The 95766-nt window shown below is 65.1% G+C and carries 89 protein-coding genes and 6 tRNA genes; 63 read left to right on the top strand and 32 right to left on the bottom strand.

Translation table 11 applies throughout. The features are described 5' to 3' along the window. From VMV82_10760 to VMV82_10710, 11 genes are all read left to right on the top strand, one after another. On the top strand, nucleotides 1-523 hold a 523-nt coding region (locus VMV82_10760; GenBank protein HUY42032.1), incomplete at its 5' end, for a tyrosine-type recombinase/integrase. A 110-nt stretch (nucleotides 524-633) separates the two neighbouring features. Further along, nucleotides 634-1017: a VOC family protein gene (locus VMV82_10755; GenBank protein HUY42031.1), complete on the top strand. Its 384-nt coding sequence runs from the start codon at nucleotides 634-636 to the stop codon at nucleotides 1015-1017. Then, nucleotides 1008-1081 (top strand) — tRNA-Arg (locus tag VMV82_10750). The genes VMV82_10755 and VMV82_10750 overlap by 10 nt, the downstream gene beginning before the upstream one ends. 104 nt (nucleotides 1082-1185) lie before the next feature. Beyond that, the gene (locus tag VMV82_10745; GenBank protein ID HUY42030.1) at nucleotides 1186-1659 is read left to right on the top strand and encodes a hypothetical protein; all 474 of its coding nucleotides are present in this window, start codon (nucleotides 1186-1188) and stop codon (nucleotides 1657-1659) included. 53 nt (nucleotides 1660-1712) lie between these two features. Then, a tRNA-His gene (locus VMV82_10740) sits at nucleotides 1713-1789 on the top strand. A gap of 775 nt (nucleotides 1790-2564) precedes the next feature. Next, nucleotides 2565-3017, top strand: a complete 453-nt coding sequence (locus tag VMV82_10735) for a hypothetical protein (protein ID HUY42029.1) — start codon at nucleotides 2565-2567, stop codon at nucleotides 3015-3017. Nucleotides 3018-3066: 49 nt separating this feature from the next. Beyond that, complete coding sequence (locus tag VMV82_10730) at nucleotides 3067-4038, top strand: hypothetical protein (GenBank protein ID HUY42028.1); 972 nt, start codon at nucleotides 3067-3069, stop codon at nucleotides 4036-4038. Between the two features lie 66 nt (nucleotides 4039-4104). Next, nucleotides 4105-4485: a hypothetical protein gene (locus VMV82_10725; GenBank protein ID HUY42027.1), complete on the top strand. Its 381-nt coding sequence runs from the start codon at nucleotides 4105-4107 to the stop codon at nucleotides 4483-4485. Between the two features lie 526 nt (nucleotides 4486-5011). Next, nucleotides 5012-5410, top strand: a complete 399-nt coding sequence (locus VMV82_10720; protein HUY42026.1) for a hypothetical protein — start codon at nucleotides 5012-5014, stop codon at nucleotides 5408-5410. Next, the gene (locus VMV82_10715; protein ID HUY42025.1) at nucleotides 5383-5802 is read left to right on the top strand and encodes a DUF2283 domain-containing protein; all 420 of its coding nucleotides are present in this window, start codon (nucleotides 5383-5385) and stop codon (nucleotides 5800-5802) included. The genes VMV82_10720 and VMV82_10715 overlap by 28 nt, the downstream gene beginning before the upstream one ends. 73 nt (nucleotides 5803-5875) lie before the next feature. Then, nucleotides 5876-6097 (top strand): hypothetical protein, encoded by a 222-nt coding sequence (locus tag VMV82_10710; GenBank protein HUY42024.1) that lies wholly within the window; start codon nucleotides 5876-5878, stop codon nucleotides 6095-6097. 20 nt (nucleotides 6098-6117) lie between these two features. On the opposite strand, the gene VMV82_10705 is transcribed toward VMV82_10710, so the two are convergent. Next, complete coding sequence (locus tag VMV82_10705; protein ID HUY42023.1) at nucleotides 6118-7908, bottom strand: DUF3631 domain-containing protein; 1791 nt, start codon at nucleotides 7906-7908, stop codon at nucleotides 6118-6120. A gap of 912 nt (nucleotides 7909-8820) precedes the next feature. Between VMV82_10705 and VMV82_10700 the strand changes: the two genes are divergently transcribed. The 20 genes from VMV82_10700 to VMV82_10605 all read left to right on the top strand — a co-directional run bounded on the left by VMV82_10700 (nucleotide 8821) and on the right by VMV82_10605 (nucleotide 25985). Continuing rightward, entirely contained in the window at nucleotides 8821-9561 is a 741-nt protein-coding gene (locus tag VMV82_10700) for a hypothetical protein (GenBank protein HUY42022.1), read from the top strand. A gap of 70 nt (nucleotides 9562-9631) precedes the next feature. After that, nucleotides 9632-10702: a tyrosine-type recombinase/integrase gene (locus tag VMV82_10695; GenBank protein HUY42021.1), complete on the top strand. Its 1071-nt coding sequence runs from the start codon at nucleotides 9632-9634 to the stop codon at nucleotides 10700-10702. 97 nt (nucleotides 10703-10799) lie between these two features. Next, nucleotides 10800-10872, top strand: a tRNA-Lys gene (locus tag VMV82_10690). A 33-nt stretch (nucleotides 10873-10905) separates the two neighbouring features. Then, a tRNA-Lys gene (locus VMV82_10685) sits at nucleotides 10906-10977 on the top strand. A 348-nt stretch (nucleotides 10978-11325) separates the two neighbouring features. Further along, nucleotides 11326-11763: a hypothetical protein gene (locus VMV82_10680; GenBank protein HUY42020.1), complete on the top strand. Its 438-nt coding sequence runs from the start codon at nucleotides 11326-11328 to the stop codon at nucleotides 11761-11763. A 43-nt stretch (nucleotides 11764-11806) separates the two neighbouring features. After that, the gene (locus tag VMV82_10675) at nucleotides 11807-12256 is read left to right on the top strand and encodes a hypothetical protein (GenBank protein ID HUY42019.1); all 450 of its coding nucleotides are present in this window, start codon (nucleotides 11807-11809) and stop codon (nucleotides 12254-12256) included. A gap of 138 nt (nucleotides 12257-12394) precedes the next feature. After that, a tRNA-Leu gene (locus VMV82_10670) sits at nucleotides 12395-12476 on the top strand. Nucleotides 12477-12670: 194 nt separating this feature from the next. Continuing rightward, a tRNA-Gly gene (locus VMV82_10665) sits at nucleotides 12671-12742 on the top strand. A 22-nt stretch (nucleotides 12743-12764) separates the two neighbouring features. Then, nucleotides 12765-14090, top strand: a complete 1326-nt coding sequence (gene tig, locus VMV82_10660; protein HUY42018.1) for a trigger factor — start codon at nucleotides 12765-12767, stop codon at nucleotides 14088-14090. A gap of 72 nt (nucleotides 14091-14162) precedes the next feature. After that, nucleotides 14163-14771 carry an ATP-dependent Clp protease proteolytic subunit gene (locus tag VMV82_10655; protein HUY42017.1) on the top strand — a complete coding sequence of 203 codons (609 nt, stop codon included), beginning with the start codon at nucleotides 14163-14165 and terminating at the stop codon, nucleotides 14769-14771. 24 nt (nucleotides 14772-14795) lie between these two features. After that, the gene (clpX, locus tag VMV82_10650; protein ID HUY42016.1) at nucleotides 14796-16055 is read left to right on the top strand and encodes an ATP-dependent Clp protease ATP-binding subunit ClpX; all 1260 of its coding nucleotides are present in this window, start codon (nucleotides 14796-14798) and stop codon (nucleotides 16053-16055) included. Nucleotides 16056-16128: 73 nt separating this feature from the next. Next, a complete protein-coding gene (locus tag VMV82_10645; GenBank protein HUY42015.1) occupies nucleotides 16129-18738 on the top strand; it encodes a valine--tRNA ligase in 2610 nt (869 codons plus the stop codon). Further along, a complete protein-coding gene (pyrR, locus tag VMV82_10640) occupies nucleotides 18735-19274 on the top strand; it encodes a bifunctional pyr operon transcriptional regulator/uracil phosphoribosyltransferase PyrR (protein ID HUY42014.1) in 540 nt (179 codons plus the stop codon). The genes VMV82_10645 and pyrR overlap by 4 nt, the downstream gene beginning before the upstream one ends. A 4-nt stretch (nucleotides 19275-19278) precedes the next feature. After that, a complete protein-coding gene (locus VMV82_10635) occupies nucleotides 19279-20160 on the top strand; it encodes an aspartate carbamoyltransferase catalytic subunit (protein HUY42013.1) in 882 nt (293 codons plus the stop codon). 7 nt (nucleotides 20161-20167) lie between these two features. After that, nucleotides 20168-21364 (top strand): dihydroorotase, encoded by a 1197-nt coding sequence (locus VMV82_10630; GenBank protein ID HUY42012.1) that lies wholly within the window; start codon nucleotides 20168-20170, stop codon nucleotides 21362-21364. Further along, nucleotides 21357-22463 carry a glutamine-hydrolyzing carbamoyl-phosphate synthase small subunit gene (gene carA, locus VMV82_10625; protein HUY42011.1) on the top strand — a complete coding sequence of 369 codons (1107 nt, stop codon included), beginning with the start codon at nucleotides 21357-21359 and terminating at the stop codon, nucleotides 22461-22463. Before VMV82_10630 ends, carA begins: the two co-directional genes overlap by 8 nt. Next, nucleotides 22396-23301 carry a hypothetical protein gene (locus VMV82_10620; protein ID HUY42010.1) on the top strand — a complete coding sequence of 302 codons (906 nt, stop codon included), beginning with the start codon at nucleotides 22396-22398 and terminating at the stop codon, nucleotides 23299-23301. The genes carA and VMV82_10620 overlap by 68 nt, the downstream gene beginning before the upstream one ends. Continuing rightward, a complete protein-coding gene (locus tag VMV82_10615) occupies nucleotides 23298-24224 on the top strand; it encodes a MoxR family ATPase (GenBank protein ID HUY42009.1) in 927 nt (308 codons plus the stop codon). The genes VMV82_10620 and VMV82_10615 overlap by 4 nt, the downstream gene beginning before the upstream one ends. After that, complete coding sequence (locus tag VMV82_10610; GenBank protein ID HUY42008.1) at nucleotides 24221-25060, top strand: DUF58 domain-containing protein; 840 nt, start codon at nucleotides 24221-24223, stop codon at nucleotides 25058-25060. Before VMV82_10615 ends, VMV82_10610 begins: the two co-directional genes overlap by 4 nt. Nucleotides 25061-25067: 7 nt before the next feature. Next, nucleotides 25068-25985, top strand: a complete 918-nt coding sequence (locus tag VMV82_10605) for a VWA domain-containing protein (GenBank protein HUY42007.1) — start codon at nucleotides 25068-25070, stop codon at nucleotides 25983-25985. A gap of 25 nt (nucleotides 25986-26010) precedes the next feature. Here VMV82_10605 and VMV82_10600 read toward each other — a convergent pair whose 3' ends face one another. Beyond that, on the bottom strand, nucleotides 26011-27015 hold the full coding sequence (locus VMV82_10600) for an AI-2E family transporter (protein HUY42006.1): 1005 nt from the start codon (nucleotides 27013-27015) through the stop codon (nucleotides 26011-26013). Next, nucleotides 27012-29465 (bottom strand): cation-translocating P-type ATPase, encoded by a 2454-nt coding sequence (locus VMV82_10595; protein HUY42005.1) that lies wholly within the window; start codon nucleotides 29463-29465, stop codon nucleotides 27012-27014. The genes VMV82_10600 and VMV82_10595 overlap by 4 nt, the downstream gene beginning before the upstream one ends. 35 nt (nucleotides 29466-29500) lie before the next feature. Here VMV82_10595 and carB point away from each other — a divergent pair, with 35 nt between their 5' ends. Genes carB through VMV82_10545 form a run of 10 tightly spaced genes read left to right on the top strand, consistent with a single transcriptional unit; the run spans nucleotide 29501 to nucleotide 42035 of the window. Then, nucleotides 29501-32653, top strand: a complete 3153-nt coding sequence (gene carB / locus VMV82_10590) for a carbamoyl-phosphate synthase large subunit (GenBank protein ID HUY42004.1) — start codon at nucleotides 29501-29503, stop codon at nucleotides 32651-32653. Beyond that, nucleotides 32650-33324: a hypothetical protein gene (locus VMV82_10585; GenBank protein ID HUY42003.1), complete on the top strand. Its 675-nt coding sequence runs from the start codon at nucleotides 32650-32652 to the stop codon at nucleotides 33322-33324. The genes carB and VMV82_10585 overlap by 4 nt, the downstream gene beginning before the upstream one ends. Continuing rightward, complete coding sequence (locus VMV82_10580; protein HUY42002.1) at nucleotides 33321-34736, top strand: penicillin-binding transpeptidase domain-containing protein; 1416 nt, start codon at nucleotides 33321-33323, stop codon at nucleotides 34734-34736. Before VMV82_10585 ends, VMV82_10580 begins: the two co-directional genes overlap by 4 nt. After that, the gene (gene pknB / locus VMV82_10575; protein HUY42001.1) at nucleotides 34733-36793 is read left to right on the top strand and encodes a Stk1 family PASTA domain-containing Ser/Thr kinase; all 2061 of its coding nucleotides are present in this window, start codon (nucleotides 34733-34735) and stop codon (nucleotides 36791-36793) included. Before VMV82_10580 ends, pknB begins: the two co-directional genes overlap by 4 nt. Continuing rightward, nucleotides 36790-37290, top strand: a complete 501-nt coding sequence (ruvC, locus tag VMV82_10570) for a crossover junction endodeoxyribonuclease RuvC (GenBank protein HUY42000.1) — start codon at nucleotides 36790-36792, stop codon at nucleotides 37288-37290. The genes pknB and ruvC overlap by 4 nt, the downstream gene beginning before the upstream one ends. A 6-nt stretch (nucleotides 37291-37296) precedes the next feature. Then, a complete protein-coding gene (gene ruvA, locus VMV82_10565; protein HUY41999.1) occupies nucleotides 37297-37944 on the top strand; it encodes a Holliday junction branch migration protein RuvA in 648 nt (215 codons plus the stop codon). Continuing rightward, on the top strand, nucleotides 37941-38999 hold the full coding sequence (gene ruvB, locus VMV82_10560; GenBank protein HUY41998.1) for a Holliday junction branch migration DNA helicase RuvB: 1059 nt from the start codon (nucleotides 37941-37943) through the stop codon (nucleotides 38997-38999). Before ruvA ends, ruvB begins: the two co-directional genes overlap by 4 nt. Then, a complete protein-coding gene (locus VMV82_10555; GenBank protein ID HUY41997.1) occupies nucleotides 38996-40027 on the top strand; it encodes a SpoIID/LytB domain-containing protein in 1032 nt (343 codons plus the stop codon). The genes ruvB and VMV82_10555 overlap by 4 nt, the downstream gene beginning before the upstream one ends. Then, a complete protein-coding gene (gene queA, locus VMV82_10550) occupies nucleotides 39976-41058 on the top strand; it encodes a tRNA preQ1(34) S-adenosylmethionine ribosyltransferase-isomerase QueA (GenBank protein ID HUY41996.1) in 1083 nt (360 codons plus the stop codon). Before VMV82_10555 ends, queA begins: the two co-directional genes overlap by 52 nt. Continuing rightward, nucleotides 41055-42035, top strand: a complete 981-nt coding sequence (locus tag VMV82_10545) for an NAD(P)H-quinone oxidoreductase (GenBank protein ID HUY41995.1) — start codon at nucleotides 41055-41057, stop codon at nucleotides 42033-42035. The genes queA and VMV82_10545 overlap by 4 nt, the downstream gene beginning before the upstream one ends. A gap of 6 nt (nucleotides 42036-42041) precedes the next feature. Here the strand turns inward: VMV82_10545 and VMV82_10540 are convergent, their stop codons facing one another. After that, the gene (locus tag VMV82_10540; GenBank protein ID HUY41994.1) at nucleotides 42042-42581 is read right to left on the bottom strand and encodes a urate hydroxylase PuuD; all 540 of its coding nucleotides are present in this window, start codon (nucleotides 42579-42581) and stop codon (nucleotides 42042-42044) included. 290 nt (nucleotides 42582-42871) lie between these two features. On the opposite strand from VMV82_10540, the gene VMV82_10535 reads away from it, so the two are divergent. After that, the gene (locus VMV82_10535) at nucleotides 42872-43783 is read left to right on the top strand and encodes a hypothetical protein (protein HUY41993.1); all 912 of its coding nucleotides are present in this window, start codon (nucleotides 42872-42874) and stop codon (nucleotides 43781-43783) included. A 16-nt stretch (nucleotides 43784-43799) separates the two neighbouring features. On the opposite strand, the gene VMV82_10530 is transcribed toward VMV82_10535, so the two are convergent. Then, nucleotides 43800-45311, bottom strand: a complete 1512-nt coding sequence (locus VMV82_10530; GenBank protein ID HUY41992.1) for an NFACT RNA binding domain-containing protein — start codon at nucleotides 45309-45311, stop codon at nucleotides 43800-43802. Here VMV82_10530 and VMV82_10525 point away from each other — a divergent pair. From VMV82_10525 to VMV82_10480, 10 genes are all read left to right on the top strand, one after another. After that, the gene (locus VMV82_10525) at nucleotides 45304-45747 is read left to right on the top strand and encodes a hypothetical protein (GenBank protein HUY41991.1); all 444 of its coding nucleotides are present in this window, start codon (nucleotides 45304-45306) and stop codon (nucleotides 45745-45747) included. The genes VMV82_10530 and VMV82_10525 overlap by 8 nt on opposite strands. Next, nucleotides 45744-46364, top strand: a complete 621-nt coding sequence (gene gmk / locus VMV82_10520) for a guanylate kinase (protein HUY41990.1) — start codon at nucleotides 45744-45746, stop codon at nucleotides 46362-46364. The genes VMV82_10525 and gmk overlap by 4 nt, the downstream gene beginning before the upstream one ends. Nucleotides 46365-46391: 27 nt before the next feature. Continuing rightward, the gene (gene rpoZ, locus VMV82_10515) at nucleotides 46392-46664 is read left to right on the top strand and encodes a DNA-directed RNA polymerase subunit omega (protein ID HUY41989.1); all 273 of its coding nucleotides are present in this window, start codon (nucleotides 46392-46394) and stop codon (nucleotides 46662-46664) included. A 58-nt stretch (nucleotides 46665-46722) separates the two neighbouring features. Next, a complete protein-coding gene (gene glmS, locus VMV82_10510; protein HUY41988.1) occupies nucleotides 46723-48564 on the top strand; it encodes a glutamine--fructose-6-phosphate transaminase (isomerizing) in 1842 nt (613 codons plus the stop codon). Beyond that, nucleotides 48564-49310 carry a ribonuclease PH gene (rph, locus tag VMV82_10505; GenBank protein ID HUY41987.1) on the top strand — a complete coding sequence of 249 codons (747 nt, stop codon included), beginning with the start codon at nucleotides 48564-48566 and terminating at the stop codon, nucleotides 49308-49310. The genes glmS and rph overlap by 1 nt, the downstream gene beginning before the upstream one ends. Continuing rightward, a complete protein-coding gene (locus VMV82_10500; GenBank protein HUY41986.1) occupies nucleotides 49303-49644 on the top strand; it encodes a hypothetical protein in 342 nt (113 codons plus the stop codon). The genes rph and VMV82_10500 overlap by 8 nt, the downstream gene beginning before the upstream one ends. After that, on the top strand, nucleotides 49641-50420 hold the full coding sequence (locus VMV82_10495; protein ID HUY41985.1) for an ABC transporter permease: 780 nt from the start codon (nucleotides 49641-49643) through the stop codon (nucleotides 50418-50420). Before VMV82_10500 ends, VMV82_10495 begins: the two co-directional genes overlap by 4 nt. Beyond that, nucleotides 50413-51171 carry an ATP-binding cassette domain-containing protein gene (locus VMV82_10490; GenBank protein ID HUY41984.1) on the top strand — a complete coding sequence of 253 codons (759 nt, stop codon included), beginning with the start codon at nucleotides 50413-50415 and terminating at the stop codon, nucleotides 51169-51171. The genes VMV82_10495 and VMV82_10490 overlap by 8 nt, the downstream gene beginning before the upstream one ends. A gap of 94 nt (nucleotides 51172-51265) precedes the next feature. Continuing rightward, nucleotides 51266-52747: an MlaD family protein gene (locus VMV82_10485; protein ID HUY41983.1), complete on the top strand. Its 1482-nt coding sequence runs from the start codon at nucleotides 51266-51268 to the stop codon at nucleotides 52745-52747. A gap of 16 nt (nucleotides 52748-52763) precedes the next feature. After that, nucleotides 52764-53678 carry a 2-dehydropantoate 2-reductase gene (locus tag VMV82_10480; protein HUY41982.1) on the top strand — a complete coding sequence of 305 codons (915 nt, stop codon included), beginning with the start codon at nucleotides 52764-52766 and terminating at the stop codon, nucleotides 53676-53678. A 276-nt stretch (nucleotides 53679-53954) separates the two neighbouring features. Here VMV82_10480 and VMV82_10475 read toward each other — a convergent pair whose 3' ends face one another. The 5 genes from VMV82_10475 to VMV82_10455 form a co-directional block, all read right to left on the bottom strand. Then, on the bottom strand, nucleotides 53955-54677 hold the full coding sequence (locus tag VMV82_10475) for a DUF4097 family beta strand repeat-containing protein (protein HUY41981.1): 723 nt from the start codon (nucleotides 54675-54677) through the stop codon (nucleotides 53955-53957). Next, nucleotides 54674-55612, bottom strand: a complete 939-nt coding sequence (gene xerA / locus VMV82_10470; GenBank protein ID HUY41980.1) for a site-specific tyrosine recombinase/integron integrase — start codon at nucleotides 55610-55612, stop codon at nucleotides 54674-54676. The genes VMV82_10475 and xerA overlap by 4 nt, the downstream gene beginning before the upstream one ends. Nucleotides 55613-55706: 94 nt before the next feature. Continuing rightward, the gene (locus VMV82_10465; GenBank protein ID HUY41979.1) at nucleotides 55707-56165 is read right to left on the bottom strand and encodes a universal stress protein; all 459 of its coding nucleotides are present in this window, start codon (nucleotides 56163-56165) and stop codon (nucleotides 55707-55709) included. A gap of 19 nt (nucleotides 56166-56184) precedes the next feature. Then, on the bottom strand, nucleotides 56185-57393 hold the full coding sequence (locus VMV82_10460; protein HUY41978.1) for an SLC13 family permease: 1209 nt from the start codon (nucleotides 57391-57393) through the stop codon (nucleotides 56185-56187). After that, nucleotides 57390-59072, bottom strand: a complete 1683-nt coding sequence (locus tag VMV82_10455) for a SulP family inorganic anion transporter (protein ID HUY41977.1) — start codon at nucleotides 59070-59072, stop codon at nucleotides 57390-57392. Before VMV82_10455 ends, VMV82_10460 begins: the two co-directional genes overlap by 4 nt. A 79-nt stretch (nucleotides 59073-59151) precedes the next feature. Here VMV82_10455 and VMV82_10450 point away from each other — a divergent pair, with 79 nt between their 5' ends. The 3 genes from VMV82_10450 to VMV82_10440 all read left to right on the top strand — a co-directional run bounded on the left by VMV82_10450 (nucleotide 59152) and on the right by VMV82_10440 (nucleotide 63793). Next, nucleotides 59152-60633: a glycosyltransferase family 87 protein gene (locus VMV82_10450; protein ID HUY41976.1), complete on the top strand. Its 1482-nt coding sequence runs from the start codon at nucleotides 59152-59154 to the stop codon at nucleotides 60631-60633. Between the two features lie 70 nt (nucleotides 60634-60703). After that, complete coding sequence (locus VMV82_10445; GenBank protein ID HUY41975.1) at nucleotides 60704-61654, top strand: polysaccharide biosynthesis/export family protein; 951 nt, start codon at nucleotides 60704-60706, stop codon at nucleotides 61652-61654. A 9-nt stretch (nucleotides 61655-61663) separates the two neighbouring features. After that, a complete protein-coding gene (locus tag VMV82_10440; GenBank protein HUY41974.1) occupies nucleotides 61664-63793 on the top strand; it encodes a P-loop NTPase in 2130 nt (709 codons plus the stop codon). On the opposite strand, the gene VMV82_10435 is transcribed toward VMV82_10440, so the two are convergent. Continuing rightward, nucleotides 63790-64800, bottom strand: coding sequence for a helix-turn-helix transcriptional regulator (locus tag VMV82_10435; protein HUY41973.1), 1011 nt, complete (start codon nucleotides 64798-64800; stop codon nucleotides 63790-63792). The two genes, VMV82_10440 and VMV82_10435, sit on opposite strands and share 4 nt — an antisense overlap. 287 nt (nucleotides 64801-65087) lie before the next feature. Here VMV82_10435 and VMV82_10430 point away from each other — a divergent pair, with 287 nt between their 5' ends. The 3 genes from VMV82_10430 to VMV82_10420 all read left to right on the top strand — a co-directional run bounded on the left by VMV82_10430 (nucleotide 65088) and on the right by VMV82_10420 (nucleotide 68042). After that, complete coding sequence (locus VMV82_10430; protein ID HUY41972.1) at nucleotides 65088-65729, top strand: response regulator transcription factor; 642 nt, start codon at nucleotides 65088-65090, stop codon at nucleotides 65727-65729. Nucleotides 65730-65843: 114 nt separating this feature from the next. Beyond that, nucleotides 65844-66194, top strand: a complete 351-nt coding sequence (locus tag VMV82_10425; GenBank protein HUY41971.1) for a hypothetical protein — start codon at nucleotides 65844-65846, stop codon at nucleotides 66192-66194. Between the two features lie 63 nt (nucleotides 66195-66257). Next, nucleotides 66258-68042 (top strand): GGDEF domain-containing protein, encoded by a 1785-nt coding sequence (locus VMV82_10420; protein ID HUY41970.1) that lies wholly within the window; start codon nucleotides 66258-66260, stop codon nucleotides 68040-68042. On the opposite strand, the gene VMV82_10415 is transcribed toward VMV82_10420, so the two are convergent. Beyond that, complete coding sequence (locus tag VMV82_10415; protein ID HUY41969.1) at nucleotides 67992-68891, bottom strand: hypothetical protein; 900 nt, start codon at nucleotides 68889-68891, stop codon at nucleotides 67992-67994. The two genes, VMV82_10420 and VMV82_10415, sit on opposite strands and share 51 nt — an antisense overlap. 44 nt (nucleotides 68892-68935) lie before the next feature. Here VMV82_10415 and VMV82_10410 point away from each other — a divergent pair, with 44 nt between their 5' ends. Together VMV82_10410 and VMV82_10405 are read left to right on the top strand one after the other, a co-directional pair. After that, nucleotides 68936-69988 (top strand): glycosyltransferase family 4 protein, encoded by a 1053-nt coding sequence (locus VMV82_10410; protein ID HUY41968.1) that lies wholly within the window; start codon nucleotides 68936-68938, stop codon nucleotides 69986-69988. Further along, nucleotides 69961-71085, top strand: a complete 1125-nt coding sequence (locus VMV82_10405) for a glycosyltransferase (protein ID HUY41967.1) — start codon at nucleotides 69961-69963, stop codon at nucleotides 71083-71085. Before VMV82_10410 ends, VMV82_10405 begins: the two co-directional genes overlap by 28 nt. Here VMV82_10405 and VMV82_10400 read toward each other — a convergent pair. The 8 genes from VMV82_10400 to VMV82_10365 are packed head-to-tail and all read right to left on the bottom strand — an operon-like array spanning nucleotide 71069 to nucleotide 81351. Further along, complete coding sequence (locus VMV82_10400; protein ID HUY41966.1) at nucleotides 71069-72556, bottom strand: hypothetical protein; 1488 nt, start codon at nucleotides 72554-72556, stop codon at nucleotides 71069-71071. The two genes, VMV82_10405 and VMV82_10400, sit on opposite strands and share 17 nt — an antisense overlap. After that, a complete protein-coding gene (locus VMV82_10395; GenBank protein HUY41965.1) occupies nucleotides 72544-73746 on the bottom strand; it encodes a glycosyltransferase family 4 protein in 1203 nt (400 codons plus the stop codon). The genes VMV82_10400 and VMV82_10395 overlap by 13 nt, the downstream gene beginning before the upstream one ends. Continuing rightward, nucleotides 73746-74813, bottom strand: a complete 1068-nt coding sequence (locus VMV82_10390) for a GNAT family N-acetyltransferase (GenBank protein ID HUY41964.1) — start codon at nucleotides 74811-74813, stop codon at nucleotides 73746-73748. The genes VMV82_10395 and VMV82_10390 overlap by 1 nt, the downstream gene beginning before the upstream one ends. Then, nucleotides 74810-76174: an O-antigen ligase family protein gene (locus VMV82_10385; GenBank protein ID HUY41963.1), complete on the bottom strand. Its 1365-nt coding sequence runs from the start codon at nucleotides 76172-76174 to the stop codon at nucleotides 74810-74812. Before VMV82_10385 ends, VMV82_10390 begins: the two co-directional genes overlap by 4 nt. Further along, nucleotides 76174-77559: a hypothetical protein gene (locus VMV82_10380; GenBank protein HUY41962.1), complete on the bottom strand. Its 1386-nt coding sequence runs from the start codon at nucleotides 77557-77559 to the stop codon at nucleotides 76174-76176. Before VMV82_10380 ends, VMV82_10385 begins: the two co-directional genes overlap by 1 nt. Then, the gene (locus VMV82_10375; protein HUY41961.1) at nucleotides 77556-78839 is read right to left on the bottom strand and encodes a nucleotide sugar dehydrogenase; all 1284 of its coding nucleotides are present in this window, start codon (nucleotides 78837-78839) and stop codon (nucleotides 77556-77558) included. The genes VMV82_10380 and VMV82_10375 overlap by 4 nt, the downstream gene beginning before the upstream one ends. Beyond that, complete coding sequence (locus VMV82_10370) at nucleotides 78836-80017, bottom strand: glycosyltransferase (protein ID HUY41960.1); 1182 nt, start codon at nucleotides 80015-80017, stop codon at nucleotides 78836-78838. Before VMV82_10370 ends, VMV82_10375 begins: the two co-directional genes overlap by 4 nt. 8 nt (nucleotides 80018-80025) lie before the next feature. Then, on the bottom strand, nucleotides 80026-81351 hold the full coding sequence (locus VMV82_10365) for a sugar transferase (protein ID HUY41959.1): 1326 nt from the start codon (nucleotides 81349-81351) through the stop codon (nucleotides 80026-80028). Nucleotides 81352-81557: 206 nt separating this feature from the next. Between VMV82_10365 and VMV82_10360 the strand changes: the two genes are divergently transcribed. Further along, complete coding sequence (locus tag VMV82_10360; GenBank protein ID HUY41958.1) at nucleotides 81558-82022, top strand: hypothetical protein; 465 nt, start codon at nucleotides 81558-81560, stop codon at nucleotides 82020-82022. A 7-nt stretch (nucleotides 82023-82029) separates the two neighbouring features. Here VMV82_10360 and VMV82_10355 read toward each other — a convergent pair whose 3' ends face one another. The 10 genes from VMV82_10355 to mdh form a co-directional block, all read right to left on the bottom strand. After that, entirely contained in the window at nucleotides 82030-82836 is an 807-nt protein-coding gene (locus tag VMV82_10355; protein HUY41957.1) for a hypothetical protein, read from the bottom strand. Nucleotides 82837-82838: 2 nt separating this feature from the next. Beyond that, on the bottom strand, nucleotides 82839-84020 hold the full coding sequence (locus tag VMV82_10350; protein HUY41956.1) for a hypothetical protein: 1182 nt from the start codon (nucleotides 84018-84020) through the stop codon (nucleotides 82839-82841). Beyond that, nucleotides 84017-84961, bottom strand: coding sequence for a polysaccharide deacetylase family protein (locus tag VMV82_10345; GenBank protein ID HUY41955.1), 945 nt, complete (start codon nucleotides 84959-84961; stop codon nucleotides 84017-84019). The genes VMV82_10350 and VMV82_10345 overlap by 4 nt, the downstream gene beginning before the upstream one ends. After that, nucleotides 84930-86279, bottom strand: coding sequence for an FAD-dependent oxidoreductase (locus tag VMV82_10340; protein HUY41954.1), 1350 nt, complete (start codon nucleotides 86277-86279; stop codon nucleotides 84930-84932). Before VMV82_10340 ends, VMV82_10345 begins: the two co-directional genes overlap by 32 nt. Beyond that, nucleotides 86276-86905 carry an acyltransferase gene (locus VMV82_10335; protein ID HUY41953.1) on the bottom strand — a complete coding sequence of 210 codons (630 nt, stop codon included), beginning with the start codon at nucleotides 86903-86905 and terminating at the stop codon, nucleotides 86276-86278. The genes VMV82_10340 and VMV82_10335 overlap by 4 nt, the downstream gene beginning before the upstream one ends. After that, nucleotides 86902-87903, bottom strand: a complete 1002-nt coding sequence (locus VMV82_10330) for a Gfo/Idh/MocA family oxidoreductase (protein HUY41952.1) — start codon at nucleotides 87901-87903, stop codon at nucleotides 86902-86904. The genes VMV82_10335 and VMV82_10330 overlap by 4 nt, the downstream gene beginning before the upstream one ends. Then, complete coding sequence (locus VMV82_10325) at nucleotides 87900-89126, bottom strand: DegT/DnrJ/EryC1/StrS family aminotransferase (protein HUY41951.1); 1227 nt, start codon at nucleotides 89124-89126, stop codon at nucleotides 87900-87902. The genes VMV82_10330 and VMV82_10325 overlap by 4 nt, the downstream gene beginning before the upstream one ends. 2 nt (nucleotides 89127-89128) lie before the next feature. Continuing rightward, a complete protein-coding gene (locus VMV82_10320) occupies nucleotides 89129-90085 on the bottom strand; it encodes a glycosyltransferase family 2 protein (protein HUY41950.1) in 957 nt (318 codons plus the stop codon). Between the two features lie 131 nt (nucleotides 90086-90216). After that, nucleotides 90217-90678 carry a hypothetical protein gene (locus VMV82_10315; GenBank protein ID HUY41949.1) on the bottom strand — a complete coding sequence of 154 codons (462 nt, stop codon included), beginning with the start codon at nucleotides 90676-90678 and terminating at the stop codon, nucleotides 90217-90219. Nucleotides 90679-90698: 20 nt separating this feature from the next. After that, the gene (gene mdh / locus VMV82_10310; GenBank protein HUY41948.1) at nucleotides 90699-91622 is read right to left on the bottom strand and encodes a malate dehydrogenase; all 924 of its coding nucleotides are present in this window, start codon (nucleotides 91620-91622) and stop codon (nucleotides 90699-90701) included. A 169-nt stretch (nucleotides 91623-91791) separates the two neighbouring features. Between mdh and VMV82_10305 the strand changes: the two genes are divergently transcribed. Both VMV82_10305 and VMV82_10300 read left to right on the top strand, forming a co-directional pair. Next, nucleotides 91792-92955, top strand: a complete 1164-nt coding sequence (locus VMV82_10305; GenBank protein ID HUY41947.1) for a citrate/2-methylcitrate synthase — start codon at nucleotides 91792-91794, stop codon at nucleotides 92953-92955. Nucleotides 92956-93157: 202 nt separating this feature from the next. Beyond that, nucleotides 93158-94453, top strand: a complete 1296-nt coding sequence (locus tag VMV82_10300; protein ID HUY41946.1) for a (Fe-S)-binding protein — start codon at nucleotides 93158-93160, stop codon at nucleotides 94451-94453. Here VMV82_10300 and VMV82_10295 read toward each other — a convergent pair. After that, a complete protein-coding gene (locus VMV82_10295) occupies nucleotides 94412-94777 on the bottom strand; it encodes an STAS domain-containing protein (GenBank protein HUY41945.1) in 366 nt (121 codons plus the stop codon). The genes VMV82_10300 and VMV82_10295 overlap by 42 nt on opposite strands. A gap of 40 nt (nucleotides 94778-94817) precedes the next feature. After that, nucleotides 94818-95766: alkaline phosphatase family protein (locus VMV82_10290; GenBank protein ID HUY41944.1), on the bottom strand; the 949-nt coding region annotated here is incomplete at its 5' end.

Here is a 95766-nt window from a genome sequence, read left to right as displayed (position 1 = left end):
GGGCCGTTTCTATGAAGGATCGCCGAAGACAGAGAGCTCCGATCGGTGGATTTCGGTGCCGCGAGAGACAATGCACGCTTTCGAAGTGCATCGGGACCGAATGGAGCGCGAAGGGCATGACGTTCGGCGCGGTCGGGTGTTCGTTACGGCGACGGGAGCACCGCCAAATGGGACGCAGCTTATCTCGGATACGTTGGCGCCGGCTTTGAAGAAGGCGAAGCTGCCAAAGATAACTTGGCACGCGCTCCGCCACTCGTTCGCATCGGTCAGTATCGAACGCGGTGCGCCACTCGAAGCAGTTTCGAGAATGCTCGGCCACGCGCACCCCGGCATAACGGCACGGATATACGACAAAGCATTTCGCGCTCGCGAAACGATCGTCGCCGATGCCTGGAACGTTGATGACGGTGCCACTAAGACCACGGGGGCGAAAAACCGGAAAACGGGTGGAGATTTGAGTGGTAAAACGACGAAGCGCAAAGAGCAAGAGAGGCGTGCGCGAGCGCAAAGGCCTGTCATATAAGGGCGAGAGCGTCACCGGTGGTCGCCGCGAAGAGCGCAGCATATCTTCTAAGCTCGAAGATGGGGGTTCGAGTCCCTCCGGGCGCACGTCGATTCGTCGGAGGTTGCACGATGATAAAACCGATTCCCGAAGGTTGGCATACGGTCACCCCGCGACTCTTCGTGGAGGAGCCGGAGAGGTTGGTCGCCTTTCTCAAGGACGCGTTCGGTGCCGTGGAGGGCCCGCGCGTGCGCGAGGATGCCCCGGCCGAGCTGCGCATAGGCGACTCGATGGTAATGGTCGGCAATGCGCAGGTGCGGCGCGAGACGTCGTCGTTCTTCTATCTCTACGTTCGCGATGCCGACGCGACGTATCGAAAAGCGCTGGAAGCTGGAGCGGCGTCGCTCGAAGAGCCGGAGCTGACGTTGTACGGCGATCGACGAGCCACGGTGGAGGACCCGTTTGGTAACGTCTGGCAGATCGCAACGCATGTCAAAGATCACGAGCGCCCGTAGTCTAACCGGATAAGGCACGAGCCTTCGAAGCTCGAAGATGGGGGTTCGAATCCCTCCGGGCGCGCACCCGGTATCGAATTACGAGGAGAAGAACTGGACCCATTCGCGGCATCCTGGTCGAATTTCTACGTCATAACGGGATCCTCGGCGGGAGCATTGACGGGATTGATGTTCGTCGTGATCACGCTCGTCGCGAGGCAGGAACGCTTACAGCGGAACACGCGCGATGGGGTCGAGACGTTTAGCTCGCCGACCGTCGTGCACTTCTGTGCAGCGCTACTGATTTCGGCGGTGATGGCAGCGCCGTGGCCATCGCTGGTTCCACTGGGCACTGTCCTCGCGCTCATTGGAGTCTATGGGATCGCGTACGCGATGCGCGTGCTGATGCGCATGACGCGTCTCACCTCGAAGAGCCCGTACTTTCCGGGGTTCGACGATTGGTTTTGGTATTCGCTGATGCCGCTTGCGACGTACGTGGCGATTCTCATTGGAGCGGTTTTGCTCGTGGTGGTCCCGCGGGGCGCGCTCTTCGTGCTTGCCGGCGGGACGGTGGTTTTCATCTTCATGGGAATCCGAAATGCATGGGATACGGTCACCTATATCGCGGTTGAGGACTTGACGGATCGGAACGGGCCGTCGTGAGCGTTGGCGAGGACCTTCGCCTGCATCTTGGCGAACCGCCCTCACAGGGTATGGTGGTTGTAGCTCAGCTGGTTAGAGCGCCTGACTGTGACTCAGGAGGTCGCCGGTTCAACTCCGGTCAGCCACCCCAAGAAGTGCGTTGAGCGTACGCGCCTTTAGCTCAGTCGGTAGAGCAGCGGACTTTTAATCCGACCTGAGCGTAAACCGTCCGCTAGCGCCGAGACACGGCAACGCCCGCTGAAGCACGTTTGGCGGACGTTTTCGTTGCCATCGCGGCCGTCCGAGCCCCGCGGAAGCGCGGGGAAAAACGCGAGAACCCGCGCAGCGCGTGACCAATCCGTGACCAGCGACATCGCGCCTCCGAGAGTCATGGAACATCGCCCACGCCGCCGGACGGCCCTCAGACGCGCTGCAAACGCGCGAGGGGTGGCAACCCCGCATGCGACCGCTGGCAGCGACCGCGACGAGGGCGATCCTAGTATGGGCTGACGTAGCCGCAAAAAATTTCAAAAAAAAAGAATGTCTCGCGGCGCACGAAGCGGGGCACTTGTAGGAATTAGGGCCGCTCGACTCCACACCTTCGGGTGGCTTCGCGTTTCGATCAGCCGCCCAGCGCGCCGCCGAGCTAAACGGCGGGGCGCGCCTTGGGCTGGGCTTGGGTGTTGCTAGGGCCTAGCGCCACGCTGTAGAAGGCAAGCGGCCAGGAGGTGCGTATGCGTATCCTCGCGCGCTTGGCCATTGGAGCACTCCTGACGCCGTTGCTGCTTGGCGTTGTGCCGCTGTCCCCGTCGCCGTATCCGTCGGTGGTTCAGCCGCCGCCTCAGCCGGTGTTTTCCCCTACTCCTTATCCACGTCCACCGCGGGGCGGAGCACTTGTAACCGTTCCTGGCGGAACCGAAGTAGACGTGCAGTTGACTGAACCTATCTCATCCTCTACCGCAAACGTTGGTGATACGTTTGCCTTCCACGTCGCTAGCGATGTGGTCGTCAACGGTTGGATCGTCGTTGCGAAAGCGGCCTATGGCCAGGGCGAGGTCGTGACTGTCGATCGAGCCGGCAGTCATGGGCATCCGGGAAGTCTCGGCTTGCAGATGGATTGGGTCTTCGCGACGGACGGTGAGAAGATTCGATTAACGAGTCAACACACGACGGAAGAGGGCCAGAGTAAGGCCGGCGTTTCCTCGACGATGACGATTATCTCGTGGGCCTTCCTCGGCTTGCCAGGGCTGTTCGTGCACAACTTCGTCAAAGGTCGGAACGTTGTAGTTGATAGCACGCACACTTTCCAAGAGTACGTAGCCGACACGGTGCACGTTATAGCTACGACGAAAGAAGACAACTCGGGCTTTGCACATTAGAAGATGGCGGCTGTAAGGCGCTGGCGGTGCCGAAGATCATTCTGTAGGGTTGACGCCGATGAATGAAGAGCAACAGCGAGGCCGGGCGTTGCTCATCGTTGTCTTGGTCTCGATCTCAGCGGTCATTGGCTACGCTGTTTGGAGAAACGCAACCTCGACGAACTCTAACAGCACGTCCTCACTGCCGTCGGCCACGGCAACGGCCTCGCCGACCGCAACTCCGATCCCAGCGAACCCTAGCGAACTGTCCAGCCTGGTTTGGCGCTTCTACCATGATCTCGACTTGAGAAACGGAAGCTCTAACAAAGCAGCGCTCAATGACCTCGGCGCCATCCTGACTCCACAATTTCTGAGGCAGCACGACGCAACATGGGGCAGAGATTACGGCTACATTCGTGATCCGAAACTAACGGTCAGTGGCGTGCGTGGCTATGCCGTAGACTATATGCTCGACTACGACTACATCGGCAACCGAGCGAATCTCTACTGGCAACGCACCGGGACGTGGGTCGCTGCCCACGGCGCATCTGGATGGGTTCTCAACGAAGATAAGTGGGCGTCGAGCCATATTGTAGCCATCCAGTTGACAAATGGCGTGAAGCAGGGCGTCCAGGACAAAGTCTATGCCGATGGCCGCCATACCTTCGACGTTGAGACGTCGGTGCACGGCTACACCTTTGACATTGAGGTTACGTTCTCGGCTGACAACCACGGCTGGAAAACCACAAGTGTTGCGGTTTCAACTCCAACACCAGGTGCTCCAGCCGAGCAGTACCAAGCGGCACCTACTGCGCCATACTACGGTGCCCCGGGGGGCGATTGTGATGACGACTCGATCGAAACCGTCGGCGAAGATGGCGCCATCTTGGAGATGCTTTCCGGAGCAGTTTACCGCGTGCAGGACTATGACACTTCGACATCATCCCTCTGGCTCGCGGCAGATGACGTGCTGATTTGCGGGGATCGGATCATCGACAAGGACGAAGACGGTGAATCCGTTGACGCGTATAGGGTTCGATAGGCTAGGCACTTACGGGATTCGACCCTGAACCGGGCCCCTCGCCGCGTGGTACAATTAGCCGCGATCATGCTTACCTATGATCGCGGCCTAAAGGTGCTCCGCGCCGTCTATGCCTATGCCAGGCAATACCACGCCTGGCCGTCCGCCGCCGATGTCGCCAAAGCCATCAAGCGGCACAAAATGAGTGCTTATCGACTCCTCGTGCGTCTCCAAGCCGACGAGTACGTTCAACGCCAAGAAAAGGGTGGCCCCGAGTCGGGCTGGCGCCTTACTGAAACGGCCTGCAAACTCCTCAAACGACCGCGCCCCAAGCTAAGCGATGATCCCGCTCCACGCCGCATCCGTAACGATCCTAAGAAACTCGCCTGGTACAACCGCCGCAAATGGCTTGCCCAACGCTATGCCGCCGTTCGCCTCTACGACGGACTCGAAGTCGTCGAAGTGTGACCGTATACCGACTGCAGCCGCTACGATAGAATTGAACGCATCTAAAGGAAGACGGCTCTTGTCACCCGCCGCCGAGCGATACGCTGGCGCGTAGCCGATCTGTGCGTAGCATGCGCCCGTGAGTCTCGCCACTTCACGCTAATCGGCGATAATCAAGTAGGCGGCTTGGACTACTGCAACGTAAATGAAGGCCCCAAAGCCACGCGAGCAAGATAGCTCCCCGCACAATCCTTCGGCCAAGGCTTCCTCGGGACGGGCGCCGATAGAATTCGTCGTCCTCAGACAAACGATCGCTTCTTGCGCCTAGTGGTAGGATCGGCGCCGAGGCTTGGGAGTGGCTCTATGGTGGACCGGAGCCCGGAGTATGGTGCGGAGCACGTCATCGAAGGGCACGTCCTCGGGGGGGCAGATGATCTGTGACCTTCTTGCTTTTCATGAGGCTCAGGATACTATGCCATCCCGCTGGAAAGGGTGGTTCTCAGTGGCTAGGTATCTGGCGCGGTGGCCCTCGTCGTATGCTCGCCTTATGGGGCTTTTGGAGCTTCTGAGGGGATCGATCACGATCATGGCCGAAAACCTACCCACCGGAGAGTTGGTTTTGCTAACGAAGGACGTCCTGGAAAAGCATGTCCAGCTTGAGAGAGAAAGGGCCATAGACCTGGAGGACGTCCGGCAGGTCGTAATAAACCCTGACGCGATTTATGACGATGGGCGACCAACTCATACCGCGAAGGGTAAATATTTCGCGGTCAAGCTAAAATCTGACCCCTGGGGAACCGTCAAAGTAAAGAGGTTAACTGTCCATCTAAAGCGTTGTAGGAAACTCGGAGTCTTCCCGGTGTCATTTGTGACGACAGCGATGCTGACGAAGAAAATCCCGCCACAGGCTAGGATAAGATGGCAAAAACCTGGTGTGATCTTATGATAATGCATGGGAAGCTACAAAGCGAAAGACCGGATCTGAACGGTAAGCCGTATACGCTCGACTTTGACCGCGACTTTTTACATCTTACGATGGTGTCGCGCCCCGTAGCCTTTTCGGATTACTTTCCGGTTCCCAGGGTGCCGAATGAATACATTATCATTGACTTTGACAAAGATGGTCGAGTTGTTGGTTTTGCTTTCGAAGGAATCTTGACCCGCTGGTCTGAGCAGTCCCTCAAGAACCGCATCAGGTTCGCCTTGACACGTATGGGGATGAACGCGAAGAGCGTATCCTTTGCTTCGAGAATTGTCTCGGAAGCAGCAAAGCAGTTTATAAGCAGCGCAGTTCCAAAGACGGACCAGAACGGGCGGCTTCCAGCATACAGCTACTAGCGCAAAAGTAGGCGGCCACAGGCGGCCGCCTAGTCTTTACGCGCATTCTGCGAACGTGACAGAACGCCTCGGTATGCGACTAGCGCACCCCACGATGCGCTTCGCGCACGATATGCTCGGCGCGCGCGACGACGTGCTCGACCTCACGCAGCCACGATCTAATCTCTTCGCGGTTTTCGCGCAGCAGCGGGCGAAGTCGCGCGCGTACCAGCTCGGGGCCGCGAACGAGAACCTCGCCTCCGTCGTGCGACAGTTCGAGCCGGACGCCGATGGCGTCGGCCAAGTCAATGAGTGAGGGAACATCCAGGCGGGCGCTCATGCGATCCCCGCTGAGTTGCCGTCTCTGTCGAAGAGGCTCTCGGCCTCCAAGCAGATTCTGCAAACCAAGTCGCCTTCGACAACGGCCACGCGCCCGAGGCCACCGCAGCGGCCACACAACTTTCCGCCCTTCGTAAACGACAATGCGGGGACGGGTGGCTTCTTATCCTCTACTGCCCCTACCGGCCTTATTTGACGGGCGTTTCCGCCGTTTTCGTATCCTCTACCATCGCCTTCTGGTAGACCATGCGATTTGGACGCAAACCCTCGATTTTGTTGGGCTGTAGAGTCAGTAGAGGATAGAGACCCCTCACCTGCGCCTAACTCCTCGCGGGCAGGATAGCGAGCCAACGTGTCGTCGAATTGTTTGGCTTCGTAGCCGTTGTGATTCACGTCGTCGATCTTGAGTTGGTGCGAGCTGATTCCGAACGCGCGAAGGAGGTTTGCGAGTGCACGCGCTGTCAGTTCCCTGCCGCGGCAGTATGTCGGCCAGGGGCTCTCTGGCATCGCATTCAGCCGAGCGAGCAGAACATTCGTATGGAGTCGGTCGTCGCCGTTGAAGGCTCGGCGAATATCGTGCACGAGTTGCACGCCCACTTCAAGTGCGTCCTCGCTCTCGACGCTGGACAACATCTCTGCCGCCCGGTGGGCTCTGGTCGGCCATGCCCCGCCCGCGACCTCCGCAATCGCGAGCAGCGGCGTCCAGTTGTCCTCGGCGCGGTTGTCGAGTCCTTTCGGCGATACGGCCTCGATGCTCCTTATTTGAGCGCTGTGGTCATTCGTCCAGCGAACGATGCGCGCACGCAACGTGGCAAAATAGGAATCGGCCGGCAGACGCTTGACGAAGGTTTCCCCGGGCGCGCAACGTTTCATCGGAATCACAATGCTGCGATCCATCAGCGTCGAAGCGAGAACGCCGATCGCGGCCCACACTTTCGCGCCCCAGGTTGAAAAGCGCCGCGGTTCGTTGTCCTCGCCCTCGCAGCGAATGACAAAAGCGGCGTCGCGAGTATGCCCAGAGTTCAGCACGCCGCGGAGCTGCTCGTTATCCTTGAAGTACGAATCGGCCTCGTCGGCGCCCAGCGTCGGGTGCCACTTCTCGGTTACCCGAAACACCGAGGCTTGCGAAATGTTAGAAGCAGCGAGCGGTCGCGCCACAATTTTCATGATGAGGCCGAGTAGCCGCGTCTTACCGCACCGCTTCGTCGCGCTCGTTAAGCCGAGCATCGGGGCGATATCGAACAAATCTACGACGTACGTCCAAATGCACCACAGCGCGACAGCGTCCGCAGCGCCGTCCAGTAGCACGACGTGCCGCCCGAACATTGCAGCGACCTCGTCTAGTAGGGTAGCGCCATTAACGGGCTCGGCGTGGGGTTCGACCTGTTCGAATTCCAGGGCTTGGCCCTGTACCTGATCTTGCGGGCGCATCGCGGCGACCATCTTGTCGAGCGTCGCGATTCGGATGCCATGCCGTTTCGCGATCTCTTTCCGCTGTTGGTCGTATTCGACCGGCGAGAGCTTCGCTGCGGCGACGATTGCAGCGTCGTCGCTGGCGATGGTTGACGGCGCCTCTGTGCTTGGTTCATACGGCGGCGCTGCGTCGACGAGCGCTCGCAACTCCGCGACAGTGTGGCCGTCGCCTAGCCAGTCCGCTACGTCGCTGCCGTCGTCGCGATCTGGGTAGAAGTCCAGAAGGGGCACATCGCACGTTGAGTCGGCCGACGCGATCTTGCGCTTGCGCGCTGTCGCTGCTTGACGGCCTGCCCCGTCGCTATCCGCGAGCACGACGACCAGCGAGGCTTCCGAGAGTGACGCAAGGTGCGAGTTGCGAAGCGGCGCGTTCGCTCCGCCGGCGATTGTCGTGACCGCATCGAGCGACCCGCCCGCTCGCAACGCATCCCGTAAGGCGTCGGCCTTGCCCTCGCCCTCGACCAGAAAGACTCTCTGCCCGCTCGCTGTTGCGGCGTGTACCTCGTCGAGATGATACAGGGGCAGCGTTCTACCATGAAGCCCCGGCTTGGTCGCGTATTGCACCCCGTCGTACAAGTAAGGGAAGAACTCCTTATCTCTTCCGTTGCGCCCCGGCTCGACGCGATCGACGCGGGCGATGGGCGTCCCATCCGCGTCGACGTAGTAGTACGACGCGACCACTCGCGAAGCGGGCTCACGCTCGACGCCGAGCCAGCGCAGAGCTTCGGCATTGTTTCGAGCCTCGCCGGAATGGATAATGAGGGCGATGCTGCGGCCACCGGCATCGCATGGATCGCAGTGCCATACGTCCTTACCCGTGTTGATCCGCAACGATGGGTGTGCGTCGCGATGATTGTGTCGCTTCGGTGCAACGCACGGCACGAGCATTTCACGGCCGGCGCGCTTGCCGATGGAATTCGGGTCGTGCCCGGTGATTCGGCAGTAGGTCTGCAAGACCGGTGGGATAGCGTTCATTCTTCCGGCGCGTCGCGCTCGCCGCGCAACGCAGCCTCGAACTCCGCCCGCGGACAAAATACGCGGCGACCGACGCGGAAAGACGGGAAGTCGCCTCTTCGGAGCGCTTCATCGAACGCAGTGAGCCCAAGGCGGGAAAGCTCTCGCGCTTCGCGCCTGGTGTAGGGGGCCACGTCGGAAGGCGGGCGTCCCTGGGCGCTTTCGTGCTTAGTCATACTTGCATGATACTCTCCAAGGCGTTACACTAAAAGCGTGATTCGTAACGCCTGGGGCAGGGCTCTTGCAGAGATTTGCACTGCCGCTGACATTCCCGTGGCAGAGATTGCCAGGGAGACGGACTTCTCGGGTCCGCGCATCTTCCAGTACATCAAGCATACTCGCACACCGAAAACAAAAGACGCTCTAAAGATCAACAAAGCTGTGGGGCATCTTGTCGGCGAGCAGGACGTCGCGACCTACCTCGACTCAATCTACTGGCTCGAAAGAAGCGAGAAGCCGGAGCTAACCTGGCCGACCATCGCTGCCGCCGGTCCAACATTCGCGATGGAGACGATAGACTATTTGACGAGCACGTACGTGCGCCCCGGGGCGGGGCGTGATTTTTGCGAAGCACTATTCGGCAACCTACCTTATCAGCGGACTTGGAAGACGTTACTCTCGTTGTACAGGATGCGACGTAGGAGGCTGCTCCGGCGCATTCTCGGTGAAGGCAGTCCGGGGAAATCGCAGTTCGATGAAACGCGAGAAATCCTCAAGCGGCACGGCTTCGACATCGAGCCCTGGCTGAAGCCGCGAGAAGAACTTGAGCAACTGCTTCGCGAGGATCAGCTCACCGCTGAGTTCACCAACGCGGTGCGCACGGCGCTGCGCAGCATTGATGATCCGGTGGAACGCCTGGCAGCGGAGCGCACCATCATGCATGCATTCGACGCATTTGCTCGCCCTTGCACGGGGCGCGAACTCAAGCGAACCACTAAGAAAGGACATACTTAGAATGCCAGACACAGATAGACGCCTAAAGAAGCGAGGGAGCAAGAACGGCCGGGCTGTATGGTCAGCCATCTTGCCGCTACCGCGTGACGCCAATGGGCGACGCCGCCAGCACCGCTTCACATTCATCGGCAATAAGAAGGACGCGCAGAAGGCGCTCGTCGCGGAAGAGGCGGCGATCGGCTGCGGTAACTACGTGGAACGCGACCGTACGACGTTCGGGCAGTATATCACAGCGTTTCTTGCGGGTTCGAAGGCGCACTATGCGCCCAAGACGCAGGAGCGCTTCGAGGGGATCGCACGCCTGCACGTCATTCCAAAGCTCGGCGATGTTCCGCTTCAGAAGCTCAGCGCCAGCAACCTCAACGCGGCGTATGCGGAATGGGGAGCCGCTGAATACAGCGCGACGACGGTGCTGCATCATCACAGGTTCGTCCATATCGTCCTCGCCCAAGCCCTGCGGGAAAGTCGCGTTCAGCAGAACGTGGCCGCAGTCGCGCGAAAGCCGAAGCTCACGCGCAGGGAGATGCGATTCCTCAGCGACGAGGAGCTTGCGAAGCTGCTCGCCACAGCGTCCGGGACGCCTCTGGAAGCGATCGTGACGGTTGGCCTGGCCAGCGGTGCTCGCCTGGGCGAGCTATGCGGCGCAAAGTGGGATGACCTCGATGCTCGCCGCGGAACGCTGTCGATCCGACGCTCGCTCCAACAAACGAAGGCCGGGGTCAGCGAGAAGCCGCCCAAGAGCGGGAAGGCGCGCATCATCACGTTGCCCGAGAGTGCGAGTGAGGCCCTGCGACGGCACCGAATCGCTCAGGCTCGCCTCGGCCCCGGATATATCTTCGCGTACGACGACGCCGGCAACCCGTGGGCGCCGTACACGCTCTCCAAGCGATTCAGCGCTCTCGCGAGCGGTGCGGGGCTTCAAGGCGTCACGTTCCACACGATGCGGCACACGCACGCGAGCCAGCTCCTCGCCGCAGGAGTGCATCCGAAGGTCGTGCAGGAGCGTTTGGGGCATAGCACTATCGCGATCACGATGGACCTCTACTCCCACGTCTCCGAAGGGCTCCAGGCCGAGGCTGCGGTAAAGCTCGACGCGGTGCTGCGGCCGGTGCTCGCGAGCGTTTCAGGGAGCGGAGCGTAGGTGGAGGTGACCAAAAGGTGACCAAAAGACTTGCTCCGCGCGGCGTCGGAATACGGGGCGCGCGCAAACCCGCATCAAGTAAGGGGATCATTGACACGCGCCTTTAGCTCAGTCGGTAGAGCAGCGGACTTTTAATCCGTTGGTCCCGGGTTCGAGTCCCGGAGGGCGCAAAAAATTCCGTCGCGAACATCCGGCAGCGGCCTGCACCGCTAGCTCAATGGTAGAGCAGGTGACTCTTAATCACTTGGTTGGGGGTTCAAGTCCCTCGCGGTGCAAAGACCTTCGCCGAAAAGGCCCGTCAAATAAGGACTCTGACGGGTCTTTCGCTTTCTAGCGCAGAGGAGAGCGGGCGTCGTGGCCCCATTTGTAGCCCCATCTACGCACTCGTGCGCTGCGCGCGCGGAGGTCTCCCCGTTTTTACTCCGCGGCCTCTCTAGAAATGGCGGCGAACCGGAGGGCGACGGTGCTCACGGGGAACCGATCCTTTCCAGGTAAAAGAGGTGGGATCTGGCGATTCGCGGGCCATTGCGCGGAACCTGAGGCTCGATGCCAACGTTCCTCCTATGACAAGGAGATTTGCAACGGTGGTAAATTCAACGAGGCTCATTTCGATCCGGCGCGCTGTGACGGCGATGGCTGCGCTTGCGTCAATCGCGTTCCTCTGTGCACCTGCCCAAGCGCAGAACTATCCGTACGGCAATGGTTACGGATACGGCGGCGGCGGGAAAACGATCGCCGGCACGATCACGTGGTTCGATGGGAGATACTCGCTGCTCGTTCGCGACCAGCAAGGATACGTCGATCGCGTGGAGATGCATCAGGGCACGGTCATCAACCCCACGGGGCTCACGCTGCGCCCGGGAATGCGCGTTACGATTTACGGCTTCTCGTACGGGCAGGTTCTTGCCGCGAACGAGATCGACGCTGCGTTTGGATACCGTTACGGCCCGGGATACGGGTACGGTCGGGGATACTACCCGTACCGGAACGGCGACGACCGGCGGGACGACGACGATCGTGGGTGCTGCTCTGCTCCGGCCGCATGGAACCCACCGGGGTAGTTTCCTCGTTTCCCACGAAGGGTCAGGTGGAATTCCTATCATTATGATGATGAAAAGTGTCGCGACGCGCGGGGGCCTGACGTTCCTCGCCGGTGTGCTGGCGCTGTCGCTGAGCGGCATCGCGCAGGCGCAGCCCGCCGAGGGCACGCCGAGTTACGCCGTGCACCAGCAATCGATCGCAGGGACGATTCGGTCCCTCGACGGTCAATGGATCGTGTACGTCCGTGCACGGAACGGCGACCTGGACCGGGTGCAACTGCACCAGGGCACCATTATCACGCCGACCGGTCTGACGCTCGAGCCCGGGATGCAAGTAACGGTCTACGGCCATCCCGGCGACGGCGTGTTCGTGGCCGACGACATCGAGACGCCCTATCGCTACATCCCGAACCGGTATCCGGCATGGCAGTACCCATATCCGGGCTGGGGCTTCAACATGGGTTGGGGCTGGGGTTGGGGTGGCCGCGACTGGGACGACTGGTGCTGCCGCTAACCACGCAACCATAAGCGACTCAGCGAAAGAGAACGATTGCCGCGGCTCGCACCGCGGCAATCCTCTTTTCAGGCAGCGCGAGCAGGTGCACACGCCTCCGGCGCGCTATCTACACGCGTCGCCGGGCCGGCGGCGTCGGGGCAAGTGGCGGAACCGGCAGACGCGCTGGACTTAGAATCCAGTGGGGCAACCCGTCAGAGTTCGAGTCTCTGCTTGCCCAAAGGCGCACCGTGCGGAGCGAGAGGATATCGATAATTTCCAAGCGAGAGTTTCGGTTGACGTGCCTGAGGAGGTTCCGACCGACGAGCGAAGCATGGACGGCGAGAGCGAGGAGGCGGAGCAGTAGGAGCGAGCCAAGGACGGCGAGCGACGAACGTCTCCGAAGGTACGTCAGTCGAAACTTGAGCGATGCCTGCGGAAGTAGCTCAGTGGTAGAGCATCGCCTTGCCAAGGCGAGGGTCGCGAGTTCGAATCTCGTCTTCCGCTAAGAATACATGGGCTCCATAGGATGAACGCATCGACGCTGACGAGACTCGAGCCCACGCGGGTCGAGCTCGAGATCCCGCTTACCGCCGACGAGGTGGACGCCGCCCGGCAGCGAGCCTTCTCGCGGCTTTCGCGCAAGGTGAAGCTTCCGGGTTTCCGTCCAGGGAAGATTCCGCGTCGCCTCTTCGAGCAGACGTACGGCACGGACGCAATCGAGAGCGAAGCGCTCGACGACGTTGCTCCTGTCGCGTACGCACGGGCGATGCGCGAGCACGATCTCGATCCGGTCGACCGGCCGACGATCGAACTACTGCCCGAAGAAGAAGGGAAGCCGACGCGCCTCAAAGCGACGGTGGAAGTGCGACCGCGTATCGAGCTGGGAGAGTACAAGGGCGTGGCGGTCGAGGTTCCGCTGGTCGTCGTGACCGAGGCGGACGTCGAGGCCGCGGTGCAGGCCTTTGCTCGGGAGCGCGCTACGCTGGTGCCGGTCGAACGCCCGGCACGGCTGGGAGACGTCGTCACGATCGACTATGAGGGACGCATCGAGGGTGACGTCTTCGAGGGCGGGACGGCAGAGCGCCAAGAGGCAGAGCTCGTGGAGGAGCGATTCATCCCGGGATTCGCCCACGGGATTTCCGGCATGAGCAACGGCGAGACGAAGACCTTCGAAGTCAGTTTTCCCGCGGATTACGCGAAGACCGAGTATGCGGGTAAAGCGGCGAGCTTCACCGTGACGCTGCACGAGGTCAAAGAGATCGACGTCCCGGCGCTCGACGACGAGTTTGCGAAGAGCGTTTCGGAGTCGCAGAGCTTGGAAGACCTGCGCGTCGAGATACGCAAGCGCCTGGAGGCGGTCGCAGAGGGCCGACGGCGTCGTGCGATCGGCAACGCCGTCATGGAGCACCTTCTGGGCCGGCTCGAGATTCCGGTTCCGCAAGGTCTCGTCGAGCGGGAGGTGGAGTCCATGATTGCCGAGACCGCGCAGCGCGCTCGCCGCGCGGGGATCGGTTTCGATGAGTATCTCGCACGGATCGGCGCAACGGAGGAGACGTTGCGCGCGAAGTATCGCGAGGATGCGGCAACGCAGGTCAAGGGCACGCTGGTGCTCGAGGCGGTTGCTAAAGCCGAGGGTATCGAGGCCTCGCCCGCGGAGGTTCGCGAAGAGATCGAGGTGCTCGCGCAGCGGTACGACCAGTCTCCCCAGCGGATGCGCGAGGCTCTTGCCTCGAGCATGAGCTCCCTAAAAGAAGGGATCGTACGGAGCAAGACGCTTGACTTGCTCGTCGATCATGCGAAAGTAGGGGCACCACCCGGGGACAGCAGCGATGCGAAGGTCAAGATAGGTTAAAGATTGCGGCCTGTAGGGACCGACCCGGCAGGCGTATCGTCCGATAGAGCTTTTGGGGAGTATAGAAATCGCATGGGTCACCTGGTACCGATGGTCGTGGAGCAGACCGCTCGCGGTGAGCGCGCGTATGATATCTATTCGCGGCTGCTCAAGGACCGCATCATCTTCGTCGGGGGACCGCTCGACGATCATCTGTCGAGCCTGGTGATCGCGCAGTTGCTCTTTCTCGAAAAAGAAGACCCGGACAAAGACATCGACATGTACATCAACTCGCCGGGCGGCAGCGTCACCGCGGGTTTGGCGATCTTCGATGCCATGCGCTTCATCAAGCCCGACGTCGCGACGATTTGCATGGGCATGGCGGCCTCGATGGGATCGGTGCTCCTTACCGGCGGTCAGCGGGGCAAGCGCTATGCGCTTCCTCACTCGAAGATCCTCATTCATCAGCCCTGGGTCTCGCAGATCGGGGGACAAGCAACCGATGTGGAGATCGCGGCACGCGACCTCGTCGCGACGCGCCAGACGATCGCCAAAATCTACGAGTCGACCACCGGCAAGTCTCTGGACCAGATCCTGCGGGATATCGATCGCGACTACTACATGGCCGCGGACGAGGCCAAGACGTACGGGATAATCGACACTATCATCGAAAGTCGTGGGACACTGCCCAAACCGGCGTAGGCCGGCGGCGACGCGGGGGAGCAAATGTTTCGTTTCGGAGAAGACAAGGGTCAACTGAAGTGCAGCTTCTGCGGCAAATCGCAGGAGCAGGTGCGCAAGTTGATCGCCGGCCCGGGCGTGTACATCTGCGACGAATGTATCGAGCTCTGCAATGAGATCATCGAGGAAGAGCTCTACAAGAATGCCGACGAGAATCTCCGCCTTCGGAACATTCCGAAGCCCAAAGAGATCAACCACATTCTCAACCAATACGTAATCGGCCAGGATCGCGCGAAGAAGTCGCTGGCGGTTGCGGTGTACAACCACTACAAGCGCATCAATGCTGGCTCGACTGCGGACGATGTCGAGCTGCAGAAGTCGAACATTCTGCTCGTCGGACCGACCGGCTCGGGCAAGACATATCTGGCACAGACGCTCGCGAAGATCCTCGACGTGCCCCTTGCGATGGCCGACGCGACGTCCCTGACGGAAGCGGGGTACGTCGGCGAAGACGTCGAGAACATTCTGCTAAAGCTGATCCAAGCCGCGGACTATGACGTCAAGCGCGCCGAGAAAGGCATCGTCTACATCGACGAGATCGACAAAATCGCGCGCAAGAGTGAGAATCCGTCGATCACACGTGACGTCTCGGGTGAAGGCGTGCAGCAGGCGCTCCTCAAGATATTGGAAGGCACCACGGCAAACGTACCGCCGCAGGGCGGCCGCAAGCACCCGCACCAAGAGTTCATCCAAATCGACACGACCAACGTGCTCTTCATCTGCGGTGGTGCGTTCGACGGACTCGATCGCATTATCGAGGGGCGGGTTGCCGCCAACAACATGGGCTTCCGCGCACGGCAGGAAGGCAAGCGCGAGACGCGCGTCGGCAAGCTCCTTCAGCAGCTCATGCCCGAGGATCTTCTGCGCTACGGACTCATACCGGAGTTTATCGGCAGACTGCCAATCGTCGTAACGCTCGACGCGCTCGACGATCTCGCCCTACGCCGCATCCTGACGGAGCCGCGTAACGCCCTCGTCCGCCAGTTCCAAAAGATCATGAACATGGACGGCGTTGACTTGCAGTTCACGAAGGACGCGCTCGTCGCGATCGCCGCGAAGGCGCAGGGCCGCAAGACCGGCGCTCGCGGGCTTCGTTCGATTCTCGAAGAGGTGATGCTGGAAGTGATGTATGATCTGCCGTCGCTCGTCGGCGTGAAGAAATGCGTCGTCAACAAGGACGTCATCGAGAAGAAGGAGACGCCGACGCTCATCTATCAGGAGCAGCAAAAGAAGGAACCCGCGTAGCCGCGATCTCGCGCTGCTAGCGAACGGCCCTCCCCAGGGTCGCGTCTGTCTTGCGATGAACCGTAGGCGCGCAGTGAGCGCGTCGAATGCCAAGCCGTCGCGAACGACCCCGTACGACCCGAAAGCCGTCGAGGCACGGCTCTACGAGCGCTGGGAACAGCGCGGCTACTTTCACGAAGAAGCCGACCCGGCGCGCCCGCCATTTATCATCTGCATGCCGCCTCCGAACGTCACGGCACGCGCACACATCGGCCACGGCTCGACGTACACGCCGATGGACGCGCTCGTACGCTACCGCCGCATGTGCGGCGACAATGCCGACTGGCTTCCAGGTACGGATCACGCAGCGATCGCTACCGAAGCCGTGCTCGTGCGCGAGCTGGCACGCGAAGGGACGACGCGCGAGAATCTCGGACGCGAGAAGTACCTCGAGCGCGCGTGGGCGTGGGCGCGAGGGTGCGCCGGAGCGATCGAGCGTCAGTTTCGCGCACTTGGCTTCGGTCCGGATTGGGCGCGTTCGCGGTTCACAATGGACGAGGGGCTCTCAGTCGCCGTGCGGCGCGTCTTCGTCACGCTCTATCGCGACGGGTTGCTCTACCGCGGCAAACGACTCGTCAACTGGGATCCGGTCGCAAAGACGACGATCTCGGATGCCGAGGTGGAGCACGAAGAGCGCGACGCAACGTTGTGGCACGTGACGTATCCGGCGGCCGACGGTCCGGGAGGCATCACGGTCGCGACGACGCGCCCGGAGACGATGCTCGGCGACGTCGCGATCGCCGTGCACCCGGAGGACGCGCGCTATCGGGCGTGGATCGGTGCGAGCGTACTCGTTCCGCCGCTGCTCGTACGAAAAATCCCCGTCGTTGCCGATGCCGCAGTCGATCCGGCGTTCGGCAGCGGCGCGGTGAAGGTGACGCCTGGACACGACGTGACGGATTTCGAAATCGGCGAACGGCACGGCTTGCCGGTGCTCTCGATCATGGACTTGGAAGGTCGTATCACCGCAGCCGACGTCGACGTGGGCGCGTATGTGGGCCTCGATCGGACGCAGGCCCGCGCCCGCATCAGTGCCGACCTTCGTGAGGCGGGGCTCGTCGTAAAGGAAGAACCGTATCGCCACGCTATCGCCGTCTCAGAACGTACGGGAGCGGTTATCGAGCCACTCTTGCTCGAGCAATGGTTCGTGAAGGCGAAACCGCTTGCGAGGCCCGCGCTCGATGCGTATCGCGACGGGCGGGTCCGCTTCGTACCGGAACGCTATGGCCGCACGTACGAACAGTGGCTGGAGAACATCCGCGACTGGAACGTCTCGCGGCAAGTCTGGTGGGGTCATCAGCTCCCGGTGTGGTACACGCCCGACGGAGCGACGATCGTCGCCGAGTCCGAAGACGAAGCGCTTGCGCAGGCGCAGGAGCGGTATGGCACGCGTGAGCTGACGCGCGATCCCGATACGCTCGACACGTGGTTCTCGAGCGCTTTGTGGCCATTCTCGATTCTCGGCTGGCCGGAGAAGACGCTCGAGCTCGAGTGCTGGTATCCGTCGCAGACGCTCGTCACCGGTGGCGAGATCATCTTCCTCTGGGTCGCCCGCATGGTGATGCTCGGGCTCTACGTGATGGGTAAGGCACCGTTTCGCGACGTCTTCGTGACGCCGCTGGTCTTCGACGCGCAAGGGCGAAAGATGTCGAAATCGCTCGGCAACGCGATCGATCCGATGGAGCTGGTCGAGAAGTACGGGGCCGACGCGTTTCGCATGGGCGTCCTGCGCCAGCTGCGTGTCGAGGCGCAAGAAGTACGTTTCCAGGAGTCGCGATGCGAGGAGGCGCGTAACTTCAACAACAAGATTTGGAACGCCACGCGGTACGTGCTCTCGCTTCCGGAACGGCTTCCGAACGCGCTGACTCTACCCAAAATCGCCGCACTGACCCTTGCCGATCGTTGGATCCTCACGCGCCTGCACGACACGATTCTCGAGGTCGGCAGCTTGCTTGACGGCTACGACATCGGGAACGCCGCCGAGCGCATCTGGCATTTCATCTGGTATGAGTTCTGCGATTGGTATGTCGAGGCGACGAAGCTCGAAGAAGCAGGTGAGACGCGCGCCGCGGTTCTGACCTTCGTTTTGAACAATGCGATGCGTTTGCTGCACCCGCTCGCACCGTTTATCACCGAAGAGGTCTGGCTCGCCCTGCCTCACGATGGCGACACGATCATGACCGCAGCCTGGCCCGACCCGCTCGAGGTCCCAGTCGACCGAGAGGCTGCGGGCCGGATGGAGGCGCTGCGCGACGAGATCGTCCGCCTACGCAACGAACGCGCGAAAATAAGCGTCCCGCCCGGGGAAGTACTGGGAGCGAGGGGCGCCCCGGTGGGGATCGGCTCGTACGAGCGCGAGCTCTACGCGCGGCTAGCCGGGGTGCGCATCGAAGCCGGTGCCGCGGTGAGCGGGCGCGTCGAGATCGAGGCACCTGCGGGGCTCGTGCGCGAGCGCTACGAGAAGGAGCGGGCGCGCCTGCGCGCGGAGGTCGAGCGCGGCGAGAAGAAGCTTGGCAACGCGCAGTTCGTCGCACACGCGAAGGCCGACGTGGTGCAAAAGGAGCGAGAAAAATTGGAGCGATACCGCAGCGAGCTCGAGGACGTCGAGCGTGCGATGTCCGATATGTCTGAGAGCACGCCGTGAACGTCACAGAGCCGCGCAGGGTGCTCGTTGGAGCGCCGGAGATCGAGCGCACCATCTCCCGGCTCGCACGGCAAATCGCCGAGCCCGAAGAATCCCAAAGCGGGGTCGTCCTCCTGGGTGTGCGGCGAGGCGGAGAAGCGCTAGCCACGAGAATCGCAGCCGAGATCACGCGCGCGACGGGGCGTGCCCCCGCTCTCGGGTTCCTGAACATCAACCTGTACCGCGACGACCGCATCGTGCACGAGCTTCCCGAGTCGCAGATCCCCGTCGACATCGAGGGGCGCGTCGTGATCGTCGTCGACGACGTGCTGTACACCGGACGAACGATTCGCTCGGCGCTCGACGCCGTTACGGACCTCGGGCGCCCGGCAGCGATCCGTCTCTGTGTGCTCGTCGATCGTGGCCTGCGCGAACTGCCGATCCAACCCGATTACGTCGGACGGGTCATCGCGAGCGCGCGCACCGAGCGCGTCGACGTGCGGCTCGCTGCCGAGGCTTGCGCCGATGACGAGGTCACCGTTGCGGACGCGACGTAGCCTATTGGACCTCGACGACCTTGCGGCCGAGGAGTTCCACGAGATCTTCGCGCGCACCACGGCGTTCGAGCGCGGGAATATCGAGAAGCGCCTGCACGGCATTGCCTGCGTCAATCTTTTCTTCGAGCCGAGCACGCGCACGTTCACGTCTTTCAATCTGGCCGAGCTGCGCCTCGGCGCGGACGTCGTGAATCTGACGCCGCATGACTTGAGCTATTTGACCAAGGGCGAAAGCATCGAGGACACGATGCTCACGCTCGCGGCGATGGGCGTCGGCGTCATGGTCGTTCGTCATCCGGAAGACGGGTTTCCGGCAAAACTCGCGATGCAGTTCGACGGCCACGTGATCAATGCCGGTGACGGCACGCACGCGCACCCAACGCAGGCGTTGCTCGATCTGTATACGATGCTCGAGGAGTTTCACTCGTTGCGCGGACGAACGGTCGTCATCGTCGGCGACGTGCTGCACAGCCGCGTCGCGCACTCGCTGATTGCCGGCCTGCGCCGTCTCGAGGCGCAAACGATCCTTGTCGGACCCGAGGCCTTCGCGCCCGCGGAGTACGGGCGAGACGGCGTGCGCGTCGAACGGGACCTCGACGCGGTTCTCCCCCTCGCGGATGTCGTGCTCTTGCTGCGTATCCAACACGAGCGATTTACGTCGATGCCGATCTCGGACGAAGAGTACGTCGCGCGATACCGGCTCGACGCCGCACGTCTCGGCCGATTGCACGAGGCTGCAATCGTCATGCATCCGGGACCCTACAATCGCGGCGTGGAGCTCGACGAGAGCGTCTTGCGATTTCGCGGCTGGCGTTATTCGCAGCAGGTAATGCACGGCGTCGGGGTGCGAATGGCCGTGCTCGATCTCCTCGTGACCGGAACGTAGCCGCCGCGTGGTGATTCACGGCGGGCGCGTGGTCGATCCGGTGCAAGGAATCGACGCGCTTCGCGACGTGCGCACGAGCGACGTGGTCGTGGAGATCGGCGAGCACTTGCAGGCGGGCGACGGCGAAGCGGTGCTCGATGCGACCGGCACGATCGTTGCGCCGGGATTCATCGACATGCACGTCCACCTGCGGGAGCCCGGCAATCCCGAGAAAGAGACGCTCGAGAGTGGAACGGAAGCCGCGGTCCGCGGTGGTTTTACCGCGGTCGCGTGCATGCCGAATACCGTGCCCGCGTTGGACGACGCGAGCGTGCTTACGAATCTGCTCGCCGATGTCGCGGGGCGTGCGCGCTGCCGCGTGTATGCAATCGCCGCGCTCACGCGCGGGCGAGGGGGGGAAGAGCCGAGCGATTACGCTGCCCTAGCTCGAGCGGGTGCCGTCGCGTTCTCCGACGACGGCGACAGCGTCGCCGATGCACGGGTCTTGTACGGTGCGGCGGTCCGGGGCGCGGACGTCGGCGCCGTCTTCATCTCGCATTGTGAGGACGCCGCGCGCAAGACGTTCGACGCGCAGCTTGCCGAAAGCGCGATCGTCGCGCGCGATCTCCTGATCGCCTCCGCCACCGGCAAGGCATGGCACGTCGCGCACCTCTCGCTGAACGCTTCGGTGGAGCTCCTGCGCCTCGCGCGTTCCGCGGGAGCGAACGCCACCGCAGAGGTCACGCCGCACCACCTGTCGTGCACGCAGGAAGCTGCGCGCGAGCTCGGACCGGTGGGTGCCGTGAACCCGCCACTGCGATCGGAGCGCGACGCGCGAGCGTTGCGCGATGCCGTGCGCGACGGAACGATCGACGTGTTTGCGAGCGACCACGCGCCCCATACGCGAGAGCAGAAGCGCGCGGGAGCCCCGGGCTTCAGCGGCCTAGAAATCGCGATCGGGGCGTACGCCGCAGCGATTCCCGATCTATCTGTGCAGCGGTTCGTCTCGCTGCTGTCCTCGCATCCGGCACACGTGCTGGGCGTCCCGGGCGGAACGCTGCGCCCCGGCAGTCCGGCCGATCTCACCCTCTTTGCCGATCGGGAATGGCGGGTGGATTCGACGCGTTTTGCCTCGCTCGGCCGGGCGACGCCGTTCGACGGGGCCGTGCTCCCACGCAAAGCCGTTGCGACGATCGTGGGCGGCGAGGTGCGATATCGTGCCTAGGAGTCCTAGAGCCTCGCTCTTTCTTTTAGATGGAAGCCGTTTCGATGGCCAGGGTCTCGCGTATGAAGGCTTGGCGTTCGGCGAAGCTGTCTTCTACACGGGCATGACCGGCTATGAAGAGGCGCTCACCGACCCGTCGTACGCCGGACAGATTCTCACCTTTACCTATCCGATGATTGGAAACTACGGGATATCAGGGGAAGCCGCGCAGTATCCCCGCGCGTGCGTCGCCGGCGCCGTCATCAAGCGGATCGCGCGCCATCCATCGCACCACATGGCGCGCGGAACGCTCCCGTCGTGGCTCGATGACGAGCGCATCCCGACGCTCGTGGACGCCGATACGCGTGCCATCACGATCGCGTTGCGCGAGCACGGCACGATCTGGGCGGCGCTGGCGGTGGGCGACGAGGCGCTCGATAGCGCGGAAGCCGCACTGGCGCGGTTTGCACGCGATGCCACGACGCGCGATCTCGTCCCGAGCGTTGCTACGCCCGTGCAGCGCACCGAAGGTGTACCGAACGGTCCTCGCGTGACGCTCATCGACTGTGGGGTTAAGCGCGCTGTGTTGCGCGAGCTCGAAGCGCTCGGAGCCGAAGTGAGCGTCGTCCCGTACGACGCCGGAGAAGAATTGATCCTCGCAAACGATCCGGCTGCGATCTTCATCTCGCCGGGTCCAGGCGATCCGACCGATCTGTCGCAGACGATCGACACGCTACGCGCTCTCGTGGGCCGCAAGCCGCTTTTCGGCATCTGTCTCGGTCATCAGCTGCTCGCGCTTGCGTGCGGCGCGACGACCTACAAGCTGCCGTATGGACATCGCGGAGGAAATCAGCCCGTCAAGGACACGATTGCCGGCGAGGTGCTCATCACGGCGCACAATCACGGCTACGCGGTCGACGCGCAGACGCTGCCCGAGAGCCTCGAGGCGACGATGACAAACCTCAACGATGCCACGAACGAAGGGTTTCGCCACCGCCATCTTCCTGTTGCGGCCGTGCAGTTTCACCCCGAGGCGTCGCCCGGCCCGTCGGATGCGCGGCGAATATTCGCGCGCTGGTTCCACGACGCCGGAATACCACTCGTGGAGAAGGCGCATTAGCGGCGCCGCGATCGGACGAACGGCGAGTGCCGCGGTCCTTGCGGCCGTCGCGGCACTTGCGCCGGCAGCGGCGCAGAGTCTGCAGCGCGTCACGGTCACATCGTTCACCCTCACGAGCGACGTTCAGGCACCGCGCGTCGGCGTCCCCTTTCACATCATCGTGACGCTGCGCCTTCGGGAGCGTGTAAACGACGTACGCGATCTCCAGCTGCCGCTGCTCGCAGAACTTGAGCTGCTCGGCGACACGCGCAGCGTCACGGCAGCGCGCAACGGCACGCTGTACCGCGAGATCGTCACGGTTGCCGGCCACCAGGCGGGTGCCGTCACGATACCTCCTGCGACCTACGATGCCGTCGATGCGCGCGACGGCAGGGCAAAACAGTACGCGACCAACGCGCTCGCATTGCGCGTCATGGGCCCCGTCGTACGCAGGCGCGAGTGGGTAGTTCTGGCTTGGGTGCTCGTCTCGTTGGGCGTCGCGGCGATCGTGCTCGGTACTGCGCTGGCCGCGCTCGCGCACCGCTCCAAGGCGGTCGCGCCGCAGCCCGCTGCGCAAGCGGAGCTGCCGCAGCTGCCGGCGTCGCTGGGCGAAGCCCTGACGTTGCTGGAAAGAGATCCAGGGCGAATGGGGGCTTTCCGGGCGCGCGAGGTCGTACGGCGCATGGTCGACGCGCGTGACGGCGAAACGCTGACCGACGTGATGGATCGTGCGAGGCATCGACGTCCGGAGCTGCTGGAGATTCTTCCCGCGCTAGAACGCGCCACGTTCACCCACGACGGTGATCTGCCTGCTGCGGTCGCGCGCGCGCGCGATGCTCTTGCGCGGGCTGCGCGATGAACGGCAGACGCCCCAGCGACATCATCGATGCGCTCCATCAGACGATCGTCGGCCAGACGGCCGTCGTGGAGGCGCTGTTGCTCGGGCTACTCGCCGATGGCCACGTACTTCTCGAGGGTCCGCCGGGGCTCGCGAAGACGCTCGCGTGCCGATCGCTCGCGACGGCACTCGAGGGCGAGTTTCGGCGCGTGCAGTTCACGCCCGACCTGTTGCCGAGCGATATCGTCGGTACGCGCGTCTTCGACCAGCGCGAGAGCCGCTTCACGACGATGCTGGGTCCGATCTTCGCGAACGTCGTTCTCGCCGACGAGATCAACCGCGCGCCGGCCAAAGTGCAGTCGGCGCTGCTCGAGGGGATGCAGGAGCGGCAAGTTACGATTGGGCTGCAGAGTTTTCCCTTACCCGACCCGTTCATCGTGATGGCAACGATGAACCCGTTCGATACCGACGGGACGTACCAATTGCCGCTCGCCCAGATGGATCGCTTCTTGCTCCGCGCTGCCGTCTCGTATCCGAGCCGGGACGAAGAGCTGACGATTCTCGAGCGCTTCGCCGTCGAGAACACGCAACCGGTTCAGGCCGTGGCGGCAATGCCCGACGTGCTCGCGTGGCGCAGCGAGGCTCGCTCCGTCCACTTGGAGCAGAAGCTGAAGCGCTACATCGTCGACCTGGTCGCCGTGACCCGCGAGCCGCACGAGCTGATCGATCATGGAGCGTCGCCGCGCGCGACGCTCGCGATTGCGAATCTGGCACGCGCGAAAGCGCTGCTCGCCGGGCGTGATTATGCGATCCCCGACGACGTCCGCGCGGTCGCACCGCTCGCCCTGCATCATCGCATCGACTTCAGCTATCGTCTTGCAACGCAGGGCGCACGCGCGGAGGTGGTGATCCAAGCGCTGATCGCCGGAGTGCCTACGCCGTGATCGCGCGCTCGTCGCCTGCCGAGGCGATCCGGCGCGCGCTCTTGAACGGCAAACGGCGGCCGCGCATGCCGGGCGGCTCGCCGACGAGCCGCCGCGGCGACGGATACGAGTTCGTGGAGCTGCGCGAGTACGTAGCCGGTGACGACGTTCGCCGCATCGATTGGGCGGCGAGCGCGAGAACGGGCGAGTTGCAGACGCGGGTTATCCTCGAGGACGTTGCGCTGAGCCTTGCAGCGATCCTCGACGACTCGCCGTCGATGCAAGTGGGGCGGAACCGGGCACTCGTGGATGCCGGACGAGAGTCCGTGCGTACGTGGTACGATGCCGCCGCACCGGACGATCGCTGCGTGCGCATCGTCGGAGAGGTGATGCATCCCGCGGGACCGCAGCGCGGTGCCGCTTCGGCGGCCGCGGCCATGCGTGCGTCGGGGCCGTTCGACTTGGCGCAGAGTCTGCACGTCGCGCGCACAGCGTTGCGGCCGGGCGCTGCGCTTCTCGCCGTGTCGGATTGGTTCGATCTGGCGGATGACGCCGACGGATTGCTGCACGCTCTCGGACGGCGCTGCGACTGCACGATGCTCGTCGCGCGCGATCCCTGGTTTGACGGATTGCCGCTTTCCGGCATCGTGCGCTTGCGGGGAGCCGAGGGCGGCGTTCTGCGCGGGTTCATCGGCGCGCCGGAGCGAGCGCGTTTTGCCGCGGCGGTTCGGGAGCGTGAAGGCGCGTTACTCGAGCGCTTCGCAGGCGCCGGATGGCGCACGGGATTGCTGCACGAAGGCGACGGCGTTGCCTCGCTCGCGGCAGCATTCGGCGTAGGTTTCGCGAAAACGGGATGAGGCGCTCGTGACGTTCGCCCATCCGCTACGCTTTGCCGTTGCGCTCGCCGTCGTCGCGGTGCTGGCAATTCTTTACGGCGTACTGTCACACCGCAAGAGCGCGCAGGACCTGGCGTACTCGAGCCTGGCATTCTTCGCAGCCGGCGTCAAACCGCGGCTCTGGCTGCCGAGATTACTTCAGGCCGGCTGGGTCGTCGGGCTGGTTGCGCTCGCCGCTGCGCTGGGCGGCCCCCGCGTGATCGCGCCCGTCCCGGTGCGTGACGGGGCGGTCTTCATCTGCATCGATACCTCAGGTTCGATGGCCGCGCAGGACGTCGCGCCGACGCGTGCTGCGGCAGCGCTCGCGGCCGCCCGCGCCTTCATCGACGAATCGCCGCGCGGTACGCGGATCGGAGTGATCTCCTTTTCGAGCGGCGCGTCGCTGATTCAACCGCTGTCGGCAGATCACGCGCAGTTAAAGGCGTCGCTTGCGGCGGTTCCACCGCCGAACGGTGCGACGGCAATCGGAGACGCACTCCGGCTCGCGGCGAGCGCGCTTCCTGCGACGGGGCACCGCCTCGTCGTTCTCGTGACCGACGGCGTGAACAACACGGGCGTCGATCCGCAACAGGTCGCCGACTGGTTCGGCACGCAGCACATCGCCATCTACACGATCGGCATCGGAACATCCAATGGTGGCCTCATTCCCGGGAGTAGTGACGTCGCAACGATCGACGAAGGGGCGCTGCAGTCCTACGCACAAGTCAGCGGCGGCGCGTACGCCCGCGCTGAGAACGCGACGCAGCTGCGTAACGCGCTCGCGCGCCTTGGGCGCATCACTGCCCTCGAGGGGAAACGGGTCGATGCGACGCCGAGCTTCACGATCGCCGGCGTACTGCTCCTCATTGCGACCCTTCTCGCAGGCCTCGGTATCGGCAGGCTCTAGTAGGGGCAGACGATCGAGCGAGCGATCAGAGACGATCGGGCGCGTCTATGCTGGGAGTCCACAGCCGGCGCACGAGCACGAGGGCGACCGCCACGAGCGGGGCGGCGAGCATGATCCCGACGACACCCGCGCCGATTCCCAAGACGACTTGTGCGAGGAGCGTGAGGATCGGCGGCAGCTTGACGACCTGCCGCTCGACTACCGGCGAGATGATGAAGTCGTCCATGACGTGCACGAGGACGTACATGGCGGCCACTTGCAAAGCAGCGGCGGGACTCGCAACGAGCGCGAGGATGACCGCCGGCGCCGCGGCGACGAAAGCGCCGACGTTCGGCACGAAGGCGAGCATGCCGGCAAGGAAGCCGAGTGAGGCGGCTAACGGAACGTGCAAAAACGAGAGCCCAACCGTAACGAGGATTCCGGTTACGGCCATGGTGAGGAGCCGGGCGACGAGCCAGATGCGCAGCGTCCTGGCGGTTTCGGCGAGGACGGCGCGCAGACGCTCGCGATAGACGTTGGGAAAGAGTCGTACGAAACCGCGTCCGTAGAGCTCAGGTTCGAGCGCGCCCGCTATTCCCACGAAGATTACGATGAATACTGCCGCGACCGTGGCAAGCGCTCCCGAAATGATGCCCGTCGCTCCGGTCAGCAAATGGGCCGTGTCCGGCAGAACTCCGGAAAGGGCTGGGAGGTTTGCGGCGATCCACGAGCCGATCACCGTCTGTCTGAACTCGCCGGCGATGGTTCGTAACGCCGCAGGCAGCGTAGCGCGCAGCTGATCCAGCTGTTGCGCTGCAGCGTTGCCGAGAACGGCGAAGGAGAGCCCGAGCACGAGCGCAATGCCGAGCACCGCGAGCCAAACGCTCATGATCGTGGGGATCCTCAAGACCCGCGCGATTGCGTCGGCGATGGACCGAACGAGCAGCGCGAGCAACCCGCCTGCGAACACCAGCAAGAGTGTGTCGTGAAGGAACCAAATCGCCACGCCGAGGCATGCCGCCAAGACAACGAGCGCCGTTTGAGGCTTCACGTGGTGCCCGAGCCCTCCGCGCGCTTGAACGGCTCAAACCAAAGCGTGCAGAGTGCCGCGACCCCGAGCGATTCGAGGAAGTGCACCGGCGTCGGGGCTGCGACGCGGAAAGCGGCGGCGACCGGCGGAACGTACAACATGATGAGCATCATCACCACCGATCCGCCGAGAATCGGAAGCAATACAGGGTTGTTCTTCACGGGCTGCTTCCACACTGGTAGGTGCGTCGAGCGCTCCGTGAGCACGAGCAGCATCTGTCCGAAGAGCATCGTGGCCAGCGCCATTCCACGCGCGACATCGACGCCGTATCCGTGATGCAGATCGAAGAAGTAGACCGCGAGGCAGCCCACCGTGAGCGCGCACCCGAGCAACACCGGCCGAAGCCAGTCGCGTTGCCGGAGAAACCCTGCATGCGGGTCGCGTGGCGGCTCGGACATCAGCTCTGCGCGATCGCCGGCGTCGTTCTCGTAGACGAGCGCTGAGGTCGGGTGCACGATAAGCTCGAGCCATACGAGATGAATCGGCAGCAGCAAGAGTGGCGCACCGAAGAGCGGAATGACCACGGCCGATATGATCAATGGCGCGTGAAATGCGTTCAGATACCGGAAGGCGCGGCGTAGATTGCGGAAGATGCGCCGGCCTCCGGCGATCGCCGCAACGATGGTGGAGAAATCGTCGTCGAGCAGTATGAGATCGGCGGCTCCGCGAGCCACCTCCGTTCCGCGTTCACCCATTGCCACGCCGATGTCTGCTTCGCGGAGTGCAAGTGCGTCGTTCGTGCCGTCGCCCGTCATAGCAACGACGTCGCCACGTGCGTGGAACGCCTTCACGATGCGAAGTTTCTGCTCGGGCAAGATGCGCGCGAAGATGCGGGTTTGCGCGAGCGCTGCGACGAGCCCGTCGTCGGACATGTCGTCGAGCTGGGCGCCGGTTAGCGTCGATCCGGTGCGTAAGCCTAGCCCGCGTCCCGTCGCCTCCGCCGTGTCTGGGTGATCGCCGGTGATCATCACGACGGTGATGCCTGCGCGATCGCATGCCGCGATCGCCGCGGGGACTCCTTCGCGCACCGGGTCGCTCAGGGCCAGCAGTCCGAAGAACTGCAAATGCGATTCGTCGTCAGCGCGGCTTCGCCCGGCGGCGTCTCTGGACGCGCCCGCAACTGCAAGCACGCGCATCCCATCGCGGGCGAATCTCGCGTTTGCCTGTGCCACCTCGTCGCGCTGTTCGCGCGCGATATCGCAGAGGTCGAGAACATATTCGACGCCGCCCTTGGTCGCAACGCGAAGACCGGATTGAACGCTCCAAAGCTGGGTGACGCGGCGGTGCGATGGATCGAAAGGATAGCGCGTGACGAGACGGTCGGCACGTATGTCGACACGTCGGTCGCGCGCGAAGCGGAGCACGGCAATGTCGAGCGGGTCGAAGGGGTCGGGATCGCAGGCGAGCGTGGCGGCGAGAAGCAGCGAGGATGCGTCGACGCCCTGAGGCGTCCACGTTTCGGTCACCTCGAGCGTCCCGTACGTCAGGGTTCCCGTCTTGTCCACGCAAATTACGCTCGCGGAGCCGAGGGTCTCCACGCTCGCGAGCCGCCGCACGAGTGCGTGCTGCCGCGCGAGCCGCCACGCGCCCAGCGCGAGGTACAGCGTATAGACCATTGGAAGCTCTTCTGGAATCGCCGCCATCGCGAGGCTCACGCCGGCAATCAGGGCTGCGGGCCACAGCGAGCCTCGCCCGTGTTCGACGAAGATGACGACGGCGCAGAGCACGAGTACGGCAGCGCCCATTTGCCAAACCAGGCGGCGAATGACGCGCTCGATCGGCGTTGGGCCGACGTGCATTTGCGACATGAGCTTGCCGATGCGCCCGTACCTCGTTCGCGTACCCGTTTGCGTGACCAGCACGTCGCCGCGGCCACTGCGCAAGGCGGTTCCGGCGTAGACGCTCGCCGCAGGCGGTTCCTTCATCGTGGGATGCGATTCACCGGTGAGCGTCGACTCGTCAACCACCAGAACGCTCCCGTCGACGAGCGTTCCGTCCGCGACGAAGACGTCGCCTTCGCGAACGAGCATCACGTCGCCGGGTACGATCTCGCGTGCATCGATAATCTGCTCTTTGGCGCCGCGTATAACGCGCGCCCGAGGCGATGCGAGCCGCTTGAGCTCGGCCAACGCGCGCTCGGACCGCCGCTCGAGTACCGCAGTCACCAAGAAGATCGGCACGAGCGCGAACAGAGCGACCATTGCATCGAACCGATCCCCGAGGAAGAGGTAGGTGCCACCCGCAACGAGCAAGAGCACGACCATCGGATCCATGAAGAATCGAGCGACCCAAAGAAATCCCACCCGGTGCGATTCCGGCACGAGGACGTTCGGCCCGAATCGCGCAAGCCGCTCGCGAGCCTCTTGGTCCGACAGTGCGGCGTATGGCGTCCTTTCGGCGACGGCGCTCATGCAGGCCCAGTATTCCGCAAGAATATGACGATCCCGTGAAGGCGGGGACGCTCAGCGTCATGGTGATCGGGTCGGGGCCCATCGTCATCGGTCAAGCCGCCGAGTTCGACTACGCCGGCGTCCAGGCGTGCCGGGCGCTGCGCGAGCAAGGGCACCGCGTCGTCCTCGTCAACTCGAATCCGGCTACCATCATGACCGATCCGGAGATCGCGGATGCAGTGTACCTCGAGCCGCTGACGGTTGATTCGGTTGCCGCCATCGTCGCGCGCGAGCGTCCCGATGCGCTGTTGCCGACGCTCGGCGGACAGACCGGATTGAACCTCGCCGTCGAGTTGCACGAGGCCGGCGTGCTCGAGCGCTACGGCGTCGAGGTGCTAGGTACGCCGATCGACGCGATCCGTCTGGCGGAAGACCGCGAACGCTTCAAGACGAAGATGATCGAGATCGGCGAGCCCGTTCCCGAGAGCCGCATCGTGACGCAAATCGACGACGGCATGGCGTTCGCACGCGAGAACGGGTATCCTCTGGTCGTGCGGCCGGCATACACGCTCGCCGGCACCGGCGGCGGCATCGCGTACGACGACGTTGCGCTGCGCGAGATCCTGCGCGCCGGCTTGGACGCGAGCCTCATCGGACAAGTCTTGCTCGAGAGCTCTCTGCTCGGCTGGAAAGAGATCGAGTACGAGATCCTGCGAGACGCCGCAGACAACTGCATCGTCGTCTGCAACATGGAGAATCTCGATCCGGTCGGCGTGCACACCGGCGATTCGATCGTCGTGGCGCCGTCGCAAACGCTCTCCGACGTCGAGTACCAGATGCTGCGGTCCGCGAGCTTGAACGTCATCCGGGCGCTGGGCGTTCAGGGCGGCTGCAACATCCAGTTCGCGCTCCATCCAGATCGCAGCGAGTACGCGATCATCGAGGTGAACCCGCGACTCTCTCGCAGCTCGGCGTTGGCGTCGAAAGCGACGGGGTATCCGATTGCAAAGATCGCTACGCGCATCGCGCTCGGCCAGCTGCTCGACGAAATCGAAAATCCCATAACCGGGATCACGAAGGCCGCGTACGAGCCTGCACTCGATTACGTCGTCGTCAAGATTCCACGCTGGCCTTTCGACAAGTTTCCACTTGCCGACACGCAGCTTGGGACGCAGATGAAATCGACCGGGGAGGCGATGGGCATTGGGCGCACGTTTCGCGCTGCGCTCGTGAAGGCCGTACGTGGCCTAGACCTCGGCTACGAAGGACTTCACGGCACGCCTTTGGCTGAATGGAGCGACGGGGAGCTGGAACGCGTCGTCGAGCACCCCTCGCACGAACGGCTCCTGGCGATTTGCGAGTTGCTGCGCAGAGCGCACGATGCGGGCGGCGTCGAGCGCGCGATCGAGCGGATTCACGGGGCCAGCGCCATCGACCGCTTCTGGCTGTACGAAATCGCGGAGATCGTTGCAGAGGGCGAAGACGGGTGGAATCCGCGGGATGCGGCATTCCGCATGGTCGATACCACTGCCGGCGAGTTTCCCGCGAAGTCGCCCTACTATTACCTCTCACCCGGCGAAGCTGACGAGCTGCGTGGGCGCATGTCCGGTCGCCAGGAGGAAGCGGTCGTGGTCGTGGGAAGCGGGCCGATCCGTATCGGGCAGGGCATAGAGTTCGATTACAGCTGCGTGCACGCTGCGTGGGCGCTGCGCGCCGCCGGGCGCCGCGCGGTCGTCGTGAACAACAATCCCGAGACGGTCTCGACCGATTTCGACATCTCGGACGTGCTCGTCTTCGAGCCCCCGGGCGCAGACGAAGTCGAGGCTGCGTATCGTGCAACGCGCGCTCGCGGCGTCATGCTCGCCTTCGGTGGTCAAACCGCGATTAACTTAGCCGCAGAGCTCTCGCGGCGTGGCGTGCGCATCGTCGGTAGCGACCGCGCGAGCGTGGATATGGCGGAGGACCGCGAGCAATTCGATGCCGCGCTCGCCCGCCTGGACGTCGCGCGGCCCAAGGGGAGAGCGGCGCGGAGCTTCCGGGAGGCGCGCGCGATCGCGCGCGAGCTTGGATTCCCGGTGTTGGTGCGACCCTCGTTCGTGCTTGGCGGACGCGCGATGGAGATCGTCTATAACGAAGCGCAGCTCGCCTCGTACGCAGAGTCGGCGCCGGCGATCCGACCCGAAGCCCCGCTCTTGGTCGATCGTTATCTGGCCGGACTGGAGCTCGAAGTCGACGCGGTTTTTGACGGGAGAGACGTCTTGGTTCCCGGCATCTTCGAGCACATCGAACGCGCCGGCGTCCACTCGGGCGATTCGATCGCGGTCTACCCGCCGCAGCGCCTCGACGCGGCGCAGCAAGCGCGCGTCGTGGAGGTGACTGCGGCGATCGCCCGCGAGCTGCGTACCGAAGGGCTCATCAACATCCAGTTTGTCTTGCACGAGGACGAGCTCTTTATCATCGAAGCGAACCCACGGGCGAGCCGCACGGTACCGATCATCCAGAAGGCGACGGGCGTCAACATCGTCGCGGCGGCTACGCGCGTCGCGCTCGGCGAGCGGTTGCGGGACATGCCGTACGGAACCGGCCTCACGCCGGCGCCGCCGTACGTGGTGGTGAAGGTACCGGTCTTTTCGTTTTCAAAGATGCGCGGCGTCGAGACGATGCTCGGGCCGGAGATGAAGTCGACCGGCGAGGTCCTCGGCATCGACGCAACGTTCGCCGGTGCGTTACGCAAAGGGTTCGTTGCGGCCGGAATCCGGCTCCCGAGCGAAGGCGGACGAATTCTCGTTTCGATCTCCGACGAAGAGAAGCAAGCGGCCGTTTCGGTGCTGCGGCGTTACGCACAGCTCGGGCACCGTCTCGTTGCGACGCAGGGCACTGCCGACGTGCTCGAAGGCGCCGGTATTGCGTGCGAGCGGACCAACAAGATCGCCGACGGGTCGCCGCACGTCCTCGACGTTCTTGCGGCGCGCGAAGTCGATTTGGTCATCAACGACGCGAAGGGCCCACGAGAGATCTCGGACGACTACAAGATTCGCCGGGCTGCAGTCGAAGCGAGTATCGCGTGTTTGAGCAGTCTGGACACGGCGCGCGCCCTCGTGGAGGCGCTGAACGGCACGCCGGGGCCGCCGCAGAGTCTCCAAGAGTACCGCGCGGCGAGCCGGCGGTCTTCGTTCTCGGTGGGAACAGCAGCACGCTCGCCTTCGTGAACAGCTTTCGGCCCGAGGGCGGTGCGATCACCGCGCGGCTCGTGCCGGTTGCCTGGACTCCGGCGGGCGTCGTCGTCGGCGATGCCTGGCAGAACGTCGGCATCGCGCTGGCCGGGGTCATCGATTGGGCGGACCGCACGTTTGCGCCCGAGGACGAGCGCGCCTTCATCGCTCCCGTGCGCGACATCGAGCTGCTCGCACGCGTCGAATGGTCTGCGCCGCCTCCAGAGCGCCTCGACGAAGACGCCGTCTTGAACATCGAGGATCTCCCCGACGAGGTGGCCGAGGGCCTCGCGCATCCCTCGGCCGCAATCGTGCAATGCGCGGCGTGTCGCCGGCTCTGCGTTCGTGACGACTTCATCTGGAAAGAGCGGCACCTGTGCGCCTGGGACTATCACACGCAGGTCTTCGGTAAGCGGGGGCCATGGCGACAAGGCCCGTACGAGCCGCACCATTTCGAGACGCTTGCTCGATGCGCGTACGTCGCACCGCAGCTGCTTGCCGAGCTCGGCGTTGAGGTCGTCCTCGCGCTCGACGGCACGGACGAAGGGACGTCGCGGCAGCTCGTGACTCTTTTGATGGAGCACGACGGCGCGCGTGCGCACCTTGCGGTGCGCACGGAAGCAGAAGGGCTGCGCGTTCTTCGGGAGATCGGAGAGCCCGCGCAGTGATCAACGGCACCATCCGCCGGCTTGTCCTGCTCATGGGCGTGCTCTTCGTCGTCCTCGCTGCGCGCTTGTGGTACGTACAGATCGACCAAGGACCTGCGATCTCGTCGCACCCGTCGAATCCGCGGCACGGGGCGTTGCAAGCCGGGCGCGGCCGCGTCCTGGCGACGAATGGGACGGTTCTCGCGTACTCGCAAGGCGACCGGCGGAGCTACCCGTTCGGGGCGTCGCTCGCACAGTCGATCGGGTACGTGTCGGCTCGCTACGGGACGAGCGGCATCGAGCAAGCCTACGACGCGGCACTGAGCCCTCCCGACGTCTCCGGCGATCCGGTCGGCCAAATCGAAGAGATTCGCGCGGCGATGCAGGGCCGTTCCGTCACGCCGCAAGGCGACGACATCGTTACGACGATCGTGCCGTCGATCCAACAAGAGCTTTTCGCACGGCTCTCGCGCTACCCGCGCGCCGCGGGCGTGGTGCTCGATCCTCGTTCGGGCGCCGTACTCGCGATCGCTTCCGTTCCAAGCTTCGATCCCGCGGCGATCGACGCAGCCTTCTCGCACCTCTCCACCGATCCGTCGAGTCCGCTGCTCGACCGCGCGACGCAGGGGCTCTACCCGCCCGGATCGACGTTCAAGTTGTTTACTGCATCGGCTGCGCTCGATAGCGGGACGGTCACTCCGGATACGCGCTTCGAGGATCCCGGATACCTTGTGATCGGGAACGCAACCCTTCACGACAACGAGGGCGAGGCCACCGGGAACCAAGACGTGACGACGGCCTTTGCGCTCTCGAGCAACGTCGACTTCGCGCAGATCACGCTAAAGGTGGGCCTCGATACCTTCTACGAGTATTTGGATCGCTTCGGCATCGGGAGTTCGCTCGACTTTCAACTCTCCGCGTTGCCCAGCAGCGTGCCTCCAAAAAACGAGGTGAGCGCCGGGGAGCTCGCGCAGATGGGATTCGGTCAGGGTGCACTGCTCGTGACGCCCTTGCAAATAGCGCTCATCGCCGCAACCATCGCAAATAACGGAGACGAGCCGCGGCCGTTCATCGTGCGGCAGATTCGGCGCGGCGACAGCGTGGTCAGCGTCATTCCGAGCGGAACGCTTGCCTCGCCGATCTCGGCGGAAACAGCATCCGAAGTGACGAAGATGATGGTTGCCGTGGTCGAGCGTGGAACGGGCACCGTCGCGAGTCTTCCCAACGTCGTCGTTGCTGGCAAGACCGGAACGGCAACCAATCCGCACGGGGTCGCGCATTCATGGTTCGTGTGCTTCGCTCCGGCCGACGCTCCGCGCGCGGTCGTTGCGATTCTCGTGGAGAACGCCGGCTACGGTGCGACGGTGGCAGCGCCGATCGCTCGCGACGTGCTCGAGACGGCATTAGAGAACACCTCGGCGGCGGGAACGTGATCGAGCAACGTACCTTCAACAATCGGTACCGCCTCGACCATGCCTTAGGCGAAGGGGGAATGGCGCGCGTCTATCTTGGGATCGACACGCTGCTGCGCCGTCGCGTAGCGATCAAGGTCCTGCGGGAGCAGTACGCGGCCGACGCGGAGTTCGTCCGGAGATTCTATCAGGAGGCCGAGTCTGCCGCGAAGCTTTCGCACCCGAACATCGTCAACACGTACGACGTCGGGCGAGAGGGCGATCTCTATTACATCGTCATGGAGCTGGTCGACGGCGCGTCGCTGGCCGAGATATTGGCCGCCGACGGGAAGCTTCCCGAGCCGGTGGCGATCGACTATACCGTACAAATCTGCACCGGTCTCGCCTACGCCCATCGCCAGGGACTGCTCCACCGCGACATCAAGCCAGCGAACATCCTCGTAACGAAAGACGATGTCGTCAAGCTCTCCGACTTCGGCATCGCGCGCGCGATCTCGCAGCATACGATGGCGTTGACGACGCCCGGCCTCGTCATGGGCAGCATCTTCTATGTTTCGCCCGAACAGGCGCAGGGGCACGAGCTCGGCGCGGGATCCGATCTTTATAGCGTTGGCGTGGTGCTCTATCAAATGGTGACGGGATCGCTACCGTACACGGGTGATTCACCGGTGGCGGTCGCCTTGAAACACATCTCGGATCCCGTTCCGACGATCGATGCGGAGAAGCACGGTGTGAGCCCGGCCCTCGCCGCGATCGTCAACAGGCTGCTGCAAAAGGCCCCACAGCACCGCTTCGGATCCGCGAGCGAGGTCGCATCTGCCCTGCGCGAAGCGCGCGAACGGCCAAGCATCGCTGCGTACCGCATCGAGGACGACGCGCCGGGGCGCGGGTCGGGGCTCGATCTGCCGCCGCGGCGCTCGAAGATGCCCGACCGCTCGTTCGCCTATGAGGAGGAGCGCCGCCGGTCGACGGGTGCGAATGCTGCGATCCTCGTCGTCGCGCTCGCCGCGGCGACGGCGATAGGGTTTTGGATCTTCGGCCGGCCGCTCCCGGATTTTGGGGCGACGATCAGCGTTGGGAGCTACGTTGGAGAGACGGACGCGCAGGCCGTGCAGGACATCGCGAACGCCCATCTTTCGACGAAACTCTTCCATAGCAGCAGCAATACGGTTCCGCTCGCGCACGTCATCAGGCAGAATCCCGTCCCGGGGACGAAGGTCGCGAGAAACTCGACGATCGAGCTATTCATTAGCAACGGCTTACCGACGCTCGGGCTGCGCGACGTTCGCGGATTCTCGTCACGAGACGCCCAACGCATCCTGCAGGACGACAAGTTCCGCGTACGGATCGTGCAGCGCTACGATAACTCCACGAAGGACAGCGTCGTCGACGAGCGTCCGGCTCCCGGGGCGCGCGTGCGGGAAGGCAGCACGATTACGCTCATCGTTTCGCAGGGTCCTCAGCCGATGCTCATCCCGAACTTCGTGGGGATGCCCCTCGATCGCGCGGAGGCCGTCGCCGAGCACATGGGGGTGACCTTGGATGCCGGCCAGCAGGTTGCGATCCCGGGCGAACAGCCCAACACCGTTGTGTCACAGGATCCGGCACCCGGTCAGCAGATCGCCCGCGGCGCCGTCGTTCACGTTGCGGTGAACATGTTCTCGCTGAGCGCGCCCCAGCAGGGCGCAGGAGAGACCGTCGTGCCGCCCGTTGTCGGGAAAGACTACGCGGACGCGATCGCAGAGCTCCAGCAAGCCGGCTTCGCGGTATCCGTGCAGTTTTCGGTCCAACCGACGGGCAACGGCATGGTCATCGGCGAGCAGCCGGAGGGAGGCGCGCAGACGCCGTCCGGCTCGCGCGTCGCGATCACCCTCTCGGTTCCCGGCGAGGTGCCCGATACCGACGGATTGTCGATCCAGCAGGCGCGCGCCGCGCTCGAGGCAGCCGGCTATTCGGTCTCGTCGCTGCGCTACACGGCAGACGAAGGTGCTGGCGGACGCGTCATCGGCACGGACCCGATCGCCGGAACGACGCTCTCTCCTGGGTCGAGCGTGGTGCTCGTCGTCAACAGCTCATGAGGATATTGGGCATCGATCCGGCGTTGCGGGTTACGGGGTACGGCGTGATCGACGGCAACGGCACGCGCGTACGGCTGATCGAAGCGGGTGTCGTCTCGCCCAAAATCGGCGCGCTCGAGCTTCGGCTGCAGCAGCTGTACGCTGCAATGGTCGAGATCATCAGTCAGACGCGTCCGAACGTCGTGGTCATCGAGGAGCTCTACACGACGTACAAGAGTCCCGGAACGGCGATTCTCATGGGTCACGCGCGCGGCGTCCTCGCGCTTGCAAGCGCTCAAGCCGGCATTCCCGTGCACACGATCGGTCACGCACACGTGAAACGAGCGCTCGTGGGTTCGGGAAGTGCGCGAAAGGAACAAGTCGGCGCAATGGTGGCGCGTATGCTCGGTCTGCGCAGCGCTCCGAGCCCGCACGACGTCTCTGACGCCTTGGCGCTCGCATTGGCGTTTCACCACCGAGCCGGCCGAGTCGTCCCAGCGCGGGCGGCGAAGGCCTAGGCAAGCGTGTTCTCGCGCATCGAAGGCGTACTCGTCGAGCGGCGGCCGGAATCTGCCGTGGTCGACGTGTCGGGACTCGGGTACGAGATCCTCTTGCCGCCCTGCGTCGCGGAGAAGGTCCCGTCGACTCCCGGAGAGCCGGTCGCACTCGAGATCTACGCGGTGCTGAACATCGACGGCAATAGCGGGCGCTTCACGTATTATGGCTTTCACAACGTCGTCGAGCGTGCGTTCTTCGAGGCGCTCTTGAGCGTGGCGTCGATTGGGCCGCGCTCGGCGGCGCGCGCGTTCTCGCAGCCGATGTCGGCGATCGCGCGCGCGATCGATCGCGGCGATCACGCATTCTTGAAGTCTTTGCCGGGAATCGGCCAGCAGAAAGCCCGCGACATCGTCGCAAAACTGCAAGGAAAGGTCGCACGTTTTCTCCTCATTCAGGACGCGCCCGCGCCCGCACGGGAGATCGAACGCGGGCTGCCGGAGTTCGCGCAAGAAGCACTCGCGGTGCTGCTGCAACTCGAGTATCGCCGTCTCGAGGCCGAAACGATGATTCGCGAGACGCTCGCGGCGGTTCCCGGCGTGGGAGACGCCGAGGCACTGCTCGCGGAGATCTATCGCCGGCGCACGAGCCGCGCGCTCAAGAACGTGCCCGCATGAGCGACCCGCGCAAACGTCTCTTGGGGCCGCACGGCGACGATCGCGCAGTCGACGCGCACGAGACGCTCGAGGAGGAGCTGTATACGGCGAGCCTCCGACCGCGAACGTTCGCGGAGTACGTCGGCCAGGATCAGGTGGTCGAGAACCTGCACATCGCTATCCACGCCGCGCAGCGGCGAAACGAGCCGCTCGAGCACGTACTCTTCTACGGCCCCCCCGGTCTGGGCAAGACGACGCTCGCGGGACTCATCGCGCGCGAGATGGGCGCAAACTTTCGCCCGACCAGCGGCCCGACGCTCGAGAAACCGAAGGATCTCGTCGGTATCCTGACGTCGCTCGAGGAAGGCGACGTGCTCTTCATCGACGAGGTACACCGTCTGGGCAGCGTAGTCGAAGAGTTTCTCTATCCGGCGATGGAAGAGTTTCAGATCGACTTTCTCGTCGACCGTGGCGCGTACGCGAAGACGTTGAAGCTGCCGCTGAAGCGCTTCACGCTCGTCGGCGCGACCACGCGCGCGGGCATGCTCTCTGCGCCGTTGCGCGAGCGCTTCGGGATCGTGCAGCATCTGGATTACTACGCAGTCGACGCACTGGAGCGCATCGTCAAACGCTCGGCGGGGATGCTCGGCGTCCCGATCGACGACGCCGGCGCGCTTGCAATCGCATCGCGCAGCCGCGGCACGCCGCGTATCGCGAATCGGCTCTTGCGGCGCGTGCGCGACTACGCTGAGGTCAAGGCGCAAGGCGCGATCACGCGTACGGTCGCGACCGAGGCGCTCGAGCGTGAGGGCGTCGACGAAGCCGGCCTGGATCGCCTCGACCGCGCGTTCTTGCGCACGATCGTCGAACAGTATCAAGGCGGGCCTGTCGGGATCGCATCGATTGCCGCAACGCTAAGCGAGGACGCGGAGACGCTCGAGGACGTCGTCGAACCGTATCTCCTGAAGGAGCACTACGTTCGCCGGACGGCGAGCGGCCGAAAGGCCACGGCGCAGGCGTATCGCCATCTCGGCGTCGAGCCGCCACGCTCGGCACAGGCCGAGCTCTTCACGTGAAGCGCCGGAGCTTTGTCGCGGCGTCGGCTGCGGCCGTAGCGTGCGCCCCGCTGCTCGGCGCCGTAAGCGGCCAACCGCCATCGCTGCGGGTGCTGCTGGGCGAAGGTTCGCCTCGGCCGGTTCCGAGCGGGGGCTTCGAGTTCGGAGGCCGGCTGTATCGCGGCAGTTTTTCCCGCGCACCCGACGGTCGCGTCATCAATCTCGTTGCGCTCGAGGAGTATCTCTACAGTGTGGTTCCGCGTGAAATGCCCTCGTCGTGGCCCGTTGCCGCACTGCAGATCCAGGCGATTTGCGCGCGAACGTTCGTCTTGCGGCATGCACACCCGCAGCGTCCGTTCGACGTCGTGCCGTCGGACCTGGATCAAGTCTACGAGGGAACGGCTACGGAGTCGCCGGCGGGCCGGCAAGCGGTGGACGCAACGACCGGAACGATTCTTCGTTACGGCAACGTCTACGCCGACATTGCCTATTCATCGTGCTGCGGCGGGCACACGGAGTCGGCTTCCGATGCCTGGGGGGGCGCGCCCGTGCCGTATCTCGCGGGCGTCGTATGCCCGTACTGCATGGCCTCTCCCGACTACCGCTGGTCGCGGGACATCGCCTTCGCCGCGATCGCGCGCGCGACGGCGCGGCAGTTGAGCGGAATGGGGCAGTTGCGCGACGTGCGCCTCGGCACGCGCGATGCAAGCGGTCGCGCGCGCTACATCGAGTTGATTACCAACCGTGCGACTGCGGCCGTGCAGGGGAGCGATTTTCGGCTGACCGTGGGACCGCGGGTCATGCCAAGCCTGCTGATCCTCACGCTTTCCGTGCAGGCGGCTGAAGGAGCGCTCACCGGGCCGCTACTGCACCTCGAGGGGGCAGGCAACGGCCACGGCGTCGGGCTGTGCCAATGGGGCGCGCGCGGAATGGCGCTCAGGAACGCGACGGCCGCGACCATCGCCGGCTTCTACTTTCCAGGCACCACGCCCGACACATGGACGAACGTCTCGCCGCCTGCTACGCGTACGACCTCCCTCCGGCACTGATCGCGCAAGAGCCGGCGGCGCGGCGCGAGGACGCCCGTCTGCTGGTCGTACGCGACGATGCGTTAGAGGACCGTACGGTAGCAGAGCTTCCCAGGCTCTTGCGTCCTGGCGATTTGGTCGTCCTCAACGAGACACGCGTGCTCGCGGCGCGTCTGTACGCGCGGCGCCGGAGCGGCGGGCGCGTCGAGATTCTGCTCCTGCATCCCGCCGGCGGCAGCATGCGATACGATCCGAATGCGGCGTCATGGATCGCGTTGCTCCGGCCGGCGAAGCGCGTTGGCGAAGGCGAGCGGCTCGAGCTCGTGTCTCGTGGAGGCGACGGCGCTGGGGCGGCAGTGGTCGTTGCCGCTCTGGAGCATGGTGCGCGCGAGCTGCGCTTCGAGCTCGACATGCCCTTCGAGGAGATGCTCGGGCGCGTGGGCCGGTTGGCGCTGCCTCCGTACATTCATAATGAATCCGACGACGCGCAAGAGCGGTACCAAACCGTTTTCGCGCGCGTTCCGGGAAGCGTGGCGGCGCCGACGGCGTCGTTACACGTCACCGACCGGCTCCTCGCCGCGCTCGCGGCACACGGCGTCGAGATCGTAAAGCTTGCGCTGGACGTCGGTTTAGGGACGTTTCGTCCGATGCAGACGCAGCGCATCGACGAGCACGTCATGCACGCCGAGCGATACGCGATTTCGCCGCAGAGCGTGCAAGCGATCGAACGCGCGCGTTCGACCGGCCGGCGGGTCGTTGCGATCGGAACGACCGTCGTGCGCGCACTGGAAGGGAACGTCGGCGAGCACGGCGCTCTGTGCGCCGGCGAGTTCGAGACGGCGCTCTTTATCACGCCCGGCTTTCGCTTTCGCGTCGTGGACGCGATGATGACCAACTTTCATCTGCCGCGCTCGACGTTGCTCGTGATGGTGAGCGCGTTTGCCGGTAGAGAGCGCATTCTGCGCGCCTATCGCGCTGCAATCGAGCGCGGCTACCGGTTCTTTTCGTTTGGAGATGCGATGCTACTCGAGCGCGAAAGGAGCGCACGATGAGATACGTTGCCTACGATGCAAATGGTGGCCCGGACGTGCTCCATGTCGCGCAGACGGATGCGCCGCAGCCGCGCGAGGGCGAGGTGCAGATCGCGGTCGAAGCGGCGGGGGTCTCGCGCGCGGATGTCCTGCAGCGCAAGGGGCTCTATCCGCCGCCCGCCGGTGCGTCGCACATTCTCGGCCTCGACGTTGCCGGGAACATCGCTGCGCTGGGCGCGGGCGTGACCTCATGGAGCGTCGGGGCTCGTGTCTGCGCGTTGGTAAGCGGGGGCGGTTACGCGGAGTACGTCTGCACGCCCGCAGGTCAGGTCTTGCCGGTTCCCGATCGCTGGAACGCGATCGAGGCCGCGACCCTTCCGGAGAACGGTTTCACCGTTTTCGACAACATGGTCTCGCGCGCGCGCCTCCAGGCGGGCGAGACCGTACTGGTTCACGGCGGCACGAGCGGAATCGGATCGACGGCGATCATGTTTGCGCGGGCGCTCGGCGCGGGCGCGATCGCCACCGCGGGAGGCGCGCAGAAGTGCGAGGCCTGCACGCGGATCGGCGCCGTCGCCGCAATCGACTACCGAACGCAGGACTTCGTGACGGAGGCTCTTGCGCTGACGGATGGGGTCGGCGTGAACGTCGTCGTCGACATCGTTTGCGGCCCGTACGTTCCACGTGATATCGCGGCGCTCGCACTCGACGGGCGCATCGCGTGCATCGCAACGCAAGGCGGAGCCACGGCCGAGCTCGACGTGGCGGCGCTCATGCGCAAGCGCGGCACGATCTTCGGTACGTCGTTGCGTCCGCGAACGCTGCAGGAGAAGAAGGCAATCGCCGACGGGCTGCACGAGCGCATCTGGCCGCTGCTTCCCGCGCGCGACGTGATTCGGCCGCTCGTGGACCGCGTCTACACGTTCGAGGAAGCGGCGGAGGCCCACCAACGGATGGAGGCCTCCGCGCACGTCGGGAAGATCGTACTCGTTCCCTAGGAGCCTCTAGTGGTAGATCGTAGCCGACGGATCTTGGAAGAGCGCGTGCGGGCCAGTTGCCATGAAGAAGAGCATCGGGATCGAAAGCACCGTGTTCACGCGAGAGGCGAGAAAAGCGGTACGGCGCGCCTTGGCCTTCTCGGCGTCGGTCGCGGGAACGATGCCCAGGATCTTTTTTTGGTTCGGCCAGATGACGGCCCATACGTTCAGGAACATGATGGTCCCCAGCCACGCGCCGATGCCGATTGCCGTGAAGGCACCATGCTGCCCCCATTGCCAGAAGGCGAACGCACCGGTGAAGCCGTTAACGCCTTGCGCGTTGACGGTACTGAGCAGGCCGCAGCCGGCGATCCATGTGACGAGCGCGGACCAGCGGAACCACCAGAGAGCACGCGGCATGACGTACTTTCCGATCGGTGCGGCTTCACCCGCCGCCGTCGCCTCTTTCACGGCGTCGACGTTGACGAAGTTGAAGTAGTAGAGCAGACCGATCCACATGACTCCTGCGAGGAGATGGATCCAGCGCAGAATCGGCTCGAGCCACATCACGAGACTCCTACGGGCATGATCGCCCGGGCCACGAAGTAGAGTATGATGGTGAGGACGACGCCGGTAACGACGGTTCCCCAGAGCGAGTCCAATGGGTTCTTCACGAGTGCACCTCCATTGCTCGCAGAGTCCTCCGTTGAGTCGCGCGACCCCTTCGTCGAGCGCCGCGCGCGAGCACACGACGATGAAAAGCTGTTCGCCCAAGGCGTGGGACTTGAGCGGTCGCACCGGAATTTCCGATGCCACCGTAGAGACATATTTCGATACGCTCCCTAGCACTCGCTCTGGTGGCGCTGGGGTTCGCGCCGAGCGTCCGCGCGGCGACGGATCCCTACGCTCTTTACGAGCGTGCGGAAGCATTCTGGCTGAACCAGCAGTACCCGCGCTACCTTGCCTACGACGTTGCCGTGCGCGTCGAACGGGGAGGCAGCATGCGCACGCAGCGGTACCAGAGCTCGTTCGACGCGACGACGGGAAGCGTATGGGTCGATCCCGTCAGCGATTACGAGCTGGCCCATCCGCACGTCCCGCACGGGATAAACTTCTCACTCAGCTTGTGGTTCATCGGCGTCCCCATCGGGAAGCCCGAAGCGCCGGTCGATTTCTTGGGCGTTCCGATCCTCGCGCCGACGTATTCGTTCGGAATGGCGCCGTTCGTGCCGGCGGCGCCTCCGTCGTCGCAGCGCGACGCGATGGCGATCGTCGCGGAGGTGCGGCGCGCGTTTCACGATCCGTATCCACCGGGCCGCACGCCGCCGCGCCGCACGGGCAGAGAGCCGCTGCGAGAGATCGCGCACGCCGTCGCCACGCGCCGCGTCTACACGATCACGCTCGTCGGGCAGGAGAGCGTCGACGGACATGCGTGCTATCATCTCTCGCTTCAGCCGCTGCGCGATCCGGGGCGTTATCGGCTGCGCGATCTTTGGATCGACGAGCGAACCGGTGCGACGTGGCGGCTGCGGGAGGCGTTGAACTTCGTCGATGGCCCCGGCACGACGGTCCCATGGACGGTCGACTTCGGCCGCGTCGCTGGCGTGCAGTATATAACGACCGAGCGCGCTGACGCGATGGTGCGGTATAGAGGCGAGACGTACTCGCAGGTGACCGTCGCCTTCGAAAACCTTCGCGCGGTTTCCGTGCCCGTGCAGCATCCGCTCTACATTTCGCCGGAGATGCACACGATGCAGGAGCCCCCATAGCGCTGTATTTATACCGCTAGGAGGCGCGCGGTGCCACGACGATGGACGTCGCCTCCGTGTAGAACACCAAGCCGGGTGGCGCGTTCGGCTGCTTGCGCACGTGCTTGCGTTGCGTGTAGTCGACGGTCACCGCGACGCTCTCGCGTGCCTTGGAATGCGCCGCGGCTAACGCCGCCGCGAGCTCGAGATCCTCGGCGGGCGGCTCGGAGCGGTCGTCGCGCGCGAGAATGACGTGCGCTCCGGGCACGCCGCGCGCATGAAACCAGAGATCGTTCGGCCGCGCGACGCGAAACGTCAGCTCCGCGTTCTCGACCGGCGAGCGCCCGACCAGGATGCGCGAGCCGAGCGCGGTCCGCGTCTCCAGCGGCTTGCGGCGCCGGGTCGGCCGACGCGGCGGCGGCGCGCGCTTCTTGCGGGAGCGCGGATCGAGAAGTGCGAGCGTGCTCTCGATGTCGGGGAGGTCGTCGTCGCCGACCCGCTGCGTTTCCCACAGGAGCGTCTCCAGCGCCTCTTTCTGCATCGCGAGCGCGCGCTCGCGCTTCTCGATGTGTGGGAGTGCTGCGCCGAGCTTGCGATACTGCGCGAAGAGCTTTGCGGCCTGCGCCTTGGCTTGCGCGCGCGCGTCTGGTGCGAGCTCGTGCAGGGTCGCGTAGATCGCCTCGCCTTCGCGGCGCAGGCGTTCGCGCTGCGCCGCGGCGGCACGCTGCGACGCGAGCGCGGCTCGAGCTTCGTCGAGGGAGCGGGCGCGATGTGCGATGCTGCGCAGGAGTGTCGCGCGGCGGCTTCCACTTTGCGCTTGTGCATCGGCACGCAGGCGTGCGTCGCGCTCTTCTGCGAGCAGATCGAGCAAGGACGGTTCGCGCGAGAGCTCGCCGTGCAACGCCGGCAGCTCGACGAGGTGGGCCTGGATGAGACGGCCGTGCCTGCGGTAGACGTAGAGCGGCTCCCGCAACGCTGCGTCGGCCTCGAGATATGCCAGGGCCGCGCGCGGCTCGGCACCGCCCTCCTCGACCGCCCGCGGTAGAACCTTTTGCGGAAGAGGGGGCAAGACGTACGGCATTCCGGCGCGCACCTCGCGCGAGCCGTGCGCGCCGGGGAACTCTTTGCGTGCGCTGATCACCATGCCGGCCTTGACCAGCAGCGCATTGCCGAAGCGCGGTACGAGCTCTATGTAAAGGTCTACTTCATCACCTACGCCGAAGCGCGAGCGCGTGCGAAACCTCAGCCGCAGCAGGCGGTCGTGCTCCCTGGCTTCGATCGCCGCCAGTACCATGCCGTGGAGCGTTCGCGCTAGCGCTCGCGTGAAGCCCGGCTCGTCGCGCGTCGTCGAGAGCTCGCCCGACTCGAGCGTCAGTGCGGGTGGCGACGAGAACAGGTCAATGCAGAGCAGCCGCATCGAGCCCCGCGACCAGAAGACGAGCGCAGGCCTGCCGTCGCCGACCACGCCCGCGTCTTGGAGGCGCGCACCGCGCAGCGCGGTTTCCAGCTCGGCGCCGAGACGGCGCACGAGCGCCCAGTCGGTGCGCATCGAGCGTTATCGTTCTGCCGCCGGCGTGCTTGCCCTCGGGCTCCTGTGCGCATGCGCCCCGGGTCCGCCACACCCGCAAGGCTGGACGCAAAGCGCGAGCGGCGCGTGGACGACGATGAGCGGCGCCGGGATCGAGCGCTATACGTATGCGCAGGAGCCGTCGCAAGGCTCGCTCTCCGACCTCGCCTCCGCCCAAGCCGTGGATACGGTCCAGCGCCATCCCGGGTCGAAACTCGAGCGAAGCAGGCCGTTCCCGGCCTGCCCGGGTGAGGCCGGCCTGGCAGAGTATCGGCTTGCTCACGACGAGTTGCTTCAGGTGGCCTTCAGTGTGAACAACGGCAGGACGATCGTCGCGCAGTACGAGCGCCCGGCGTCGATCGGCGAGTCGGCCGCGGCGATGACGGCGCTCCGGCAGGCCGTCTGCTTCGCCCTGTGAAACGTGGACCAGGGCTTCTCTTCGTCGTTTCGGGACCGTCGGGAGCCGGCAAGGACACCCTGGTGGACGCACTGTTGGCGCGCACGTCACGCCTGCGATACTCCGTTTCGGCCACGACTCGGAGTCCCCGGGAGGGTGAGATCGAGGGGCAGCATTACTTCTTCTTAACGGAAGAAGAGTTCGAGCGGCGCCGCGATGCCGAGGAGTTCCTCGAATGGCGCATCTACAATGGCAACCTCTACGGTACTCCGCGCGATTACGTCGAGCGGACGATCGCGGAGGGATACGACGTCATCATGAAGCCCGAGGTCAACGGGGCGCTCGCCGTGCAGGCGGCATACCCGGCGGCGGTCCTGATCTTCCTGGTTCCGGACCGGTTCTCGTACTTGCGCGAGCGTCTCTTGACGCGTAGGACGGAGACGAACGAAGAGATCGCGCAGCGTCTCGAGATCGCGCATCAGGAGATGCAGTTCATCCGCAGCTTCGACTACATCGTCGTCAACGAACAGCACCGGGCCGAGGAAGCGGTGGACGATCTTGCTGCGGTGCTCCAGGCGGAGCGTTTCAGGATTCATCGCTGGGGCGAAGAGCGGCTGCGCAGCGTCGAACACACGTAACACAAACGTACCACAAGAAGAAGGAATATGAGCAAAACGGTTTTCGGCGACCTCGACGCGCTGCTGAAGCACGCGGACTCGAAGTTCAGCCTCGTCAACATCGTCACCAAACGGGCGCGCCAGCTCAACAACTGGATTCGCGTGCAACAGTTACCGCCGATGGAACGGCGCGAGTACTACGCGAGCGAGCCGCTGATCGAGCAAGACGCGGTCAATCCCAACAAGCCGGTATCGATCGCGCTCGACGAGATCGCGGAAGGCAAGATCGAATACCACCGCACCAAAGAAGGGATCAAGTGACGTCCCTCTCGCGGCGGGCGTCTCCGAAGCGAATGAAACGGGACAGAAGTGAGTAGCCGTGTGTGGAATTGTCGGATATATAGGCGCGAAGGATAGCGTTCCGATAATCCTCGACGCGCTCGGACGCCTCGAGTACCGGGGATACGACAGCGCGGGGATCGCCGTTATCGACGAGCACGGCAACCTGTGCGATTCGAAGGCGGAGGGTAAGCTCGCGCGGCTTGCAGAGCGCCTGCGCAACGGCGAGAAGCTCTCGGGTCCGGTGGGAATCGGACACACGCGCTGGGCGACGCACGGCCGGCCCTCCGACATGAACGCCCATCCGCATATGGACTGCAACGGGCGCCTGGCGGTCGTGCACAACGGCATTATCGAAAACTACGCATCGCTGCGCGCGCGCCTGCTCGAGCTCGGGCACGTCTTTCGGAGCGAGACCGACACCGAGGTGCTCGCGCACCTGATCGAGCTCCATTTCGACGGTGACCTGCAAGAAGCGCTGCGGCGAACGCTGCGCGAGGTACGCGGCGCGTACGCCGTCGGCGTGATCTCTACCGACGATCCCGGGCATCTCGTTTTCGCCCGTAACGGCGCGAGCCCGCTCGTGCTGGGCATCGGTGACGGCGAGATGTACGTCGCCTCCGACACCCCGGCGATCTTACCGTACACGCGCAAGGAAGTGATCGTTCAGGAGGGAGAGATCGCCATCGTCGGACGAGACGGCTGGCGCATCACCGATTATGACGGCCGGCCCGTCGAGCGCGAGGTGGTGCAGATCCTTTGGGACGCTCGTTCGGCGGAGAAGAGCGGGTTCAAGCACTTCATGCTCAAGGAGATATTTGAGCAGCCGAACGCGATCAAGGAGACGCTCGCGGGGCGTGTGCACGAAAATGGCGACGTGAACGTCGTTCACGAGCTTGACGCAATCACCGAGGAGCGCCTTCGCGCCATTACCAAGGTCACGATTACCGGCTGCGGAACGGCGTTCTACGCGGGCATGGTCGGGATGTACCTGTTGCGCTCTCTCGCGCGACTGCCGGTCGAGATGGAGCTCGCGAGCGAGTTCCGCTACGGCGATCCTATTGCGGACGAGAACACGCTCGTCGTGGCGATGTCGCAATCGGGTGAGACGGCGGATACGGTCGAAGCCGTGCGCATCGCGCGCGAGCTCGGCAGCCCGATCCTCGGCGTCTGCAACGTCCTCGGTTCGCACTTGACGAGGCTCGCGAACGGAACGCTCTACACACGAGGCGGCCCAGAAATCGGCGTCGCGGCAACGAAGACGTATGTCTCGCAGGCGACCGCAATGGCGCTCCTCGCGCTGGCGCTCGCGCACGTGCGCGCGTCGGCCCCGGTGGAGCGTCTGCGCGAGATTGCGCTTGGTACGCGTCTGCTCCCGGCGGCCGTCGACCTCGTGCTCAACACCTCCGACGAGATCCGCAAGGTCGCGCAGCGTTACGTGGAGATGCGCAGCGCACTCTTCATCGGGCGGTACGCCAACTTTCCCACCGCGCTCGAGGGCGCGCTCAAGCTCAAGGAGATTTCCTACATCCATGCCGAGGGCTACGCCGCTGGCGAGATGAAGCACGGGCCGATTGCGTTGCTCGACCGTTCGACGCCGATCATCGGTATCATGACGCACGATCGCGTACGCGAGAAGATGATCTCGAACATCATGGAATCCAAGGCGCGAGAAGCGCCGATCATCGTCGTAGCGAACGCGGGCGATGACGAGGCGGCGTCCATCGCCGATCACGTCTTTTGGGTGCCGGAGGTCGAGGAACTGCTCGCGCCGATCGTCAACGTCATCCCCCTGCAGCTCTTTGCCTATCATATCGCGGATATCGCCGGCAAGGACGTAGACCAGCCTCGCAACCTCGCCAAGACCGTCACGGTGGAATGATGACGCGCAGCGACGGGCGGCAGGCGGACGAGCTGCGGCCGCTGACGATCGAGCCAGAGGTCATGAAGTTCGCCGAAGGCAGTGCGCTCATCACGCTCGGCGACACGCGCGTGCTGTGCGCGGCGACCATCGAGGAGCGCGTACCGCAGTGGATGCGCGGACAAGGCGTCGGCTGGATCACCGCGGAGTATGCGATGCTGCCGCGAGCGACGCAGGAGCGGACGCAGCGCGAATCCGCGCGCGGCCGGATCGGCGGACGCACGCACGAAATCCAGCGTATCGTCGGGCGCGCGCTGCGCGCCGTCACCGATACCGCGAAGCTCGGGGAGCGTTGCATCTGGATAGACTGTGACGTCTTGCAAGCGGACGGAGGGACACGAACGGCGGCCGTCACCGGAGCCTACGTCGCGCTCGCACTCGCGCTGCGGCGTCTTTTCGATCCCAAGCTGCTCGCGCAGTGGCCGCTCGACGCGGCCGTCGCTGCAGCAAGCGTCGGCATCGTCGACGGCAGCGCGATGCTGGACCTCGCCTACGAAGAGGACAGCCGCGCGCACGTCGACATGAACGTCTTCGCTACCGACGCCGGTCGTTTCGTCGAGTTGCAAGGGACCGCCGAGGCAAAGCCGTTCGACCGGCGCGATCTCGATACGCTGTTGGCTCTAGCAGAGACGGGCTTGCGCGCGCTCTTCGCCGCCCAGCGCTCCGCCCTCGAAGCCGCGGGCTTTCCGGTAACCGCGCATGCCTGACGATCGCTTCGCGGTGCTCGTCGCGCGTGTCGGCGCCTTTCACATAACCGACCGCGACATGCGCCACGTGCAAGATGCGGCGGCTCAAGCGCTGCACTCGGGGAGTCTCGACGAGTCGTTGCGGGTTGCGTATCTCGATGCCGTGAGGCGCTACTTTGGCGCGTTCGAGCGCGAAGCGCGCACGCATCTACGCGACGTCGACCGGCGGATGGAGCACGCGAATCAGGTGCTCTTCAATCTCGGCGCGGAGCGCGGGGTCGCGACCAAACGCATCGAAGCCACGAAGGCCGTTCTGGCGCAGCTCGATGCGATCGAGGAGCGCCTGCCCCAGTGAACCTGCTCGAGCGCGTCGGCGAGCGAACGAACGCGTTCTTCTCGTACGCCGGTGGATTGACGCTGCTCGGCGGCAGTTCCCTGGGCTTTCTCGCGCGGCTCCAGATACGCTTCGGCGAGACGATCTCGCAAGCGTATCTCTTGGGTTACCAATCGCTGATCATCGTGACGCTCACCTCGCTCTTCACGGGCATGGTGATCTCGCTCGAGTCGGCGGTCCAAGCCGTGCAGTACGGCTTCGGAAACATCGTGGGCGGTGCGGTTGCCTATGCGTCGGCCCGCGAGCTCGGACCGATGCTCACGGGAATCGTCGTTGCCGGGCGAGCCGGATCGGCGATCGCGGCGGAGATCGGCTCCATGGTCGTAACCGAGCAGATCGAGGCGTTGCGTTCGATGGGCATCGAGCCTGCGCGCTATCTGGTCGTACCGCGCCTTCTGGCGCTGCTCGTGATGCTTCCGCTGCTGACGATCTTCGCCGACGTCGTGTCGCTCGTCGGCGGAATGTGGGTTGCAAAAGCGTACGCGCACATCAGCTACGGCGACTTCATCCAGTCCGCTCGTACGACCATTACGATGGCCGACGTCGACAAGGGCTTGCTGAAGACCATCGTTTTCGCGGCGATCATTGCGCTCGTCGGCTCCTATCAGGGCCTGCGCACGCGCGGGGGTGCGGCGGGCGTGGGGAAGTCGACGACGGGCGCGGTCGTGGTCTCCATGATCTTGATATTCATCGCGAACTTCACCCTGTCGCTGCTCCTATACGGCTCGAATGCGTGACGGCATCATCGCTCGTCTCGACGGGGTATCCCTCGCGTTCGGCGACCGCATCGTGCTGCGCAACTGTACGCTCCCGATCGCCGAGGGCGCCATCACGTGCATCGTCGGCCTCTCGGGGGCAGGGAAGTCGACGATCCTGCGCCTGCTCGACGGTCTCGCAATACCCGACGGCGGACACGTCTACGTGCGGGATCAGGACATCTGCCACATGCACGAGACCGAGCTCAACAAAGTACGCCGCTCGATCAGTCTCTCGTTCCAATTTGCGGCGCTGCTCGACAGCCTGACGCTCGGCGACAACGTCTCGCTCCCGCTGCGCGAGAACACGAGCATGCCGGAAGAGGATATCCGCAAGACCGTGACCGACGCGCTCGATGCGGTCGGCTTGTCGACGTCGTACGACAATCTCCCGGGCGAGCTCTCCGGCGGAATGCTCAAACGTGCCGGATTCGCGCGCGCCATCGTAACCCGGCCGGACCTCGTCCTCTACGACGAGCCGACGACGGGCCTAGACCCGATCTCGGTGCACTTGATCACGCAGATGATCATGCGCCTGCGCGAGCGGTCGAACGGCACCGCGGTCGTCACGTCGCACGACCTTCCGTCTATCTACATGATGGCCGACTACATAGCCATGCTCTTCGAAGGCGCAATCATCGCGTACGGCCCGTGTGCGGAGGTGCGCAAGTCGCTCAATCCCATCGTGCAGCAGTTTCTCGCGGGCTCCGACACGGGGCCGATTCCCGTATGACGGACACGCGGTATGGGTGCACCCGTGCTGCTGCACGCTGTAACGGTCTTCCTATCGAGGGGAATCCTGGCGGGAGCTATGGTAGTAACAAAACGTGACTAAGCAAGCGGTAGTGGGCCTCTTTGCGATCGTGGCGATCGCGCTGCTGTTCATCATTTTCTACATTCTGCAGAATCTCGGCGCCCGCGCCGGCTACCAGCTCGCGATTCATTTCGACTCCGCCGCCGGTCTCCAGAGCGGTTACGGCGTGTTCTTCAGCGGCCTGGCAGTCGGGACGGTAGACCACATCATTTTGCTTCCGGATGACACCGTCGACGTCGTGGTATCGATCCGCCACAACATCGGCATCCCGCGCAACTCGCGTTTTCTCATCCAGGCGCCGCTGACCGGTGCTTCTAGCCTCGTCATCGTCCCGCCGCGCGGCGGGCCGCTTCCCTATCCGACGTTTGCTCCCGGCATTGCTCCCATTGCCGATCAGCCGAAGGGCCAGAACGTCGCCACCGTTCAGGACCTACTGCAGCAGGGGCAGGGCGAGATCCGGCGCCTCGACATCATTCTCGCAGAACTCCAGCGGCGCGAGCCGCGTATGCTCGCGACGCTGCAGAGGACGCTCACCGATGCCAGCGAGATGACGCGCACGCTCAACGCGTCACTGTCGAGTGCGGGCGAGAACATCGCCGCGATGGCGGCAACGCTGAACTCGACCGCATCACTCGACGCGCCGAAGCTCGATCGCATGCTGGAGCAAGTCTCCGCTGCGTCGGTCGAGCTCCATCGCTCAATGACGGCGATCGAGGGATTCGCGACCGATCCGCGGCTGCGCGGCAACGTCATCGCGACCACCGAGAACATCGCCCAGACGACCCGCGCCCTCGCGGAGATCACGTCGGACCTGCAATCCGTCACGGCGAACCCGCAGACGCAGGAACAGATGCGAGACACGATAGCCCATCTCGACGCGACGCTACAGCGCGCCGCGTTCCTGCTTGGGCGTCTCGGCGGGCGCAGCCACGTCTACGGCGTTGATCGAGGCGCGACGCCGCCGCCTGCGAGTACGCCCCAGCCGCAGTCCTCGCCACATCCACTCGAGCGCTCGGAGCGGCTTGCTATGGGTGGCGCGCTCTCCGGCCTTGCGCGACAACTGATCGCCTTGCAGCTGCGCGTCGGCGAGCTCGATGCACAGCACGTCTGCTGTCCATCTGCGCTCTTCTCCGCCGATCGCGGCCCGCAAGTCGACCTCAACGCGATCCTGCTCCCCAACGCGAGCACGAGCGTGATGATCGGAGCAAACGACGTCGGCCATGCGACGACCTGGAACTTGGCCGCGTTGCACCGCGTCGCACCCGACGTGCGCGTCGGCGGCGGATTGCTCTACTCGCGCCTCGGCGTCCTCGGGCAATACGACGTGCATGGAACTGGAACCGGCATCGAGGCGAGGTTCTACGATCCTCGCCGGCCCACGCTCGATCTCTACGGCGACGTGCACCTCACGCCGTGGGCGCAGCTCTTCGTCGGCGAACGCGCGATCAATCAGCCGGAGCGGCGGACCGACTACGGCATTCAGTTCAGCTACTAATCGGTAGTAGAAGAAGATGCAGCAGCGCCCCAAGGTCGGGATCGTCGGCGCGGGTGCGATGGGCACGCTTTTCGGCTTTCACCTAGCGCAGACATGCGACGTCACGATGCTCGATGCGAACGGCGTAACGATCGCGACGATCGAGCAGAAGGGGCTCGCGGTCAACGACCAGGCGTCGCGCCGCGTGAGCGTCGCCCGGCGCGCCGCAGAACTCTACGGGTCGCAGATATTGTTCCTCTTCGTGAAGGCCGTCGACACGCTACGCGCCCTGCGGCCCTTCGCCGGAGAGCTCGACCCCGTAACGCCGATCGTCTCCCTGCAGAACGGCGTCGGCAACGAGGACGCAATCCGCACCGCGCTCGGCGGCGCGGTACCGGTGATTCTCGGCATCACGACCGAGTCGGCTGTGACGACCGCACCCGGGCGCGTGCACACTTCCGGGCGCGGCAACACGATCGTCGGATCGGCGTCGCCGTCGGCGTCGCGCACGGTCGCTCACGTGTTGACCGCGAGCGGATTGCAGGCGGCCGTCGTGTACGACATTCGTCCGCATCTGTGGGGAAAGCTCGTCGCGAACTGTGCGATCAACGCGCTCTCGGCGATCCTCGATTGCGACGCGGGCGTGATCCCCAAGGATGCGAATGCCGCTCGTCTCGCGGAGGCGCTTGCGGAAGAGGCCGCAGCCGTGGCGACGGCGCTGAAGATCAACCTTCCGTTCGTCAACCCTTGGCAATACGTCACGGACGTCATCGCAGTGGGCGCAGACGCGCGCAGCTCGATGGCCTTCGACCTCGCCTCCGGACACCCAAGCGAGATCGATCACATCAACGGCGCGGTGGTCGCCTTTGGGCGGCGCGTCGGCGTGCCGACGCCATATAACGACGCCATGGTGCGGCTCGTGAAGGCGAAGCAGGCATTGCTCGCGACCTAGGGAGCCTCCGATTAATCCCATGCACCGATCGTTTGACGCTCCGAGGGTTTGGATGCGAGGAGACTGCAAGGGAGCATACCCAGGGTGCTCTGTGACCGCGCAGGCGACAACGCAGACGAGCCCTCGGAGCGCAAACCCGCAGGGCAACGGCATTTTCGCCGCATCTCGTCGTCGCTGCGTCGGTCACAGACGCCGTGCAGTATGCTCCCTCCTCGCTTCTCGACCTGCGACGAAAATGCTCGTTGCGCTCGGTGCAGCGCATTAATCAGAGGCTCCCTAGATCTGCGGTGCTAGGCGCAAGAGCCGAATTGCGCCGCGCCGGCATTCGACGTCGATTCCGCTCGCCGCACCGCCGTTGACCGAGCCGTCGATCGTCTCGCTCCGCCCGCTCGAGGTGCCGCGCAAATTGAAGTCCGTGAAGATGGTCCCGTCGTCGGTGTGGAGATGGACCCGAAATGCAGCATTCTCCTCGATCGAGAGATCGATGTCGCCGCCGGCATTGACGAAACGCAGCGTCCCCGGCCAGGACTGCGCCCCGATCTTCACGTCGACGCTTCCGGCGCGGGCCACGGAGGCTTCTCCGTAAGCGGGAAGCATCATCGTCGCCGTGCCGGAGACGAGCGAGACTCGAGCGCTGCCCGAGATGTCTGTGACGTTCACGTCGCCGCCGCCCGAGACGACCTCGAGGTCGACGCCTTTGGGCACGCGCACGATCAGCGATCCAAGTGCGGGTGCGAGGACTTCGATGCCGTTGGCGATGGGACGGATCTCCGGTGCCGCCGGCATCGAAGATCCGCGCGCAAACGCCTCCACCGTGAATCGATCGCTCGGCTCGCCGATGCGCGGAGCGTACGCACTGACGGTGCCGCGCGCGATGCGCACGATCATACGCTTGTGCGGTTTTAAACTGCCGAGGCTCGTCGCGTAGGCACGTTGCGAGGCGCAACCCGCCGTAAGCGCCGCGAAAAGCGCGAGCGGAAGAAGAAGGCGCGGCGTCATCGCGGCGAACGCTTTGGCCTGCTGCGGGGATGGGCCTCCTCGTACGCCTGACGCATGTGCTCGAGGGTAACCTTCGCATAGATCTGCGTCGTCGCCACGCTGTCGTGTCCCAGAAGTTCCTTGATCGTCATGATGTCGACGCCACGCTGATGCAGATGCGTCGCAAAGGAATGCCGTAGCGTGTGAGGCGTGATTTTCCCTTCCAAGCCGCTCAATCGCACGAAGAGACGAAAGACGTTTCCGACCTGCGGGTAGCTGAGGCGGCTTCGCCGGCGGCTGACGAAGAGCGCGCCGTCGCCTCCAGGCGGTCGCACCGCCAGGTAACGTCTTAGCGCATCTGCAGCCGCGTCGTTGAAAAACACATAGCGCTCCTTGTTTCCCTTGCCGACGACGCGGATCGTTCGCCGATCGAAGTCGACGTCGGCCAGATCGATGCCGACCAGCTCCGCCCGGCGGATACCTGAAGCGTAGAAAAGCTCGAGTATGGCGCCGTCTCGCAGCCGCTGGAACTCCGAGGTTCCCGCCGCTGGCTTGGTGGCCAGGAGGCGTTCGGCGTCCTTGACTGAGATGGCCTTGGGAAGGCGACGCGGCAGCTTGATGTTGCCCACGTCCGCCGCCGGATTGTCCTGCCGCAATCCTTCGCGCTTCGCATACCGAAAGAACGCGCCGAGCGCCGCAATCCGTCGCCGCACGGCGGCGGCGCTCAGGCCGCGCCGCGTCATGTCCATGAGGAACTGGCGCACGTTCGAGACCGTGGCGGCCACCAAGGTCTGCTCGACGGGCGTCCGAGGCGCGACGAACCGCGCGAACAGATCCAGATCCGATTCGTACTCGCGCACGGTGCGCTCCGCGCGGCGCTTCTCGAGGAGCAGGTACTCGCGAAAGCCCGTCAGGACGGTGGCATCGTGGCGTCGGGCCGCTTGCGATCGTGGCAAAGCCTTCTCCTTGTATTATCGCAAATAACTGTTTGTGATTATACAGCTGAAGAGCGCCAGGAGGCAAGGCTGGCGCGTCTTCCTCTCGGCTCCGCTAGCCTGCAGGCTCGTAGAGACGCATGACCAGCACCGGGCCGCGTGCGTGATCCACGACGAAGCGCGCGACGTGACCGACGGATCGCGGTCCGATGCCGCCACGGTGTCCCGCGGCCAAAACGAGAACGACATCCTGCGCGCTCGCCTCGGCTAACGCACGTTCCGGGTTCTCGCCCTTGATGATTCGTGCCGCCGCAGAGATACCGTGACGAGCCAGCAGGGCGATCGCGCGGGCGGCTACGCCCTGCGCCTGCTCCTCGTCTAGGCTCGGTCCATGGCGCCGATGAGGCGGCTGCGGCGGACCGTGGTGGCGTTCGACGATGCGGTCGAGCAGCTGCTGCGCCGCATCCGCGTACGCGCACCACGCTTCGACGTTGTCGAAGGCGCGTACGGCCGGGGAGACGGCTTCCGCCAGAGCGGCATCGTCAATCCCGTCGAAGCAAACCGCTGCCTTCAAAGCTGCACCTCTTCTTCTTTCATCGGGCAAGCCAAAGCCAGAGAATCGTCACTGCCAGCATCGGCGGCACGACGATCGCACCTAAGCGCAAGTATTCGAGCGGGCTGACGCAGACGCCCCGTTTCCTCAACGCCGCCATCCACAGAATGGTCGCGAGAGAGCCGGTCGTCGTGAGGTTCGGTCCCAGATCGGTTCCGGCGATCAATGGATACGCGAGATGGGGAGCCTGGGCCGTCATATGTGCGGATGCGACGGCGACGGGCAGATTGTTGACGACGTTTGCGAGCAGCGCGGCTCCCACGGCGGCAGCGGCCGTGGATGCAAGCGTGCCGTATCGCGTGACGGCGTCCAGCGCGTGTAGAGCCAATGCCGTGAAACCGGCGCGGTCGAGCGCGTCGAGCAACACGAAGAGTGCAGCTAACAACACGAACGTGCTCCAGCTCACGTGCTTTGCCGCAACGGACGGCCGGACTCGTGCGGCGCCAAGCGCGACGAGTCCGCCGAGCAATGCGACGGGTCCGAGCGGCACATCAAATGCCAGGGCTGCGAGGTAACCAGCGACGATGCAGCAGGCCACGACGAGCGTCCGCACGGCCGCCGGTTCAGGCCGCGGCGCTACCCCAACGTCGTATCGCCCGCGGAGCCGACGGTGAAAGAGCGCGACGAACAGCGCGAGATTTATCGCAACTGCGAACAGCTCCGGAGGTCCCAAATGGATGAGATACTGGATGATGTCCGGGCGCGGCAGGATGATGACGTTTGCCGGGTTTGCAAACGGCAGGCCGAAGGACGCGGTATCCGCCACGAACGTGCAGCCGAAGAGAAATGCAAGGGCGTCTGCTCCTCGACTCGCCACCGCGCGATAGACGATCGGCGTGAAGACGATGGCGGTTGCGTCGTTCGAGAGGAGCATCGTCAGCGCCGCTCCAGCGAGAAACAGCAACACGAACAGCCGGCGTTGCGAACCGCCCGCTCGCTGCACGGCGTACTCTGCGACCAGCGCAAAGGCACCGCTCTCCTCCGCAGCCGCCGAAAGCACCATCAAACCCAGAATGAAGAGCAAGACGTTCCATTGCTCGGCGACGGCGCGCGCTGCCGCCACGACCGGCTCGCGGCCCGCAATCAGGAGCATTGCGGCACCCAATGCAGCCCACATCCACTCGCGCGTGCCCCTGGGACGTAGACCTGCCAAGAGCATCGCCAGAACGGCGACGATCGCGACGATCATGGAACGAGTGCTTCGACGGCCTCTTGCACCGACTTGAAGATGCGATCCTCGCCGATGAGCGCGACGATGCCGGCCCGGCGCGCAGCGGCGACGGCCCGCTCGTCGGAGAAGCGCGCAAATGCGACGCGCATGCCGCGCTCCTGCAGCCTTCGCAACGCCGACCTGAAGACGTGCGCGCCAGTGTAGTCGATATCGCTCACGCCGCTCCCTTCGACGATCACGACGTCGACGGCCTCGGAGGCGCCCGAGACCGCAGCGACGAGACGCTGGCAGACGTAGCGAACGTTCATAAAGTAGAGCGGCGCCGCAGGTGAGAAGACGACGATCCCGCGCTCGCGCCTTCCCGCTTCTGCCTCCTTGGGCGGCCACCAGATGGTCGTGCCCGGCACGTGCACGAGTTCGACGCAGGGTGGACGCAGCATGACGTAGACGCCGTAGAACAGCGAGAGCAAGATGCTGAGCATCATTCCGACATTGATGCGCAGAGCGACGACGAGCACGGCGCTCAGCACGACGAGCACGATCTCGAGGTGGCTCTCGCGCGCGATCCGTCGCATCTCGTCGACGCGAAAGATCTCCCACGCGATGTAGATGAGCGTTCCGGCGAGCGCTGCCTGCGGGACGAAACCGGCGACGCCCCCGCCGAGCAACGCGAAGAGCGCAACCCCAAGCAACGCAATGATGCCCGCGAGCTGAGAACGAGCCCCGGCCGAGGCCACGATCGCCGTTCTGGGCGGGCTCGCGTCGACCGGAAAGGCTCCGACGATCCCGGCGAGGAGCGAGCCGACGCCCGTAGCCGCGACGTCGGAGCTCACGTCAACGATCCCCTTGTGCGAGCGGAACGTGCGAAGCGTCGTGACGGTTTGCAGCACGCACACGACGGCGACGACCGCCGCCACCGGAAGGATCGACTCGGCGTGCACGTCGTGCGGAAACGGCAGGCGCAGCTGCGGCAGGCCCACATGCAGCGCACCGACCACTGCAACCCGGTCTTGCAAATGCAGCAGCGCTACCGCCGCCGCCGACGCGGCGAGTGCGAAGAGAGCGCCGGGGAGCTTCCGGCTGGCGATCTTCGATCCGAAGATGATCGCAAGAACGAGCGCTCCCAGCGCAAGCGTATCGAGATTCGTATGTGGCAACGCGCGGATAATCTCGGCGATGCGCGGCAGTGCGGAGGTCTGCGAGACGGAGACGCCGAGCAATGAGGGCAGCTGGGAGACGACGATCTGCACGGCGATTCCCGCGAGAAAGCCGACCGTTACCGGGATCGAGAGCAGATCCGAGATCCACTCCGCTCGAGCGATGCCCACCGCGACGAGCATGCCGCCGACGAGCAAGGCCATGAGCCCGAGCAGAAGCGCGTACTCCGGTGAGCCGGGAGCGACGATGGCCGCGAGTGTGACGGCGAAGATCGTCGCGATCGTCGAGTCGGCTCCGACCGACAAGTACCGGTTCCTCCCGAAGATCACGAAGGCTATGGTGCCTGCCGCGAACGCGTAGAGTCCCGTCGCCGGAGGCATGCCCGCGAGCCGGGCCGTCGCGATCTGTTCGGGGATGGCGATTGCGGCCAGTAAGAGCCCGGCGATCAGGTCGCCTGGTATCCAGGGAACGCGATACCCGCGCAGCGACGCAAAGAACATCGGTCCTCTGTCCGTGCCGACCGTGACCGAAGCCTCCATGAGGTAGGGTCTTCGGGGCCGTTTCCAGCCCGTCAATGGTCGGTGGCGGTGCCGGGACGCCCCCGATTACAATGCCTGCATGACCGGAAACGGGCGCGCGATTCTGTCGGCGATCCTTTGGGCTGCGTGCATCTTCATCGTCAGTGGGCACGCTGCCGGAATCGTTCGAACGAACGGCGTTCCGATCGCCGGCAATGACTTTCCCGCCTTCTACTGCGCCGGGAGCGCGCTGTTGCAGCACGCGGACCCATATGCCGTCGAGCCGCTTCGCTCGTGCGAGCACGCGCTGCCGCACGGCTCGGATCTCCCCGCGCAGTACGTCACGCCGGCGCCATTGCCGCCCTACGTCCTCGATCTCTTCGCGCTGCTCGCGGAGCTGCCGTACCGGATCGCGGCCTGGCTCTGGTTCGGCGTTCTCCTCGCAGCGTGCGCGTGGTTAGCGATCACCGTGGGGCGCGTCTCCCAGCTACCGAGCGGTGCGGTCGCCTCGGCCCTCCTGATCTCCGCCGTGCTGGGATCGGTGGTTTTCGGCCAGATCCCGCCGCTTGCGACGCTCTTCATCGCATTGTGCGGAGCGGCACTCCTTCGCGGAGACGACTCGCTCGCCGCGGTCTGCGCCGCTGCCGCGACCATAGAGCCGCACCTCGGGCTTCCCGTCGCCCTCGCGCTCTTCATCCTGCGCCCGGGAACGCGCGCCTGGCTTGCCGGAATCGGCTTGGCCTGCGCCGCGCTGAGCGTTTTGGCGCTCTCGCCACACGGTACGCTCGCCTATCTTACGACGGCGTTGCCGGCACAAGCGCGCGCTGAGCTGATCAGCAGCGATCAGTTCTCGCTTGCACACCTGCTGGCGTTCGTGCACGTTCCATCTTCAATCGCGCTTTTGGGCGGAACGCTCTCGTATCTCCTCATGCTGGTGTTCGGAATCTTCGCTGCAAACGCCAGCGCTCGCCGCTTGGACGCTGCGGCGATCGCCTACGTGCCGCCTGCAGTAGCGCTCTTCGGCGGCGCCTTTCTCCACGAAATTCAGCTCGTCGCAGCCCTGCCCGCAGCCTTTCTCTTCGTGGGACGCGCGGCGCCGCTCGCCTCGTGGGCGGGGCGCTTTCTCATCGCCGCCGTCGCGGCCGTGCCGTTCACTCTCGCGATGAGCCATCGTCCGGTTCTCGACGTCCTCGCGCTTCTCTGTGCGACAGGAGCGCTCGTGGACGCGGTTCCTTTCGGCGAAACTATCGATTTCACGCATGCGCTCGGAGGCTTCTTGCTCGCCGCAATCTGCGTTGCGCTCCCCCTCGCCGCGCAACAGGTGCTCGTGCCGCCTGCGCCGTCGCACGTGTCGCAGACGAGCGCTCCCGCGACGAACCTCGCCGGCGAGAACTGGGGCGCGTATCTGCGCTCCGATCCACGGTACGCGACGCCGCGGCTCGATGCCGAGGCGTCGAAACTCCCTGCCTGGCTAGGACTTGCGGCACTCTTGGTGAGCGCTCTCGGCATGGGCGTGACCCGCCTGGGTCCGAGGACTCAACCCGCTTGGGACTCACGGCCACGAATTCATCTCTCAGGGTAGCCGCTCGACCCGGTCCCATAGGGCAGACGCGAACTCTGCAACGCGCACGTACGGAGGTTAGAGTCGAAACATGGAACGCGTGAGGACGTTTGCGATCGCCATGCTTCTTCTGCCGTCGTTCGTGCTCGGGTTCGCCGCGAGCGCGTGCGCGCAGGTGGATCAAGGCAGTGAGGCCGCGTCTCCCTTCGAGATGACCAACGCGTACCACATCCAGGGCGGCGATCAGATCGCCATTGCGATCGACGACGATCCCACGCTCGCGCAAAACGTAACCGTGCTCGACGACGGAACGATCGATCTTCCCCTGATCGGGACGCTCGCGATCGGCGGCATGTCGCCACAGGGCGCGGCGCACGCGATCGCGCGGCGCCTCGCCGTGTACATGCGCCGGCCGCAAGTCGTCGTATCGGTCGTCAAAGAGGGCCTCCTCGAGGTGACGGTACTCGGCGACGTCAAGACACCGGGGAAATACCAGCTGCGCTCTCAGGGACGCCTTCTCGACGCGATCGCTGCCGCAGGCGGCGTCGTGGACGTCGAGACGGGAGTCTATCCCGTCGCCCGCATCGCAACGCCGGGCGGTGGCGACGTCGCAACGATCTCGCTCGAAAATTTGCTCCAGCGCGGTGACACGTCGCTCGACGTTCCATTGCAGCAGGGAGCGATCGTGTATGTGCCGGGTCCGATGACGTTCACTGTTCACGTTTTGGGCGCGGTCGACAAGCCAGGCGCGATCGTCGTGCACGAAGGAGATCGTCTCTCCATCGCGATCGCCGCCGCAGGCGACACTCGGCAGGCGAACTCCGATCTCAACCGCATCGCGCTCACGCGACACTTCCCCAACGGAACCGTCGGAACGTACCAAATCAATCTCTACCCCGCGCTCCTGCGCGGCGACGAGCGCTACGACGTCGTCCTGAAGCCCGGCGACGAGATCTTCGTACCGGAGGCCAACGGCCGCATGATCGGTGAGGGCTTCTTCTCCGGCTTCCTCTACCTGCTCGGAACGCTGCTGCACTTCTAGAAAGCAACCATGAGTACGCTAACGCTTGCCGAACGCCCCCCCGCCGACCTGACCTCGGGTGATATCCACGTCGGCCGTTTCGCGCGGCCTTTCCGCAGGTACGGCAAGCTCTTCGTGACGATCGCGGTGGTCCTTGCGGTGCTCGGCACGCTCGCGATCTTGATCCTGCCGCGCAGCTACACGGCGGAGGTCCGCCTCATCGCCGGCAACCCGAACCGCGACGCAACCGACATTACCGGCAATGCCGGGTCGCAGCAGCAGACCGACTTGCCGATCCTCAACGCCTTGGTCATCGCGACGGGCTTGCAGTCGACCCAAACGTACGCGGAGCTCATTCAAGAGACGCCGGTCGCGCAGCGCGTCGTGGACGATCTTCACCTTCCGATCGGCGCGGAGGCGCTGCTCGGCCGCATTCGGGTTGCCCCGATCAACGACACGCCCATGCTCAGTCTGCGGGCATCGTGGGGCGATCCGCAGACCGCGGCCACGATTGCCAACGACATGGCGTCGGCATTCGTTCAGCGCGAGCGCGATCTCGTCGCGCAGCAGGCCGATGCCGGTATCGCGTTCATCGCTTCGCAGCTTCCGCTCGCCGAGGCGCAGGTGCGCCAAACGAACTTCGCCGCCGCGAGCTTCATGGCGGCGCACCGCCTCACCGACGCGACGACGCAGGCGACGCAAGCGGCCACCACCCTCGACGCGCTCGATCAAAAGATCGCGCAGACGCAGGTAGACCGGCGGCAAGCGCAAGCGCAGCTCGCAGCAATTCAAGGTGAGATCGGTCAGACGCCGAGCATGATTCCCGGCCAGGCCGTAACGGCTCCCAACCCGGTCATCCTCCAACTGCGCCAGCAGCTAAGCGACGCACAAGTGCAGCTCGCTGATAACGCCCAACGCTTCACCAACAAGCACCCCGTCATGGTGCAGCTCCGCAGGAAGATCGCGGACCTCGAGGCGCGCATCGCGGCGATTCCGGCCACGATCGCACAATCGAACACGGCGGAGTCGAACGCGGTCGCCGTGCAGCTGCGGCAGCAAGCCGCGCAGCTCGAGGCGCAAGTCCAGGCCGACGCCGCAGCCGTCGCGGCGATGGACGCGCAGCGGCACGCCATGCTCCCGTCGATCCAGGAGCTCCCCGGTACGACCGCCACGCTCTCCGTGCTGCAGCGTCGCGCAAAGCTCGCACAAGATGCGTACTACGCAATGCTCCAAAAGTATGACGAGTTGACGGTTGCGAAATCGACCGCGCTCAGCGATCTCACGGTCACGCAGCCGGCCGCAGCGCAGAACGCGATCCCGACGCCGAGTCTGAAGATGGGCCTCATCGCCGTGGCGCTGCTCGCGCTGGGCGTCGCGTTCGGGGTCGTGCTCGTCCTCGATCTCTTCGACAGCCGCGTCGGTGACGAGCGCGACGTCGAGCAACTCTCCGACCTGCCGGCACTCGGGCGCGTTGACGACGTGAGCGGCTCGGTTGCGAACGGCGACGAGTCGCGCAGACGCCTGCGCATGGAGGCCGCATACGACGAGGTCCTCGACGCCATGCGTTTCAGCGGTACGTCGGCACCGCGCACGATCGCCGTGCTCAGCCCGTCGCAAGGCGATGGCAAATCAACGGTCGCCGTGAACCTCGCGCTCGCTCTCGCTGAACGCCACGGTCCCGTACTCGTCGTGGACGCGGACTTGCGCAGGCCTTCGGTGCACCGTCTTCTGCGCGTCGCGGAGATGCCCGGCCTTGGAGACGTGCTCGAACGCGGGCTGCCGATCGAACAGGCGACGCAGCGAACCGCACATCAGCAGATCGACGTCCTCGCCGGCGGCTCCGCCGTACGCGATCCCGTCGTCGCACTCGAGTCCGGACGCCTCCGCCGGCTTCTCGCGAGCGCAGGCCAGCACTACGCGAGCATCATCGTCGACACATCCGCCCTTGGACCCGTTCATGATGCGCTCGAGGTCGCCCGTAGCGTCGACGCGTCGCTGGTCGTGATCTCGGCGGGCCGCACGCGCGTAAAGCAACTCACTCGCGCGCTCGATCGTCTCGCGCGCGCAGGCATCGGCAGCCTCGTCGGATATGTGCTAAACCGCGCGAAGACGACGAACGAGCGTCTCGCCTACTATGCGCGTTCCGGAAAGCTGCGCTAACCGTCCTCGAGACGGGTTGCGCCCCGCCAGCCGAGGAGCGTCGCAGCCATCTCCGTGCGATTTGCGCAGTTCGTCTTCGAGAGAAGGCGTTTGACGTGATCGTTGACCGTCGTGTCGCTGATCGAGAGCCGCTTTGCCATCGCCGGCGTACCCAGCCCGGAGAAGAGCAGCGCGATCACCTCGAGCTCTCGATTCGTCAAGCGGAAACGCCGAACGGCGTCCGCCAGCAGCGAACGGCTCTCGTACGGCTCCAGCACCAGCGCCACGCCGTAGCGGCGCCCGTGCTCGAGCGGCACGACGCGAACGATGGTTTCGGCGGAGGGCATGAACGCCTGCTCCACGCGTTGGGTCGGATCGCGCCAAGCGCTCGTGATCTCTCGCACGGTACGCTCGATCGCCGGCGGGAGGCGTCCACCGGGCAGACTCCAGCGATCGACGCGCCGCAAGCGTCGCGGCCTGCTTGCGTACTCGACCGCGAGATTCTCGTTGAGCAAGATGAGCGCCGGCGCGCTGCGCGAGCGCGCGCGTTCCAGATCGGTGAGCTCGCCTTCGAACTGCGCGTGGGTGTCGAGCGCGTGCAAGACCTCGGCACGCGCCTCCGTGAGCACCGAGCAGTCGTCCAGGAGAAACTCGCCGCTGTGCGCATCGCGCAGCAGCAACAGTGCACCCAGGCCCCCGCGCTTGTCTTCGAGATGGACCGTCAACCCGTGGCGATATGGCTCGGTCCGCGTCGAGGGCATGCCGATTGCAGATGGCGGGTTGATGCTCCGCCGTGCAGCGATCTCCGCTCGTACCATGCCCAGTCGCTCCGGTACGACGCGCGGATCTCCCGAGAGATACTCTCCGATCACCGACTCGTGACGGCGATACGAGAACGCCCATGCGTCGGCGGGAACCAGCGTCGCGTAGGCGTCGATCACCGCCTGCAGCCGACGACCCTGCGGAAAGTGAATCGCGACCGATCGCAGCGATGCGATCATCTCGCGTGCGGCGTTGCTGCGACTCATGCTGGCGCACCCATCGATCATCATCATAGCGAATGCCCGTGCTGCGGTCCTGGTCGGCCTAACGCCGGCCGGGAAAGAGTTCGTAAAGATTGCTCTTGTCGAGGGCCCGATGGTCCCGTTGAAAACGTAGACCGTGCGCGTTTTCCCTCAGGCGTGGGAGTATAAGTGCGGTCGCGCGCTTGCTATAAACGCAACAGAGGGCAACCGTACCCAATCGGCTCGCTCAATCCTAGTGCAACTTGCCTTTGGGAGTTAGGCCGGAAGGCCTGGAGAGAAATCGAATGCCATTGACCTCGACCTCCAACAAGACTCGGATCTTCATCATCGAGGAGCAGGCGCTTTTCGGTAAGGCGCTCTGCCAGCTCTTGGCCGCGGAGCCGACGTTCGAAGTGCTCGGCGACCTGCCGCGCGTCGATCCCGCGGCTCCGCCTCGCGTCTCGGCGGATCTCGTCGTTCTCGACCTCAACGGCCCCTCCATCGATTATGCGGACGAGATCGCCCGCTGCCGTCAAGCCTTCGGGAAGGCGCGCGTCTGCGTACTCTCGACGCAGCTGCGGCCGGAAATCATGCAGCGCTGCGTCGCCGCGGGGGCCGACGCGTACTTAGCAAAGGACGTTTCGCCCAGCGAGCTCATTCGCGCCGTCAAGACCGTGGCAGGCGGCGAGAGCTACGTCGACCCCCGCATTGCCGGCTCCCTCCTGCGCAAGCGCCTCCTCTCGGACGGGCGCATGTCCAGCGACGAGCTCTCCGAGCGCGAAGGCGAGGTCGTTCGCTTAATCGCTCAGGGTCTCTCCAACAAAGAGATCGGGGTTCGCCTCTGCCTCTCTGAGAAGACCGTCAAGAACCACGTCAGCAGGATCCTGTCAAAGCTGAACATCTCCGCCAGGGCTCAGGCCGTCGTGTATGCTATTCGCATGGGACTCGTCTGATGGAGATGACCTTCAGGACCCTCGCGCAGGGCCCTAAGCCACTGTGGCCGTGGCCTGGCGCACCGTACGCTCATAAGGAACATGATCGCCCATCTTCCCGGAGTCTAAGGCTCGGTGCGCACCTACGTCGTCGAGCCGCAGCAGATCTTCGTGCCGAGCCTCCTGCAGCTCTTGCAGGAGTCGGGCTGCTCGATCGTGCGCGTGCAGGACGCGCTGGTTCCGCTCGACGTCATGCGCACGCGTCCGCAGATGCTCTTCTTCGACTGCGACATTGCGGACGACGCAACGATGCGCGACCTTCAGTTCGTGGTGGACTCGATGCCGGCGCTCGATCTGTGCTTCTACTCGCGAACGCCGCCCGGCGAGTTGCAGACGCAAGCGCCGAGGAGACTTCTCTACTTGGAGAAGTCGGCTTCGCATGAAACGCTCTTGGGCGCTCTCGCCCGCTTCACCGTCAACGTCTGACGATGCCGCGCGCGCTCGCGCGCGAGAGCATTCGCACTTCTTCACCCCGGGACGACACGCCAGATGATGTTTTGGAAGTTCCAGACGCAGCGCACCGACGCTGCCGAACCGGCCGCGACCCCGGTCTTCGTGCCGGCAGCGGCGCCCGCTTCCGCACCCCCGCCCGTCACCGCACCGACTCCTCCGCAGCCGCCAGAGCAATCCATTGCGCCGGCGGTGCAGCCGGAGTTTGCGCAACCCGTACAGCAGCAGCCCGTGCAGGCTCAGCCGGTACAGCCTGCGATGCTGCCGTCCAATTACACGCAGGCTGCGCAGAGCACGATGCAGTTTCTCGCAGGCGCGTTGCATCTTCCGTCGTGGGTGCTCTTCAAGAATGCGAGCGGCACGCTGAGCGTGGTCACCGGCATCGGTGAGTACCAGCGCTATCTGCCGGTGCACGAGCTCTCGGTCGGACGGCTCTCCGACCTTCCGACCGTGAATCTTCTCGGAGCGGCTCCGCCGATGAGCGCCAATGGCGGCATCGACCGTCGGCAAGGGGGCATCGACCCCGCAACCGTGGCGCCCTTCGGCGTTCCGCTCGTCGACATCGACGGTAATCTCTTCGGCGTTCTCTGCGCCTTCGGCGAGCGCAACGCGGTCGAACGCGTCGCGAACGCGCGTGGGCTCCTCGACTATGCAGTATCGATGCTGGGCGCGGTAGTTCGCACCGAGCTCACGCTCGAGGAAGCAACGCGCCGCACCGAGCGCGCTCAGGCCGACGCGCTTGTCGATCCGCTCACTGGGCTGCACAACCGCCGTGCCTGGGACCAGCTACTCGCAACCGAGGACCAGCGCTGCAACCGTCACGGATACGATGCCGTCGTATTCGTCATCGACCTGGATGGCCTCAAAGCGGTCAACGACCGCTTCGGACACGAAAAGGGTGACGAGCTGATCAAAAACGCCGCAACGGCACTCGAACGATGCGTCCGGCGAACCGACGTCGTCGCACGCGTCGGCGGTGATGAGTTTTCCATTCTCGCGGTGAAATGCGACGCGAATGCCGCAGCGCGCATTCGCGAGCACATCGAGTCGACTCTGCTGCGCGCGAACGCGTCTGCGACGGTTGGTTTTTCCGTGCGCTCGGAGGCCGGAGACCTCTTCGAGGCGTGGCGGCAGGCCGACGGAGCGATGTATCACCGCAAGCGCGGGAATCCGCGCCGCGGCCAACGTGCGACCGACGAAAACGTCGCGCAACCTTCTCCTCCGGCGGCCGCTGCTGCGCCTCCAGCGACCCCTGTTGCGCCTCCCCCGCCGTCACCGCCGGAACAAACGGCACCCCCATCTCTGCCGCAGCGCGCGCCCGCTGCGACGCAGCCGCAAGCCGCACCGCCGCCGGTCGCCGTCGAGACGTCCGTCGTGACGCAGATCCTCGAAAGGGTGCTGCCGGCGCTCGTCAGTGGACTTCAGAAGGCGGCTCCGGCTCCCGCGCCGCCTCCGCCTCCGACGCCGCCTCCGACGCCGATCTTCGCAGCTCCTCAGGCGCCGCCGACGGCCACGCGACCGCTCATCGTTCCGGGCGAAGCGGAGATTCCAACGTATATGCCGCCCCCCACGCCTCCGCAGGCCGCGCAGCCGGCTCCCGCGCCGATCGTGGCGGAGCCGCCCTCTGAACCGCCGGTTCCCCAACCCGAGCCAGCCCAGCCGGAGGCTCGGCCGCAGCCGGAGGCTCAGCCGCAGCCGGAGGCTCAGCCGCAGCCGTCGCCCTCGCAGCCGAGTGAGGATCTCATCGACATCGTCTCGCGGCTCTCGCGCCTCTCAGATGCCGACCGACGGCTTCTCGACGTGTTCTTCAAAGGAAGTCGCTGAAGCGTCAGCCTCGTCGGAGAGGATGCAATGAGCGATCGCCGTCCAGTTCGAGTGCTCGGCGCGATTGACGCGCTCGTGAGAGCCGTCACGCGCAATCCGCAACACGCTGCGGCCGAATGCGGCGGCCGTGCGCGCCCAGAGCATCTCTTCGCCTTCTCGACGCGACGCGGGGACGAGGACCGCGGAGGCCGCGCACAACGCGGGCGGCAGCTCCTCTACGGTCTGCACCGTCAAGCAGCGAAATGCAACGCGGTCGCGTCTGAGCGCGTGCAGCACCCGCTCGAGTGCAGTCGGAGGAACCGCGTCCGCCAAGACGAGGACGGGAGCCGCCGCGTCGACCGGAACCACGGCCTTCGGCTCCACGACGATCCAATCGTCGAGAAGCTCCAGCCGTTCGACGACGCTCGGCATTGCACCGCCCACGACGCGCGCCCAAACGCTTTCGTGACACAGTACGCGCGTTGCCGACGCGAAGAGCGGGGCCGCGGCGAGCAGCGCTTTGGCCACCGCGGTGCCGGGCGGATCGCATGCGTGGCCGTACTCGCGATGCGCGAGGAGCAGAACGGGCACGACGTGCGCTTTTCCCCAGGACGCAACGGCCACAGGGACCGCCGAGCGCTCGTACGCAAGCGGCGCATGCTCTATGAGAATACGTGCAGGACGGTGTGCCGCGATCCGTTCGAGCAGCTCGTGCAGCGGCATGGAGTTTGCAGCAAAAACCTTCACGCGCGTGGACGACGAGGAGCACGCGCGAGCGAGCTGCGTCGCGTGGGCAGTAAGAATCGCATCGCGACGCACGCCGTCAAAACGCGATTCATGCGCCGGCAATACGATGGCGAGGGAATCCACACACGCGCCTTCGCGCTCGGCACGCGCAATCCCCGGGATGCGTCGTGAAACCGCTCGTTCTCCACGTCGCCGCGTTCTCAAACCCTGCCGGTGGCGGGTTCGTCAGCGCGCTGCAGAGCTTGGCGAAACGCAGCGAGTTTCGTACCGCGCTGCTCTGCCCGCGCGCGAGCGAGTCGTACGCTTGGACGCATGCGTTGCGAGCGTCCGGCGTCGACGTCATTCACGCGAGTACGGCACTCGACGTGGCAGCTGCGGTAGCCCGTAGCGGGCCCGACGTCGTGCACGCGCATTTCGTCGACTGGATGCTGCCGGCGACGCTCGGGGCGACCGCCGCGCACGCGCGGACTGCGTGGCATCTGCATTCCGCCGTCACGCCGAGCCGCGGCGCGCGCAGCCTCGCCCGGCGTCTGAAGTACGCGAGCGCCAAGCGTCTCGTCGAGCGCTTCTTCTGCGTCGCCCCGGACATCGTCGAATACCTGCGGCAGCACCGAGTGCGCCCCGATGCGATCGTCGAGCTCCCAAACGGCGTGGATCTCGAACACTTTCGCTCGCCCACGCTGGTGGAGCGAGCCGCTGCTCGGCGTCTCTTCCACTTGGCGCCGCACGACCGCGCCATAGCATTCTTCGGTCGCGACGCGGTCGTCAAGGGCGCGGACCTGCTCGCAAGCGCGCTGCGGCTGACGCATGAGAAACCGCAAATCCTCGCGATCGCTGCGTCGCCTGCGTCACTGCAGGCGCTCGGCGACGAACGCATTATCTCAACCGGTACGCTGTCTGACGTCCGCGACGCTCTTTGGGCCGCAGACGCACTCGCGCTCCCGAGCCGCGGGGAAGGCATAGCCTATTCGCTGCTCGAGGCACGCGCGTGCGGGCTGCCGGCAGTGGCGAGCGCTCTTCCCGGCGTGCTCCGCGCTCTGGGCAGCGACCCGGCGACGCTCGCGGTCGACTCCGGCGATGCAGCCGCGCTCGCGCACGCCCTCGATTGCGCGCTCGCACTTGGCCCGGTTCCCCTTCTTCCCGCGACCGCCGCCGCAATCTCTCTCGATCACTGGGTAGAGGAGCTCGCTGCGTGGTACGTGACGGATTTGGCGGCGTGATGCGCGTCGTTCACGTCGTGACGCAGCTTGGGACCTATGGCGGGGAGCGCCTCGTCGCGGCGCTTGCCGCGGCACAGCGTTCCGCTGGAATAGACGCATCGATCGTTACGATCTACGATTCCCCGGCGGCGACGCCGCCGCAAGGGGTTACCGTCTATTCCGCAGGGCGTCACGGCACTGGTGCTCGAGGCGGTGGAATAAGCTTTTTCTTTCGTTTGACGTCGCATATCCGGCGGCTTCGCCCGGACATCGTTCACACGCATCTCGCACATGGGAAGCATTGGGGGCGCCTCGCGGCGCTCGCGGCTGGAGCGCGATGCATCGTGCACACCGAGCACGGCAACGACTTTTCTACCTCCCTCCTGCGCCGCGCGCTGACGCGCCTGCTCCACCGGCAAACCGCCGGCATCGTCGCATTGACGCACGCCCATGCAGAACGCATCTCCGCCTTCGAGCGCGTCCCCGCCGGTCGCATCGCCGTCGTTCCAAACGGCATCGCGCTCGAGGCCATCGGTACATGCAGTCGCGAGCGGGCGCGCCGCGCACTCGGCGCGCCCGCGGGCGCGCGCGTCATCCTCTTCCTTGGGCGCCTGGATTCCGTGAAGCAACCGCTTCGCGCGCTTGCGGCGTGTGGGTTGCTTCCCGCGGAGTTGAACGCGCACGTCTATTTCGCCGGCGAAGGCCCGCTGCGCGATGAGATTGCGATCGCGGCGAACGCGGAGGGAATCGCAACGCGCGTGCACCTTCTGGGCTATCGCACCGACGCGGGTATTCTTCTCCATGCAGCCGATGCCGTGCTCAACACGTCGCAGAGCGAGGCCATGCCGCTATCGCTGATCGAGGCGCTGTGCGCCGGCGTACCCATCGTTTCTACACCGTGGCCCGGCGCGCGCGAGGTTCTCTGCGATGCGGCGGTCAGCGATGACTTTCAGCCGGCGTCGATTGCGAGGAGCCTCGAAACGGCCCTTCGCCGCGCGCACCAGGGGTCCGACGACCTTTCCCTGCTCCGAACGCGCTTCTCGATCGAGCGCACCGCGGCAACCTATGCTCGGCTCTACGAGAAGCTTGCCGGCTCTTACGCTACTGCGCGAGGATGAGGCCCGCATTCGCGCCGATCGTCGACGGCGCGGCGTTCGACCACACCGGGGTGCCGCCGGCAGCCCACGTTGCGCTCGTGTTGCGCACGAGGACGCGCGAGTAGTGCTGGGTCAGGCCCGCGAGCTCGAGTGGTGACCCGGTAGCATTCACGACCGCGGCGCAATAGCCGATCGAGACGCCGTTCTCGTAGCAGCTCGCGTACTCGCGGACGAAAAGCCCGGGCGCGCTTTCAAACGCGGTGACGTCGTTCGAGAGCGGAGTAGCGCTGCGCGGATCGGTCGGAACGATCGATTCCTCAGGAAACGTCATATCGTTCGTGCCCACGCTACGCGGCGCCACGTTGGCCTCCGCCAAGAACTCGATCGAGTAGACCGGGTCGTAGACGATCCAGTGGCTCGCGATCTGAAACATCAAGCCCGATGCGTCGGCATCCTCTTCGACGACGAACTTTCCACGACTGTGATAGAGAAGGATGGCGTCCGCGCGATCCATCCATGCCGACGGATCCGCGCGCTGCGTCCACGCGTTCTCGGCCATCGCACCCTCCACGCGCGACGCGCTCAGCCACTGGACGTCGTACGCATCCGTTCCGAGCCCGTCGTTGCCGATAACGGCGTGCGCCGAGGCGTTGACCAGCGCGATCGCATCGTTCGCGTAGGCTTCCTGCGGATTGGCAGCTCGATCCCATTCGTACGCGGTCTCGCCGTACTTGTAACACCAGTACCCCCCGCTGTCGTCGCATCCTGGCGGTGCGTACGCGGCCGGTCCGAAGGTTCCGGTGCACGTGCCGTTGCTGTCGACGACGCAATTGTACGATCCGCCGCCGTCGTCTTCGAACACGTCGCTGGCGTAGCGGTTCTGAAGGGTGACGGTATGGAACGCCCCCTGCAGATCGGGATCGCCGATCGCAAACGGCTCGCTGGCCTGACCGTCGAAGAGGCCGTCCGCATGATCGACGAGCCGGTTGCCGTTACCCTGGTGCTCGTATGCGTGTGCATAGCCGCCGTTCTCCGCGTGGAGATAGCGCGCGACCTGCCCCGCGCAATTATCACCGTTCTCGGGGAAGTCGGATGAGGCAAGAGAGTACCCGGGCGGAATAGGACAGTACGACGAGATGTTCGGGTCCGTGTAGACCACGATGTGCCGCGCGCCGGCTGCGGCGAGCTGCGAGGACGTCGCGTCGTCGGCGTCCCGGTAGTAGACTTCGTTCCAGTCGACGTGCGTCGCCATCCATGCAGCTGGGATTCCGACGTTATCGAGCTCCACGCACGTTTGCGCTGCACTCGCACACGCGTACATCCAGTTTTGCACGTGGGTCGGTACGCTCGGCGACGCGCTCGGCCATCCCTGCGGAACCTGAACGGCAGCGATCGCATGCCCCCCCTGTGCGCCGCATGCGCTTGCGAGAAACGCCGCTCCAACGGCCGCGCCGCGCAGCAATCGCACGGCGTACAAAGTTATACCGCCCATACTTCCTCCTTGATTTCTCCAATACGTGCAGCGAGAAGCTCCATAATCACTCCCCGGTCGAAGCCGGTCGCATAGCGCGATCCTGCGCGGCCGAAGGCGGCCGCGAGCTGCCGGTCACCGGCCAACCGACGAAGCGCATCCGCGAGGGATTCCGGGTCGCCTGGGGCGCTGCAGATTCCGCCGACGGACTCGGCGACCACCCGGCGCGCCTCCCCTGCAGCGCACAGCACGACCGGACATTCGACGGCGAAGGCGTCGAAGAGCTTCGTGGGAACGCTCTCGCCGATTCCTTCGCGTAGCACGACGAGCGCCGCGTCCGATTCCGCGAGCGCTCCGACCGCCCGCTCGCGCGGCAGCACGCCGTAGACATCTACGTTTTCGATGCTCTCCTCGCCGATCCGGGCCAGGACGTGCTCGTAATCGGCGCCGCCGCCGATCAATGCGACGCGAATGTCGTCATTCGCAACGAGTTTTGCGGCATCCAGAATAAGGTCCATGCCGTTGGCCAATCCCATGTTTCCCGTGAAGGTGGCGACGAACTCGCCGTTACGCCGCTTGATGACGCCCCGCTCGGGATCGACGCGGTCGCATCCGTTGGGGGCGAGCAGAATCGCCGTGCGCAGCGCGCGCCGCCGCACATGCACAACCGCCGTCGGCGTGACCGCAACGATCAACGACGCGAGTGAGTAGAGGCGATCGACTACGGCCCCAACGGCGCGGGTTACGAGAGCATTCTCGCGCCAGACGCCCATCTGGACGGGCAGGTCGGGAAAGACGTCTCGCACGTCTACGACGAGGCGCGAACCACGCACGAGCCGTACCGCGAGTGCCGGAAGCGCGAGCGTGATCGGCGGCGAGCTTACGACGACCACGTCGGCGCGCTTCGCGAAGCATAACGCGTATACCGACGCCGACACGGCAAAGCTCAGCCACGCCAAGAAGCGGCCGTGCCGCCGCGCCGTTGCGATGTGTGGAAGGCGGACGACGTCGATTCCGTCGACCAACTCGCGTACGAATCTCCTTCCACGGTACGCTGGATCCACACGCCCCGAGGGGAACGAGGGCATCGGCGCGAGCACCGTGACGTCCATGCCGCGCGCGCGCATCGCTCGCGCGAGTGCCGACATGCGGTGTGCCGCCGCACAGGGCTCGGGAGCGTAGTACTGGGTGATGATGAGCGCCCGAGCCATCAGAGGGTTCTCCCGAAGAGCACGCGCCGCAGAATGGATTTCACGTGCAACGCCGCTCTCCACGCGCGCTCTTTCGCTGCGCTGCGCGCGGACGTGCGGCGAGCGACGTAGTTCTCGAGCAAGCGCACCTGCGTTCCGAAGCGGGCCTTGTAGGGCTCGTCTCCGCGCAAGAAGTCGTATTCTGCGAACCCTTGATCGATCGCGCGCTCGAGCCCTTTGGCGAGCATGCCTATCCCCGGCGAGCCCTTGCCGGCGAGGCGATCGTATGCGAGCATGTAGACGCCCCACGAGCGCCGTTCTGCGTCCACGAATGCCGCTTGTGCGGCAAGTGGACGGCGATCGGCACTCCAGAGCACGGCAATCCGGCAGCAGCCTCGCTCGTACGCCTCGCGAAAGAGCTTGCCGTACGTGCGGCGTGCTTTGTGCAGGTTCGAGCGCCAGCGACGGTGGTGCATGCGCAGGAGCGTGTCGATATACTCGTCCACGGTCGTTGCGTCGGCCTCGACGAGGCTCGCCTCGCGCCACAGATTACGGCGGCGGTTGACGTAGCGTTTGTCGCCGCTGCGATTGCGGGCTGCATACTCCTCCCACGACGCGGGCAGCGGAACGAAGCGGCAGCTATTGCGCGGCTCTTCACTGATGCCATTCCCTAACGAACGAAGATGCGCGACGACGTGCCCGACGCGCGGATCGCGAACGTTGCACGCCCGGAACAGGTCCCACGGCATCGCGTCGATCGCGCACGCGATCTCCTCGAGGATGTCCTCTCCCTCTTCTGCAATCAGCGCGCCGTAGTCGGCAGTTGGGTAGGCGCCGAGCGCGAGCTCGCGATACAGGCGAAGCGGTCCGACTGCAAGACCGCTCTCGACGAGCACGCAGAAACCGACGTACCGCGCGTCGCGCGCGACCGCAAGAACCGTCCACCGGCCGCGCATCGCAGCAAAGTACGAGCGCAGCCACTCCCACGAGACGAAGACGCCGCGGCTGGGGTCCTTTCGGTAGAGCCCTTCATAGGGGCCACGTATTCGCTCGAACTCCTCGAGCGTCGCGATCCGCTCGACCGTCACGCGCGATCTCCGTACACGGCCAGCGTGCGCGCCTGAGCGACGAGCCCGAATGCGAGCCAGACGAACTTCGCATCGAAGAGGTCCACGAAGAACGATACGAACGCGAGCGCTGCGAACGCCGCGAGACAGATCGCGCGAACATCGCCGAGCAGCCCCACGCGCGGGAGCGCGCGGGCCATCAGCCATTGAGAGACGCACCAGCCGGCCAGAAGCACGAGCCCGATCAGCCCCAACTCGACGCCGTAGTGAACGATTAGATCGTGGGACGCACGGTGCCAGCCGTCGTCGTACGTCTGAGAGATCTTCAAGTACCAACGGTCGTAGACCGTTGCAAAGCTGCCGGATCCGGCACCGGCGAGCGGATGCTGCAGGAATGCCGCCACGCCCACGTGCCAGATCGACGTCCGGCCGCTTCCACCGTTCCCGGAGTCCGCGAGCGCGCGGATGATGACGTTCGGAAACGCCACGAGCGTCCCGCCCACGATGGCCGAGAGCGGTAGAATCGCGCGCCTCCACGCGCGCAGCGCGGTCAGGAGGACGAAGATCTCGATAGCGAGACCGATCGCGGCTTCGCGCGATGCGGCAAGCGCGAGTGCCGTCAGGATGGCAAGCATCGCACCGGCTGCGAGCGCACGCGCAACGAGCACCCGAGCCCGTACGAACCACGTCAGTGCAACTGCGAACGGAAGCAGCAGCCCGTCACCGTAGAGGTTCGGGTCGAGTGCAGCTTGACCGAAGGTGATGTTGATGCGGTTGTACGCTTGCAGAAACTGCGCTTGTTGGAAACCTTCGGATCTGAACTCGTAGATGCCGATCGCTGCCGCGACGACGCCACTCGCCAGGATGAAACCGAGCAGTGGGACCAGATCGCGGCGCCGGATGGGAAAGCACGCGACGGCAAGGTACAAACCTGCGAGCTGCAGCAAGGTGAGCGCCTCCCGGCCGGGGTCCTCGCCGATCGACCAGAGGGTCGAGAGCGCCATCCACCCACAGAGCAACGCAAGCCATACGACCGCGCGCGGCGGCGTGCGCACGCTCTGCGTACGCACGGCATAGAGAATCAACGCTACGGCCGAGAGTAATCCCAAGAGACGGGCGATCGTTCCTTCGTGCCGGCTCAACAGGGTGAAGACGTCGAGAGGCGCAGCGACGGCATAGAGTCCGTAGGGCACGATCAGCGGCCTCGTCCAGGCAAACCACGCCGCGAGTGGCACGGCGGCGGCGGCGAGCACCTCGATCAGTCCAGAAGTTCCGCGCTGCGCGACGGTACGAGAAGCCCAAACGACCGTCGCTCCGGCCATGAGCAGGACCGCCGCGATTGCGGCAACTCCCGGCTCTGCGCGCCGCGCCGTGACGCGCATCACGTGAACCGCGCCTGCAGCATGCGCAGGGGTTTGCGCAGGGACCAGCGCGCGAACTGTGCGTCGAGTGCGACCCAACCGTGACCGTGCGAGAGGGTGTGTACGCCGATAGCGTCCCGGCGCGCGATCATGGAGACGTCGATGCGTGCGACGCACGCTTCTTCGAAGTCTTCCGGGGTGAGCACATCGACGCGCTGGATCGCGATCGCGCGGCCGTATCGTCCGCTGCAATCCTGGGCCGGACGATGGAGAACGCCGCCGCGCAGAAAGAAGTTTCCGGCAGGTCGCGCGCCCCTGACGTCGACCTTTGCCGGATTGCGCTTGTGAGCATGCCACGGGCCGCCCGGATGCTCCGACCAGTAGATGCGTAGCGCGTAGTTCGGGCCGTCATCGGCAAGCGTACAGAAGAGCCACCACCGGCCGTCGTGACGGATGATCGTCGGGTCGACCGCTGCAACGCCTTCGAGAATTGCCGTGACGGGCTCGGCCTCCAGACCGGACATCCGATACGCTCCGAGGCTTCCGCGCGCGTGTTGTTCGGGCGTCAGCCATAGCTCTTGGTCCACCTCAAACACGTACGGATACGACGCGGCGTCGAGACCGTCGAGGACGGGTCGGCGCTCGCCGTAGCGATCGTCGAGGTCGATAGAGACGATGCTCGGCGTCGATCCGTTCATCGTTTCGCAGAGTAGTCGCGGGCCGCCCGACTCTCCGCGCATTACGAAGGGATCCGCGAGGAACTCCCGCTCGTCGCGCGCGACCCAGTGCAGCCATGCATTACGAGGATTCTCGATGAAGCGCTCAAGCGAGCCGTTCGTCACGGCAACGTCCCAACGAACGTCTTCGAACACGGCGCGCAGGGCGTGCCCGGCGAATCGCACGAGCTCGCGAAACGCGAACCGAACCGCGTCGACGAGCCCGATGCGCTCGGCCGGCGCGGCATCTTTCCACTGCTCCGGCGCGCTTCGCCGTGCCGGCGACTCCAGTTCTTCACAGATCCACGCTGCCGATTGCTGGACGACGCGCTCCAGCGTTCGCGCGTGGCGCGACGCGTACGGAAAGCACCCTTGCCTCAGCACGCGCGCGTCCGGTGCGCGCTCGACCAAGGCCGCCTCCACGCTCTCGCTTCCGCGAAGCGCCTCGCCGAACGCCGGCATGTCGCCGTACTCCTCCCCGATCTCGACGCTCCAGGATCGAGCGAGCGGCAATCGCGCCTTTGCGCGCGTGGCGGCCGCCCGCAGATCCAGCACGCGTTCCCCCGGCGAGCATTCCTCGATACGCGTCACCACCACCACATCGACGCCGCGGCTTCGCAACGCCGCAATCATCTGCCGCTTCCAGCGCTTCGGCCGACGCGTAACGAGAACGACGAGCGACGGGTTCATGCCGCAGCGACCAACGCGGTCGAACGGAATGTCCCGCGCCCGATAACGTGCACGTCGAAGCCGGCGGCGTTCCAGCGATCGACATCGACCGCGTTACGACAATCCACCAATATTCTCGAGCGAACCACGGCCGCAACGGCCTGCGGGTCGAGCTCGCGGATCTGGCTGTGATCCGTGACGATCACCAGCACGTCCGCGTCGCGCGCCGCGGCTTCGAAATCGGCGATGACCGTCCCTGGATACTGCGTTACGATCGGGTCATAAACGCTGACCGTGTAGCCGGCGTCCGCGAGCAAGTGCTCGATCGCGAGCGTCGGCGTCTCGCGGGCGTCGTCGATGTCCGGCTTATACGCCGCGCCCAGCAGGGCGATCTTGTGATCCGCGGTTTCGATCGGCGCGACGCTGCGAACGATGCGCGTGACGACGTGCGGCATGCGCTCGTTCACGCGACGCGCCGTTTGAATGAGTTCGCTCGCAAACGGATTGGCGTTGGCCAGGAACTGCGGGTCGACGGGAATGCAGTGCCCTCCCACACCGGGTCCTGGGGAGAGAATGTCGACGCGCGGATGGCAGTTCGCGAGCCGAATCGTCTCCCACGCGTCGATGCCGAGTGCCTCGGCGAGAATCGCGAGCTCGTTGGCGAAGGCGATATTCACGTCGCGATAAGCGTTCTCGACAATTTTGACGGTTTCGGCCGTCGTGAGGTCCGTGACGTGAATCTCGCCGCGCGCAAAGGTTGCATAGACGGCGCGCGCCATCTCCGCGTCGACCGGGCGGCGTCCTCCGACGATGCGATCGTTCCAGAGCAACTCGTCGACGATCTTTCCGGGAAGCACGCGCTCCGGACAGTGGGCGAGGTGAATCGCATCGAGATCGCGCCCGAGGGCGCGAAACGTTCGCTCGGCGACCGCAAGAGTCGTTCCGGGCGGCACCGTCGATTCGAGCATGATCAGGTTGCCGTCTCGCACGAGCGGCACGATCGTACCGAAGGCCGCCTCCACAGCGCGCAGGTCGGGACGATGATCGACCGTCGGCGTCGGAACGCAGATGACGAACGCGTCCGCAGGGAATGGCATCAACGACGGGTGCAGACGTCCGCTTTCGAGAGCGCGGCGCACCAAGTCGCGGACGCCGCGCTCGGCGAGCTCAACGCGTCCGGCCGCAAGGCCGGCGATGACTTTCTTGTCCGTATCGTAGCCGAGGACTTCGTGGCCGCTCTCCGCCAGCATCGCTGCGGTGGGGAGTCCGATGTATCCGAGACCGGCGACGGTGATTTTCATGACGCTCGTGCGCCTCCCAATAGTGCTCGTAGCTGTGCCGCAGTGCGTTGCGGATCGTGCATGCGGCGCGCACGTTCCAAGGCTCGGGCCGCGCGGCGGCTGCGCTCCGAAGGGTCGGTCGCATCCAGGATTGCGCGAGCAAGGTCTTTCGGACGCTGCGGCGGCGCGAGAAAGGCGCTCTCCTCGTCGAGAAGCTCGCCGATGCCTCCGGAACGCGTGGCGATGCACGTGACCCCCAGGCTCGCCGCCTCGATGAGAATGGAGGGTATCCCCTCCATCATGCGCACGCCGTCGTCGCGACTCGCCAGAATCACAGCGTCGTATCGCCCAGCGCCGAGCTCGGTTAGCAGGCGACGGCGATCGAGGTATCCGCGAACGACGACGGCATTACGGCACGGCAACGCGCTCGCGCGCTCGCGCACGTATTCGCGCAACGGGCCTTCGCCGCAGAGCGTCAGGTGCAGCCCGGGATTCTCGTCGTACGCGATGGCAAAGGCTTCCAAGAGGTCCGCATGACCCTTCGGCGCGACGTACGCCGCGGCGCAGATCAGACGAAGGCCGTTGCCGGGGCGCGTTCCGGCGCTCGCGCCGAAGAGCCCGGTGCCGAGGCGGACAACGTTCACCTTCCCGGCAACCTCCGGCACTCGGCGTACGAGCTCACCCTTGCCGCGCTCGGAGATCGTTCGCACGAACGCAGCGGAGCGAGCCTTCTCGACGATCATGTTCTCTTCGAAGATGTCCCAGCGGTGCGCCGTACAACTCCACCCAATTGCGTTGACCCGCGCGATGACGAACGCCGCCGTCGCGGGTGTTGAGAGCCAATATGCGTGAACGTGATCGATGCGTTCTCGCCGCAATCGCCCGGCGAGCGCGAGCGCGCGCGGAAAGACGGCGAGGTTCTTGAGCTTCACGACGAGGCCGCCCGATCCGCATAGGATTGCGGCGAGCGCGCGAAGGCTTCGGCCGGGTGCGCGAGCGAACGTCGCACACGCTTCGAGAAGCGCTCTCGCTGACCACGCAGACACGAGGATCGCGGCGGCACCGCCGGTGCCGTGCTGCATCCCGGTATCTGGACGAAGCGGTGCGACCACGAGCCGCTCGACGAGCGGCCGAAGTGCGGCCAGCTCGACGCCGAGAAACGGTTCCGTGTTCGCACACGGGAAACGCGACGAAATCACCGCGAGCCTCATGCGGCCCTGTGAAAAACGACTTCGGCTGCCGTCTTCAGGATCAAGGCGACGTCCATCGCGAGCGACCAATTCCGAATGTAGAACAGATCGTAATCGAGGCGCCCGCCGACAGCGTCGCTGCCCATGGTCCTCGGCATGTAGAGGTGCGAGCACGCCGTCAAGCCGGGAGCGACGAGAAGCCGCTCGCGGTACCGTGGATGCTCCCGCGAGAAGCGTTCCACGAAAACCGGGCGCTCGGGGCGCGGGCCGACGACGGACATTTCACCGCGAAGCACGTTCACGAGCTGCGGCAGCTCGTCGATGGACGTGCGCCGCAGGATGCGGCCCACGCGCGTGACGCGCGGGTCGCCGTCAACGGCCCAGACGGCGCCGGTTGCGGATTCCGCGTCGCGCCGCATCGAGCGCAGCTTCAGTATCGAAAACGTCGCACCGTCCCGGCCGACGCGCGGTTGATGGTAGAACACAGGCCCGCCGCTCTCGAGCCATATTGCAAGTGCGGCGACGGCAAGGATCGGAGCTACGAGAACGAGTGCCGCAGAGGCTACGAGGAGATCGAATGCACGCTTGGCGGCGCGCGACCAGCGCGCGTCGACGGCCGGAACGCCAACCTCCAAGACGGTCGAGCCGTCGAGACAGAGCCCGCGCACGGCAAGGACCGGTGCGCAGCCTTCCGAGGCGAGCACGAGAACGATGCCGCGCCGCGCCGCCGTGCGCGCGAGCTCGTTGATCCTGCCGCCGGTAACCGGCTTCTCGATGACGACGTGCGTCGGCAGATTTTCGCTGCTCGGATCCGAGAGACGGCGCTCGGCTTCGCTCTCGCTCGCTACCGAGACGATGCGGGGCTCGACGAAGAGCCTCTCCTCACCCGCGACGCGCCGCACGACGTAGCGCACCGTGCCAAGCGCAACGCCTGAAAGAAGGACGCCTAAGGTGACCGCGAGGCGTGTCGGCCACGACGTGCCGACGAGAAGAAATCCCGCCACGATGATGATGCCGCTGAGTACGGTAACTGCAAGGGCGTAGTAGATTTCGTCGCGCCGAGCGATCGCGTAAGTCTTCTCGTGCAGGCCGCGTGCTGCCAGCGCAAGGAGCAACACGAGTGCAGCGACGACGCATGCGCCCAGACTCGGCCGCTCGCCCCACACGTCCCGAACGATGGTCGCCGAGATGAGGAATGCTGCGGCCAGGGCGGCGACGTCGCCCAGCGCCACGATACCGCGCCACGCCGGGTTGTAGACGCGCGGCGCAGGCGCGGGTACCGCCGGAGCGACGGCAGCCGCCCCGGCGATCAAAATCTGCTTGCGCGCGAGCGATGCGTTCATGCCTACTCCAATGGTATTGGAGCACGTCGGCGCTCCCGAGAGTCGCGCAGACTCATGCGAGCGGACGAGTCTACCCCATCGCAACCGGGACCATCGGTCCCGCAGGCGTCGCCGGAAGAACTAATGGCTCATTAGCGCCGTCAAGAGTCTGTTAACTCGTGCCGCCGAGTGAGAAAATGTCGCACGCGAAGACTACAATAGGATTCGTGCCGGATAATTCGATCGACGCTCCTACCTGCGGTGCGCTCAATGCCCGCGGCGAGACCTGCGGCCAGCCGGCAAACTATGCCTGCAGCGAGCTGCACGCGCTCTGCCCCAATCACGCGGTCAAGACGACGGGGAGACGGCGAACCGATCGCCGGTGCCGCGTCTGCATGAAGGAAGGACGCGTCAACGACGTCGTGAGCCTTCGCGATCTGCGCCGGACCTTTTCCGCGCATGCGCAGTCCACGCCGGGACGCCCGGGAGAGTGCGCGGCTGCGTACGATGCATTACATCCGTGTCGCCGGCGCGCCGCGTTCGTCTGTCCCAGCGAGCACGGCAGCTGCCGCGCCCACGTCGGATTGCAGCTCGTCGCCATGAAACTGGTGCGCAGCTGTTCGATCTGCGGCGGCGAGCTCGTGGGATGCGCCGACGTACACCCCGCAACGAGCTTGCTGGCAGGAAGCTAGCGAAGTCCTAGGGATCGACCGGTGGACATTTCACCGGCGGCGGACCGGGCGGGGGCCCATACGGCGGCGGCTGATTGTGGTAGTGACCGCCGAAGAAAAATCCGATGAGCGTCAGCGGGATCAACCACCACGATACGTCTTGCCGCACCGTCGTCCTCACGACGACCTGCGTGAGCGCAGGCGGCGGCGTCTGGCAGCCGGCCTGGCACGCAGGCTGGTAGCAGTTCGGAGGCGCTCCCATCATCCCGTTCGGACACTGAGGCTGGTAGCAGTCGGGCGGATTTCCCAGGAGCCCGTTCGGGCAGGACGGCGGCGGCGGAGGCGGCGGGGGCGGCGGAACGTAGGCGACCGGCTCGCTGCGCTCTACGAGCGACAGATTACCGCACGCTGCCGGAATAAAGAGCGCATGAACGTTCGGCCCGACGCGAATGTCGGTCTCCCATCCGTATTCCCCCGCGGGGATGACGACGTCGCGGTACATGTAGACGCTACCATCCCATGCCCACGTCATCGCGTCGAGATGCTGGGGAACGACTCCCCACCGCACCTGACCGGACATGATGTGGCTCACGAGCTCTTGCGTCTCGGCGTCGGTCAGGCCGAGGTCCTGCGCCGCGGTCTCGAACATCGCGTGCCGTTCCCGTACGCGCTCCTGGAGATCCGCAGTCGAGCTCATCGCTCCCAAAAGCGGAGCCGTTCCCAAGACGGGAAGAACGTGCTGCGCCTGTGCTGCTCCACCTACGAAGACGACGAGATAGCTGAAGGCGAGAAATGCCCGCAGTGCCCGAGACAGATAACCAGAAAACAGTGCCATGATTACTCCTTTACCGTACTGTTACGAACGAGCGCCCGTCGAGAGATGAAGTACCGCATGGATAGGGCCGGTAGACCTAGTGCGCGCGGGACGCGTTGCGCCGCGGCGGCAAGGGTAGCAGCGGCGAAGGCGGCAAGAACGGGAGCCACCGGCATCACCACGCAACGCACGACGTCGAACCGATCCGGGTCGACGAGTGCGCCGAACCAGGTGGCCGCACACGCCCCTGCGAGCAACGGCGTTGCCGGATCGGCACGTCGCAGCACCATGCCGGCGATTGCTAGCACGGGAACGACGCTCATGAGGCCCTTGAGCAACGCATGCCCGGCAATGGTTAGCTCCTCGTGCACGAAGAACGCCCGCAGCGTCTCCCCCGCCGGCGCGTATCCCCGCGCGACGAAGTGCTGGTACGTATCCGCGACAATCCATCGGAAGCTCGGGGTATGCGCGTGCGTGAGCGCGATCTCGATGGCGACCGCCCAGAGAGCCGCAATGCCCGTGATCCAAGCAGCCGCTGCTATTCCCGTGCGATCGCCGCGGCGTGGGGCCGCGAACCCGGCGACGATCCCCGCGCCCAGTACGATGTAGGGAATCGGACGAGTGAAGGTGAGCAGCCCGCACAGCGCGGCAAACAGAATTAGCCGCCATGGCGTGAGCTTCGTCATGCACGCGGCTGCCGCGAGGAGCGCTCCCGCGGCAAAGACCACCGCGAGTGGGTCCGTGAGGGCGTCGCGCGCGAGATCGCGCCACGGTGGAAAGAGCGAAACGCCGATCGAGAGCAGCACTGCGTATCGAAGCGGAGCGAAGCGCATGCCCAAGAGCACGACGAGCATTGCTACGGCCACGTAGGAAAGACGTGACACGTCCACGAGCGCACGAAAGCCGCGGTACGGGTACAAGCGCGAGGCCAGCCACGGGTACACGGAGCGTACCGAGAAGAGCTCCCAGTATTCCGGCTTGCCGGTCAGCCACGGGTGTACGAGCGGATTGCGCGCGATCGGCGTACGTGCGTAAAAGCGTGCCGCTTGTGCCTGCGATTGGGCGTACGGCATACCACGGTCCATGAGCATGACGATCGCGTAGTCGTAACCGTCGGCCGTGAACTGGGGCCGCGGACCGAATGCTGCGAGCAGCCCTGCGACGACGACGGCCAAGGCGACCGCGCCAACGACGCGCAGTTTCATGCTACCGCCTCCCGCCTGCATGCGAGTTCCCGTTCCACGTGCGCTGCGGCGTCGTCCATTGCGACGACCTCGAAGCGCCGAGCGTATTCTCGCAGCACCGCGTCGACGAAGGCACGCTTCTTCTCGCCGCGCATCGTCATCCCGGGGAAGAACTCCAACCCCGGCGCGTCACCGGCGCCCAAGAAATCGAGCGGGTGGAGCAGCAGCGACGGCATTGTCTTGGTCCACGCGCACGCGGCGAGCGCGCTACGGAAGTATGCCAGCGCCGCTGTGCGCGAGTAGCTCGCGACGTACAACAAGTAGCTCACGTGAAAGGGCGTGCGTACTCCGGGGGTCACGGTTACCGGAAGCTCGAGAAGATCGGCGTTCGCTATGCGGTGCGGCCGGTTCGGTCGAAGGCCGTCGCTCCACTGCCCGAAGAGCGTCGCGCGCTCCTCGCGCGCAGTCGCGTCGAGGCGAGCATTTCGAAAGTAGTACGCGCGCGCGAGCGGTCCAACAAACGTCGGCAGGGTCGATGCGTCGTACCGGTAGCCACGCTCCGCAAGCGCGTAGACCACCGCGGGCGACACTGCGAATCCCGGGGCGCGAAAGCCGCTCACGCGAACGCCGGTCGCAGCAGCGATCGCGCGTTCCGATCGCTCGAGCTCGGCGTGCACCTCTTGCGCCGTGTAGCGGTTCATCCACGATTCGTGGCGATGCGAATGGTTTCCAACGTCGTGCCCGGCCCGCACGATCGCACGCAAAGCATCCCGGTTCTCCGCTCGTTCGGCATCCGCGCCAACCACGAAAAACGTGATGCGCGCGCCAGCCGAAGCGAGGCGGTCGAGCACGAGCGGTACGAGCGAAGAAAGATAGGAAGGATACTCCCGCCACCGCTCGTCGCCGCGTATTTTGAGGTACGACCAGAGATTATCGAGATCCAGCGAGAGCGCGGCTTTCATGCGCGTACCTCCAGATGGGATCGTTGTCGAGCTCCGCCAAGGCCGCGTCGACGACGCCGATCGTGTCGCTGACATTCAGGGTTGCATAGCGCAAACGGCCGTTGTTCACGACGGCGATCCGTCGCAACGACGTGCGCGCCGGAGGCAGGCTTTGAGCGCGCCCGATGCGCGGGAACGGAAACACGTGCGCTGCGCGCGCGACGCGCGCCGCGACGACATCGCAAGCGGTGAATCCCGCAAAGACGCGGGAGAGGCCACGCGTTGCCTGCGCGATCAGGACCTCGTCGGAGAGCGTGAACGCACGCTCGTCGGCAGGGCCGTACTTCGGCACGTAGACGAGATCGTAGCCGCCCAGCTGCGCTCGATCGACGAGCGCGCTCATGTTGATGACGCCCGTGAACGGGAAGCCTGCATCGGCGACGTTCGTGACGTACGCATTCCCCAGCCTCCGGTTCACCAGCAGCGAGACGCACACGACGCCGAAGTAGCGGTCCTGTGCGAAGGTGCGGCGCTCGGCCGCGGTCAGCTGCGGGCAGAGCGCCGCACAGACCGGTGACGGTACCGTGAGAATGGCACGGTCACCGGAGATTTCGCCGGATTCCAGCGCAACGCGGACGTAGCCGTCGTGCAGCGTGACCTCACGAACGCGACTGCCCAGAATGAAATCGACGCCGAGCCGGCGCAGTCGCGTTTCGAGCGCCGCCAAGATGGCCGCGTACCCGCCGCGCACGTACCCATACTGCTCGCCCCCGATGCCGCGCCGTCGTGCGCCCTGCAGGCGCTTGATCGTGGCTCGGATGAATGCCGCCGAAGCGGTCGCGTAGTGGTCGCCGAGCTTCGCGCGCAATAATGGACGCCAGATGCGCTCGACCGTCGCTTCGCCGGACCAGCGCGTCAAGTATTCGACCACGCTCTCCCAGTCGTAGGCGGCGTCGTTGCCGGAGTAGCGCGCGTGCGCGATCGTTGCCAGCAAGCGAAGCTTGTCGACGATCCCGAGCTCTGGGAACGTGAGAAAATCCAATGCCCCTGAGAACGGATAGAGCTTGCCCTCGACGTAGAGCGCCGTCTTCACCGGCGAGAAGACGAGCCGCTCGCCGAGGCCGATCTCGTCGAGCAGGGCACGCGTTTCCACGTCAGACGCGAGGATGACGTGATAGAAGCGATCCCAGGTGACTCCGCCGATGTCCCAGGGGCGCGTCAGGCCTCCCACGGCCGTCTCGCCGTCGACGATGCTGACCTGTTCGCCGCGCGTCGCGAGGCGCAGCGCCGTGACGAGCCCGGCGATGCCGCCGCCGACGACGAGCGTTCGCGCGCTCACGACTCGCTCACCATTCCGGCGCGTATGCTGTAAGCGCGGCCGCACGGAGCGCAGACGACATCGCGCGTGACCGAAGACCCTCCGTCATCGAATCGCAGGATCGGCTTTCCGCAGCGGCAGACGATGCCTACCGAGTGTGCCGGCGCACCGATCGCGAGATGAAAGTTGGGTATCGAGCGCGTTACGACCGCTCCCATGCCCACCATCGCGAAGCGGCCGATCTCGAGGCCGCATCCGATCGTCGCGTGCGCCCCGATGCTTGCTCCTTCACGAACGAGCGTCGGAAGCGTCTCCTCGTCGGGATCGGACGAGCGTAACGTAGAGAGATCGGGCGTAGCCGCTCGAGGAAAGCGATCGTTCGTGAAGACCGCGCCGGCGCTGATCATCACGCCGTCCTCGATCGTCACGCCGGCACAGATATAAACGAACGCATTGATCTTGACGCGGTTGCCGACCGCGACGCCGTAGGCGATGTAGCTCTTCTCACCGACGATGCACTCGTCGCCGATTCGCGTCGAGTGACGGACGTGTACGTTGTCCCAGATGCGCGACCCAGCTCCGATGCGAACGCCATCCTCGACGATCGCCGAGGGATGGACGAAAATCTCGGCGAGCGCCGCGCTCATACCGCGATGCCCTCCTCTGCTTCGACTGCCGTCCGCCCGCCGTGCCGAATCGACGCGTACGCAGCCTCCACGACGTCGACGGCCGCCAGTGCAGCAGCGTCATCCATGCGTGGCCGGCCGCCGGCGCTCGAGGCCTCGACGAAATCGCGGTGCAGCGCAACAAATGCCTCGGCTTTCGAATAGCCCAATCCAATCGTCGTCGCGTGCCCCGACGGACCACGCGAGAGCGTCGACTCCTTCCAACCGATGGAGAGTCGCCCGTGCTCGCCGAAGATGCGCACGTAGTACGGGAGATGCCGTTCCAGGCTCCAGCTCAGATCGACGGTTACCCCGCTGCCGGTAGCCGTTCCGAGATAGAGATAGGCGCTGTCTTCGACCGCGAGCCCTTCGGCGCGTACGTAACCGACGGCGGCCACTGACACGACCGGACCGAAGAGATAGCGGCAGATGTCCGCGGCATGGCTTCCATTGTCGATGACGACGCCACCGCCGCTCACCGCCGGATTCGCGTTCCAGCGCGAGCGCATGTCGACGTTCGAGGTGAAGGTGATCTCCGCGTGCCGTATCGTACCGAGCGCGCCTTCGCGCAGAAGCTGGCGCGCCGCAGCGAGGTCGGCGACGTACCTAAACTTCGAAGCGAGCATCAGCAGGCGCCCGTTCCGCCGCGCGCAGGCGTACATCTCGCGCGCCTCGAGGCCGTTCATCGCGAGAGGTTTTTCGCACAAGACGTCGACGCCGCGCTCCAAGTAGAAGTTCACGAGCTCGCGATGCGTCACCGGCGGCGTACAGATGATGACGCCGTCGAGCCGTTCTTCGTAGGCGAGCTCTTCGTATCGCAGATAGCCGCGTGCACCCGAACGAGCAGCCATCGGCTCGAGGACGTCCGGACGTTCGTCGCAGACGGCAGCGAGGCGCACGTCCGGCGCGCCGAGAGCGGTTTGGACGTGCATCGCTCCGATCGCACCGGTGCCGACGATGCCCAGCGCGTACGGCTTCATGCAACCCTCCGCAGATCTCGCGCCGTCGAGATGATCGAGCGGGCGATGTACTCGACGTCGCCGATCGAGAGTCGATCGTTCCACGGTATGACGAGCACGGCATCGAGGCCACCGTAGACGCCCGGATAGCGCTCGCGCTCGTAGCGAACCGCCTCGGGTCGCGCGAGCGTGAACGGCCAGCGGCTCGTCCCAAACGTGCGCTGGTCGCGAATCACCGCGCATTCGAACGCGGGCTTTTGAATGTATCGCGGAGCGGTGAGGATCGAGCGGTCTTTCAACTTTGCCGCGAAGGCTTGCGGACCGCCTGGGAATATCGCCGGGTCGAGACGGATCGCGTACCGCCAGAAGACGCCGCGCGCGTCCAGCGGCTGCTGGGGAACGCCGACGCCCGGTACGCCCTCGAGCCATTTCGTGAGGATGCTCGCAAGGAGCACCCGCCGCTCGACGGCGCGCTCGAGCTTCTCCAACTGCGCGAGCCCGACGGCGCCCTGGAGCTCGCTGAGCCGGTAGTTGAGCGCTAAGAAGTAGTGATCGGGATTCTCGTCGCCGTATCCCCACGCTTTGTTGATGAACAGGAAGATCCGCCGCGCGAGCTCGTCGTCGTTCGTCACGACGAGGCCCCCCTCACCCGTGGTGATGTGCTTGCCTTGTTGCAAGCTGAAGGTTCCGATGCGACCGATGGTGCCCACGTAGCGATCGCGATGCGTCGCGAGAAACGCCTGGGCGCAGTCCTCGACGATCGGCAGGCTCTTCTCTTTCGCCAGCGCTTCGATCGGGTGCATGTCACACGGCGCGCCGAAGAGATGCGTCACCACGACGGCCCGCGTGCGCTCGCTCAAGGCCGCTTCGATCGTCGCCGCGGTGACGTTGAGCGTGCGCGGATCGACGTCGGCGAAAACCGGGATGGCGCCCTGATAGAGGATCGGCGCGAGCGCTCCCATGTCGGTGATGGGAGAGGTCACGACTTCGTCGCCTGGCTCGAGGTCGAGCGCGGCCAGCGCGCAGTGCACTGCGGCGGATCCCGAGCTGCACGCGTATGCGTGTTTCGCTCCGAGCATGTCGGCGAACGTACGCTCGAGCGCTCTAACGAACCGCCCTTTCGTGCTCGTCAATGTCCCGCTGGCCAGCGCCTCGGTGACGTGCGCAATTTCGCGCTCTCCGAAGTTTCGGCCCGAAGCCTCCTGGTCGGAGGGCAATGCGCGCGGCGGCAGGGCGGTTTCCAAGTTCACGTGTTCTCCCTCACGACGCCGCGGCTCGCTGACCGGCGCGTCAAAAGTGTGCGAAGTGCGAAGTTTCCCGAGTGAAATCCAAAGACGAAGAGGCTCGCGGTCTGCACCGCGAAGGTCGCCGATGCGACGATGCCGACTTGACGCGGCGTCGCGTGCACCAGAAGACAGAGCGCTACCGCAAGTGGCAAGACGCCGGGAACGAACCCCGGAATCGTCAGTGCCAGGGACGGGCGCTCGCGCAGCGCCGCGCCCATGACGCTGGCCGTGCGGCGGAGCACGGCGGAGAGACTCATCCGAGAGCGGCGTTCCGGCGCCCACTCCAAACGCGCCGGGATCTCGTGGACGCGCATGCCCAGACGCAAGGCGTCCAGCAGCATGACGTGGGCCGCGTCGCCGTCGGGACGATACGCGAGCAAGCTGCGCAATGCGTCGGTGCGATAGGCTCGAACGATGCACGTCAGGGTATGAACGCGCTCGCGCGCGGCGTACGCGAGAAACCGGTTGGCCCAGCGGGAGAGTACGACGCGCCGGCGCGGTACGTTGCGCACCTCGCCGCCCGGAGCGTAGGCGGAGGCCACGACGACCTCCGCCTCTTCTGCGCTCAGGGCCTCGAGAAGCGCGCCTACGATCGGCGCTCGGTAGCTGAGGTCCGCATCGAGTACGACGACGGCGTCGCTCTGCACGGCCTCGATTCCGCTGCGAATCGCAGCGTCGACTCCTCCGTTCGCGGTCCGGCGAATCACACGGATTCGCCGGTCCTCGCGAGCCAGCTCCGCGGCGATCTCGGGCGTCTCGTCGCTGCTCGCGTCATCGACGATCAGGATCGTCCAGAGCGCGTCATGGGCGGGGGTTCTCGCGTCGAGATAGGCCCGAATCGCCTCGGTGTTCGTGCGGAGCGTCGCTGCTTCGTTATACGAAGGAACGACGACGGTGAAGGACTCGATCCTTCGCACGGAAGTAGCCACACGTCGATTGTAGGCGGTGCGTAAAAAGCGCGTCTGGAAGCCAAGCGCACGATGACCGCGGGCATAACGGCCTACGCGAAGGGGTCGTGCGACTCTTCGGCCTGGGTCCTGCTAGGAGTCTACGCTATGTATGAGACGCTGATCGGGACGCCGGCAGCCTCTGCTCGCAAGATGACGCCGTCGACGGCATCGAGCTCGTCCTCGATCGAGGCGATCTGCTGCGCGCTGACGCGGAACTCGGCCGCGCGCATCCAGAGAATCTTGCGCGCGCGGGCCAGTGCGCTGCGCAAGCGTTGCGGCGTCGCCTCGAGCACGGCCCAGTCGAGATCGTCGCGCGCCGGGACGATGCGCCAACCGCGCCCAGAGAGCCGCGCAGCGTCTTCGTCGCGATCGAGCGCGTGCGGGATCGCTGCAAGCACGTCGAGCGCTTCACGGTCGTCGCCGGAAAGCGGCATGTCGAACTCTGCCAAACGCACGATGTAGTGAAAGAACGCCGCATTTCCGACGGTATAGCCGCCGGCAACCGAGGCCACATTCACATGGATGCTCGGCAAAAACTCGCCGCCGGGTGCCATGCTCATACCACCTGTATTCGAAGATGCTACGGCAGCGCCTTCACGAGCGATTTTACCGCTTCGGCACTGGCGTGCAGCGCAGCGCTCTCTTCGCTCGTGAGGCGGATCTCGAGAACCTTCTCCAAGCCGACCGATCCGAGGCGACATGGAACGCCGATGAAGAGGTCGTGGATTCCGTACTCGCCCTGCAGGTAGGCGGCGCACGGCAGAATCTTGTGTTTGTCCTTCAGGATTGCGTCGACCATCTCAGCGATCGAACGCCCGGGTGCGTAGTAGGCACTCCCCGCCTTGAGGAGATTGACGATCTCGCCGCCGCCTTTCGCCGTGCGTTCCACGAGGCGCGCGATCGTCGCTGCATCGAGCAGCTCGATGATCGGCACTCCGGCCACCGTCGAATAGCGCGGCAACGGCACCATCTGGTCGCCGTGGCCGCCGAGAACGAACGTCTGGACGTTATCGACGCTCACTCCCAGCTCCATCGCGACGAACGTAGAGAATCGAGCGGAGTCGAGCACGCCCGCCATCCCGAGTATGCGCTCGCGTGGAAACCTGCTGACGCGCCGCACGACCTCGCACATGGCGTCGAGCGGGTTGGTGACGACGATCAAGATGCACCCCGGCGAGCGCTTGACAGCCTCCTTTGTGGCGGCTCCGACGATCTCCGCGTTCGCGCGGACGAGATCGTCGCGGCTCATGCCCGGCTTGCGTGGAAATCCGGCCGTGATGACGACGATATCGGAGCCGTCCGTCGGTCCGTAATCGTTGCTGCCGACGACCGAAACGTCGCTCCTCTCGACGGGCATCGCCTCGAGCAGATCGAGCGCCTTCCCCTGGGGAACGCCCTCGATGACGTCGACGAGAACGACGTCCGCCAGCTCTTTTGCCGCGAGCCAGTGCGCTGTGGTGGCGCCGACGTTACCGGCGCCTACGATCGTTACTTTTTTCCTCATGTCGAGCGGCGCATTACTGCGCCGCGCTTCGGCCGTCCTCCGAGGCAAGGCTCTCCTGCATGGGAACGAACTCGTGGGCGTGAAAAGTCATGGCGCGGCCGGACGCCGAGCGGCCACTCTTAGGAGCGATAGGAGACCCCGGCATGCACAGCACGCGGGGGGAATGAATATGAACGACGTGGTGAGCGCCCCACAACCCATGGGACAGACCGGCCTGCGCGACGCCGTCGTCGGCGACACGCGCCTCTCGTCGATCAACGGCGAGAAGGGCGAACTGATCTATCGCGGGATCGATATCCACGATCTCGCCCGCTGGTCGACCTTCGAGGAGGTTGCGTACCTGCTGTGGTTCGACAGCCTGCCGTCGAAGGCAACCCTGGATGCGTTCCGCGCCAATCTGAGCAAACGCCGGGCGCTCCCGCAGAAGCTCGTCGCCGTTCTTCGCGAGCTACCGCATGACGGCACGCCCATGGACGCCCTGCGCACGGCCGTCTCGGCGCTTGGGCTCTTTGACCCAAACGTCAACGACATGTCCCGCGAGGCACAAATCGAAAAGGCGCTGACGCTGACGGCGCTTTTCCCCTCGATCCTCGCCGCCTACTACAGGATCTCGCAAGGGCTCGAGCCCGTCGCTCCCGACCCTGCCGCCGATACCGCCGCGAACTTCCTCTATACGTTCACGGGAACGATGCCCGACGCGCAGGCTGCGCGCGTCCTCGATGTCTCGCTGATCCTGCACGCCGATCACGGCATGAACGCGTCGACCTTTGCGGCAATCGTGACGGCGTCGACGCTCTCGGACATGTACTCCGCCGTCACGTCGGCGATCGGCGCGCTCAAGGGTCCGCTTCACGGCGGAGCCAACGAGGGCGTCATTCATAATCTCTTGGAGATCGGCGAGATGGCGAAGGTCGACGACTGGGTGAACCGCAAGCTCGCCGCGCACGAGAAGATCATGGGCTTCGGCCATGCCGTCTACAAGGCGTACGATCCCCGCGCCACCGAACTCAAGCGCATCGCCAAAGAAGTCGGTGCCGCCGCTGGGACGACCACGTGGGTCGAGATGACCGAGCGCATGGAACAGGCGGTCTGGAATGCCAAGCAGCTCTATCCGAACGTCGATCTCTACTCCGCGTCGGTGTACTACACGCTCGGGATTCCCACGGCGTACTTCACGCCCGTCTTCGCGATCAGCCGCGTCGCCGGCTGGTGCGCGCACGTCATGGAGCAGTACGCGGACAACAAGCTCATGCGGCCGCGCGCGAACTACGTCGGGGCGCGAGGGGTGAAGTACGTCCCGCTCGCCGAGCGCCGCGAGGACGTGAAACTCTAGCTCCCTAACCCTGCTTCGAAAAGCCGACCTCATCCGCGCTCGAGACGCTCGGCGCAATCGTCCATGATTGCTCCTGCGGTGCCGCTTTTTTTCGAAACTTCAAAGGAAGTACGCCATCCGTGGCTTTTTCGAAAACGTCGGAGCCTCGAAACGCACCTTCTCCTCTGCGGGCGCGGCGAGCGGCGCGTAGAAGAGAGAGGCGATGGCTGAGGCGGTCGTACGGGGTTTTACCGGAAGCGACGCTCCGGACGCGGCCGCGTACGATACGTGCATCCGGTGCGGCCTCTGTCTGCAGAGCTGCCCTACCTATCTCGAAACCTCCACAGAGACTTCTGGCCCGCGCGGCCGCATCAGCCTGATTCGCGCTGTGGGCGAGGGCCAGCTCGATCTTCTCAGCCCCGGATTCGTCGAACAGATGTCCGAGTGCCTCGACTGTCGCGCGTGTGAGGCCGTCTGTCCGTCGGGCGTCCAATACGGACGATTGATCGAGCCGGCACGCGCGCAGATCCGCCGCGCGCAGGCTGCGACCGACGGACTCGCGGCGAAGGCCGTTCGGAGCCTCGCGTTGCGTCTGCTCTTTACGCGCCTCGGCACGATGCGCGCCGTCGCTGCGATGCTGCGCGTTGCGCAGGCGACCGGGCTTGGGGCGCTCGCCTCCGCCCTGGGCATGCGCGATCTCGCAGCCCTCGCGCCGCGTATACCTGCGCGCGCATTCGTTGCGCGCGGCCAACGCTTCGACGTGTCGCACGCGCAAGGCACGGCGTTTCTTCACACCGGCTGCGTGATGCACGTCGCCTTTCCGTCCGTGCACGAGGCCACGGTTCGTATGCTCGGCCGGGGAGGTTTGAACGTCGTCGTGCCGAGCGATCAAGGATGCTGCGGCGCGATCGCGGTGCACGCCGGTGAGCCCGACTTGGGACGCGAGATGGCGCGCAAAAACATCGCCGCATTCGAGCGCTCCGGCGCAGACGTCTACGTGGTGAATGCGGCGGGTTGCGGCTCGGCGCTCAAGGAGTATCCGGCATGGTTCTCGCGCGACGACTCGTGGCACGCGCGGGCGGAGCGTTTCTCATCCCGCGTTCGTGACGCCGTCGAAGTCCTCGACGCAGTGGAGCTACCTGCTCCCACGCTCGTGCTCGATGCGGCCGTCACCTATCAGGAGCCGTGCCACCTCGCACACGCCCAACGCATCACGGCCGCACCGCGCAGGCTGCTCGCTATGGTTCCCGGTCTTCGCCTCGTGGAGATGCGTGAAAGCGCAATCTGCTGCGGCAGTGCCGGCATCTACAATCTTACGCAGCCGGCGATGGCGCGCCGCCTGCAACGGCGCAAGATCGACGCGATCGTCCAAACCGGAGCGAGCATCGTCGCGACGGCGAATCCTGGATGTGCGATGCAGGTTGGCGCGGGCCTGCGCGCGACGGGCTCTGCGGTGCAGGTCCGCCACGTCGTCGAGTTACTCGACGGCGGCTATGTGACCGAGCGCGTCACCCAGTGACGAGTAGAGCGTAAAGACGCGCGACAGACCGGTGATCGCGAGGAGACGCGAGATCGGACCCTCCTTGACGATGAGCCCGACGCGCCCCCCTGCTTCTAGCGCGCGCCGGTGGGCTCCGATGAGCGCGCCGAGGCCCGTCGAGTCGAGGAACTCGACGCGCGTGAGATCGACGACGACGTCGCCATGGCCTTCGGTCGCCGCTTGAGCTAGCGCTTGTTTCATTTGGGCGGACGTTGCCACGTCGAGGCTACCGGAGAGGCGAAAGAGCAGCGTCTCCCCGCCGTTCTCGGCGCTGGTTTCAATACGAAGATCCTCGGTCGGCACAATACCTCGTGCGTTACGCGAAAGGTACTACCTTCCTGCTTCAGTACCCAGCGGCGGAGCGAAAGAGCGGCAGCATCGGGCGAACGCCCGGCGCCGCAGCCCGGCGCAAGTACGCGTGGATGCCGAAGGCATCTTCGATCGTGCGCAGCAACGAGTAGTGGCTGTACGGCGTCGGGTCGATCGCATGACGAGGACCGTGATTCGTCACCACGATCGTCGGAATGTGACCGCCGCCCCTATTCGCCGGATCGCGCGGATCGTTTCCGCAACAGCCGACGAACGACCAGTCGTCGTTCTCGTCGAACGTGATCACGATCGCCGCATTCTCCTTCGCGCGCCAGATGGGCGACGCCATGATCCGGTGGACCAAGTCGCCGGCGGTCTCGTCGCCGCGATGGATAAGCCGGCCGAGACGATTGTAGTTGCAGTCCTGCGGCGTCTGGGACGTGCCCGCGCCGTGCATCTCGTCACAAATGTTCGGGATGACCAACGAAAAGTTCGGCACCGTCCCGCTGCGCAGATCCGCGTAGAGCCGATCGAAGCCGACGATGTGCTGCGCTCGATGCGGATCTGCCTGGACGGAGAGGAAGTTGATGAAGCCCGAGTGCTTCGATGCATAGACCACGAGCGCCGGCGGGACGTTGCGAGCGTGACGATCGGCCGCCACGACGGCGAGCGACCCTGGAGCCGGGAGCGACTCATCGTAGTTCTTCCACGTGAGGCCCGCGGACTGGAGTTGCGTTGCAAGGTTCGGCGCATCGATCGTGTGGTTGACGTATCCCCGCTCGTTACTGTGCGGGCACGATGGATTGCGGTCGCGCGGCGTGCAGAAGTACGCGTCATCGTCGCGTATACCGTAGGTGTAGCCTCCGATCATCGCGACGTAGTTTGGCTCGCTCGGATGCGTCTCGGCGTAAAACTGCGTTGCGTTGCCGTATTCGCGGGCGAGGGCGTTCAGCGTCGGCGCATCGCCGCTGCCGACGATCTGC

The organism is Candidatus Dormiibacterota bacterium (genome assembly GCA_035532035.1).
GTDB lineage: Bacteria > Vulcanimicrobiota > Vulcanimicrobiia > Vulcanimicrobiales > Vulcanimicrobiaceae > Tyrphobacter.
This window is presented reverse-complemented; position numbering and strand designations above follow the sequence as displayed.

Excerpts from the sequence above, each read along its gene's own strand:
- VMV82_10455 (HUY41977.1), bottom strand. The coding sequence starts at position 59,072 with ATGGAGGCTTCGGTCACGGTCGGCACGGACAGAGGACCGATGTTCTTT.
- VMV82_10395 (HUY41965.1), bottom strand. The coding sequence starts at position 73,746 with ATGGCTCGGGCGCTCATCATCACCCAGTACTACGCTCCCGAGCCCTGT.
- VMV82_10715 (HUY42025.1), top strand. The coding sequence starts at position 5,383 with ATGGCAAAAACCTGGTGTGATCTTATGATAATGCATGGGAAGCTACAA.
- VMV82_10355 (HUY41957.1), bottom strand. The coding sequence starts at position 82,836 with ATGGCACTGTTTTCTGGTTATCTGTCTCGGGCACTGCGGGCATTTCTC.
- VMV82_10725 (HUY42027.1), top strand. The coding sequence starts at position 4,105 with ATGCTTACCTATGATCGCGGCCTAAAGGTGCTCCGCGCCGTCTATGCC.
- VMV82_10440 (HUY41974.1), top strand. The coding sequence starts at position 61,664 with ATGAGTACGCTAACGCTTGCCGAACGCCCCCCCGCCGACCTGACCTCG.
- VMV82_10300 (HUY41946.1), top strand. The coding sequence starts at position 93,158 with ATGGCTGAGGCGGTCGTACGGGGTTTTACCGGAAGCGACGCTCCGGAC.
- tig (HUY42018.1), top strand. The coding sequence starts at position 12,765 with ATGAACGCATCGACGCTGACGAGACTCGAGCCCACGCGGGTCGAGCTC.
- VMV82_10365 (HUY41959.1), bottom strand. The coding sequence starts at position 81,351 with ATGAACGCATCGCTCGCGCGCAAGCAGATTTTGATCGCCGGGGCGGCT.
- VMV82_10350 (HUY41956.1), bottom strand. The coding sequence starts at position 84,020 with ATGAAACTGCGCGTCGTTGGCGCGGTCGCCTTGGCCGTCGTCGTCGCA.
- VMV82_10445 (HUY41975.1), top strand. The coding sequence starts at position 60,704 with ATGGAACGCGTGAGGACGTTTGCGATCGCCATGCTTCTTCTGCCGTCG.
- queA (HUY41996.1), top strand. The coding sequence starts at position 39,976 with ATGGACGAACGTCTCGCCGCCTGCTACGCGTACGACCTCCCTCCGGCA.
- VMV82_10305 (HUY41947.1), top strand. The coding sequence starts at position 91,792 with ATGAACGACGTGGTGAGCGCCCCACAACCCATGGGACAGACCGGCCTG.
- VMV82_10435 (HUY41973.1), bottom strand. The coding sequence starts at position 64,800 with ATGAGTCGCAGCAACGCCGCACGCGAGATGATCGCATCGCTGCGATCG.
- ruvB (HUY41998.1), top strand. The coding sequence starts at position 37,941 with ATGAGCGACCCGCGCAAACGTCTCTTGGGGCCGCACGGCGACGATCGC.
- VMV82_10710 (HUY42024.1), top strand. The coding sequence starts at position 5,876 with ATGCGACTAGCGCACCCCACGATGCGCTTCGCGCACGATATGCTCGGC.
- VMV82_10450 (HUY41976.1), top strand. The coding sequence starts at position 59,152 with ATGACCGGAAACGGGCGCGCGATTCTGTCGGCGATCCTTTGGGCTGCG.
- VMV82_10545 (HUY41995.1), top strand. The coding sequence starts at position 41,055 with ATGAGATACGTTGCCTACGATGCAAATGGTGGCCCGGACGTGCTCCAT.
- VMV82_10400 (HUY41966.1), bottom strand. The coding sequence starts at position 72,556 with ATGGGCGGTATAACTTTGTACGCCGTGCGATTGCTGCGCGGCGCGGCC.
- VMV82_10380 (HUY41962.1), bottom strand. The coding sequence starts at position 77,559 with ATGAACCCGTCGCTCGTCGTTCTCGTTACGCGTCGGCCGAAGCGCTGG.
- VMV82_10500 (HUY41986.1), top strand. The coding sequence starts at position 49,303 with ATGCCTGACGATCGCTTCGCGGTGCTCGTCGCGCGTGTCGGCGCCTTT.
- VMV82_10375 (HUY41961.1), bottom strand. The coding sequence starts at position 78,839 with ATGAAAATCACCGTCGCCGGTCTCGGATACATCGGACTCCCCACCGCA.
- VMV82_10615 (HUY42009.1), top strand. The coding sequence starts at position 23,298 with ATGAACGGCAGACGCCCCAGCGACATCATCGATGCGCTCCATCAGACG.
- VMV82_10655 (HUY42017.1), top strand. The coding sequence starts at position 14,163 with ATGGGTCACCTGGTACCGATGGTCGTGGAGCAGACCGCTCGCGGTGAG.
- VMV82_10460 (HUY41978.1), bottom strand. The coding sequence starts at position 57,393 with ATGATCGTCGCGATCGTCGCCGTTCTGGCGATGCTCTTGGCAGGTCTA.
- ruvC (HUY42000.1), top strand. The coding sequence starts at position 36,790 with ATGAGGATATTGGGCATCGATCCGGCGTTGCGGGTTACGGGGTACGGC.
- VMV82_10745 (HUY42030.1), top strand. The coding sequence starts at position 1,186 with ATGTTCGTCGTGATCACGCTCGTCGCGAGGCAGGAACGCTTACAGCGG.
- VMV82_10315 (HUY41949.1), bottom strand. The coding sequence starts at position 90,678 with ATGAGCATGGCACCCGGCGGCGAGTTTTTGCCGAGCATCCATGTGAAT.
- VMV82_10345 (HUY41955.1), bottom strand. The coding sequence starts at position 84,961 with ATGAAAGCCGCGCTCTCGCTGGATCTCGATAATCTCTGGTCGTACCTC.
- clpX (HUY42016.1), top strand. The coding sequence starts at position 14,796 with ATGTTTCGTTTCGGAGAAGACAAGGGTCAACTGAAGTGCAGCTTCTGC.
- VMV82_10530 (HUY41992.1), bottom strand. The coding sequence starts at position 45,311 with ATGCGCACCGACTGGGCGCTCGTGCGCCGTCTCGGCGCCGAGCTGGAA.
- VMV82_10330 (HUY41952.1), bottom strand. The coding sequence starts at position 87,903 with ATGAAGCCGTACGCGCTGGGCATCGTCGGCACCGGTGCGATCGGAGCG.
- VMV82_10475 (HUY41981.1), bottom strand. The coding sequence starts at position 54,677 with ATGACGCCGCGCCTTCTTCTTCCGCTCGCGCTTTTCGCGGCGCTTACG.
- VMV82_10620 (HUY42010.1), top strand. The coding sequence starts at position 22,396 with ATGCGCGGCGAATATTCGCGCGCTGGTTCCACGACGCCGGAATACCAC.
- VMV82_10540 (HUY41994.1), bottom strand. The coding sequence starts at position 42,581 with ATGTGGCTCGAGCCGATTCTGCGCTGGATCCATCTCCTCGCAGGAGTC.
- VMV82_10335 (HUY41953.1), bottom strand. The coding sequence starts at position 86,905 with ATGAGCGCGGCGCTCGCCGAGATTTTCGTCCATCCCTCGGCGATCGTC.
- VMV82_10595 (HUY42005.1), bottom strand. The coding sequence starts at position 29,465 with ATGAGCGCCGTCGCCGAAAGGACGCCATACGCCGCACTGTCGGACCAA.
- VMV82_10420 (HUY41970.1), top strand. The coding sequence starts at position 66,258 with ATGATGTTTTGGAAGTTCCAGACGCAGCGCACCGACGCTGCCGAACCG.
- VMV82_10755 (HUY42031.1), top strand. The coding sequence starts at position 634 with ATGATAAAACCGATTCCCGAAGGTTGGCATACGGTCACCCCGCGACTC.
- VMV82_10675 (HUY42019.1), top strand. The coding sequence starts at position 11,807 with ATGATGATGAAAAGTGTCGCGACGCGCGGGGGCCTGACGTTCCTCGCC.
- mdh (HUY41948.1), bottom strand. The coding sequence starts at position 91,622 with ATGAGGAAAAAAGTAACGATCGTAGGCGCCGGTAACGTCGGCGCCACC.
- VMV82_10480 (HUY41982.1), top strand. The coding sequence starts at position 52,764 with ATGCAGCAGCGCCCCAAGGTCGGGATCGTCGGCGCGGGTGCGATGGGC.
- VMV82_10720 (HUY42026.1), top strand. The coding sequence starts at position 5,012 with ATGGGGCTTTTGGAGCTTCTGAGGGGATCGATCACGATCATGGCCGAA.
- rpoZ (HUY41989.1), top strand. The coding sequence starts at position 46,392 with ATGAGCAAAACGGTTTTCGGCGACCTCGACGCGCTGCTGAAGCACGCG.
- VMV82_10385 (HUY41963.1), bottom strand. The coding sequence starts at position 76,174 with ATGCGCGTCACGGCGCGGCGCGCAGAGCCGGGAGTTGCCGCAATCGCG.
- VMV82_10490 (HUY41984.1), top strand. The coding sequence starts at position 50,413 with ATGCGTGACGGCATCATCGCTCGTCTCGACGGGGTATCCCTCGCGTTC.
- rph (HUY41987.1), top strand. The coding sequence starts at position 48,564 with ATGACGCGCAGCGACGGGCGGCAGGCGGACGAGCTGCGGCCGCTGACG.